Source organism: Sinomicrobium oceani (genome assembly GCF_900119185.1).
Classification (GTDB): Bacteria; Bacteroidota; Bacteroidia; order Flavobacteriales; family Flavobacteriaceae; genus Sinomicrobium; species Sinomicrobium oceani.
The window spans coordinates 55,661-139,777 of record NZ_FPJE01000002.1 but is presented as its reverse complement, the minus strand read 5'-3'; the positions used below and the strand labels follow the sequence as shown (position 1 = coordinate 139,777).

Here is an 84,117-nt window from a genome sequence, read left to right as displayed (position 1 = left end):
TTTGCATATAAAGTTCAATTTCCGTTTGTGATAGATGACAGCGTGTTTTTCTACGGCCAAAACATGAAGGAAAAGAACTGGTTTATTCAGGAATTGCTTCCCGGTGGAAAAATGGGTACAGAAACCGACCATGGAAAATGGGGTCATGCTTATGCAGTTCAATTCCATTACAAAATCAATCATAACCTGTATTTCTATGGTCAGAACATCGATACCAATTACTGGTTTATTCAACGACTCCATGACAATGGAACAATGGGTGATGAAATCCAGGGCGGATTCTGGAAATATCCATACGGGGTTCAGTTCCCATTCAAACTGGGGCAAAACCAATACTTCTATGGACAAAAAATATCTTCGGGATATAATTGGTTCATACAACAATTAATGGACGTTTAATAGTATAGTTATGGGACAAGGAAGCCACATTTTAATCCAGAACCGGACCGATCAGGATTGGATATGTTTTCACAATCATAAATACCAAATGGACGGTTGGAAATTCCCAAAAAAAATCGAAGCAGGGACTGAAGTCCGTGTATATGTTGAATTTTGTGAAGGTGTATTTAAAGATGAGCACGATGATGGTGGTGAAGTAAAGTATAGATTTGCTTCTGATACCGATGAAACCCCATCGAGATATATTGAGTTTGCTGCAACTTTTAAACATGACCGGGATGTTTATGTTAAATTAGTTGATGTACCGAGCAAACCAGAAGCCTTAAACAAGACCATAGATTTAGGTTGGCGGCATGATGGCTCAATGCCTTTTGCCTTATATGGTTCCAAAGGGAATTATTTTCCCATCGACCCGGGTAACTGGATGCAGGCCACCATGGATGCCATTGGGGAATACACCTTAAAGGAAATAGCGATTCCCGGGTCGCATGATGCAGGTATGTATAAACGTAACGGGCATACCCTCTTTGGAGAGGATTGCAATACCTTAACACAAACACTCTCCATCGGGGGGCAATTGGCCAACGGTTCGAGGTATTTTGATATACGCCCTGTTATCAGCGGCGACCAATATTACACCGGCCATTATACGAAAGCCATAAAAATGACCTGGCAAGGAGCCAATGGAGAATCTGTTTCCGACATAATAAAAGAAGTTAATGAATTCACTTCGAAGAGAAAAGAACTTATTATCCTTAATCTTTCCCACGACTATAATGCCGATGTTGGCAATGCCAGTTATCGGCATTTCAATGAGGAGGAATGGACCGGCCTGTTCGGGCAATTGTCCAAAATAAACGGATTGCTCCATTCGGAAGCAAATGACCTGACCCATGTAAAATTAAACGATTTGCTTGCAGATGGCAGTAAGGTTATTGTTGTCACGGAAAAGTTGGATAAAAGCCAGTTAGGGAAGTATTATCGAAAAGGATTCTTCACTTCCAGCGAATTCAACGTGTATAATAAATATGCTGATACAAATTCTGTTTCGCAGATGATGGCAGACCAGATAAAAAAAATGAAAGAACATCGTGCTGCCTATTTCCTGCTTTCATGGACCCTTACGCAATCACATAGAGAAGCTGCCACCTGTTTTCTATTCCCGAGCGATAGCATACTGGACCTTGCCAAAACTGCAAACGCCAACCTTTACAGGGCTTTCGATGAAATTTCCGGTTCACTATACCCGAATATAGTTTATATAGACAAGTTTGATAGTCCTTTGGCGCTTTCACTTGTTTTGTATATCAACGCTCTTGTATGTGACAATTGATAAAACCAGACCTATATGAAGATACCTTTACGCTTTTTAAAACAATCCTCTCCATTTGCTATAGCTCAAAACATCGTTGTACTGATGATACTGCTGTTTACGGGTTTACCGGGTTCGGGTGTTTTTGCACAATCGTGTGCAGGTTCACAGGTGCACTTTTATAATCCTGTTCTCGGGGTAGACCAGACCTATACGGTGCCTTACGACCCGGGAAGGGAAGTAGTATTGGAATCTTTTACGCCCGTTGGAGGTTCCCTGGGGGAAAGTCCCGGAATCCGTACAACCAATGTGAGCTATGAAAGCAGCGACCCTACCGTTGCTGTTATACGTGAAGAGAATAGTAGGTTCTATCTTGTAATTCAAGGGGCGGGGACAAGTACGATAGCAGTTCATTACGATGACGACCCGGCCGGCTGCAAAACGGTGTTTACCTTAGAAGTGCTTCCTCCGGTCATTCAACCGGGCGTTGGCAATATTCTCTACGTCAATCGGGGTGTTTCCGGGGGTAACGGAAGTGGCGATCGCTGGACCAATGCTATCCCCGAACTTCGCGATGCCCTGGCCTGGGCCGCCGATAATTGGGATGCGGATATCAACGGTACCTTACAGGTTTGGGTAGCCAAAGGCAAATACCTCCCCACCGACAATCCTGCCGATCGCGGGGCCTATTTCCCATTGTTGGGCAGTGTGGAAATTTACGGTGGTTTTAACGCTACGGAAACCGGTCTTGAAGACCGGGACCGGCAGCAAAATGTTACCATACTCAGCGGCGATATCGATGATAACGATACCGGGGTAGACGGGATTATTACCGACCCCGAGACACAGATTCATGGGAATAACAGCCACCATGTGGTCATCGCCCTGGACCGGGATACCGGTGCGGTGCTGGACGGGGTGACCATCACGGCCGGTATGGCTGATGGCACTCAATTTGCCACAGCCGGAAACGCCGGAGACAGTGAGGGCGGAGGGATGTTTATCATGGGATCATCGCTCACGCTTACCCATATAACCTTCCGTGGAAATTATGCGAGCCTTGGTGGAGGTGGTTTGGTTGTCTATAGTAGCGATATCGAGGTCGCCGGGTCTCAATTGATCAACAACCAGTCCGATAATGATGGTGGAGGAATAAACGCCGCTCACAGTACCCTGACCCTCATCAATAGTACCCTGACTAAAAATAAAGGGAAATCGGGTGGTGCAATTTCAAGTAGTGGCGGCATCCTCATGCTGATCAACAGTACCCTGAGCAGAAATAGGGCCGGCGCTGACGGCGGCGGGATTAATAATATGGAGAATACTGCCGTTACCCTGATCAACAGCATCCTGAGCGGAAACAGGGCGGAAGGTGAAGGTAATGAAATGTATAATTCATCGACGATTGACGGGGTCGTTAGCGTTTCCCACAGCCTGTACAACAACGGCACTAATGATATGGTGACTGCTGATTTCGGAAGTGGGGTTACTTTTGAGACTACGGCAGTGATCCATGCCGACCCGCAGTTTGCCGATCCCGATAACGACGACTACAGTCTTCTCGCTACCAGTCCTGCCATTAACACGGGCAGCAACACCCTCTGGGAAAACACAACGGGGTCACTGACCGGATCCGAAACCGACCTGGCCGGCAATGCCCGTGTTTATGCCTATGCCAACGGTGGAATGATCGACATTGGGGCCTATGAATTTCAGGGTAATCCTGAACCTCCTGTAGTAACGGATGTGGTAACCCCTGCTGACAGTACGTACAGTGCGGGGGAAAATCTGGATTTCACTGTTAATTTTGATAAAAATGTTGATGTAAATACATCCGGAGGGGCTCCAAGGCTTTCCATTACCATAGGAGCATCCACCCAATACGCAAACTATCTTTCAGGAAGTGGTACATCTTCTTTGGTATATCGCTATACGGTACAATCCGGGGATCAAGATAATGATGGGATAATTGTCGGCGCATTGGAGACAAATGGCGGAACCATTCAAAACGGGAATGTAGATGCAGATCTAACCCTTCAGAATGTTGGTAGTACTTCTGATATACGAATTGATGCAGTGGTACCTTCCGGATATTCGGTATCGATAGATCAGGCACAAATCAATATTTCCAATACCTCTGCAGTTAGTTTTACTTTTGCCGGAGCAGAAGCAGGAGCAACCTACAATTATGCTTTCACCAGTTCAGGTGGAGGCACACCTGTTACCGGTTCGGGAACTATAATTACTGCCACTGATCAGATATCGGATGTTGATTTAAGTAGTTTGAGTGATGGAATAATTATGTTAGATATGACTTTGACAGATCGTGTGGGGAATGCAGGATCAGCAACTAATGATACGGTAAATAAAGATACGGTGGCGCCGGCCGGTTATTCGGTGTCAATTGATCAATCGGAAATTAATGCCACCAATGAAGCTGCCGTTAGTTTAACCCTTATTGGAGCAGAAGTCGGGGCGAAGTATACTTATACTTTTTCCAGTTCAGGTGGTGGTACGGATGTTAGCGGATCAGGAACCTTAAGTGCAGCCACACGTCAAATAGGAGGAATAGATTTAAGCGGATTGGAAAACGGTACAATTACCCTTACAATATCGCTGGAAGATAGTTTTGGAAATGCAGGAGTGCCAGTGATAGCAACAAGTATTAAAAATATAAATGAAGCTCCAATAGCAACAGCAGATGAGTTCAGTACCGATGTCAATACCGTCCTGACGAATAATGTGCTGACCAACGACAGCGACCCTGATGGTGATGCGATGACTGCCTCATTAGTTACTGCACCGATAAATGGGACTGTAGTACTGAATGCCGATGGTAGTTTAGCATACACTCCGAACCATAATTATGTTGGTTTGGACAGTTTGAATTACCAGGTTTGTGATTATGGTACCCCATCCTTATGTGACACGACAAGTGTGCGTTTTGAGGTAATCGATATAGCGGTTCCGACCGGTTATTCTGTGAGCTGGGACGATGACCTTATTAATGCATCGGAGGCAGGTGCAACGACCTTCACAGTATCTGATGTAGAAATCGGAACCACGCTTCATTATACACTATCCAGTAACGGGGATGGAAATAATCAAACCATTTCAGGTACTGCTGTTATAACAAATACCACGGATTATTATACCGTAGATGTGAGCAATTTGCCGAACGGAACTTTAACAATCGAGATCTATTTAACTTCCATATACGGCACTCCCGGAATGGTATCCAGTGATAATAGTGCGGTACTGGATAAAACCGCACCAGGCGGTTATGTTGTTGGCCTGGATCAGGATATTATCAATGCGGCCAACCAATCCGCTGTAAGTTTTACCTTTGCCGGTGCCGAAACTGGAGCAACTTATGCGTATACCTTTTCAAGCTCCGGGGGCGGGACGGATGTAACCGGGAACGGAACCATAGTATCTGCCACGGATCGGGTTACCGGGATAAACCTGAGCGGCCTGGGTGACGGAACCGTTACCTTGTCTGCTGTCCTTACCGATGCCGCCGGAAATACCGGGGCCTCCGTTACCGATACCCGTATAAAAAAGGTCAATACTGCCCCGACAGTCACCGGAGTTTCCGTAGCCGGAATCCTGACTGTAGGCGAACAGCTTACCGGGCATTATACGTTCACGGACCCGGACGGAGATACCGAAGCCGGTTCAGCGTACAGATGGTATCGTTCCGACGATGATACCGGAACAGGAAAGACGGTGATTTCCGGAGCCCTTTCCAGCCTGTACACCCTGCAGGGGGGCGACAGGGGGAAATATATCAGCTTTGAGGTTACTCCTGGCGATGGCGATATGTCGGGGTCCGCAGTAGAAAGTAGTCCGGTCGGTCCGGTCAAAGCAGATCAGTCCGTTACTTTTCCGGCTATTTCAGCAAAAACCTACGGAGATGCCATATTTACCCTCGGAGATGCGTATACCGACGGGGGGCTGTTGGTGACATACACAGCAGCCGATCCGACGGTGGTGAACATTAATGGAAACCAGGCCACGATCCTGAGGGCCGGGAGCACTACCATCACGGCCGTGCAACCCGGAGACAGTCATACCAACCCTGCTGTAGCGGTAGAACAAACCCTGACGGTAAACAAAGCCCCATTGCGCATTACCGCTGACGATCAAAGCAAGGTCTATGGTGCGACCGACCCGGCGTTAACGGTAAGTTATAACGGTTTTGTACATAATGATGAAGAGACCTTACTGGAGGGCACACTATCCGTAAGCCGGGCTCCCGGAGAGGACGCAGGCACGTATGCCATTACAGCTACCGGATATACCTCAGATAATTATGCCATCAGCTATACCGGAGGCATTTTTGAGATTACCCGGGCTGCAATAACCGTAACAGCTGACGGGCAAACCAAAGTGTATGGCACCGCCGACCCGGAACTTACCTATACCGTAAGTCCGGCCCTCGCCGGAAACGATACGTTTACGGGCATGCCTGTGCGTGAAACAGGGGAAGCGGTAGGGGAATATACGATTGCACAGGGAGCATTGACGGCCGGAAGCAATTATAATATCACTTTTGAAGAAGCCATACTAACCATCACTCCTGCAAATCTTGAGCACATTACATTTGATGATGGCGGATTTACTTATGACGGTTCGGTACATAGGCTTTCCGTTACGGGCCGGTTGCCCGCAGACGTATCGGTGACCTATCTGAACAACGGCCGGACAGATGCCGGAACCCAGACGGTTACGGCACGGATCGACGGGGGGGAGAATTACCGGGATACCGAACTCACGGCGACACTCACGGTGTACCGGGCCACTCAGCACATCGTATTCCGGCCCATTCCTTCCCGGAACCTCGAAAGTACGTCCGGGTTTGTATTGGACGCCTATACAGCCTCCGGACTACCGGTAACTTATTCCTATACCTATGAAGGCTCCGGCCCGGCGGCCACGGTAAGCCCGGACGGAGCAGTGACCCTGCTTTCTTCGGGAGAAATAACGATCACCGCCAACCAGGAAGGTAACCCTAATTTTTTACCGGCGCCTCCCGTAAGCCGTACCTTGCGCATCAGCAGTAGTGATGCCGCTATCCGTACATTGCGCATCGCCGGAATGGTCTATGAAAATCCGGGACCGGAAACCCGTTACGTGGTAGATTGCGATCGTATGGCAGGTTCCGTGGAAGTAGCCATAGAAACCGAAGCCAATGCCATAGTTAACCCGGCGCATCAATTCACTGTAGATCTGCCCCGACCGGGCCTGTATACCGAGACAATAACGGTGATCTCTGAAGACGGAAATACGACCAGGACCTATAAGGTTGTCCTGGAAAAACGGTTTGCTTCTGACGATATTATTATTCAGAAATTCAACAACGTACTGCTGGTCAACAACAACCCGCAGACCAATGGCGGTTATGACTTCGTAACTTACGCCTGGTACAAAAACGGCAACTATACAGGTAGCGGACAATACTATTCGGCCGGAGATAACAGCACGGATCTCCTGGATCCTGATGCTACCTATCATGTGGAAATGACCACCACGGACGGACAGGTATTGCGATCCTGCCCCATGAAGCCGCAAATACAGCACAGCGGAAAGATCATTGTATATCCAAACCCTGTACTCACGGGAAATACCGTAAATATACAGGCTGATATTCCGGAAGCCAAACGGGAAAATATGAAGGTGCAGCTCTATAACCATACCGGTCGTGAAATCAAACACTTTGTTACGGACAGAAAAAATAATACGGTTCAGGTTTCGGGCATGCTTCCCGGGGTGTATATTATCCGGTGTACTACAGATGACCTGCAAAAGTCCTTTAAGATCATTGTGAAATAAAAAGTACTATATCTATGAAGATAGTTTCATCCTGCATAAAACATAACATTCCTGTTGTTTTGCTGTTTCTGCTCACCCTGCCCAGGGGCTACGGGCAGCAAAAGCACGAAGTATCGGTCTATGTCAACGGTGTATTTTCATCGCTTCGTTATGATATGAACAAAGGTCAGCGCTTCCGTTCGGACAATGCGGGTGGGGGCATTGGCTATGCCTATGCGTTGAACAGACACTGGAGCCTCGGATTGGGAGGGGAAATACAGTCCTATAACTCCCGGGCGGTTTTCAACGGATTGGAGGACCGTTATCCCGCGATTGATCCCGAGGGGGAGAAATTTGAATTTAATTACAAAGCCGATACCTATGAAGAACGACAATATGTGTACTACCTGAACCTCCCCCTTACGGTGACCTACCAGTCCGGAGGAGAGGCCACCCGGTTTTATGCTGCGGGAGGATTGTCACTCGGGCTGCCCCTGCATACGGAATACAGTGTAAGAACAAAGGGGCTTCACACCAGTGGCTATTACCCGCAATGGAATGCCCTTCTGGAAGCCCCTTTGTTTATGGGGTTGGGAGATTTTGGCAACCAAAGTATAAACGGACAGGAACTGGAGCTCAACAATTCGTATAACCTGCTTCTCGAAACCGGGATCAAGTCCATGATCAATAAGAAGAATGCGCTTTACCTCGGGATCTTTATGGAATACGGATTGAATACAGTTCATAAAACCGGAACGAATGACCTGGTGAGCTACAGTACCCAGAGCCCGGGGGAGTTTACCTATAACCCTGTGTTTACATCCTCAGGTAAAACAGGACGTTATTCCTATACCGGGGATGTCAGGACCATGGCAGCAGGGATAAAAATCAGGTATGCGTTTTTATGGTGATTGTTCCTGGATTTCAGGATGTCGGTTTCCTGTACATCCCATTCCACAAACTGTTTCCGAGGATAAATTTTTCCGTCAGGCCTTCAAAAGTATGTGGCCATTTCTGTGATATCGGTTGGAGCTTTAATTTTTTTCGTTGCTTTTAGCCCATTACTTTCCTGAATTCGATTTTTTGAGCCTGTCATTGAAAAAATGACAGACTATAATGGTTCAGGATCAGTCCACAGGGAGGGGGGCGGAGCCAGAATTTAGTACCGGTGGAAAAGCAGGGGGATCTGTAAAGAGTATGGTTTTTTATCCGAAACAGCGAATAAAATATCCATCCGGGAAAGAAGTCATTGGATTTATTACATTTGTGGTGTGATAGACATGATTAAAATTTCGGGAATCATTCTTCTTGCCGCCATCTGCAGTCTTGCATTGAGGGAAATGGACAATTCCGGGTGTGCGAAAAGCGTGCACCAGGATAAACAGGAACTGTATTCTGAAATTAATTCCGGAGCTATCCTAAATCATTTTATCCGTACTAAAAGTTCGGTTTCGGGAGGGTATCACACTTCTTTTTCTTTTTTGAAATTCAAGGCATTTGATGGACTTTCCACTTTATCGGCTATTGATGGACATACTGGTAGTGCTGTTTTTGGAAAAAACCCGAATGTGCCCGAATGTTTTGCTTTCCGCGACCGAAAATCCAAAATTATTTTTCCCTTCCACAATTTCTGGTGATCTTGAGTACTACCATACCTGATGTTTTAAGGTGTGTGGTAATACTATACGGAACACTTTTTTATTTAGGCAAAACTCTTTACTTAGATACGCTATATTATGGTTTTATCTCTTTTATTGGTTGCCGTGGGATTTGTGCTACTAATCTTTGGCGCAAACTGGCTGGTTGACGGAGGCTCCTTATTAGCAAAAAAATACAAGGTTTCCGACCTGGCCATTGGTTTGACCATTATAGCTTTCGGTACTTCCGCACCTGAACTGGTGGTTAACCTGATAGCCTCAACGAACGGGTATTCCGATATTATTTTAGGTAATATCATCGGGAGCAATAATTTTAACCTGTTTATTATTCTGGGAATTACCGGAATGATTATGCCTGTAACGGTTAAAACATCGACCTCATGGAGAGAGATCCCGGTTTCGCTCTTCGTCGCTGTGCTTCTTTTGTTATTGGCTCATAATTTCTATGTTCAAAATTCGGCACCCGAACTCAGCAGAATTGATGGGATTATTATGCTGGTGCTGTTTGTACTGTTCCTTTATTATGTATTTACACAGCTAAAGTCTGACCATACCTCGGAGCATATCACCTCTACACAGAAGCCCATGTGGCAGATCCTCGGATTGATTATTATCGGTTTAGCGGGATTGGTTTCAGGGGGAAAACTCGTAGTCACCCATAGTGTGGCCATAGCCACGGAACTCGGAGTCAGTGAAAAGATTATAGGGCTTACCATAGTTGCAGCCGGCACCTCACTACCGGAACTGGTAACTTCTGTTGTTGCCGCATGGAAAAAGAACAGCGATATAGCCATAGGCAATGTGATCGGTTCAAATATCTTTAACATACTCCTGATCTTATCCGTAAGTAGCCTGGTTACCCCTGTGGCCTATACATCCGGGTTTGATCAGGATATCTATATCTTAATCGGCGGAACGGTTTTGCTACTGTTGTTTATGCTTACCGGGAAGAAAAAGAGGATCGATCGTTGGGAAGCCGCTCTTTTGTTTCTGTTCTATACGTCCTACACTGTTTATTTGGTGATCAAGGAGTTTTAGGAGCGTACTCCGGAAAACTGGGTGAAATTTTATAAAAAACGAATAAAAGGAACGGGAAACATAGATGGAATAAAGATTTTTAGTGGTCTCCGTAGAAGTCAAACGCATGCACTTTAGTGCATCTCGCTTCAGCTTCTAAAAATCTTTGTCTTTGAGCATGGGAAATCAGGGAGTCAATGGGCATACGGATACAGTAAGATTTCGGTATGGCATGTTGATCATAAAAGGGTAAGATTTTATGGCAAAAAATGGTCTGAGGAAGTAATAATTAAAAAGAGGGTGTCCAAAAAGTATTTTTAACCTTCTGATATTTGCGTATTTGAATTTTGTCCCGGATACCTATCCGAATAAAAAAGAGGCTGCCTTGACTTGAGACAGCCTCCTTTTACCCGGTCATCGAAATTGAGCCTGAACTAAACGGACGGGCAAGCTTGATTGCCGTTCGGTTAGTCGCTATGAGGTTAACTCCGAATTCAAAGCTGGTTTGTTCTGAACTATTCCAAAGCCAGGGTAAGGGTCGTAGTGCGTTCGATTCCTGTAGATGAAATGGCTTTTATGGTAAGCAGATAGTCCCCCGGATCCAAGGTGTTGTTTTCTTGGGTGGTGACTTCACCGGTGTCTTCTACAATACCGAAAATCCGGTTTATATCTTCGAAGGGTAGTCCGTCTTTTTCGATACTTACGATTTCAAAGGTCCCTTTATATTCTGCAGGATATAGTACCGGAGCACTGGTTTTGGAGCCTCCCGCTACGGAAAGATGAAGTAGATTGAGTAAAATACTCATATCACCTTCTGGCAAATATATACCATAGAAAAACTTGAGTTCGGGGATAAAAATAACTTGGAAAGATGCGGAGGCTATGGGGAACCCGTTCTTTAATAATGAGGGCTTAAGGTCGTATTTGGTTTCTTCCTGCCGGGCAGGGTTACCTTCTATGCCGGAAAAGATAATTTTATTGTTGTCAAGACGGATTGATGCATCTTCAACCGGTTCAGGCAAGAACCATGAAGTATTGTCTCCTGAAATGAAAGGTGCTGTCAATTCAAAAGCGGTATCCTCATTGCTGTATAGTGCATAGGTAAACAAAATACCGCTACTGTTTTCTGTTCCCTTTATGTCTATCTTTTCCGGAAGTATCTTAAGGGAAACGATTTGTTCTCCCACGATCTTTTCATTGCGGTCCCTGGCAAGTACAAGGATCTTATAGGCATCGGGAATACGCTTGTTCTCTATCTCAGATGTAATGCCGTTCGGGTACAACATATTGCTGTTGCATCTGATATGTGCATGATCACCGTTATGGATGACAATTGCGCGGGCCAGTTGTTCGCGTAAGCTGATTGAGTTACCGACCTGTACCTCTGTAGTTTCATTAAAGTCAAGAGAAAATGTGATGTCCTTTTGTTCCGGAAGTACTCCGGACAAGTCGATATCGATTTCTTCTCCATAGGGTACCTCAAATGTTGTAGGGATGTCGATAGCGATGATATCAGGAGAAGAATCGTCATCTTTACTACAGGAGAATTGTAATAATGCCGTGTAGGCAATAGCCAGAAATTTAGTGTAATTTTTAAACATATAAAGCTTGTTTTTTTGGCGAAAGTAATAAAAAGATTTTAAATATTGCGACAATGTTGCATGTATGGGAATGTTTTCTATTTTTGCGCCACATCAATAGTTCTATCATGCAAGACCGGCTTTATATCATTTTTATTTTTTTTGCTGTTTTTTCTTTTGATCTTCACGATTTACGTGCCCAGGAAAGAGTAACCAAAGATAGTTTAGCGGTTATTGAACTCCTTGAGACGATTGTAGTCGGAGATGCTTCTCCCGGCGCTAAGCGTATTGTTGGGAAACGGGAGTATCTGGATGATGAAAAAATTAACATGGTCCGGTCACAAACTCTTGGGGCGGCCCTCAGCCATATCCCCGGAGTACAAAATTCATATTTCGGACCCAACTCCGGAACGCCGGTTATCCGGAGTATGAGTGGAAATCGTGTTAAGGTATTATCTAATGGGGCCGTACTGAATAATTTATCCGGCATAAGTCCCAATCTTGATGTTCAGATAGATACGGATAATCTGCTGGGGATAGAGGTGTATAAAGGGAATGCAGCGGTATTGTACGGAGGCAGAGCTATCGGTGGAGCCGTAAACATGCATGATAATACCATTCCTTCTGCCTTATTTCCGGAAGAGGTGCAGGGGCATGCCATTGTCGAGGCCGGTACCAATAGTGGTTACCGGCAGGCAGTTAATATTAACGGGAATCTCGGGAAATATTGGGCATGGCACATAGGGGGTATGAACCGGAGGAATGACGATCTGAAAATTCCGGGAAATACCAAAGCCCCTATAGCTTATGATCCAGATATTGACGATCTTACCCAGTCCCTCGCCCAGGTCTATGTAGACGCCGAAAATATCCGTAACCTTAGCCTTTATCCTTACCTGAGCCAGTATGTCATGGACCGGCTTGGCGATCCGAAATGGGGACTTACTCAGGATGATCTTTATACGTTTGACGAATATTCTTATGTTAACGGGGAGAATATCCGTAATCCGGATAACGAGTACTATGTGGCAGGGCAGGATCCGGATACGCCGCTATACAATAAGGTAGTTCACGGCATATATGATTATGCACCGGTGACCAAAGGGATCATGCCCAACAGTCATGCCAGAAGTAAAGCTGTAAACTTCGGGACGAGTTATATCCGGAATAATTTTAGAATGGGGATAGGTTATCGGTACGTGGAAAGATATTATGGTATACCGGGATTTGCATTGACGTCCAGGCCCTCACACAATCATGGTCATGACCACAGTCATGATCACAACCATCATACAGCGGAAAGAGCTCATGAATACGCCCCGATAAATACATCCGGAATTTCGCATAGTACACTTTTGGAATCTGAATATAAACCTGTAGAAACTATATTTTCTACAATACGGCTGAATTACGTAATGCAGGTTTCTGACGATCGCGAGCTGGTGGGAAGCGCTCCGGGAAATAAATTTGACAGTAACCGGCACACCGTACGTATTGAGGCAGAACAAAAGGCATGGAAATTCGGGAAAGGACTTAGCGGTATCGATTATGCTTATTTCAGGATGAAAGGGGAGGGAGAACAACGGTATCTGCCCAATAATCAGAGTCGTGAATTCGGAGTGTTCACCCTGCAGCAGCTGAATTACCATTCGTTGATGCTTAATCTGGGATATCGGTATGACCGGGTGAGCCGGCGTGTATTGTCTGATCCTGATTATAAGACAGGCCGCGGACTTGCGGGAGGCGAATTGTCGGACCGGAATTTTGGTTTGAATCAGTTTACGGGAGACTTGCGCTGGAATTTTTGGAAAGCGGGTTTTATGAACATATCGTTTAACCATGCCGAACGGGCCCCCGAAGTCAATGAGCTTTATGCAGGGAATGATCATTTTGCTATTATGATTGAAGAGAACGGTGACGACAGGCTGGACAAGGAAACAGCCAGGACTTACGAATTCGGAGGCGGGGTGGATTACGGGAGATGGCATGCCAGCTTGACGTATTACCATACCTTTTTTGACGACTACCTGTATCTCGCACATACCGGAATATCACGCTCCGGAGGGTTCCTGGTCAAAGAATGGAGAGGCTCGGATACGGAGATCAGCGGTTGGGAAGCGACATTGAATTACAGGTATACCTGGGGTAAGGAAAACAGTTGGGAGATATCATCTTTTTTTGACCTGGTAAAGAACAAAAATACCTCCGATGACCCTGTCAGAAAATGGGCAGAAGGAGATTATATGCCCAATTTGCCTACAAGCCGATATAATTTTTCTTCAACTATAGTTGTCGGAAAGTTTCTGTTGTATATGGCTTTTGAAAGGTATGGTAAGCAGCGATATTTAGGGAAGAACATTAATCCCGAACCCCCTATGCCGGCATATTCATTGCTTTCCGGACGATTCGCATACCGGTTTCAGATAAAACAGTATGCATTGGAAGTTTATGCTTTCGGAAGTAATCTTCTCAATGCAGAAGCCCGTCCACAAAATTCATACCTGAAATATCTGGCTCCGCTTCCTGGTCGCAATATAACCATAGGCCTTAAAGCCATACTCTGAGTATATATGAACATCGGAAATCCCGGACAGGAATTTTGAAATCTTTCGGGCGTACCTGTTGTACCGCATAAGCCGGCAATCTTCAGTGATCAGGGATGTATAACGGGAACGCTGTGGTACATGTCTGCCTTACAGGGAAGCCGGTCCGGGGGTTATCCCGGTCATCGGGTAAAACCAAATCTGCTCCGCGGTCAGGATAACGGGTGTCCATGTATCACAAGACCCTTTTCTGATTGGCGGTTATGGAATTCCTAAAGTAAATATTCAATTCTCGGACATTTCGGCGGTCAAAAACAGGGAATATTTATTTCGGCCACGCCCGGATTCCGCTTATCTGCTATTCCGGGATGTTATTTGAATGATACTATTTTTTAATATTTAAATGATACATTGTCGCATTTAATGCGTACTTTTGTATCCGTATTCCGATGGAAATAAGTGGCATGTAAGTTGGTCAAAGACAAAAATGGAAGTTGAATAGTACGGCTCTTACTGTTTCCTGTCTATGAGATACAAATATTATTAACTTACATTTTCGTTTATTGAAAATAAATAATTAGCTTTGACTAACTTTAATATTAACCTTATTTAATAAAATGAAATTTATTTACCTTGTCACCTTGCTTTTTCCTGTTTTACTGTTCTCACAGGAAAAGGATATTATCAAAGGAACAGTCGTGGAAGGCAAACATGGTGTTGCTTTTGCCAATATCAGTGTAGTAGGCAGTTCGGCCGGGGTTGCTGCGGATCATCGGGGGCAATATGTCCTCGAACTGCCTCCTGGAGTGTACACCCTTCATATACAGGCCATAGGCTTTAAATCTGTAGAAAAAACTATTGCTACCGGAGAATACCGGGAAAAGGCTCTCGATTTTGAACTGGAAGAAGATATGCTCGGGCTGGAAGAAGTAGTGATCAGCGGTACCCGGAATCGTGTCAATGTTAAAAAATCTCCCGTGGTAGTCAATGTACTGGATGCGAAGCTGTTTAATGCTACCCAATCTATTTCTGTTGCCGATGGGCTGAATTACCAGCCTGGGGTACGGGTGGAAACCAACTGCCAGAACTGTGGGTTTACCCAGGTACGGCTAAACGGGCTTGACGGGAGTTATACACAGGTATTGGTAAACAGTCGTGCGGTATTCAGTGCGCTGAACAGTGTATATGGCCTGGAACAGATCCCGGCTTCCATTCTCGATCGTATAGAGGTGGTACGTAGTGGCGGATCGGCTTTGTACGGGTCTAATGCTATTGCCGGAACAGTGAATATCATTACGAAAGAGCCGGTATTGAACTCCTGGCAGATAGAGGGAAGCCTAGGGCTTATAGACGGTAAGACGCCAGACCGTACCCTGAATGTCAATGCTACGGTAGTGAGCGAAGACCTGAACAGCGGAATTACCGTCTACGGTATGAAACGTGACCGGGACAGTTATGATGCCAATAATGACGGTTTTACGGAGATTACAGAATTAAAGAACAATACCCTGGGTACCAAGGCCTTTATCAGGCCCTCGCACCACAGTAAACTGACACTCGATTTTACGGCACTTGAAGAATACCGAAGAGGGGGAGATCACCTGGAACTGGCACCCCACCTGACAGATATTACGGAACAACTGGACCACAATACCGTAATGGGAGGCCTTACTTACGAGATTACCAATGATGATAAGAGCAATGCTTTTTCGGTGTACACCTCTGCACAATACACGGACAGGAAAAGTTTTTATGGCGGACTCGGAGGCGGACGTACGCGCCAGGATTCCATAAGCGCTGCCAATGCTTACGGAAATACGGATGATCTGGCCCTGCTTATGGGCGGTCAGTATACCCGCCATTTCAAAAACAGTCATGATATCCTGACTATAGGAAGCGAGTATAACCTGAGTAGTACCCAGGATAATATCCCCGGGTATAATCGTTTCATAGATCAGAAGGTCAACAGTATCGGTACCTTTGCCCAGTATGAATGGAAACCTACCGAAAAATTTACGATCCTGGCAGGAGGTCGGCTGGATTATGTGAATGTAGAGGGAGACTATTCTGTTCAGAATGTAAACCGTTCCTCCGAGATCGATCAGGTCGTGCTGAGTCCCAGGCTTACCCTCATGTACAATTTTGCCGAAGGCTGGCAGTTCCGGGGCGGGTATGCCCGCGGGTTCCGTGCCCCACAGGCCTTTAACGAAGACCTGCATGTGTCGTCCGTAGGTGGAGAACCGCAATTTGTCATTCTTTCTGAAGAGTTGGAAACGGAGTATTCCAATGCATTTACGGCCTCTTTCAACTACGCCAAAAATTTTAACAAGCTTCAAACCAATATTTTGGTAGAAGGGTTTTATACCGATCTCGAAAATCCGTTTACCACGGTAAGTACAGGGGCAAGTCTTCCTAACGGATCTATACTTGAAGAGGTCAGGAACGGGGAAGGGGCCTATGTTACCGGGGCGAATATAGAGATAGGGGTATCTCCCTCATCCAGGTATACTTTCCAGTTGGGAGGAACCGTACAACAATCGCGTTACCGGGAACAACAACTATTATTTGAAGCTGATGGTTCGGTACAGGGAGAGACGGATATTGCTATCCGGAAGTTTGTTCGCAACCCCAATGTATATGGATACCTGAATACCAATATGAGGCTATTCGAAGAAACTACCCTCGATATTACCGGAACATATACCGGTCCTATGACCGTACCACTGGTGATTAGTGATAGCGGTTTTATGCAACTGAACAAGAGCAATTCCTTTTACGATATGAATCTGAAACTAAGCCATCATATTGATGTCAGCGATAATTTCCAGATGAATGTCTATGCCGGGGTGCGCAATGTTTTTAATAGCTATCAGGACGATTTTGATACCGGTGCCACGCGGGATTCCGACTATATCTATGGTCCGGCTCAACCCAGGACTATATATTTTGGCATTAAACTCGGCAATTTGCATAACCTGTAGGGGAGAGATGTTAGTTTATTAATTGTTAAGAGTTTCCGTGATTTTAGAAGCCAAATCTATGTGTGTCAGTGCATCTGGTTTTGGCTTCTGGGTTATTAGATTATCAGGTGTTACTTGAATAACTTAGTAATCAAATAACCAAATACTCCATAATAAACTATTTTTGCGTAATGGTGATACGGTATCTTTTAATTTTCTTCTGTCTGTTTTCTGCACCGGGGTTTGCCCAGCCCGGTTCCGGGATCCCGTGGATATCGGTCCGGGAGCTGACAGATTCGCTGCAGACGCACCCGAAAGGAACCCTGCTTTATTTTTATGCAGACTGGTGTGCGTATTGTAAAAAGATGGAGCGCAACGCATTCCGGTCACCTGCCGTCCTGGCCAGGCTTCGGGAAAGCGGGATATACACTGCCGGGATGGATGTAGAGACTACCGATACACTGCATTTTGGTGAGCGGCAATTTTATAACCGTGAAGCAACTACCGGGCGGCGTCCTGTCCATGAATTTGCTTACCTGTTGGGAAGCAGGGATAACAAAGCTTTTTCACTACCGGTGCTGCTCCTGCTCGATGAGAATTTTGCGGTAATACGACGTAGCTTTTCCTATATGACCACCGAAGAACTCCTGGAATTCCTGAAATAAAGCCCGGTATTACTTCTCCTTGCGACCTACCAGGAGCTTGTCGCACACCACCTTGCTGAAAACCTGCCCGGATGTCCCGTCATAGGAAAGCATCATGCTACCGTCAAAAGGTTCTATCGAAAGTATGTTTATTTCAGTCCCCAGGGAAAGTCGCCTGGAATTGAGAAAGGTCAGGAACTCGCTGGAAGAATCTGATACGGCGGACAGGCTTACTTTTTCGCCCTCCCGGCATTCGCTCAGGGCGGGTAAGGGATCCCGGCGGATATTCCCCTCCGGATCGGGAATGGGAGAACCGTGAGGATCAAAAGACGGATGACCTAACAGTTCATCCATTTTCCGGAAGAATTCGGCAGACTTCACATGCTCTATCTGTTCGGCTATATCATGAACCTCTTCCCACCCGAAACCCATGATCTCTACCAAAAACATTTCGGTAAGACGGTGTTTCCTTACCACATACATGGCGGCTTTTTCCCCCTTTGGGGTAAGGCTTACAGGTTTGTACTTTTCATAACGCACCAGCTTGCGTTCGGCAAGCTTTTTCATCATGCTGGTTACCGTAGGCATCCTGATATCCAATCGTTTCGAAAGGTCGTTTACATTTACCGTACCCCGGTCGGCAGACAGGGAATAAATGGCCTTGAGATAATTTTCTTCGGTTAAAGAATTCATAAGGCAAATATAGGAATACAAATCAATCGTTTTAAAATAGCAACAAAAATATTTGTTAGATTAATCTAACTTTGTAATTTTGCATCAGAAAACAATTCTGAACATGTATAAAAGCCCTCCCTTATGGATTACGTTATTACACTGCCGGAACAGGAGAAAAGGAGAATAGAACGACAGGTGAGACATACAGACCTGATGCCACAGGATATGGGGGAGGCCGTTCGGGAATTGACGAAAGTCACAGCGATCAGGAAAGCGATTAAAATTATAAAACTTAAAAACCGAAAACGATGAAGACATCTCTTGCATTACCCGATTTGCCGTACGACAAAAACGCGCTGGCCCCATTGATCACCGGGGAAACCTTTGACTATCATTACGGGAAACACCATGCAGCTTATGTACATAATCTGGGAAACCTCGTCAAGGATACTCCCTATTGTGAAATGCCACTCGAAGCCATTATCCGGGCGGGTTACGACCGTGGAGACGCCGGCTTGTTCAACAATGCTGCCCAGCACTGGAACCACAGTTTTTTCTGGCATTGCCTCTCTCCGGATGGTGGAAAGGCCCCGACAGGAAAAATAGGAACGTATATAAAACGTGATTTTGGAAGTTTCGAGGCCTTTCGCGAAGCTTTTTCGACGGCTGCCGTCAAACTGTTCGGTTCGGGCTGGGCCTGGCTGGTAGAGAATGCGGCGGGAAGGCTGGAGATTCTCCCCATGAAAGATGCACATACACCGCTTACGGAAAACAAAAAACCGTTACTTACTCTCGACGTGTGGGAGCATGCCTATTATATCGATTACCGTAACGCCCGCCCGAAATTCGTGGAGAGTTTCTGGGAGATCGTCAACTGGGATTTTGCCAATGATAACCTGAAATGAAAATCTGAAATACTATGAGCGAAGTATGTCTGAATCATATTGAGGAATACTGGAAGTCCAGGACAGTGGCTTCTAATACCCTGTTTAATGAGGAAAAGTACACCGAAGCACTGGCCGGGTATAAAGAAGCCCTGTACCGGGCAGAAGTGTTAAATAATCATTTCGAGACCTGTAAGAGCAGTGAGATCCCCTTTATCCAGATCTATATGATCTCATGTAACAATATGGCTTTTACTTATTTGGAAATGAAACAGCAGAAAAAGGCGGAAGCCATATTGCGTCGGAGTATGTACTACCTGTTACACCAATTACGCAAAAAAGCAATGAAGGATTGTAAAATAATGCTTCAGAAGGAATTGCAAAGAGCCAGTGTATCTTACCTGCACCATATCGACAAGGCAAACCGGGACACGCAGCTTGTGACGTTGTTGGAAAGCATGCGTGCTACGGAAGGAAAAACTAACTAAAAAGGAAAATAGTATGTCTGCATTAATTCTGGTACGACACGGACAGTCACAATGGAACCTGGAGAACAGGTTTACCGGATGGAAGGATATAGACCTTACCGACAGGGGAAAGGAAGAGGCTTTCCAGGCGGGGTTGCAACTCAGGGAAGAAAAGATAGATGTGATGTTCACCTCTACCCTGAAACGGGCGCAGCACACCCTGCAGATCATTCGCAAAGTATGTGGTTTGGAGCAGGTGCCCGTATATAGTGATACCGCTCTTAACGAGCGTTCTTACGGCGACCTCGAAGGGCTTGACAAAGCAGAAACCGCAAAGAAGTTCGGGGAGAAACAGGTGTATATATGGCGACGTTCCTATGATGTAGCCCCTCCCGGGGGTGAGAGCCTGAAGGATACCTACGATCGCACCATACCCTATTTTGAATCGCATATCCTTCCGTTGCTTTCGGAAGGGAAGAATGTGCTGGTGGTAGCTCATGGCAACAGCCTGCGTTCCCTGATCATGTACCTGGAAAAGCTCGGCCCGGAAGAGATCGTCAAACGAGAAATAGCTACGGGGGTGCCCCTGAAGTATCTCTTTGATCACCATATGAATGTATTGAAGGCAGGGCATACGTTTAAAAGCTAAACCTGAACAAATTTTTCGCAAGAAACAGGAGGTAGAAATGAACCCGAATTTTATACGAAGTAACAGCAAAGTCATCGCTGTGGATTTTGACGGTACTATAGTGACACATCGATATCCCGAAATAGGAAAGCCGGTGCCCGGTGCATTGGCCATCATTATGGCACTGCAACGCAAAGGACACCGGCTAATCCTCTGGACCTACAGGGAAGGGCGGTACCTGGAAGAGGCTGTGGCCTACTGCAGGACACACGGGATTGAGTTTTATGCGGTAAATGAAAATTATCCCGGCGAGGCACAACAGGGGAACTACTCCCGGAAACTGAATGCCGATATCTTTATCGACGACCGGAATGCCGGGGGGCTTATGGGATGGAAAGAGATATGGCAGTGGCTGCATCCGGAGGAAGATCGCAGTTATGCCACACATCAAAAAGCCAGTGTTTTAAGTGTTTTAAAAAGGTTATTGTTTCCAACCCGGAAAAAGTGATAAAGGCGCTTGAGAAAAAGGGAGCCTTTGATCATTCTACTATAGGACCGATATACATCCTCCGTAGATAACACGAGTATCATCCGCAGCATAGATATCCCGAAACCGGGGATGCCGGGTATTGACTATATTGTCATGTTGAGAAATGCGGAAAAGTGTTTCCCTGGCTTCCTTTTCAGACATAACCCTGGGGATTGGGGACGATTTTCCGGGAGTTCCGTCATGTAGGCCCTCCTGCAGCGGTGTACCGTCTTTACGATAAAGCATGCCATATCAGTGTAACGGCCAGGCAAACCAGTACTCCGTATACAATGGGGAGCAGGGTGGCTACCACCGTCCATTTCCGGCTCCCGGTTTCTTTGTAAATGGTATATATCGTAGTGCTACAGGGATTGTGCAACAGGCTGAACAACATCAGGTTTACCGCAGTGAGTGTGGTCCATCCCCCGGCTTGCAGCAAGGCGGATATTTCGGTTTCCGAACCTTCGAACAGCACCCCCGCGCCGGCGCCGAGAGTGGTTGTTCCTATGACCATGGTGGTCAGCATCAATATGGTAGGGATCACGATTTCGTTGGCCGGAATGGCTACGATATACGCTAAGAGAATAACCCCGTTAAGGCCTATAAACAGTCCTGCAGGGTCGAGGCCGTGTATCAGCCAAAGGGCCAGGCTCTGATCGCCGATGATCATGTTGGAAATAAGCCATATTACGGCACCTGCAGGGGCGGCAAAGATCACGGCTCTCCAGAGCACAATAAGAGTACGGTCGATCAGGGAGGTGTACAAGGTCTGCCATACCTTCGGAGGCCTGTAAGGAGGGAGCTCCAGGGTAAAAAACGAGGACTTCCCCTTTAAGAGGGTCCTGGATAACAGCCAGGACGTGAAGAAAGTAAAAGCGATGCCAAGCACGACAATCCCTACTACAGCCAGTACGGATACCGTACCGCTCCACGGTTTCGGGACGAGGACTCCGATAAAGATGGTGGCAATAAGTATTTGTGTGGGCCATCGTCCATTACACAAAGAAAAGTTGTTGGTAATGATGGCAATAAGCTTTTCACGCGGACTGTTTATAATACGGGTAGCGACTACCCCTGCGGCATTACATCCGAATCCCATGCTCATGGTGAGAGCCTGCTTTCCGTGTGCTCCTGAGGTCTTAAATACCCGATCCAGGTTAAAAGCAACTCTCGGAAGATAACCAAAATCTTCCAGAAGGGTAAAGAGCGGAAAGAATATAGCCATCGGGGGTAGCATTACCGCGATAACCCAGGCGGTAGCGAGATACACCCCGTCAATAAGAAAACCACTTAGCCACCAGGGAAAATGAAGGGTTTCCGCACCGTTTTTCAACCAGGGATAGAGGGTGTCCAGTAATAAGGTAGATAACATTTGAGAAGGATAATTGGCCCCTATAATCGTAGTCCACAATACTGCGCCGAGTAACAGGAACATAATGGGAAAGCCCCAGATGCGGTGTGTGACGATATTATCTATGGCCCGGTCCATTCTGAACGCCCGTTGTGAGGCATTACCGGATACCGAGTCTTTTACAAGCCGGGCGGCCTTGCTGTACATAGCTTCTGCAATATCATCCTGATAGTGACCGTCCAGAGAGGATCTATAATTTTTTGCCTTGTTTAGGATGTCATCGAGTTCTGAATGTAAACCCGGCGCTGTATTTCCCTGTTGTAATGCCCTGATGATCCCCTGATCGTTTTCCAGTAGTCGCAAGGCTATCCACCTGGTGTTGGGGAGATCGGGGTCCAGTCGCTGCAAATTTGCAGTGAGTTCTTCTATAGCTTCTCCGGTATCATCCGGAATATCCGTAAGGAGATGTTTTTTAACCGTATTTCCGTGGGTAGCCATGGTATGTATGGCTGTAATAAGTTCGGAGATCCCTTCTTTTGACCGCGCACTGGTCGCTATTACCGGTATTTCCAGGTCTCTGGAAAGGGTACGCAGGTCGATAGCTATTCCGTGCCTTCGTGCCTCGTCCATCAGGTTGAGACAAAGTACGGTATTGGTAGTGATTTCCAGTATCTGCAGCACCAGGCTGAGATTGCGTTCGAGCCTGGCAGCATCTACGACCACGACAGTAACGTCAGGTTTTCCGAACAGTACAAAGTCCCTCGCCACTTCCTCATCCTCAGAATCGGACATCAGCGAATAGGTTCCCGGGAGGTCGACGAGTTTAAAAGTTTTATCTCTGTAGGAAAAACTCCCTTCGGCACGGGTAACGGTTTTTCCCGGCCAGTTTCCCGTATGTTGTCTCAATCCCGTAAGGGCATTGAAGACTGTGCTCTTGCCCGTATTCGGGTTTCCCGCAAGAGCGATGGTATAATCGTATTTTCCGGAAATTCCCCCGAGTTTTTTTAAGTCGGAGGCCGTGTTGAATTCACATACTTCACAGGCGGCATTCATCATTCTTCGTTTTCGTTAATTTCGATCTCTATATACGAAGCATCTTCCCTGCGAAGGGAGATTTGGGTATGGTGTATGCGATAGGCTACCGGATCTTTGAGCGGACTGATATTTTCGATGCGCACCCGTGTTCCTTTTACAAAACCCAGATCCAGTAAACGCTGCCGGATCTCTGCCGGGCAGTTGTGGAGAATTCCACTGATCACAGCAGTTTCCCCTTTTTGCAACAATCCCAAATGCTTCATGATATGTTTTTGGTCTTGAATTTATGAAAGGTCATAATTAGCTTAACAAAATTAAATAATTAGTCTTTACTAACAATGATGATATGGAACAAATTATTAGGAAAAAGAAGAAATAGATCTTTTCCGACAAAAAGAAATGAGGAACAGGAGTGTAACGGGCTTATCCTGAAACGAGAAAATAAAAAAAGGCCTTCAATTACTTGAAAGCCTTTTTTACTGTAGCGAAGACGGGATTTGAACCCGTGACCTCAGGGTTATGAATCCTGCGCTCTAACCACCTGAGCTACCTCGCCGTTTCATGATCGCTTTTGCTTTAACAGCGGTAAAACTGTTATTGCGGCTGCAAATATAGAAACAAAATTGAGTACGGCAAACACTTCGTGAAAAAAAATATTTTATGCTTTTATTTTAGGTTTTATATAAGAAATAATTATATTGTCGTTCTTAAAAAAACGGAACAGATATGCAGGATAAAATAAAATACGAACTCGAATTTCAAATACATTCTTCGCCCCAGCTTTTATATCAATATATCTCCACGCCATCCGGATTGTCCGAATGGTTTGCCGATAATGTAAATTCCAGGGGAGAGGTTTATACCTTTATTTGGGATGACAGCGAGGAAAAGGCGAAAATGGTGCGTAAAAAGAGCGGGGAGTCCGTGAAGTTCAAATGGCTCGCCACAGAAGACGATGCCTTTTTTGAATTCAGGATCGTAGTCGATGAAATCACCAAGGACGTATCGCTGCTGATCACCGATTTTACCGAGGAAGATGAGCTGGACGAAGCCAAGATGCTTTGGGAAAACCAGATCTCCGATCTGAAACATGTTCTCGGTTCTGCATAAGGTTATTTGTGTTTTTACCAGTATATTTGCCCTGAATAAATTTTCAGGGCTTTTTTTATGATCAATTTCAACGGCGAAGTACGGTCTTCATCAGAGAATTTCTTAAACCACACGAACAGGGGACTGCGTTACGGCGATGCGCTTTTTGAGACCATGAGGGTGGTCAATTCGAAAATATTCTTTTGGGAAGAACATTACCTCAGGCTTATGGCCTCGATGCGGATATTACGAATGGATATTCCCATGAATTTTACGATGGAATACCTCGAACAGGAAATCCTGAAAACGGTTGGTGCCAATGAGATGGATACACGTCCTGTCCGCGTGAGGATGGGGGTACACCGTAAGGATGGGGGGCTTTACCTGCCGGCCGACAGGGGCGTGGAGTACATCATAGAGGTACACGAACTGCAAAGCCCGTTCTATACGCTCAGCGAAGCTCCGTACACGGTAGAACTCTTCAAGGATCACTGGGTCAATGCCGGGTTGTTGTCTACGTTAAAGACCAATAACAGGCTTGTCAATGTACTGGCTGCTATCTATGCCGAAGAAAATGGCTACGAAAACGGCTTGTTGCTCAATGAAAAGAAAAATGTGGTAGAGGCGATCAACGGAAATATCTTTCTGGTTAAGGGGCAAACCATCAAAACCCCGCCATTGGAGGATGGCTGTATCAACGGGATCCTCCGTAAACAGCTTCTTAAAATCCTTTCCAAACTCGATAGCTATACGCTGGAAGAGCAGTCCGTATCTCCTTTCGAACTGCAAAAAGCAGACGAATTGTTTATCACCAATACGATTACCGGGATCCGGCCGGTGACCAACTACCGGAAAAAACAGTTTAAAGCGGATGTAAGCAGGGATTTGCTGGGCAAACTGAATCTCCACGTGAGACTGGGAGGTCCGTCATAATCCGATCCTTTCGGTCCCCGTACGGGATATTAATTGAGATTAGGGTTTTCCGGAGCATTGGACCACAAAAGGTAATCGCCCCCGAATTCTACCATTTTTTCTTTCCAGAACGAGGAAGCGGCCTTACGGATTACCTTGCTTTTATAGGTGTTCTCCGAGACTATCCATGAGTTGGATTGCAATTCCTTATCGAGCTGCAGCGTATCCCAGCCCGAATATCCGAGGAAGAATTTGATATCCGAATTCTTGATGGTACCGTCATTGAGCAGCACGGTGAGAACATCAAAGTCGCCCCCCCAGTAGATGCCATTGGAGATTTCGATACTGTTGGAAATCAGCTGTGGTACCCTGTGAATAAAATAAAGATTATCCTGTTCTACAGGTCCCCCGTTATATATTTTAAAAGACCTCGTAATCTCAGGTACGAGTTCATGTAACCGGAAGGATAGCGGTTTGTTGAGTATAAAACCTATAGATCCTTCGTCATTATGCGCTGCAAGAAGTACTACCGACCTGTTAAAAGAAACATCTCCTATAATGGACGGTTCTGCGATCAATAAATGTCCTTTTTGTGGTTTTAGAGCAATCATAGGCATTTTATTTCTTTAAATCTAAAGAAAAAAATCAAAAAATCAAACCTGTCGAATCGGAAATTAACGCTCTTAAACAAAAAAACACCTGTTTTTTGCAGGTGTTTAACATTTATCTTAAAAGAGGAACGTCTTAATTAACGGCTTTGCCTAATTCTGCTCCTGCTTTAAACTTTACCACTTTTTTGGCAGCGATCTTGATGGTTTTCCCGGTTTGCGGGTTTCTACCTTCCCGTGCAGCTCTTTTGGAAACTGACCATGATCCGAAGCCTACCAAAGACACTTTATCCCCTTTTTTCAGGGTTTTTTCAATACTTCCTAAAAAAGACTCCAGGGCTTTTTTAGCTGCGGCTTTGGTGATACCGGCATCAGCAGCCATGGCATCAATTAATTCTGTTTTGTTCATAATATAAGAATTTAAAAAATTAATTGTTGGTTAAACATCGTTTTTAAAATGGTTACACAAATTTATACGGATTTCGTTATAACGCAAGTAAAACGGGGGGAAATCCGATTTTTTGTTGATAACTTCAAAAAAATGTTGATAAAGTATCGTCTTTTTCCTTGTATTTACTGGTTTCAGTGACTATAACGCCCTATTCGACCCGGGCTTCGGGGCTGAAAGTGTAGCCGTTAAGTACATCGGAGATGGGCATTCTGCGCTTTCCGGGAAGCTGGATTTCCAGCAGTTTTATATAACCTTCTTTTACGGCGACTTTGACTTCGTTCTTTCCGGTTATCATTTGTCCTGTAGGTTTGTTATGGGAGGCCGGCTCTTTTTCGGAACGGAATATCTTGACCTGTACGGGGGCTTCCGGTGTTTCGTTGCGGAGTGTGGTCCAGGCTCCGGGATAGGGGCTCAATCCGCGGATATGGTTATGAACGGTATCAATACCCGAATTCCAGTCGATCCTGCAGGTTTCCTTATGGAGCTTATTGGCACTTTTCAGTACGGCCGGTTCCTGCTGTTTCTTCGGAGCTACCGTTCCGGCTTCGATATGCTGAACGGTGCGGAGTACGAGTCCGGCCCCGGCTTCCATAAGTTTGTCGTGGAGTTCCCCTGCGGTTTCTTCGGGGCCTATACCGGTTTTGGTCTGCATAATGATTTCGCCGGTATCTATTTTTTCGTCGATAAAGAAAGTGGTTACCCCGGTTTCCGTTTCTCCGTTCATGATAGCCCTGTTAATAGGGGCTGCCCCCCGGTAATCGGGCAGGAGGGAAGCATGGAGGTTAAAAGTGCCGTATTCGGGCATTTCCCACACGGCTTTCGGGAGCATGCGAAAAGCGACAACCACTTGCAGGTTGGCTTTAAGGGCCCGCAGTTCGGCCAGGAACTCTTCGTCTTTCAGGTTTTCGGGCTGAAAGACCTTCAGGTTTTTGGATATGGCGTATTTTTTCACGGCGGATTCGTGCAGTTTACGGCCGCGCCCTGCGGGTTTGTCGGGAGCTGTGATCACCCCGGCTATACGGTAGTTGTTTTCTACCAGTTTGTCCAGGATACCGACGGCGAAGTCGGGTGTTCCCATAAAGACAATATTCAGGTCTCTCATTCTATATCGGATTGGGTTCGAAGTCCGGCAGGCTTATCCTGTGACTTCATATTCGTTTTTGGTATTTACACGTATCTTTTCCTTTTCCAGTAATTGCCGGAGCACCTCGAGTACATAGGCTTCCCGGAACGTCAGGGTTTCGACAAGGGCTCTCGAGGTCAGGCTTTTTTGCCGCAACACCTTGATGATCTCTTCTTCGATAATTCCGGCAATCTCTCCCGGGATGCCCTTTTGTTTTTTGCGGATACAGACCGAGCAGATCCCGCATTCCGTCCCGTTGTTTTCTCCGAAGTAGGAGAGGATTTGCTGGCTTTTACAGGTGTTGTCGTTCTGTATATAAGCGATCACTGCGGCAACCTGTTCTTTTTTCTGTTTGTTCTGTTGTTTGATCTCCTTTGCGATCATGTGTATCGTGATATCGTCTTCACGCGGAACGAGAAAAGTAATACGGGCGTCCGTATGTTCGGCATGATATGCGATGATCTCATCTTTTTCAAGCTGCTGCAGTACGGCGATCACCCTTTGTTCGTCGGAAGCGGTCTTCTCGGCGATGAGCTGCGGATTGATCCTGGTCTCTATATCAAAAATACCCCCGTAAGTGCGTAGGATCGCCTGAATGATATGTTCCGGGCGCGGATTTTTGTCCATATACATAAACAGCTGGTGATTGGTGACGATAAATTGTACCGTGGTTTTCCGCCCGAATTGTTCCGAGAGGGAGATCACCGAATTGCGATCGAGCAATTTCAGTCCGTTGTAAGCCAGCAAGGGGTGGAGCCCGTAGGTTGCACAAAACTGGTTGAAGTGAAAGGCAAAAGCCTCGTTTTCCCCTTCCCCGTAAGATATCTGGAAATAATTGTTGAGCTTTTTGTACAGTAGTTTCAGAAAAGCGACATCAGGCAGGCTTTCGAGAAACTGTTTTCTGAGTGCCTGTTCGTCCGTATTGTTTTTGAGGACTACGGCAAAGGCTTTTTCACCGTCCCTTCCGGCACGTCCGGCTTCCTGGTAATAGCTTTCCATACTCTCCGGCAGGTGCATGTGAACGACCGTTTTTACATCCGGTTTGTCTATGCCCATGCCGAAGGCATTGGTGGCTACCATGACCTGGTTGGTGTTGTTGAGCCATTGGCGTAATCCGGATGCTTTTTCCTCCGGACTGAGTCCGCCGTGATAAAAACCGGCGGTAATATGATGGCTCCGGAGATGGGCGGCAATATCGGAGGCAGCCTTGCGGTTACGTACATACACAATGGAAGACTCCGGGTTTTTTTTCAGGATCTGCCGAAGGCGGTAGTGTTTGTCTTCTTCCCCGAACACCATATAGGCCAGGTTGGAGCGGGCAAAAGACTTGCGAAAGACCGTGGCTTCTTTCATGTGCAGGTTTTCCAGGATATCGTCGACCACCCTGGCAGTTGCCGAAGCCGTGAGCGCCACCACAGGTATAGCCGGAAACAGTTCGCGCAGAACGGTGCAGTTGCGGTATGCCGGGCGAAAGTCATTTCCCCATTGCGAGATACAATGGGCTTCGTCTATGGCAATCAGGTTTACGGGCATCTGCCGTATCCGCTCCAGTACGATATCCTGTTGCAGGCGCTCGGGAGACAGGTAGAGGAATTTATAGTTGCCGTAAATGCAATTGTCGAGCATGCTGTCTACTTCTTCGTACCTGAGCCCGCCCGAAAGGGCAGCGGCCTTGATTCCCTTCGACTTCAGGTGCTCTACCTGATCCTGCATCAGCGCCACCAGCGGCGACACTACAATACATATCCCGTCCCTGGTCAGGGCCGGTACCTGGAAACATATCGATTTTCCACCCCCCGTCGGGAGCAGGGCAAAAGCATCCCTGCCTTCCAGCAAAGCATCGATAACCTGCTTTTGCGGATGCCTGAAAGTGTCGAACCCCCAGTATTTCTGTAATATGTGAAGCGGTGTTGTAGCTATGGGTTATTAGGTTACTCGGTTATTAAGTTATTGGGGTATTGGTGGAGGTATGGGATACCGTGGTATGTGAGATATGGAGTTGCTCCAGGATAAAATCGGCCCGGCCGGAAACGGTTCCGGTCGGGACTTCGGTCAGGGTGTATCCGAAACGCTTATACGTTTCTTTTATAAACCGGTGTATGACCTGTGCCTGTTCAAAATTTTCGTAACGCTCGCTGTCGGAAACATAAATAGCTTCCCAGGGCGGGAGCAGAAATACCTGGTCGTACCTGCAATAATCGCATACATCCCTGAAAAAGCCGGGGTACTCCGAGCCGGCATAATCCATATAGGCCAGGACATCCGGTACGCCACGGTCTATAAAAACCCGTTCGTCCGGCAGTTCGCACGCATCGGTAAATTGCTTTTTCCGTCCTTCGAGCAGCCTGGTGCTGAACAATAAGGGCTCGGTAAGGAACAACTGGGCGATGCCCTGTTCCTGTGCTTCTGCGGTCACCTGGCGGGATATCTCCGGGAAACAGCGATGTCCCCGTCTTATAAACTCGTCCAGAACAGATGATTTACCTGTTCCGGGGCCTCCCGTAATAATAATTTTCTTCGTACTCACCGTCATGTGTTTCAAAAATGCAAAATAAGCAAAAGCGGGCGTAATTAAAAAATGAAAATGCCCCCGGAGCGGATATTATCACCACAGCATGTGTTTTATATGCTCCGGAAGCTGTATCTTTGTTCCGTACAATACGTAAAAATACAGGAAAATCTCAACTATGGATCCGGAAAAGGAAGCACAATTCTACAGCAGGTTAAAAGAAGAATTAAACAACACAAGCACCTGGCCGTCCAGTTATTTATACAAGTTTATCATACCTTCGGACAATGCCAAAATAGCACGTATCGAAGAGATCTTCGACAATAAAGGGGCTGTGATAACCACCAAGGAGTCTTCCAATGGGAAATACACGGCAGTTTCCATTCAGCTTATTATGGAAAGTGCGGATGCCGTTATCGGGAAATACAAGGAAGTCGGTGAGATCGAAGGAGTGATATCCCTTTAAGAATAAACGGCTTTGCTTTGGGTACGCCATTTTTTATCGAAAAAAAAGGATGTCGTATAATCCGGTTTCTTTGGTACGGTTTTAGAAAAAAATTAGTATTTTGCACTCCGTTATGGTACTTCACTATTCATGAGGTTTACTGCACTTCAATAACATAAATTTAATACCTTACATTATTTTGACCGACAATTTAGAGTATAACACAGAGCGCGAGAGACTTATAATTCCGGAGTACGGGCGCCATATACAGAAGATGATCGACTATGCGGTGTCTATAGAAGATAAGGAAGAGCGCAATAAGGTGGCCAGGGCCATCATCGGGGTCATGGGAAATCTGAATCCTCATTTGAGAGATGTTCCCGATTTTCAGCATAAACTCTGGGATCAGCTCTTTATCATTTCCGATTTTCGTCTCGACGTAGACTCTCCCTATCCCAAACCGGAAAAGGAGCTTCTGGAGCAAAAACCGGGGCCACTGGATTATCCGCAGAACTATCCCAAATACCGTTTTTACGGGAATAACATCAAAAGGATGATCGATGTGTGTAACAGCTGGGAGGACAGTGATCTTAAAGAAGGTCTTAAGTTCACTATCGCCAACCACATGAAAAAGAGCTTTCTGAACTGGAATAAAGACACCGTAGAAGATGATGTGATCTTCGAGCATTTATTTGAGCTCAGCGATGGGAAAATAAACCTTGCCAAGTGGGATGAAGATCTTTCCGACAGTGATGATCTGATGCGCGGTAAGTCGAAACACACAGGCAAAACCAACCAGAAAAACCGCAACAACAACGGTAAAAACAACCGCAACAAAAAACGTTATTAATAATCTTATCCGTCAAATCCTGATTTCAGTCCGTAACCGGATATTTATCCGTCTTGATACTGAAATTGATAAATATTGAGGTTTTTAAATGGGTACATTTAAAATAGAAGGAGGTCATGCCCTGAAGGGAGAAATTACTCCCCAGGGTGCAAAAAACGAAGCTTTACAGATTTTATGCGCAGTTTTACTTACCGAAGAAACTGTGACGATCCATAATATCCCCGACATTCTCGATGTCAATAAACTGATCGCTCTTCTGGGGAGCCTCGGGGTAGAAACCGAGAAACTCGGCAAAGGGGCATATCGTTTTAAGGCAGCCCGGGTAGACCTGGACTACCTGCAGTCCGCACAATTCAAAGAAGACGGGAGAGGACTGAGAGGTTCGATAATGATCGTGGGCCCGCTACTGGCGCGTTACGGTATGGGGTATATTCCCAAGCCGGGAGGCGACAAGATAGGACGCAGACGACTCGATACACATTTTGAAGGGCTCATAAAACTGGGTGCCCGTTTCCGGTATAACAAAGAGGAGTATTTCTATGGGGTAGAGGCCGAAAAGCTTCACGGTACCTACATGCTGCTCGATGAGGCTTCCGTAACCGGAACTGCCAATATTGTTATGGCAGCCGTACTGGCCGAAGGAACCACTACGATCTACAACGCGGCCTGCGAACCCTATTTGCAGCAGCTTTGCAACATGCTCAACCGCATGGGTGCAAAGATCAGCGGTGTGGGGTCTAACCTGCTCACCATAGAGGGGGTGGAGCGGCTGTCGGGAACCACACATACCATGCTTCCGGATATGATCGAAATAGGGAGCTGGATAGGACTTGCCGCGATGACACGCAGCGAACTCACCATTAAGAATGTGGGATGGGGCAGTCTGGGGCAGATCCCGAACGTATTCCGCAAGCTGGGGATCACCATCGAAAAAAGAGATGATGATATTTATATCCCGGCGCATACCGACGGATACGAAATACAAAGTTTTATAGACGGGTCTATTCTCACCATTGCCGATGCGCCCTGGCCGGGGTTTACTCCCGACCTGCTGAGTATCGTACTGGTCGTGGCTACACAGGCCCGGGGTAGTGTACTTATCCATCAGAAGATGTTCGAGAGCCGTTTGTTCTTTGTGGACAAGCTCATCGATATGGGGGCGAAGATCATCCTCTGCGATCCGCACAGGGCTACCGTAATAGGCCATGACTTTCATTCGCAACTCAAGGCAACGACGATGTCATCGCCGGATATCCGTGCCGGGGTATCGCTGCTCATTGCTGCGCTGTCGGCCAGGGGAACTTCTACCATACACAATATCGAACAGATAGACCGCGGATATGAAAATATAGACGAGCGCCTGCGGGCCATAGGGGCCAGGATAGAGCGTATCGCCTAAGCTGCGGTAATATCTTATAAACCAAAACAAAAAAGCCGGAATGTTTTTATAACGTTCCGGCTTTTTCGATGGGTCAGGCGGTGTCCTCCCTTATTTTTTCATGGCCTGTACCAGTTCGAGCTGATCCAGGCTTACACTGGTCGTAAACAGACCGTAGTTGACCAGGGCCTTGTTTTTCTCTATAGTCTCGATACTGCCCACAGCCTTGCCATCCGGAAGACGTACCCTGTCGCCGACCTTGAGGACCGGTTTGGGTTTGTTTTGCTCCTGGCGTACGGCTTGCTTTTTCTCTTCTTTTTTCTTTTCACGGATCACTTCCACCTTTTTCTCCATCTCCCGGGCTACCTGTTCTTTCTGTATTTTTTCTTTCTTCTTTTCCTTCGGTGCCTTGGGTTTGCGTTTGCTGTTTTCGGTTTCCACAATTTTGAGGAATTCGGAGATCAGCGGACGCTTTTTCTTGTCGGTAAAATACGTTTCTGCGATATCATTGACCTTGTTACCGAGGTAGATCATACGCTGGTTATGATCGAAAAGCTGCTGGTAACTTTCCAGTTTGGATTGTATTTTTTCGTTGAGCGATTCGAGCCGGGTCGCTTCGTCACGGGCTTTGACTTCCTCGTCTTTCAGTTGTTTCGAAGTCTTTTCCATGCGGTTGCGCTCTTTCTGTAACTTGGCTATAGTGGCATCGAAGCGCACTTTTCCGCGTTCTATCTTTTTCTTGGCCCGGTTGATCAGGCTGTACGGAATACCGTTTTTCTGGGCGACCTCGAAAGTAAACGAACTCCCGGCTTCGCCGACGATAAGCCGGAAAACGGGTTCCAGGCTCTTACTGTCAAAAAGCATATTCGCATTCGAGGCATAGGGCAGTTCGTTGGCCAGCATTTTCAGGTTGGCATAATGCGTCGTTATAATACCGAAAGCCTCGCGGTGATAGAACTCTTCGAGAAAGGTTTCGGCGAGGGCACCCCCGAGTTCGGGGTCGCTCCCTGTTCCGAATTCATCGATGAGAAACAGGGTCTGCGCATTGCACTTGCGCAGAAAAAAATTCATATTCTTCAACCGGTAACTGTAGGTGCTCAGATGGTTTTCGATAGACTGGTTGTCACCGATATCCGTCAGTATCCTGTCGAACAGGCACATTTTGCTTCGCGGATGTATGGGGACGAGCATACCGCTTTGCAGCATCAGTTGTAAGAGTCCCACGGTTTTCAGGGTGATACTTTTTCCGCCGGCATTGGGCCCGGAAATAACGATGATCCGGTTGTCCTGTTGCAGGGAAATGGTCTGCGGATACGTTTTTGCTTTCTTCTTCGTATTGGTCAGGTAGAGCAGGGGGTGATAGGCATCAATCAGGTTCATTTCCCTGTCTTCCGTGATCTCGGGCAGTATCCCGTTCATCGACACGGCGTATTTTGCCTTGGCGGCAATAACATCCGTAGCAGCCAGGAATTCCTGGTAATCCTCCAGTAACAGCACATAGGGCCGGAGAAAATCGGTCAGCGCTTTCAGGATCCGTTTTACTTCTTCTTTTTCCTCGTATTCGAGATTGTTGAGTTCCCGGGAATAGCGCAGTGTGGCATCGGGCTCTATATAAACGATGCTCCCGGTCTTGGAACTGCCCATGATAGCCCCTTTTACCCGTTTGCGGTACATGGCCTTAACCGCGAGGACCCGGCGGTTCTCCACTACGGTCTCCCTGATGTCGTCCAGGTAGCCCGCACTGTTGCAGGACTGCAGGGCACTGAGAAAACTCTGGTTGATCTTGCCCCGTACTTCGTTGATCGCCCGGCGTACGGAAGCGAGAGTAGCCGAAGCATCGTCCTTGATCTCCCCGAAACGGTCGATAATACGGTTGATCTCTTCGGTGATAGCCGTAGTATAGGTAAGCTGCTCTGCCGTTTGGTGCAAGGTAGGATAATACTCCTTAAACTTCCGGAAAAAGAGAATATGTACATTGACCGCATTCGAGATCCCGGCAATTTTTTTGAACCCGCCGAGTTCGATCAGCGTATTTTCTATCCCGAGCAATTTGATCTCCTGTGAAATACTGTCGAAATAATGACCGGGGATCTTGTTGTTATTGTCAAAAGAAGCCACGTATTCCGAAGTGTGCTTTAATGCCGTAAACAGCATTTCCTTCCGGTTGTACGGCAGAACCCCGAGGGCTTTCTCCTTTCCGTGTTCCGTAGTGCATAGCTCTTGTATGTGCGATAATACGGTGGCGAACTCCAGGTCCTGTAACGTCTTCTGATGGATGTTGTGCATAGATGCCTTCTGCATTGAAATCGAAAAAATTAAACCACAAAGATAAGGAGTATATGGCAAGTATACACAAGGTCTGCCAGGTGTATTGTAATTGCACTTAAATTAAAAATTATTTTAATAAAATTAAACTATGATTAAATTTTATTTAAATTTGATGATGTAATATTTAATTTAAACTATTTTCTAATGCGCTATAAGCTTCCTGTTCATTGTCCGAGTTGTGAAACCGCACTGCAGGTTTCCGGGCTAACCTGCCCGCAGTGTCATACCGTTGTTTCGGGAAACTACGATATTCCGCTTTTTCTCCGGCTTACTCCGGAAGAGCAGGAATTTATCATGCAGTTTGTACAGAGTAGCGGCAGTCTTAAAGAAATGGCTGCACAGCTTGGTAACAGCTATCCGACCGTGCGGAACAGGCTCGACGATATCATCGACCATATACAACATCTTCAATCTGCAGGACATGACCATAGTTAATCCTTTTGCCAGGTATTCCGGAAACACATTATGGGCTGCCGGTATCTTCGTGACCATTGTGGGATCTGCCATTGCCTATGCAGGACAGGCGCGTTATGACGGGGTTCTGGATGTCCATTTTTCGGAGGTGACCGAATTTTACAGGCCTTTGCTTGACAATATGCTGAATACAGGCTGTCTGGCACTGTTCCTGTTTGCGACGGGGAGATATATCAACGGCAAGACGCGCCTGGCAGATATCGTTCCGGTGGTACTCCTGTCGCGCCTGCCGTTGTATATGCTGTCGTTATTCGGGATGAACGCTACTTTTAATGCAGCCATACAGGACATCCGATCGGGCGACGGCATTGCGTTTTCCCCGGAGCTCTCCGGTATCGGTTTGCTTTTGCTGATCGCTGTTTGCGGCATGGCCGCCCTGATTGCCGTCGTGGTGATCCTGCGTTACGGTTTTGCCGTCGCCTGCCGCGCCCGGACAGTAAAGCACTGGATGCTGTTTGCCGGGGCAGTGCTTTGCAGTGAACTGGTCAGTAAACTCCTTTTTTATGTTCTGTAACCTTTGATAGTAAAAAACTATGAAAACTATAGTGTGTAGTGTTGTATTATTGATATTTTCCGCCTCGTTTTCGCAGGTGGTCACCAGGGATATAGCAGTAAGTGATGTGCTCCCCGGCACGCTTTTCTCGCAGGGTGAAGCTCACCGTGCTGCTCACCTTATTATCCTTATCGCAGGCTCCGGACCAACGGATCGTTTCGGGAATGTACCGGGGGCAAAGAACAACAGCCTCAGATTCCTGGCCGAAGGCCTGGCCGGTGAACAGTATGACGTGTACAGTTATGACAAGCGGATACTCGCCCTGGCGGGAACAGGAAAACTCCGGGAAGAAGACCTGCGTTTTGACGACTTTATAGCCGATGCCCGGGAGGTGATACGGTTTTTCCGAAAGGATTATGAGCGTATCGCCGTACTGGGGCACAGTGAAGGCTCGCTTATCGGTATGGTTGCCGCACGGGGCATAGCTGATGCTTTTGTATCTGTGGCCGGTGCGGGGCGTCCCATAGACCGTATCCTCGAACGGCAGTTGCGGGAAAATGTACCGGGATCCGATAGTGTCCTTACACAGCACTATCTCTCCCGGCTTCGGCAAGGGGAGACTTTTATTCCGGAAGGTCCCGCGCTATACACCAAAATGTTCCGGGAAAGCGTGCAGCCCTACATGATTTCCTGGATGAACTACGATCCGGCAAAAGAGATCGGTAAACTCACCGTTCCCGTACTTATCGTAAACGGCACCGAAGACCTGCAGGTGAAAACAACGGAGGCCGGATTGCTGCATCGGGCCTGTCCGGCTTCGGAACTGGTTCTTGTGGAAAATATGAATCACGTGCTCAAGGAAACCGAACCCGGCAACCGGGCAGCCAACCTCATGACGTATTACAATCCCGAACTTCCGGTGATGGACAAACTGCTCGTGGAGATCCGCCGTTTTTTAAATACCTCATTACATTGAAATTCCGTTTTTGTTTGCTTAAAGGACGATAAATAAATACTCCGGCGGAAGATAGTTCGCCAGAAATACGTATTTTTACAGGCGAAATACGTTGGGAACATGAGTCAAAAAGTTCTGCTTTCTTCCAAAGAAATCCACATTATTCTGCATCGGTTGGCCTGTCAGCTTATTGAAAATCACCTCGACTTCAAGGATACGGTACTTATTGGTATTCAGCCCCGGGGAAAATTTCTCGCAGACCGGCTGATCCGCATTCTCCGTGACGATTACCAGGTCGGGGACATCCCCCTGGGATATCTCGATATTACCTTTTACAGGGATGATTTCCGCCGGGGAGAAAAACCTCTGGAAGCCAATAAGACCCAGATCGACTTTCTCGTAGAAGACAAAAAAGTGGTTTTTATAGACGATGTGCTGTACACCGGAAGGAGTATCAGGGCTGCCCTGACGGCCATTCAGTCGTTTGGCAGACCTGCCGAGATCGAACTGCTGACCCTGATAGACAGACGCTTCAGCAGGCACCTGCCCATACAGCCCGATTACAGGGGGCGACAGGTAGATGCCATCAATAAGGAAAAGGTCAGGGTGATGTGGAAGGAGAACGAAGGAGAAGACGTCATATACCTGGTGGGAAACTGAGCGAAGCACAGCGATCTGCTCTCTGACGTATGGTAACGAAGTACCCGGTTTTCTTCGTGAAAACCACAACAGGAAACGACAAATACAACTCTTGAATATGAGCCAGCTAAGTGTCAATCACTTATTAGGAATTAAGTACCTTAACGAAGCGGACATTCAACTTATTTTTGAGACAGCAGATCACTTTAAAGAGGTGATCAACAGGCCGATCAAAAAAGTACCGTCGCTAAGGGATATTACCATAGCCAATCTTTTTTTCGAGAACAGTACGCGAACAAAGCTGTCTTTCGAACTGGCCGAGAAAAGACTTTCGGCAGATGTGATCAATTTTTCTGCAGCACAGTCTTCGGTAAAAAAGGGAGAAACCCTTATCGATACGGTGAATAATATTCTCTCCATGAAAGTGGATATGGTCGTAATGCGGCATCCCAACCCGGGAGCAGGCGTTTTCCTGTCCAGGCATATCGGGGCGAGCATCGTCAATGCCGGCGACGGGGCCCATGAGCACCCGACACAGGCCTTACTCGATTCGTATTCTATCCGGGAAAGACTGGGCGATGTAGCCGGAAAAAATGTGGTTATTGTCGGGGATATCCTGCATTCGCGCGTGGCCTTGTCCAATATTTTTGCCCTGAAACTCCAGGGTGCAAATATCAAGGTATGCGGACCGAAAACCCTTATCCCGAAACATATAGAGTCGTTGGGGGTAACGGTAGAAACCGATCTTCGCAAAGCGCTCGAATGGTGTGATGTAGCCAATATGCTTCGGGTACAGAACGAAAGGATGGATATCAGTTATTTCCCTTCGACAAGAGAATACACCCAACAGTTCGGGGTGAATAAAAATATGCTCGATACACTGGACAAAGAAATCGTTATCATGCACCCCGGACCGATAAACAGGGGGGTGGAGATTACCAGTGATGTGGCCGATTCCAAACAGGCGATAATACTCAACCAGGTAGAAAACGGGGTGGCTGTGAGGATGGCTGTTATATATTTATTAGCATCAAAAATAAAAAGCTGAGCCTATGCTTATTGACAAACAGGATAACAATATTACCGTAGTGACCCACGAGAAGGGTACCGTAGGGGCTTTTTCCGCTAAGCTGGAAGAAACGTATGAGAAGATCAGGGCAGACCATATTATCGTAAGCCTGTTCTCTCTCGGTACGATTACGATCGAACAGCTCCTGGAACTCCTGCAATTATCCAATACGCATCGCGGTGCGAAAAAATCCTTTGTGCTGGTCACGGACAAGGTGAATTTCAATGAAGTCCCCGAAGAACTCGTCGTGGTACCGACGCTGAAAGAGGCGTACGACATTATAGAAATGGAAGAAATAGAACGCGATCTGGATTTTTAGGGCTTTCATGCCGAGAGGTCGTAACCTCCGGTTTTGCTCTTTTGTGATCCGGCAGATTAATATACAATAACCGTTTTATGAAGCTTATCATCCTGGGATGTTATTCCGCCACACCGAGAGCCTTTACCAATCCGACTTCCCAGGTACTGGATATTCAGAATCATCTTTTTCTTATTGACTGTGGGGAGGGTACCCAGGTACAGCTCCGTAAACACAGGATCAAATTTGCCCGGATCAGGCATATTTTTATATCCCACCTACACGGCGATCATTTTTTCGGCCTCCCGGGACTCATTTCCACATTGGTCTTACTGGGCCGGGAAGCTCCGCTGCATGTTTACGGACCCAAAGGCATTAAAGAAGCCATTACCTTACTCCTGAAACTGGGCAATTCCTGGACCAATTTCCCGCTTGTATTTCACGAGCTCAGTTCCAGAGAGCCCCAACTGGTCTTTGAAGACGAGAAGGTAGAAGTCCATACGATCCCTCTCGATCACCGGGTATATACCAACGGGTACCTGTTCCGCGAAAAACCGGGCCCGCGAAAACTGGATATCGACGCCGTCTTGCGTTATAATATCGACAGGTGCTATTACCGGAATATCAAAAACGGCAGGGATGTGCTTCTCGACACGGGGGAATGGATATCCAATGAAAAACTTACCTCAGATCCGCCCGTGCCCGGAAGTTATGCATTTTGCAGTGATACGGTGTACAAACCGGGTATCATCGGTCAACTCAAGGGAGTCGGAGTATTGTATCACGAATCTACGTTCCTGGAAGAGCACAAGGACCTCGCCGTAAAAACCAAGCATTCCACGGCAAAACAGGCTGCGGAGATTGCCGCAGGGGCCGGGGCCGGGAAACTCATTCTCGGACATTACTCCGTCCGCTATGGCAATCTGGAAGTTTTCCGGGAAGAGGCCCGTACCGTTTTTCCGGATACGGAACTTGCCGAGGACGGTAAGGTTTTTGACTTCTGACCACTCTTATTGTTTTCCGGAACTTTTCTTTACACGTTAACCCCAAAGAGGTAACCCGCCAGGGCGGTGAGCCCCATGGCTATAGTCCCCCAGAATGTAATCCGCACTATAGCTTTGACCATATCCGATCCCCCGGTTTTAGCAGCCAGTGCTCCGAGAAGCATGAGAAAGAAAATGGCAAAGCCGTACAGCATATATTCCATATAGGACATAGGGGCAAAAATCGTAACCAGTAAGGGGAGGATTCCCCCGGTGGTAAAAGCGGCACCCGATGCCAGTGCTGCCTGTATAGGGCGGGCCCTGTTCATGGGATTGATCCCCAACTCGTCCCGGACATGGGCTTCGAGGGCATTTTTTTCTGTGAGCTCCCTGGCGACGGTCATGGCGGTTTCTTTTTTCAGGCCACGTTTTTCGTAGATGGTAGCAAGCATTTGCAGTTCTGCTTCGGGCATGTCCCGGAGTTCTTGTTTTTCCCTTAGGATATCCGCTTTTTCCACATCGGTCTGTGAACTTACCGAAACGTATTCTCCTGCAGCCATAGACAAGGCTCCGGCCACGAGCCCGGCCAGCGTGGCCAGTACGACGGGAGATCTCAGGTCGCTCGCTGTCGCTACCCCGATAGCAAGACTGGAGGTAGAAAGAATACCGTCGTTGGCACCCAGTACAGCAGCTCTCAGCCAGTTGCTGCGATGTATGTAATGATTGTCCAGGTAAGCATCGATATCTTGTGCGGGTTCGGCCATGGCGTATCGGGTTTTGATGATTAAATACGATTAGGGTTTATGAATGTACTAAAAAAACGACTAAAAAAGGAATGATAATTTATATGGGATAGGAGAAACTGACGCTTTTTTGCCTGGATTTTTATGCGTCAAAAAAAAATGACTTTCTGATGTAACATTTCGGGCTTCCTGTATCTAAAGGGAAAATTCAAAACAAGATGACAAGACTATTCATTAATGTATCCGTATTTTTCTTTACCTGTATCTCAACGGTTATCCATGCCCAGAAATATGAAACCTTCCGGGTCACCGTGACGGGACAGGGGCAGCCGGTATTTTTATTTCCCGGTTTTGCATGTACGGACGAGGTTTATGAAGGCCTGCTTCCGTCCTTGTCCGGAGCTTTTGAGGTTCATCGTTTCACCTTTGCCGGTTTCGGTGACGTGCCCCCGGTAGGCCGGCCATGGCTGTCGCGTATCAGGGAGGACGTGGCCGACTATGCCCGGAACCACGTCTCCGGAAAGCCTGTGGTTATAGGGCACAGCATGGGCGGAACACTCGGGTTGTGGCTGGCCTGCGGGTTTCCCGCTACATTTTCCCGGTTGATCCTTATCGATGCGCTTCCGGCTATGGGAGCGGTAATGATGCCGGGGTATGACAGCAGTACGATCACTTATGACAGCCCGTATAACCGTAAATTGCTCGACATGAACGAAAAAGATTTTGCTGCGATGGCATCGGGACTGGCCTCCGGGATGACTTCAGACGAGGCGCGGGCCGGACAGATCGCAGACCGGATGATAGCCGCAGACCGTGAAACCTATGTGTATGGCTATACGGACCTGCTGAAGCTCGATCTGCGGCAGGACCTGTCCGAAATCGATATTCCCGTTACCATACTTGCCGCTACGGTACCGTACGGAAAAGAAATGGCGGCACGCAATTATAAGGCACAATACCGGCACCTGCGGGATTATAAAATTATCTTTGCCGAAGGCTCGGCACATTTTATCATGTACGACCGGCCGGACTGGTTTCTCCACACCATACAAAAGGAACTGAACATCGATGATGAATAAAGACGACTTCGAGGCACTCTACGCATCCCATTATCACAAAGTATTCCGTTTGTGCCTGGGGTATACGGGCGGACATGAAGCGCTGGCCCAGGATCTTACGCAGGAAGTGTTCCTGAAGGTATGGACACACCGGAACACCCTGAGAGACGTGTCCGTGCTCCCGACCTGGCTGTACCGTATTACTGTGAATACCTGCCTGCAAGAGCTACGGAAAAAGAAATTTCTTTCGCTTCGTACCGATGTCGTTGAAGAAGAAGGGAGTAAGCCCGATGAACGGGAGCGGCGGCTACAGGCTATGTACAGGTGCATCGACCGGCTCCCGGTACCGCATAAAAGTATTATTCTCCTGGACCTCGAAGGCGTATCACAGGCCGAAATAGCGGAGATCACGGGGATTTCACATGGTGCGCTGCGAACGAGACTGCACCGGATCAAAGATCAACTTTCTAAATGTGTAAAAAATGACTGATTTCGAAAATATTAAACTACAGTGGCTACAAAGGGACATCCCGGAAATTCCGTCCGACGGTGCTGCAAAAGTCATGGACCGTGCCCGGCGTATCATGCGCAAACAGTTGGCTACCAGGACTATATTGTCTTCGCTACTCCTTGTCCTCGTCTTTTTCTTTGTCTATGTATCGGCATATAACCATACCCGGGCCTCCCTGGGACTGGCACTGATGATAGGTTGCCTGCTGGTCAGGGTAGTGTTGGAGTTCCTGTTTGCCTTCCGTAAAAAATATGTCTTGTTTTCATTGGATGCATCGGGATTCGCACGGAAACTGAAAAGGTATTACCGGTCCAAACTATACATCAATTACGTCCTCACCCCGGTATTGTTTGCCGGGTATATGGTAGGTTTTACGCTGTTGCTCCCGGTTTTCAAAAACACCCTGTCGCCGGGGTTCTATACGTATATCCTGTATTCGTCCTGGATGATCTTCGGAATACTTGCCGTATTTATCGGGTTTCAGGTGCGCAGGGAACTTCGCAATATTCGTGAGATGGGGTGGTGAGTTGTTGGGGAATAGGGGGTGTTGATTAGTTCGTAGGTGGATAGTAATTTGGTTAAGGAGTGATGTACAGCTTTACCCCCGGGTTTCAGACAAAACAGGGGCGGCTGAGTGCTCCGGCTCTGCCCGGAGTGTACCGAAGGTTGTTTAGTTGGGTAGTTCGTAGTTGGATAGTAATTTGGTTAAGGAGTGATGTACGGCTTTACCCCCGGGTTTTAGACAAAACAGAGGCGGCTGAGTGCTCCGGCTCTGCCCGGAGTGTACTGAAGCCCCGGGGTTGAGGGACTTCAGTATCCTTTTTATGCCTGTTACCCAATAGGTTGTTTGCTTTCAACAGCTATTAGCCTTCCACAGGTAAATGTGTGCTTACGGCGATACGATTCCAGCTATTAATGGTAACTACGGCCATAAGGAGTTGCGCTATTTCATTTTCGGAAAAATACTTTAAGGCCTTTTGATAGGTTTCGGTACGTAACCCTTGCCGATGTATGAGGGTGACTTCCTCGGTAAGTTCCAAAGTTACCTGTTCTTGTGGCGTATACAGATCCGGTGCCTCCCTCCAGGCGCTTAACAGAAAAATGCGCTGTTGGGTTTCACCGTGAGTCAAAGCATCTTTGGTATGCATGTTAATACAGTACGCACAATTGTTTAACTGTGAACTTCTGATCTTAATCAGTTCTTTCAGGGTTTTGGAAATAGCTACTTTTGAAAGATATCCCTCCAATCCCAGCATGGCTTTATAAGCTTGAGGTTCTAATGTCTGAATGTTGATACGTTTTTCCATGATTTCATTGTCTAAATTTGTAGGTACAAAGTTGGTAAACCAAGAAGAGGAAAAACTTAAACTGGTTTAAGAACGAAGCTTATTTCGAATTTCACTGAGGTATTCCGGAGTAAATCCCAAAAAGGAAGCTAATAAATACTGTGGGATACGTTGTACGAATTGCGGATAACTATCGGCAAAATGCAGGTACAGGTCTTCTCTTGAGAATTCGTATAAAAAACGGATTCTTCTTTCTGCAGCAGCGTATGCCCGCTGGTAAACCATTCTGAAATAGTGCTCCATAAACGGAAACTCCTTTAACAGGGCTGCTCTGTTATCATGACTGATTCTAAGCACGACAGAAGGTTCGATGGCCTGAATATAAAAACCGGATTGCTCCCGGCGTTCGAAAGCAAAATTATCGGTCATCCACCAATGTTCCAGGGCAAATTCGGTGGTTTGCTCCATACCGTTTTCCTTTAAAAAAAACTTACGGATACAACCTTGCTCTACAAAAAAATGATAATTGCAGAATTCGCCTTCCTCCATCAGGTTTTCTTTCTTTTTAACCGGGATCATGTCAAAAAAAGCGAGCACTTCCTGAAAAGCGACCTCATCTATATTGACAAATTTCTCTACGTGTTTCTTTAAAATTACAGACATCCTTCTTACGTATACCTGCGAAGGTACACGAAATGCGGGAATATTAAAAACAAGAGGGATAATCCGAACATTCTGAGTACTCCGGTCTTTACGACTTAAGTCCTTTTCACGGCTTTCCCCGGTACAGATATCCGTTCGGGGGGATGGGAGGTACAGAAGTAAAAAATAAAATGATTTTCTACGGGGTGCCTATACAATACAGGGTTTCCCCGGTATTTACGGGGGGTGTTCCGGTTTTGTACAGTATAATCCCGTCGGCCGGAGAGCGGATTTCTTTCCGGTCTTTACCGAACACATCGGTAATGTATCCGAGAGGTTGTCCTTTGGCGACGTGGTCCCCGCTTTTGAGATCGCTGTAAAAAATGCCCTGTTCAGGACTTTTTACATAGTGTTGTCCCGTAATCCATAGCTGTTCTCCCGGATCGGTTGCCGAGGGAGCAGCATACATATCCATTTCGTCGAGCATATTGTAAATACTTTCGCGTATAAGCATTACGGCATCTTTTTGAACGTTGCCGAGTTTTCCCGCTTCGATACTCAGGGCAGTCACTCCCTGTTGCGTAGCATGCTTAAAGGCGTATTGGGCGGGTTCCGTGGCAGTGATCGTATACGGATAGACCACGTTGTACCGGAAGCCCGCGGCGGTAGTCAGCTTTTCGGCAAGCGCAAGCTGTTCCGGGCTGTCTTTTTTGTCGTAGTAACATACGAAAGGCAACAGGTCCTCACCGGCATCTCCGGCATGAATGTCCAGAAAAACATCAGATCCCGGGATAATGTGCCTGGCGATATAGTCAGCTATTCTTTCGGTAACCGAACCTTGGGGATCCCCGGGAAAAACACGATTGAGATTCTTCTTGTCCTGGGGGTTCAGGAATACTGCCCTGCCGAAAAAGGCAGGCGTATTGGCTATGGGGATAATAACAAGCGTTCCGTTCAACGCTTCCGGCCGGAGTTCCGCAAGGATGCGCTGCACGGCAATAATGGGCGGATATTCGTACCCATGTATCCCGGCGACGATCGTAAATACCGGGCCTTGCTGCTTCCCGCGAATAATACTTACGGGCAACAGGGCCTCGTGCTGCGCATCTGCGATTTTTATTAGGGTGTCCGTACGGCCGGTGTCCGCAGGATAGGTGGCCTGCAAAGGCGTGTCCTGTGCGATCAGGAATGTCGGCAGGATGCCATAAAGGAAAAGAAATACGGTACGCAATAATGTTATGGTCATATCAGTGAGGGTTTAATGCAGTCATCCGGATGTAGATGATGCAACATTATTGCAAAAATAAGGAATAAATCTGGGATGGGAGAGAGTTGGGTAGTTGGGTAGTGGGGAAGTTAATAAGTTATTGAGAGATATACAGCTTTACCTCCCGGTTTTAGACAAAACAGAGGCGGCTGAGTGTTCCGGCTAAAGCCCGAATGTATCGAAGCCCCGGGGTTTTAGGTAGGTTGTTTAGCTGATTCGTTCGTAGTTGTCAGGGGGAAGATGGTCTGTTTTTTGTATGTTACCGGGTCTGAGAATATCGGGAAATCCGGGAATAGTATGAAGATAATCAGGCGGATACCAGGGAGAGGGATTGACAATGTAGTAAAAATAAACACTTTTTTATTTGCAACTATGTTGCAAATGTTATATTTTAGTTCTGTTGCAACCGGGGATAAGCCGAAAACCCGTAAAACAGTAGGCATAACCTCTTAAAAATTGAGCCATGAAAAATCATGCTGAGCACATTAAATTGAACCTCGAAGACCTACAACTGGAAAGTTTTGTAACCAGTATCGACAGTGAAGTTGCTTCCCGTTTGGCGGGGGGATTGGGAAACCTTTCACACCCTACACACACCGAGCCTACTGATGATCATCACAATCCACCGGTACAGTGTACTACGGTGATCTGTTAATTTATTTTTAAACAGGAAGGGGTTTTATTTTAAAACCTCTTCTTTTGTTATTATTACTTCTTCGGCCATTCCGGCCTTTACAAATTCCATAAACTGTTTTACTACGGTCCCCTTAAAGCTCAGCAGTTGTTCAGGTGTCTTCACCTGATCCGAAAAATATTCGCGAAGCATCTGGTCTGCAATATCGCCGGGTGTATTTTCTGTTTCCAGTTCGGAAAGCAATAAGGCCTGAAATTTTCCGAGGGGAATATCCCGCACCCCGTCTTCATCACACAGGAGCAGCAGGGCAAAATATCTTAGTCCCGTTTCCGTATTCTTATCAGTGTCCGGAACCCCGTAAAATAACCGTACATGATCTGGAAGGCAGAATGGGGTATTCAGCAGTTGTATCGCGCTCCGTTTGTCGTATATTTCCGTGTGTACCCGGAGGTACTTTCGTTTGACGTTATAACAAAGAAAACCTTTGTGTGTTTTCCAGAGTGCGGTACGTGCATATTCCAGGTCATAAGTTTTCCGCGTCCTGTACACAGTCTCCGGCAGATCCTTCAGCTGTTGTTTTATGAAGTCTTCCAGTGCGGAAATATCCTGCGGCCCATCGGGTCCGGTAAAACCGGTGGCCTTAAGTTGCAGGGCTTTCAGGGTTTTTGGGTAATAGCTCCGAAAGATACGGGTTCTGATTGCTTCCCGGGTAAGGGATAGTGGAGGGACGGGACCCCTGCGACGGGGCAGGGAAGGCATACATATACTGTTCAGGGAAGGGTTCAGCAGATGGAGTAAACCATAGCCAACCCCGGCTTTACCGGACAGCAGCCCGCAGTCGTTTCTGTTGGCTTCCGTGTAGGTATTGTACACATACGTTTCCGAATGCAGTTTGGAAGCCCTGTCTATGATATCCGTCAGCAACTCCGGGCCGTATTGGTCCGAATAAGGCATAAACTGCCTGAGAAAGGGGATATGCCCAGTGTAACCGCTGCAAAGCGTATAATCGGTTCTTTCGTTTTTGTCCAGGTACCGCAGGCTTGTTGTCAGGACAGTACGGCACTGGTCGAGGTAGGCGGTATTTCCTGTAATCTCATAAGCGTACAAACGCGCTATTCCTATACCTGAGGCTCCGTGTGCCCATGAATTGACATTTCGCATGGTAGGGATAAACAGGTCCAGGTCCCACCGGTGCGCTTCTTTTAGGCCAAGACGGTACGGGCCCATCCGGAGGTCGAGCCAGTTTCCCGATTCGGGATAGAAATACTGCATTTCGTAGGCCAGGGCCTGCTCGGCAAGGTACAGGAGCCCGTCGTTATGAAAATAGTTTCCCGTTTGTAACAATACATAAGCGATGCCCGAAGCTCCGTGGGAGAAGCCTGTCATACTGTCGTAAGCGGATTTGGCAGCAGAATAATCCCATTTCAGCCCGGTTTCGGAAATTCGGGCTTCTTCCGTAAACCTGTGCAGTAACTGTTGTATGCTATGAAGAACTTTCTCGTCCCTGCTGTAATGGTACAGGTGGACCAGAACGAGGAGGTTCCCTGCATAACCGCTCAGCAGGTCTGCTTTTACCGGTTGTGAGACCAGGTCTTCCCGGTTTGCTGAGGCGAGGGATAATGCCTGCCTGAGGACCTCTTTTTCCCCGGTAGTCTCATATACTCTGATTAACAGGTATATGATCCCGGTAAAACCCGTATAAAAACTACAGTACTTCCGGGCTCTGCCGTGATTCCGAAGTATAAAACGGATAATTTTACGGACAGTTTCCAGGTCGCGGTTGCGGCCGGTATACCGGTAGAGTTCCAGGAAAAAAAGGGCAATACCACTGTTGCCGTTAAAGATATCTGCAGACCAATGATCCGTATCACCGGGGGAAGAACCGGTATATCCCGGGAGTGTCCACCATAGCATATCTTCCCCGGTATGGGCGAGGGACAGTATATCGGTACGGATCTCCTGGAGTGTGGTTAAAAGTTGTGTTTTTTGTGTTTCGTTCAGTATCATCATTCCGGGTTTTGGTCATGGTTTATATGCTGTATACATTTACAGGTGCAATACATTCCGTATGCTTCTTCATGATTGGAAATTCCAAGTCGATTATTGTTCATGTGCAAAAAACTACCGACGATGGCGTTCATTTTTTCAGGGGTAAACCGATAGTTTTCATAGGTTTCGAACATCCGGGTATGGTTGGTATAAAACTGTTGCGATCGGTGGTCTGTATGTCCCTTAAGCAATGCCTTCCGGAATGCTCCGAAGGCGGGAATGATCTGGTCGGCATGGCGGTTAAAAGACTGCTTGAATACGGCCATCCAGTGTGCTTTTTGTGCTGTTTGCTCCAGTGCCGGATCATATAGCCTGGGGAGCCATCCTTCGATAAAAAGGGTACAGATATGTACCAGCCTGCGTTCGTCCCATCCTGTAGCCCATAATGTGATCAGTTGCATGCGCAGCGATTCGATGAGCAGGGAAGCCTTGTGTATTTCCGCAAACCTTTCGAGGACAAAGGCAGAAGATGTATAGAACAGGTGTTCCGCAGCGGGGAGACTTTTCGCGTTGCCATAACGTTCGGTTTCCGGAATGTAGGGTTCGAAGCGCAGTGCTACAGGAGCGGAATAGTGCCTGTCATGCTGCTCCGGGACTGCCGGATATTGCCTGAAAAAAGCATTCGCCTGTTTTTGCAGTTCCTGTCGTATGTGATCTTCCTGGCCGGGCAGGGGATTGAGCCGGAAACGAATGTGGCTTCCCTGTTTCCAGTAGCGGATAAAGAACCAGGGCGTAAACGGATGTAAGATCGTCTGCACCTCGTCCAGAAATGGTCGGAGGAGATGCTGCAGTACCTTATCGGTATTTCCCGGGTAGTAGATATGGGCGGCGATCCAGGGGTGTTGTTCCATAACTTAATAATTATACCATTGTATAAGATATTCTTTTACGGCTGTTTCGGGATGCTTTTGTTCGCGAGGAATGGCCGGGAGGACTTCTTCCATGCTGATATATGCTCCCGCCCTCGACAGCAGTTTCTTTAACATTTCAACAAGTAACGGGCTGGTAAACGAGATATATTGCGGTTTATAATCGTCTGGCGAATGCTTTACCGTTTCCTGATGAGGAGCAGGAGAGACAACTATACTCCTTTTGCGCAGGAACAGGAAAACCGTTTCGGGGATGCCGCATTGCTGCCTCCAGGCATTCAGCCGGAGGTAATAGTCAAAATCCGTTTCGTCATGTTGTTGCGGAACGGCGGCCGTTTGTACCTGCCATGTCTTTCGCCGGACAATGACGTTCCCGGCATATGTGATCCGCGGAAGGACCAGGCATTCCGGCATTTTTCCCGGCCGGTCGTATTGCAGGTCTACAAGCCGTATCAACGATTTGAGAGAAAGTCTGGCTTCCGGGTTGAAGTGGGCCAGCATTTGGTACAGGTTAGACCGGTTGTAAAAAGATTCCAGGCAAAGATCGTAGGTGTACAGGGGCTTACTATTCCGGAGCAATTCCAGTTTTCCCGTATCGGGGTTGTACCCCACATAAAGCTCGGTAAGCGGTATCCGGCTGTCTTCGGGATAACTGCTGTTTCCACCGGGAAGCGAAACTTCGTAATGCAGGAGCCGGGGATGTATATTGGCATTAAAGCCCGAAGCATCGTTGAGTTCGGCCTGCTGGACAACAGGTGAAAGTCTGGTATTGTATGCGACAAAACGATCGGTGATTTCCCGGTTGAAGAGCCCTAAAAACCTTCCGCTGACTTTGCCCATTCCGGGAAGTATGGTATTGACAACGCCATGCAACGCACCCGTCTTTGCAGTGTAGAACTGTACAAACATGCCCCGGGAGTATCTTTTCCCCGGAACAAGATCTCCTGAGATGGGCAATCCGGCAAAAAAATCCCGGTTGAGCTCCAGTTCTTCCGGCCTGTTTCGGGTGTGTTTCACCATTCTTCGAAGCAGTTCTTTGTCCCACGGTGTTTCTTCATCCGCAGGCTTTATACCGCGGGCAGCCTGTTCTTTTTCGGGTTTACGTACCTCAAGGTAATAAGCTTCGTAAAAATCCATGATATTAACCTGTTGTCCGAGGGGATAACGTGTCCGGAAAAAATCGAGCATTTTAGTCCGTTCTTTCTGCATGAGATCCATGGGAAGCAGGAAATTGAGAAGTTCATCGGTTTTTTCGATAACAGGTGCTGTCACTTTTTCCGGGAGCACCTCTTTCCCGGTGGTATAACAATCTTCATAGAAAAGTTGTTTCTGGGAAAACCGGAAGGTGCTGAAGTCGCTTTTCTCAAACCGGTGTGTATCTTCCGTGTCTCGGCGATCTTCGGAAGATGTGAGTCCCCCGGATGTTTCGAGTTCGCCCAATGTGGTGTTGATCTGTTCTTCGGCAGTTTTAAGAAGGTCCTGCCGCTGGTCCGAATCCGCATCGGGATACATTGTACAGCACTGTTCGAGGTTTGTAAAAAGTTGTCTCAATGCCATCACCGATGCCGACCGGTTTCCGGTATCTTTCAGAAAGCGGATGATCCTTGTATGCCAGTCCGGATCGATCCCCGAGATCGATGTTCCGGCCTGTAAGAGCCCGGCTTTGATAAGCCGGAATAGATATGTTTTGACTGCTGCCCGGGTGGTATCTCCCAGTGTATTCCCGATATGATCTGTTAAGGCTCCCAAGGTCAGTGTATTTCCGGTTTGCTGCAGGTACCGAATGATATACAGGGGCAGGCCCGAAGCGGGGATCTGCTGGAAAGCTTCGATGTTGTTGAAATTAACCAGGAACCGGATCTTGTCGTCCCGGATTCGTACGGTCTGGTTAAGTTTTATATGCAACAGTTCGTTGAGTTCCGCATGGTGCAGCCACAAAGTATTGAGATAGACAAAGAGATAATTGTTCAGGCGAAGCCGGCTGCCCGTGTTCCGGATATCCCTTTCCTGCGGGCTTGCCCCGGGGTTCCCGATCTCCACGGTATCCGATAATTCTGCAACTCCGGTATAGGTAAACGTACTGAAAGGGGAGGTTTTAAAGGCACTACGGGTAAGATATCGCAGTACGCTGAACTCTATGCGAAGGTCTTTCTGGCGGAAGGCGGAAGGAGATCTTCTGGTATAGCCCGCTAACTGTTGCCGAAGTATGGGGCTGGATAATAACAGTCCGTGCTGTAATACGGTACCCCGGGAAAGGTGCTGAAGATCTCTCCGGTCGTTTTCCAGTTTCCTGCCGAAGGCGTGTATACCTTCTGTACGGAAAAGGGAGAAGGCTTCCTGCTCCCGGAAATATGTCCGGAGTACGGATTGCAGCGGGGTGGGGATCACCCCATATATATATGATAGCTTTTCTTCCGGAACAGGGCGGTTGTTAAATAACTGTCGTTTCAGGTCGATCAGGTGTTGGCGATGGGCTTCCTCAGCTTGCGGAATATACCGGTACAGGGATTCACATACCGAGTTTTTCTGTTGTTCCAGCACAGTGTGCCATTGCAGGTATTCTTTCAGCAGGTCGGGGGTTTCGGAGAGTTTGAAACTGTCAAAGTCACGGAAATCCGCGCCGGCATAACGGACAAGAGCATATGGGAATATATGTATGGGCATAAGTAGGTAGTTATAGGTTATACTTGATTTATCTTTTCCAGTTCCAGTTGATTTTTAACCAGGTTGTAATAGCTCCCCCTGGCAGCCAGCAATTGCGTATGTGTTCCTTTTTCGACCAGCTGTCCCTGGTGAAGTACCACGATCTGGTCGGCATTTTTTACCGTACTCAACCTGTGAGCGACGATAACAACCGTTTTTCCCCTGAAGAAACGGTTCAGGTTATTTACTATAGATAGCTCATTATGAGCATCAAGGGAGTTGGTAGCTTCATCCATGAAAATGTAGGAAGGATCCCGGTATATCATCCTGGCAATAAGGAGCCGTTGTTTCTGCCCCTGGCTCAGCCCGTAGCCTTCTTTTCCTACGATGGTCTCATATCCGAAGGGCATAAACCGGAAAAAGTCGTGCATATTTACCAGCCGGGCGGCCTCCTGCATCCGTTCCGGGTCTTTGCATTCTGCCCCGGCATATATGTTGTTGGCTATAGTATCTGTAAAGACATAGCCATCCTGCATCACTACCCCGCAGAGGGCCCGCCACGAACGGGCGTGAATAGTTGTCATTTCCTTTCCGCCTACGGTGACCGAACCTTGCTGTGCCTGGTAAAATTTAAGCAGGAGTTTAACCAGGGTTGTTTTACCGCTTCCGCTCATTCCTACTATGGCCGTAACTTTTCCTGCCGGAATGTGGAGGTCGAGGTCACGCAACACCAGTGGGGCTGCCTCCTGCCCGTAACGGAAGCAGAGTTTACGCACATCGATATCCTGCGGGACAACAGGAAGCGGAGCTTCGGATATGTCGGCATCTTCTCCCGTTTCGTTGTGGACTTCTTCCATACGCCGCAGACTGAACCTGGTGTTTTGGGAGACCCTGGCAAATTCTATAAGCTGGGTTACGGGGGTATTGAGCTGTCCGGAAATATAGGTAACGGACAACATGCCCCCCAGCGTAATCTGGTCTTGGATAACCAGCATAGCGGCTGCATAGGTGATAAAGACATTCTTGATCTCATTGATAAAAAGTCCGACACCCTGCATGAGCTGGTCGAGTTGCAGCGCTTCGAGTTTAAGCCCGTACGAACGGTCCTGTAGTTGTTCCCAGTGCTGTTGCTTTTCCGATTCGCTTCCCGTGAGTTTGATCTCCTGCATGGCATAGAAAATCTCCAGTAATAATTGCTGGTTTGCCGAGAGTACCTTAAATTTTTTCTGATCTATGATCTTTCTGCGGTGCCGGAAGGATTGCGACCAGGCCGTACTCAATACAGCCCCGGTAATAAAAATGAGGAATATCCGCCAGTCGTAATATAGCAGTACGCTCCCGAGAACCAGGAGGGTGAGCCCGGAGAGCATAAAGCCTATTAGCGAATTGGTGAGGAAATCCTCGATACGCTGATTATCATTGACACGCTGCATATTGTCGCTGGCCTGGCGATTGTCGAAAAAAGAGAAGGGCAGGGTCATCAGTTTGGCCAGGAAGGCCTTGAGCATGACAATACTCGTCCTGGCCCCGATACGGAACAAAAGCCTTGCCCGTATAAAATCCATAACCGTACGTCCGCTGAACAAGGCCAGTTGCCCGAGACAGATGAGCCATAGCAGGCCGGTGTTTTCGTTCTTGATACCCCGATCTACGATAAGCTGTGTAAGGAAGGGTATAACCAGGGAAAAGGCACTGGCAAAGAGCATACTGACCACAATGGGCAGAAAAATTTTCCGGTGTGCTTTGAGGTAGGGCCACAAGGACCATAGAGAAGCCTCTGTCTCGGGTTTGTCGTTCATGCCACCGAAAGCAGGAGCAGGTTGCAGGAGAAGAGCCCTGCCCGTACCGGTATGCTCATCGGTCTGCCATGATCGGATAAAGTCCGGTAGCGGAATTTTTACCCTTCCATTGGCCGGATCGGATATATAGGCATAACGTGTATTTATCCTGTACAGAACGACATAGTGCTCGCGTTCCCAATGCAATATGCAGGGCAGGGGAGCATGTGATATCAGTTTGTCATAGGGCATTTCTGCCGCAAGCGTACGGAAGCCGAGTTGTTTTGCCGCTTCGGTAAGGTCGGAGAGTGTGGTGCCCTGCCTGCCGATATTGCATAGGTTCCGGAAAAAAGAGAGTGGCCAGGACTTGCCGTAATAGGCCGCTATCATTTTCAGGCATACCGGGCCGCAGTCCATGGCATCGGGCTGGGCGTAAAAGGGAAATTTTTTGCGTAGTAAAAATTCAGGGCTCATGATTGGGTTTTATAATTACAACTATGTAGTAATTACAACAAAGTTGCAAATATTAAAAAAATAACGCAACTTTGTTGCATATATTTTTTCCCAATGATAAAAAACCGGACTTTACTTACACTGATACGTAAAGATTACGCATTGAGCCTCCGGGGCGGTACGTTGTTTTTGCTCTTCGGTATAACCTGGGGATTGTTTATCGTTTCCGGGGTGCTTACACTGATCGGTTACAGGGAAGCCCAGCAGGAGCGCGAACATGCTGCCCGTATGTTCCGCGATCAATGGGAGGGCCAGCATAAAGGAGCACACGATGCGGCTCATTACGGTACCTGGATATTCAAGCCCTTACATGTGCTTGGGGTTTTTCATCCGGGCCTTAACGATTATTCCGGAACAACGTACCGGATCGAGGCACATAAACAGACCGAAGTGGATCATAGCAGTGCCGGGACCAGGGGGACGGTATTGAGGCTCGGACAGTTTTCGTTTGCGCTTCTCTTACAACTTTTGGTACCCTTACTGATCCTTTTTCTGGCGTCTTTATCCGTCACCACCGAAAAGGCTTCCGGGACGCTCCGTATGCTTCTGGCACAAGGGGTGACTTTCCGGAAGCTGGTATGGAGTAAGACCGGGGTACATTATTTGTATGCATTTTTTCTTTCCTTACCCGTGTTTTCGGTGATGCTGGTGATAGTGTTGTATGCCCCGGAGGGGAAAGCGTATGTGTTTCACCTGCTTTTTATCTTTATCGGGTACCAGCTGTACTATTTTCTATGTGTATTGCTCGGGGTTATTATCTCGGTACGGAGTGCCGGTTCCGGAATATCTGCTTTCGCTGTCCTGGCTTTCTGGCTGTTGTCTTGCATATTGCTTCCCAGGGTTATGACCAATACGGCAACCCATAGACACCCCCCTATGTCCAGGGCTGCTTTTGATGACCATATAATACAGGGATACCGGGAGGGACTGGGAGACGACGGGCCTTATTACGAACGGGCAAAGCAGTATGAAAACGAATTGTTATCGCGCTATCATGCCACTCGATTATCGGAAATTCCGGTGGATACCGATGCCTTGGTGATGCAGTATCATGAAGATTATAAGAGCAGGGTATTTACCTATTATTACAAAGAGATCTCCGAAGCTTTTGCAGCGCAGCAGGATTTTATACGGAAGGCTTCCTGGGCTGATCCTTTTATAGGGCTGAAGCGGCTTACAGCCGCTTTGTCCGGTACGGATTTCTTTCATCACCAGGCTTTTTTTACCCAGGCCAGAGCTTATCGTAACTATTTCATCCGGACGCTCAATGAGGAGCAGGCGTTGCATCCCGGACAAACGGTTCCGAAAACAGGTTTTTATGCAGAGATCCGGGATTTCGAATATCGCGACCCGTCATTGGATGAGATATTAGGCCGCGAGATAACCGCCTTTGGCAGTATGCTGGTATGGATAGTTTGTGGTATAGCTTTTCTGTTTGTAGCGACCCGAAAATCACCTGTGTTATGAGACGACTCTCCCTTATTATTTTTCGTTTCGAATGGCAGCAGCTTACCCGAAGGCTGGTCCCCGTTATTGCCATGGTATGTTTTGTACTTATGGGCAGCTACAGTCTGTATAATGGCAGTGCATTTACCAAGAGACAGTTACAGGGTATAGACAGCATTGAACAGCATTTTCTGGAACACCGGTCGGCACTGTTGAATCGTTTTCAGGCCGATACCACAACAAAGGAAGGAAAGTTAATGGCTGTACAGGCCGGTATTCCTCAGGTTGTCGAGTACCGTAATCCGCCATATACCGTATTTCCGCCTTCGAGGCTATCGGCACTGGCCATAGGGCAAAGAGATCTCCTTCCTTATTTTGATATTATAACCAGTAAGCGGAACGATCTGACCTCGTCCCGTACAGAAATTATTAATCCGGAGCAGCTTGCCGCAGGGAACCTTGATTTCTCGTTTGTCTTCATCTACCTGTTCCCGCTACTGCTTGTTGTATGGGGGTACGATGTATATTCCGGTGAAGCGGAGCAGCAGACCGAAAAACTGCTTGCAGTACAGGGCGCTGCGCTGAAACCCGTTCTGGCTTTTAAACTCCTGTTCCGTGTTGGTTGTGTCTGTATAATAGCCTGGGCGTTGAGTATTGCAGGCTTCGGGATACACCGTATAGCCGGGATGTCCTTTGCCGACGGGTTGTACTGGCTGGGAGGGATTACACTCTACCTGGTGTTCTGGGGTATGCTGGTGTGGCTGGTAATCCTGGGTGGTAAGTCATCTCATGTTACTCTGATCCGTCTGGTGGGAATCTGGTTTTCCTTAACTTTTTTATTCCCTGCTATAGCCTATGAGACTGTTGAAGTGATATATCCGGTGCCGTCGCATACAGCGTTGATATCCGATCAAAGGGAAGAAGTAGAACAAACCTGGGAGATTCCTGTGGGAGAATTGCTGGATATCTATTACGAGAACAATCCGCAATATGTGTCATTACGGAGCCCTTCGGATACGGCACAGTACGGAAACAGGCGGTTTGTAGCGTACTACGACCTGTTGGATCGCAGGATCCGAAAGCATGCGGAGGATTACAACCACCGAGCTGATAGGCATTATGATATGCTTGACAGACTGGGTTGGGTTAGTCCTGTACTACAGATGCAAACCTCGCTGAATACGGTAGCCAGGACCGGTCCGGATGATTTTGCTGCGTATCGGGAGCAGGTTTCGGATTACCGGGACGAATGGGTTTCGCACATGAACCGTTTTATGCTTCACAACCGGAAGTTGAAACCGGCGGATATTGCAGAGTTGCCCCTGTTTACATTCCATGAGATACCCGGCAGGGCAAACAGGGTATTCCGGTCGGTATGGCCTGTGTTCCTTTGGACCCTGATACTTTTCTTTCTGTCAAAACGTAAAACTTTATAAAGCCAGATTGTGCATTAATACCTTAAAACATGAAAAAGATATACTGTAGCTTAGTGTTGTTCCTGTTCCTCCTTCCGCGTATGGCTGTCGCGCAGGAGGAAACCGGCCGGCGGGTAACGGATACTACGCAAACCGAAATAAACTATCTCGACGAGGTTGATGTGGTGGGGACGAAAATCCTGCGTACAAAACGGGATTCGGTTTCGCCCGGGCTTAAGCTCCGGCAGCCCCTTATCCTGATCCCTCAGAATATAGTCCGTATTTCGTCGGAACTCCTGCAACAACAGGGGGCATTGGAACTGAAAGACGCAGCGCGAAATAGCAGCGGGGTGTATTTCAGCTATAACAGTACGCCTTTTGACCAGTCTTCGGCACTGCAGATCAGGGGATTTACCGGTTATACAACACTAAACGGAATGTCCAGGCGTTTCAGTTACGGGGCCTCTATAGACGATGAAGCTGTCATGGAAAGCGTGGAAATCGTTAAGGGGCCTGCCGGTTTCCTGAACGCGACCGGGGAGCCGGGGGGATCGGTGAATATCGTAACCAAAACCCCGGATAAAAAGATCCGTAGTGCTACTGTCATGGGTGGAAGCTTTAACTTTTACCGGGCTGCCATCGATATCGGTAGCGCCGTAAAGGATACGGGATTTTCCTATCGTTTTAATGCAGCCTACCAGCACAAGGATTCTTACCTGGATTTTATGCGTACCGATAAAGTGATCATAGCCCCTGTGCTGCAGTACAATTTTAGTCCTCGTACCTTTGTTCTTGCCGAATACAACTTTATCAGGGGAAATATAAAGAACGGAGCATACCTGGCTAAAGTCCGGAGCGAATCCGAAAAACTCAAAGGCCCCGTATCCAGGAATTACAGCGCTGCCCCCGGCTTGCCGGACAGTTATGCAAAGAATGAAACGGTGCGTCTTGTCTTTCATCACAAATTTGACGACCACTGGGATATCACTTCACAGAGTTCGTACCTGGCCGCACCTTACGAAACCTGGTACATGACAACAAACGGGAGTATTGTGAGCTTTGACGAAGCCGGTAATACGGAGAGAAAGTCGAGCCTTACCATGGGAAGCGGAACCACCTGGAACAGCCAGTTGTTTGCAAACGGAAGCTTCCGTACGGGACATGTAGCCCATGAGATCGTGCTGGGTACGGATTTTACAAATAGTAAAGATTCCCTTGCCCTGCACCGGGGAGTTTACGATTTTCCATACAGTAAATATACCTATCGGAACCGTGTGAATAAAGACTCGGTGCGGGAAACGTCACGGCTTATACGAATAGAGAACAATACCTATCTGCGATCGGTTTATGCGTATGATAATATCCGCCTGCATAAACGTTGGTTGTTGTCGCTGGGCGCCAGGTATACCTGGTATACCAATAAAAGGAGAAATGTTACGGCAGCGGGCCCCGGGGAGTGGACCGAGTTCGACCAGAAAGCATTGACCCCAAGAGCCGGACTCACCTTTAGTGCGGACCCTTCGACATCCGTATTTTTCCTGTACGACCAGTCTTTTGTTCCGCAAAGTGGCATGGTAGCCATACAGACGAACCCGGAGACCAACGAAGTAACGGCATCCAGGGCGGTAGATCCTCAAAAAGGGAACGACCTGGAACTGGGGATAAAGAAAAACTGGTTTGGTTCGAGATTGAGTACTTCTCTGAATGGATTTTATACGGTAAAAACCAATGTTCTGGTTTCTAATCTCGAATTGCCGGGATTTGTAAAGGAGATCGGAGAGGTAACCAGCAGCGGTGTCGAGGTAGATGTGCTTGGGAGTATCACCGACAGGCTCTCGGTGTCTGCCAATTATACCTATGTACATGCACGGATTACCGAAGATCAGGACCCGGAGCAGATCGGGAAAGAATTACCTCAGGCACCACAACAGATTTTCAATACCTGGCTGCAATATACCATACCATTGAAACACAAGGCAAGAATAGGCTTCAGTCTGGGACAGGTGACACAGGTAAAGCGAAGCACGTCTACCACGCACCGGTATATTCCGGATTTCACGAAAGTCGATGCGGGCATCAATTATGCCACAGGCAGGTATTTTGTTCGCCTGTTGGCAGATAATATTACCGGGAAACGCTATATGGCTTCGGGAGATATCTTTAATAACTATATGACAGGGAACCCCGAATATTTTTATATAGACGGCGAACCTTTTAATCTGCAACTGGCTGCGGGAATCCGATTTTAAAAAAGCGCTCCTGCTGCCCTTAAAACCCATGGAAACGATGTTACAGGCCATAGATCTTACCAAAAAATACGGAAACCAGGTAGCACTGAACAGTCTGAATCTTACTGTAAAACCGGGAGAGGTCTTTTGCCTCCTCGGGCAAAATGGCGCCGGGAAAACCACGACCATAAACCTTTTTCTCGGTTTTTTACAGGCCACTTCCGGTGAAGCGAGGGTCAATGGCATTCCGGTAGTTCCCGGGCAGCCGGAGACCGTAAAGCACCTGGCCTATATCCCTGAGGTCGTAATGCTGTATCCCAATCTGACCAGCCTGGAGAACCTGGATTTTTTCAGCCGTATAGCAGGATTCGATTATGACAGGGAAGCTCTCGAAGCCTACCTGTTACGGGCGGGGTTGCGGGAGGATGCTTTCGATAAAAGGGTAGGCAATCACAGTAAAGGAATGCGCCAGAAAGTAGGTATAGCCATAGCTATTGCGAAAAATGCTTCGGCCGTATTGATGGATGAACCCACCAGCGGACTGGACCCGGGAGCGACTCACGATTTTACCGAAACCGTAAAGACACTGGCAGGGAACAATACTTCGGTCTTCATGGCGACCCATGATATTTTTAATGCCGTTAACATGGCGTCCCATATCGGTATCATGCGTAAAGGAAATCTCGTTCATGTACTCCGGGCAGACGATATCTCTTCCGATGATGTCCGGCAATTATACCTGGAAACCATTCGTTGACCGGAGGAGGGCACGGGAAGGTCGTTGAGTTATCCGGGGAGTAGTTGATGAGTTCGTAGGTGGATAGTTATTTGGTTAATGGGGTATTAGGTTAAGGAGTGATGTACAGCTTTACCTCCCGTTTTTTAGACAAACGGAGGCGGCTGAGTGCTCCGGCTCCGCGCGGAGCGTACCAAAGCCGGCTCGGCCCACCGTGCCGTTATAACCCAGCAGAACGAGCAGAACAGCCGTTTCGTCGGCAATTTTTTTTCGTAATAGCGACATGGCTTTTGCCACCTGGTTTTCTACGGTTTTTACCGAAATATCGAGTTGTGCGGCGATTTCCTTGTGGCGAAGTCCCTGTTGTTTGTTCAGAATGAATATTTCCCTGCAACGCGGGGGAAGCCCTTCTATGATCTTCGTGACCTGTTTTACTTTTTCCTGAAATGCTTCGTCTTCTTCATGCAGTAGTTCGTAAAGGCTTTTGAGCCGCAGGAGCTCGAGTTCCCTGTGCTGTTTGAGGTTCTGACGGTATATATTGACATATTCGTTATACGTAAGCCGGTACAGGTATCCGCCCAACGATCCGTCCGGACGGAGTTTTTTACGGTTGTTCCACAATTTCAGGAAAACCTCCTGCACGATATCTTCCGCAATTTCCCGGTCGCCCGTAAAATTGAGGACATAAACACACAATCGTTCATAAAAATAGAGGTACACGGAGCGGTAGGCCGTTTCGTTCCCCGACCGTATTTCTGAAATGCAAGCGGTTTCATTCCCGGAAAAATACTCCATGATTATTTAGTGTTTTTTTATTTTTAAAGGCAGTAAATTAGGAATAGAACAAAACTTTTCCAAAAAAAAGTAAAAATAGCGTGGGGGATTTTGATCAAATTCCCGTAATACGATAAAAGGACAGGTAAAAAACGGATTCCCCTGCGAAGATAAAGCGTTTATACCTCCGAATAAAGCCTCGTAATGAAAGAACGCCCTGACCATCTGGTTACAAAATTTCTGAATAACGAACTTACACCTTCAGAAGAAGCACAGCTCCTGGAATGGATGGAAAGTCCGGGTGGGAGAGTATTTCTGAAAAAGGAGGTCCAATTGAAACACCTTATTCTCGAATCGCTGCACCGGTTCGATGCGGCGGGAGCTTATGGCCTGCTGCAAAACCGTATACATCACCGGGAGCACCATGGGATACATCGGTTACGCCCTTTACTGAAATATGCTGCTGTGCTGTTGATACTTCTTAGCTGCGGATATCTTTGGTACACCGCCGGAAGGGAAGAGAACCAGCTGCTGATTACCGGTGACAGGGAGATCGTCCTCGAACTGGATAACGGGAACAGCACCACCATAGTCCCCGGGCAAAACCAGCAGATACGTACCGGGGAAAAACTTACCGGTATTGTACAGGCCGGAGATACCCTGGTTTACGAAGCGGGTACCGATGCGGCAGATACCGGTTTTAATACGCTGCATGTGCCTTACGGAAAAACTTTTGTCCTGAAACTTACAGATGGAACAACCGTAAACCTGAATGCAGGGTCCTCTCTGCGTTTCCCGCTGCGTTTCAGCGCCGCTTCAAGGGATGTTTTTCTTGAGGGTGAAGCTTTTTTCGGTGTTTCGGAGAACTCCGATGTCCCGTTCCGTGTACATACCGGGAATATTACGGTGAAAGTAACGGGAACGGAATTTAACGTAACGGCCTATAAAGATGAGGAGCGTACCGCAGTAGTCCTTTGTCGCGGGGGCGTCACTCTTTATACGGGTGAAACCGTAACCGGGTATGTATCTCCGGTGCATCTGTCACCCGGAGAACTGGGGGCTTTCGGCAAGCATGACGGAGAATTTGCCGTCCGTAAGGTTGATGTCACTGCTTATACCGCCTGGACGCAGGGAAAGATGGTCTTTGAAGGCCAAACCTTTGCCGGTGTATTGAAATTACTGGAACGACGGTACGATGTGAAGATAGAGAATCATTACCCGGCATTGAACGGGGAACGGTTTAAGGGCACTTTCGGCAGCGAGACCGTGGAGGAGATTTTACAGACCTTTACCGAAAGCAGGTTGTTCAGCTATGAGATCCGTAATAATACCATAATCATTGAAAAACCGGAAATGACGCCATAGCGCATCGCGGAAGTAGCGCTGCGCCAATTATAAAACCATATATTAACAAACCAAATCTTTATGAAAACATATCTTCCCAAACCTCCGATCTGATATAGGGTACGACCACACCTTCTGTTTTTACCGGATTATTTATTCATATCGCTACAGCCTTCAAAAAGAACGGGAAATGCCGCCACATTTCCCGATCCGGACTTTTAGTGATAGTAAGTTATGTACCACACCAAAATATAAAAATATGAAAAATCTTTTAGGGATACGCCGTATCTTTTATTACCCTCTAAAATTTGACCTGAAAATGAAAATTGCCACCCTGTTTGTTATTTTTTCCTTTTTTCAGCTCCAGGCATTTACTTCTTACGGGCAAAGGACCAAAGTGAAGCTTCACCTGGAAAACGAACCGCTGGAAAGCGTTTTTGAAGCCATAGAAGCCCAGACTGCGTATAAATTTTTCTACAACCTCGAAGATATCGATACCGGACGGCGTGTAACGGTCCGGTCGGACGGAAAACAGCTCGGGACAGTATTGAAGGAAATTTTTGACCATAGCGGAACAGACTATAAAGTGGTGAACGAACAGATCGTACTGACTGTGAGGAGAAAGAGAAAAACTCGTCTGAGCATAAGGTATCTCCAGGATATGGTTCGCGGTACAGTGAGCGATGAAAAAGGAATGCCGTTATTCGGGGTCACCGTATTGGTCAAAGGGGCCAATATCGGTACCAATACCGATGAAAACGGGTATTACCAGCTTTCCGTGCGGGAAGCATCGACCCTTATTTTCAGTATGGTGGGATTTGAGAGCAAAGAAGTCGCGATGAATGGGAGGGATGAGATCGACGTGGTCCTGACCGAAGAGAATACCAGGCTCGATGAGGTGGTGGTTACCGGTTATAACACCATCAAGAAGGAGCACGTGGCCTCGTCGGTATCGGAGATGAATATGGACCGGGCGGTTTACCGGCCTATTTTTAAACTGGAAGAGGCATTCAGCGGAACGCTTCCGGGGGTTACCATGCAGCAATCCAGTAATTTACCGGGTTCCGTACCGGGGAATATTGCTATCCGCGGGATCAGTACCCTGCAAAACGGAAGTCCCCTGGTGATCGTGGACGGTATGGAGCAGTCCCTTACGGACATAGACCCGAACCAGGTGAAGAGCATCAGTGTACTCAAGGATGCTGCTTCGGCTTCGCTCTACGGTTCGCGCGGAGCCAACGGGGTTATTATCATAGAGACGAAACGCGGCGTGACCGACCAGTTTAAAGTAGATATCCATTCCTGGACGGCCATAAGCGACCCCATAGACCTTCCGGAGTTTGTGGGTTCGGCAGATTATATGCGGCTGAATAACGAAGCCAGGACCATGCAGGGACAGTCCCCGCTTTTTACCGAAGAACAGATCGGGCTTGCCGACCGGGGTGAATACACCGATAGGGACTGGCTCGATGAGGTCATGGAACGCCGTCCGTTGTCGCACAACACCTCTGCAAGTATATCCGGTGGTGGCGGGGTGGGAACCTTCAACCTGATGCTGGGATATATTACCGATAAGGGACTGAACAACAGTGAGGGCAGCGAAAAATTCAGTGCCCGTTTCAATACCAATATCAATATAGCTGACAAGTTTGTATTGATGGCCGATTTTTATGCCCACCGTCTGCAGGTAGACCGTTTGATGGTTAATAACGACGGACACGGGTTGTACCGGGATGCCTGGAAAATGAACCCGACCCAGGATATCTTTTACGATTCGGACCTGCCCGAACATTATGTCCTGTACAATAACCTCAACCCCGTGGCAGCTATCAATCACGGTGGAATGCGAAACAATATGTACGACAGAAGTACGATCAATCTCCGACCTACTTACTATATCAATGAGAGTCTTTCGCTCAACGGAAATGTATCGTATATGATCAATAAATCGGCCTGGAAGGAAAAGCGTTCCACCTTTAAGTTTTTTGACGGGGACGGAAAACCGGCGGCGACCTGGGCCAACAGCGTCAATGCGGAGCAGGGCGTAAGTGTCAGCCAGATCACAGCTCGTGCAAACCTCAACTACGAAAAGAAGTTCCGGCAGCAGAGAGACAAGATGTATTTTATAGCCGGTTCGGAGATCATGACCTACAACTATACCGACTACCGGGAAGTGAGTAAAGCGTCTTTTTTCGGAAAACTGAATTATTCTTTTGACAATCGGTATATCCTCGAAATGACCGGACGAACCGATGGAAGCAGCAAATTCGCCCCCGGGCACCGATGGGGCTTTTTCCCGTCGGCTGCACTGGCCTGGAATGTGCATCACGAAAAATTCCTGTCGGGTTTAAAGGACAAAGGAGTGATCAACAACCTGAAATTCCGGTTGTCCTATGGCCTTATAGGAAATGAAAATGTAGATCCTTACCTGTGGCAGGAAGTGGTCAACGAATGGGGATGGACCCTGAGGGTGCCGAATCCGAATTTTACCTGGGAGAAGCAAAAGCAGGGAAATATCGGGCTCGATCTTACCGTACTCAACAACAGGTTGAACCTTACGGCAGAACTGTACAGCAAACATTCCTATGACCTGATCTATTCCAGGGTCACCGTACCACCCCTGACCGGCTCCGATCGCCTCGAAGCCGCAGTAAACATAGGAGAAGTGGAAAATAAGGGCTGGGAAGTCTCCGCACGATGGAGCGACCGGTCCGGAGATTTTTCCTATAGTATAGGCGGAATGCTTTTTGACAATAAAAACAAGGTACTGAAGGCGGGGTATTCCAAATCGGATAGCCTGATCTTTAAAGACGATCCCGATAAAATATGGTATCGCGGAATTGCTATTGACAATTATTACGGTTATGAAAGCAATGGCTATTTCCAGACCCGCGAAGACGTCGATGCCACCGAAGCCAAACTGCCCAATACCATACCCGGGGATATCCGGTATATCGACCAGAACGGGGATGGGATCATCAACGATCTGGACAAGGTGGACCTGGGCGATCCGTTTCCGCATCTGAACTATTCCGTAACCTTAGACCTGCGGTACCGCAGGTGGGATCTGAGCATGCTCGGGCAGGGGGTAGGCCGGCGGCTGGGCAGGCTGAACGGACTGGAGGGCTACCCGGTGCTGATGGATAACCGGGACAATAACCTGGGAACGCCCAGAACGTATTATATGAACAACCGGTGGACACCTGATCATCCGGACAGCAGGTTTCCCCGCGTCTGGACCGGATCGAGCCCCAATGCCGTGCTCAGTGACGTATGGCTCAGCAATGCAGCTTATTTTCGGATAAAGACCCTGCAGGTGGGGTATACCATCCCTAAAATCGGAAAAAATATCAATAATTTCCGATTGTATCTCAATGCGCAGGACGCCTTTACCTTTACCCGCTGGGAAGGGCTGGACCCGGAAAGGGACGGTGGCAACGGCGGATATCCCAGGATGGCCACTTACAGTATAGGACTCCGATTTACCATATTATAACCACTTTAGTTTAGCACAATGAAAAAAATAGCCATAATCAGCATTTTTATAACCGTCCTGCTGTCGGGATGTGAGTCATTCCTCGACAAGACCGATCCTACGGCAACGACTTTCCAGGAGTTTTTTATCGACGAAGACGACCTGAGAAGGGTGGCTTACAGTAGTTTTTATGATGTCTTTACCAATCACGGGGATCGCAAACTTCTGTTTTATATGATGGACGGCCGCTCAGACAATGCGTATGCCCGTAGTGAGGATGATCATCACCTCCGTATCGGCAACGGAAATATCAACAGTAATACCAGGGCATTCGAATATTACTACACCATATATATGAAACATATCGGCCGGTTGAATACCTATATCGCCAATATTGATGTGCCCTATGTAGAAGACGAATCGATCCGTACGCGCTATGAAAATATCCTGAAAGGATTACGGATCTGGCATTATTTCCGGCTTACCTTTCACTGGGGTGACGTTCCTTTTTTGCTGGAACCCGCGGAGCTCGAAGATGCTACCTTACCTGCAACACCCAAAAAGGAGATCCTGGATACGTTGTTTCCGATGGCCCTGGATATAGCAGAGCAACTTCCGGAAGAGGAATATACGACGAACAAATACATGTTCAACCAGTATTCGTTCAAGGCACTGATCATGCGTTATGCCTTGTATGACGAACGTTACGAACTTGCGGCAACCCTGGCCAGGGATATCATGGACAATACGGGGTATACCCTGCACCCGGTATACGGAGATCTTTTTCAGTACGAGGCGGATTCGGATAATAACGAGTTTATCCTGCACCTGGACGAAGAGAGCCACAGCGGAAGTACCACCTATTCTTTCCGCGACCTCGGCCCGCATTTCCGCACAGGTAACGGGCAGTCGTATTGTGTCCCCCTGAAATCGCTCGTAGATTCGTACTGGACCCTGCAGGGACGTCCCATCGAAGACTGCCCGATACATACCAAAGAAGAATACGAACTGAACCCCGGGCTTAACCGCGACCCGCGGTATAAAGCCAGTATCATGGGGCCGGGCGATGAGTTTTACGGCGAAGCCATTGATATTTACAATCCCAACAACCCCATGTTTTACGAAAACCAGCGGGCCAGTAAATCGGGCTACTGGTTCCGGAAGTTCGTGTCGGAAGCCGATGCGTTCCGGGATGGGAATATGGAATACGGACTTTTGCGCTATGCAGAGGTGCTGCTGACCTATGCGGAAGCCCGGATCATGACCAACACTATCGATGATCTGGCCAGGGAGTGTATCAACAAGGTCCGGGAAAGGGCAGGACTGGATATGGAGGTAGCCGATGTGACCCTGCCGTCCTATGCCTCGTACAGTCAGCAGCAGTGGATTGACCTGATACGCAACGAAAGGCGGATTGAATTTGCCGGGGAAGGACAGCGCTACAATGATATCATCCGGTGGCGGATGGCCGAAGATGTACTCAACGGTCCTGCCCTGGGGCACACCCGGATTGTCAATGGCAAGAAAACATCAATTAAAATAGAGGACCGGTCGTTCAAACCTTTTAATTACCTCTGGCCTTTCCACGAAACCAGTCTCAGGGTCAACAAAAACTTAAAACAAAAACCGGGGTATTAGAGCGTCATAAAATAGTACCGGAAGTTAGTTAGGAGAAAACCGCCGTGTTTCCGAAAAGGGACAGGCGGTTTTTGTTTTATAGTAGAGGTCGGTAAAAGTTATCGGGGTAACCGGATGAGAACGTATTTTTGCAAATATCAAGGTTATTCCTGTTTTTGGTCATCGCCAGGGTAAAGAATATCCCTGAGTTTCCGGTAGGCCTTGGTCATCTGGTTTTCTACGGTTTTTACGGAAATATTCAGGTCGTCCGCTATGGCTTTGTATTTTTGTCCGTCCAGTTTATGACGGACGAAGATTTCCCTGCATTTGGGCGGGAGCGTTTCTATGGCCTTAAAGAATAATTCCGGATCTTTCGAACTGTCGTTGACGGTATTGTCTTCTTCGAGAAAATCTTCCAGGTAAAGCATATCGGAAAGTGAGATCGTCTTTTTGTTTCCCCTGAGACTGTTGATCAACCTGTTATGACAGGTCCGGAGAAGATAATTTTTTACGGAAGTGTTTATGGTCAGGGACCGGTGTTGCTCCCATAATTTTACGAAGGTTTCCTGTACGATATCTTCGGCCTTATCTCTGTCGTTGCATAAACTTAAAATATAGCATACCATATCGTCATAAAGCGCTTCGAAGATAAATTTAAAGGCCTCCTTATTTCCCTTCTCCAGGGCATTTGCCAATTCACTATTGTTTTTCAGAGAAAAATTCATTAATCGTCGCGCAAATCATTATTTCGGGAAAAAATATTTTTGTTTTAACAAAAATGAAAAAAAAATGTGAATTGGGCATAGGGGTTTTTCAAAACCTTGGTGTCTTGTAGTTATAAAGCCCCTATTTCAATGATGAAAAAAGACAGGTTTCAATATTTGCTGCAAAGGTATTTTTCCGGAGAAATAACGGAAACGGAACACTCTGAACTGGATGAACTGTTGAAAGAATCTTCGAATGTCCGGATATTCCGCTCGTATTCACGTCTAAACCGGCGTATTGCAAAATGGGGCTATGAGGGTTCTACAGCGGAAAAAAAGGATAAACTGGTACATGACATCCTGAAAGAGCGAAAACATCAGCCGAAAGTCTTTACCATCCCTGCATTTATCAAATACGCGGCAATACTCATTGTACTGCTTGGAATCGGTGTTGTTATGTTTAACAGATCTTCGCAGGCGGACATACAAAAAACGGGAAAAACCACAGGGATTACCCTACATGTGTCCGATACCCTGGTCAAATCACTCGGAAGAGACACACACGGTACGATCGGTACTCTTGAAGGGCTGCAGATAGACCAGGCAGGAGATACGATACGGTATATCACCACGGGAGAAGTCCGGGGGGCTGGGCACAGCGAAATAGAAGTACCTAATGGTAAAACGGCGGTGCTGGTATTGAGTGACGATACCCGTATTACCCTGAATTCGGGAACATGGCTCAGGTTCCCCCGTCATATAGCAGCCACCTCGACCCGCGATGTCTATTTGCGTGGGGAGGCTTTCTTTGAAGTGTCCAGGGATACTTCCCGCCCGTTTATAGTGCATGCGGACGATGTGGGGGTACGGGTACTCGGAACCCGTTTTAATGTGAATAATTACGAATCCGGAACGGTAGTTCATACGGTTCTGGTTGAAGGAAAAGTTGCATTGTACAATACTTCGGAAACCTATGATGAAAAGCATGCGGAGCTGATGCATCCGGGAACCCTTACCGAGTTTCACAAGTCCGGAAAGCACATAGGGACCAGAACTGTCGATACCGATCTTTTTACGGCATGGACAGGCGGCGCGTTGATTTTCGAAAAGACAGATTTTTCTACTATCGTGCATAGCCTGGAACGGAAGTTTGATATGCACATAGAAAACCATAATGACAGACTGGGAAAAGAAGTGTTTACAGCTAAATTCCACGAAGAACCTATACGGAAGATCCTGGAATCGTTCCGGCAGAGTTATCCTTTCGAATATACCGTAGATGGAAATACGATAATCATTAAATAATCCTGTATATGAAAACCTGAACGAACCTGTTATTTTACGAACAAAAAAATCGGAAAATGTAGCCGCATTTCCCGATTTATGTTCACCGATTTATTTACATAAACCAGCTAATTCAAAACAAAAGTATGAAAAAACTCATTAATCGCGTGGGGCTGAATGGTCATGCCCTGAAATTTGATCTGAAAATGAGACTGACACTACTCCTTCTTTTCATTTCCCTGTTCCGTATCGAAGCAAGTTCTTATTCGCAGAATATCAGGGTTTCGGTTGACCTTGAGCACGTGACCGTGGAAGAATTTTTCCGGACTGTAGAATCCATGACTTCCTATCGTTTTCTTTACAATCACAGGGATGTCAACGTATCGAGGATTATCAATGTTTACGCTTCGAAAGAACCGTTGTCGGGAGTGTTGAAAAAAGTATTCGGAGATACCGATATTTCGTATAAAGTGGTCGATCACCAGATCGTTTTGAATACGCTGTCTCCCGTGGAAAAGACTGATGATAACGGGAAGTTGCAAAAAAAGCTGATTACCGGAACGGTCCGGGATAAAAACGGGATGCCTTTGCTCGGTGTAACGGTACTGATCAAAGGTACACAACAGGGGACGACCACCGATGAAGATGGAAAATTCAGCATTGCGGCAGAGGAAGACGATGTGCTGGTCTTTAGCTATATCGGGTTTCTGAGCAGGGAAATCCAGGTAGAAGCAGAACAGGAAATCAATATAAGACTGATCGAGCAGACTAACGAACTGGGCGAAGTAACCGTTACGGGGTACCAGACCATATCGAGCGAACGCACCACGGGAGCTTTTACCAAGCTCAAGAGCGAGGATTTTAAATCGCAGCGGCTGAACAGTCTGGATGCCGTACTGGCGGGACGTATTGTCGGTTACCAGGATGGTGTGATCCGGGGAGTTACCTCTATGAACGGATTGACCACCCCGTTGTATGTTATAGACGGATTTCCGGTAGAGAAGACCAGGTATAACGAAAATTACGGACTGGAAGAAAACCTTCCGGATCTGAATATAGAAGATATAGAAAGCATTACGGTCCTTAAAGACGCAGCTGCTGCCTCGATATACGGTGCCCGTGCGGCCAATGGTGTGGTTGTGATCACCACTAAAAAAGCTAAGGCAGGAGAGACGAATATTTCATTTTCGAGTAATCTTACGGTTTCCCCATACCGATTCTATACCGGAAACCTGACCAATTCGGCCGATATTATAGCACTTGAGCGGGAATGGGCTCTTGGTAACCCCAACCTCGGTGGTACGGACGGCACTTCGGCTTCATACGCTTCTTCTTTGCTGGAAAATGCCGTATATGGCAGTCAGGGAATGCAGGCCCTGTTGCACTATTACGCCGGTAATATCACGGAAAGTGAGCTCAACGGTACACTGGATCAACTCGGTACGGCAGGATATCGCTATTACGATGATATAGCCCGCCACGCCAAGAGAGATCAGTATTATCAACAATACAATGTAAGCTTTGGCAAGGCCAGTCAGAAAAACAGTTTTAATGCTTCCGTGACTTATAAGAACAATACTTTTGAAGATCGTTACTCCGAAGAGAATTCCCTCGGAATTAACCTGAAGAACTCCACAAAGATCACGGACTGGCTCGATATGGACCTCGGGGCTTATATTCATTTTAATAATGAAGACCTGCAAACTTTCGATCCGTTGAACCCGGGGTTCGTCTATCAGCCTTACAACAGGCTCGTCAATGCAGACGATTCTCCCTTTGTGTCTACAGCAGCTTCGAGGTATAATAGATCCACTCTCCAGTCTATAGACACTTATAACCTGTACAGTATGGATATTGTACCCATGGACGAACTGGGCAGAAACCTTAAAAAGCACAAAAACTTTTTGAGCAGGACGTATGCGAAATTCAACGTAAAACTGAGTGATGCTTTTTCGTATAATGCGATGTTCCAGTACGAATACGGGGTGGAGCGCATCAGTCAGCTAAAGGACAAGAACTCGTATGCCGTACGACAACGGGTAAATGGCCTGGTTACACTTTCTTCTGCAAACAATGCGGTCTTTAACCTGCCATACGGGGATATTTCTTTCCGGGGCGATCAGTACACAAATGCCTATAACTTTCGCCAGCAAATCAATTTCGACAAATTTTTTGAAGACATTCATCAGGTCAGTGTGATCGCCGGAACAGAATTGCGGCACTCCAAACTGGAATACAGTGATTACACCCGTTATGGTTACGATTCGCAAACGCTGACATACACCCCGGTTAACCAGGCAGATCTGTTACAGGCTTATGGCTCCGTATTCGGGGGCTATATGAGCCAGAACGACTTTTCGGTAGAACGGGAACTGCTCAACCGCTATTTTTCGGTATATGGCAATGCGGGATATACGTATGACGGAAAGTACAATATAACCGGGAGCCTGCGCTGGGACCGGTCTAACCTTTGGGGAACGGATAACAAGTACCAGAACAGGCCTACATGGTCTGCCGGTGCGGGCTGGAATATTCATAACGAATCTTTTTTCAGCTATTCCCGGGTGGATATGCTCAAACTCCGTTTCTCTTACGGTATAGGTGGAAATGTAGCCAAGAATTCGGCGCCTTACCTTACGGCATATTACAACTCCAACAACAACGTCGGTGGAGTGCAGGGAAGTATAAATTCCAGACCAAACCCACAATTGTCCTGGGAAAAGACCACAACGGCTAACCTGGGTATCGATTTTGCTCTTTTTAACAACCGGTTGAATGGTACTATCGATGTGTACAATAAAAAAGGGGAAGACCTGCTTGCCAACAGTATGGGGGTTCCCACCGAAGGATGGGGATATTCTACCTACACGCTAAACAATGGTGAAATGACCAACAAGGGGATAGAGATCAGTCTGAGCGGAAGCATTCTGAGTACAGAGGACTTTTCATGGAATGCCGGGATTTTGTATGCCTACAATAAAAACAAGGTCAACTACGTCAATGTGGAGGCGCCGGTTTATTACCTCCAGCTCGATTATCCTTCAGCCTATCCGAGGGTAGGGAAGAATTTCAATTCCATATACGGATATAGTTGGGCCGGACTGAGCAGTACGGGCTTACCACAGGTTTATGATGCGGATGGCCAGGCAGTTTCCAGCAACCCGGCCGACCTGGAGGCTATCGAAGATTTCGGAACTACCGTACCCGTTCAGAGCGGATCGTTTAACACTTCGGTATCGTATAAGAACTTTTCACTGTCCGCGCTTTTTATCTATGAATTGGGACACAAGATCAGGAATACGTTTCTTCCGATGTTTGGCAACAGCTACTCCGGAGCTTCGGGAGGATATATTGCCAATATAAGACCCGGAAACAAACGTATCCGCGATCGCTGGATAAACCCCGGAGATGAAGCCCACACCGACGTACCCCGTGTGGTTTACGAATATGATACGGAATACAGTTATGACCTGCAATCGATCTATTCTTATGCGGACGTGAATATACTGAATGCCTCTAACCTGAGACTCAGTAACGTATCGCTCGCCTACCAGACATCGGCATTGGCCCCGCGGTTGGGCATTGAGAACGTCCGTATCAATTTTAACGTTGAGAATGTATTCACTGTTGCAGCAAACAGGGATGTAAAATATCTCCTCGGCGGATACCGGACCCCGAATTTTGTACTGGGACTGCATGTAAACCTTTAAATATAACCGATGTGTGAAAGGTCCGGTTACAACAGTAACGGAATAATGTATGGCATATATTGTACGGATTGTCGAACACCGATAAAAATAAAGAGATGAAAAAACTATATACCACCATTTTGTACCTGTCGTTAGTAGTTCTCGGGTTTTCTTCCTGTAATGATTACCTCGACGATATCCCGAAGGGATCCAGAATACCGCAGACCCTGGCCGATTTCGAGGCTTTGATCCGGGATGAATATACCAATCACAGGGTAGATATACGGCAGGCCGAGATCCTGTTGAACGACAGGTTTATTACAGAAGCGACGCTGTCTTTTTATCCGCTGGATAAGGCAAATTACCTGTGGGATGAATCTGCAGACCGTATAGCGCTGAACCGTTCGGACGAAGCAACCTACTATACGGGCTATGCCGGAATCTCCACCTTTAACCTGATTGTCGAAAATGCGTTGAGCAGTACGGAGGCCAGCGAGGCTGAGCAACGGGAGTTATGGGCACAGGCAAAAGTCCTAAGGGCCATGAGCTATTTTAACCTTGTCAACTATTATGCAGACACGTATGAGGCCGGAAACGCAGCCGACAAGCGCTCAGTCCCGCTGATTACCAGTGCCGATATCAATGCACCGAGCAGCCAGGTAAGTATCCTGGAACTGTACGATTTTATTGTTGGAGATATAGAAGAAGCCATACCATACCTTCCCCGGGTTTCCCAGACCGTACTGCATCCGGACCTGGGTACGGGATATGCTTTGCTCTCACGGGTCTACCTGCAAATGGCAAACTACGGTGAAGCGCTGAATTATGCCGATATGGCACTGGATGAACATGATGACCTGTACGACTGGACTGCGTATTACAACGATAACAAAGCAGTAATAGAAGATCCGGATGCTTATGTAACCACACCATCGCCTATGGGATTTGACTATGTCGAAAATTACAATTTCCGGCATGGTTCCCTGAGCAGGATCGCTACGGAGAACAATATACTTACCGATCGTGCGGATAGATTTGAGCCCGGCGATGCCCGTTTCCTGTCCCGGTGGAAAGTCAGGACCGTAGGGGCCGAAACTTTTTACAATTCCACCTTGTCCGGATATTTTAATTACGGAGGGATAACCACCGTAGAAGTTTATCTTATAAAAGCCGAATGTCTGGCCAGAACAGGACAGACCGGGAACGCTATGGATATGTTGAACCGGGTTCGTAAAACAAGGATTTTGCCCGATGTATATCAGGATTTGGAAGCAACCGGTGAAGCCGGGGCAATCGAAGCGATCATGAATACAAAGCGCAACGAACTTATTCTGACCATAATTCCTTTTTGTGATGCCCGTCGTTTAAATGCCGAAGGTATTTATACCGTAGGTTTTACGAAAACCTATAACGGGGAATCTTATGCCCTGACCCCGGATTCTCATCTGTGGACCATGCCTTTTCCGCAGGGAGCCACGGATAATCCCGGTAACGGTACGATCGTACAAAATGTGAATAAGTAAAAAGTAGATAAACCCGTTGTGCATTATAGTTTGAAAGACGTCATCCTGAGCCCTGTCGAAGGATTTTTACGGACAGCAGGAGATGTTTCGACTACGCGCAACACGACGTAAACAACGATTTTAATTCATAATGTACAACGGGTTAGATAAAAATTTTGATATGTATAATATAATGAACACTATATACGGGGTATGTCTTCTTCTGCTTGTCGTATCCTGTACCAGCAAAACTCCCGGATCGAAAGAAAATTTTGAACTGAAGGGTAAAATTTCGGGGGTAGACCATGGCATGACCGTAAAACTGGTTCCCGGTGCAACCCACTCCGATGAAAAACCCGTGGCTGTGACGACTCTGGAAAACGGGAGTTTTACATTTACCGGAAAGCTCGAAGAACCCCGGATGTTTTATGTGGTTTTCGGGGAATATCGCGGAATGATCCCTGTAATGCTCGAAAATTCGGAGGTAAACCTGTCTGCAACCGCAGAAACGATAAACACGGAAACCGGGAGAATTTCCTTTTCCGGACAGAAGATCACAGGTTCGGAAACTCATGAGTATTACCAGGAACAGACGGCGTTCCGGAAAGAACTGGACCGTGATTATGCAGCGTATCACGAAGGGACGGAGCAACTTGCCAAATTGTACGGAAAAGCCAGAAATGAAGGAAACCGAGCACAGATGGACTCTATAGAAGCCACTGCGGAATGGAAGGAATTCGAAAGCAGGGAGAATGCTTTTTTTGATAAGGTAAAAGCTAAGAACAGCCAGCTTATCTCTGCTCATAAGGATAGCTGGTGGGGGCCTTTTTTTATGATGACACAATATTCTTACCTGACCCCGGACCAAAGGCCGGTTTTCGAACAGTTTTCGGATGAGGCCAGAAACAGTTATTACGGACAACTTGTACATGAAGAGTTGTTTCCGAAAGCGGTGATAGGGAAACAGGTGGCGGGTTTCCGGTTACAGGACCGGGAAGGACAACCGGTAGAGACCAAAAGCGTGTTTTCGGGTAAAAAATACATTCTCATAGACTTCTGGGCATCCTGGTGTGCCCCGTGCCGTAAGGAGATCCCGAACCTCAAAAAAGCGTATGAAGATTTTGCACCTGAGGGGTTTGAAATACTGAGTGTCTCCATAGATAAAAAACAGGAGGCCTGGCTCAAAGCACTGCAGGAGGAAGATATGCAATGGCCGAACCTTATTGACGACGGGACAATGAGTGGTGAATTTAAGGTAAGGGCCATTCCTGCAACATTCCTCGTTGATGAGAAAGGAACAATAATTGCCGAAAACCTGAGGGGGGAGGCCCTCGATGAAAAGTTAAAGGAATTACTGCACTGACCCGCAGCATCTAACCTGTTTATACCCGAATTTTATTTGAAGGGCTTCAGGCCAGGTTTTATCCGAAGCATATATGTTCCGGAGGTATCAGGTATACATACTCCTGAAAAGTATAGAAAAGAAAGTGAAAAATTACGTTTTCCGCGGGCTACTACCACCGGAACAGGAAACATCATGACTAAAAACAACAAAAATGAGAAGAGTTTACAGTAAAATGGCCGCCATTGCGGTATGCGGTACCATGTTTTGCAGTTCCTGTAAAACAGAAGTTAAAGATATGGGCTATGAGATCAGTGGAAATATAGAAGGCATGGACAGTGGCTATATTTATCTTCAGGCCATGGAGGCCGGGGGAAAAACAGATTCGTCAGAGGTCAAAAAAGGGGGTTTTGTTTTCCGCGGATCGGTGGAAGAACCCTTGCTGTATCTGTTGAAGTTTAAAGAAGAGGATAACGGGCTACGCTTTGTGCTGAGCAATGAGCATATAGAGATCGGTGCCCATAAGGATTCTCTGTATAAAGCCCGGATCAGCGGGGCGTCGGAGAACCAGGTATACCAGGATTTTTATGAGAACGTATTTTCTCTAATCAGGAAAAAAGCCGGCCCGGTGTACAGGTTTTCCGACTCGCTTTCCCAGGGGGGGAAAGTGAAACTGACCCCTGAACAACAAAATCTCATGGATTCGAAATGGGAGGCATTATCATCGTATGCAGACTCCGTGCAATCCCTTTATATTACGAAATACAGGGACAGGGTCGCGGCCGCCATGATTATTCAGGACCGCTATATTACTTATCCGGATTTTGACCGGGCGGATATATTGTTCGATACCTTAACCCGCGATGTCAGAACATCCTTCTTCGGAAAAAAGATAAAGGAAGCTATAGAAAAATTTAAACGGACTGGGATCGGACAACCTGCACCCGATTTTTCGCAACCCGACCGGGACGGGGAGATGATCAGTCTGTCAGATTTCAGAGGCGGTTATGTTTTTCTTGATTTCTGGGCGAGCTGGTGTGGTCCCTGTCGCAAAGAGAACCCTAATGTATTACAGGCATACGCGAAGTATAAGGACAGCGGGCTTACCGTAGTCGGGGTCTCGCTGGACAGTAAAAAGGCATTGTGGGAAAAAGCCATAGCGGAAGATAAACTACCGTGGTTGCACCTTTCCGATCTCAAAGGGTTTGATAACGAAGCTGCTGTGAAATACGGGATAAATTCTATTCCACAGAATTTTCTCATCGACCCGGAAGGTGTCATTATCGCTAAAAACCTGAGAGAGGAAGCCCTGCAGGAAACATTGGCGAAGGTTTTTAATAAGGAGACAGATGAATAAAAGCCAAACAAATATACGGGGTTTCCGCAGGTATGCCATACTGTTTTCGGTACTGCTCTTTACCGGTATCCGGAGTGTCTGCGGACAGATTATGGAACCTGTGAAGTGGGATACGGATATCGAAAAGTTATCGGATACGGAATACAACCTGGTGTTTACGGCAAAGATAGATGACCATTGGCATCTGTACTCCCAGCATTTACCGGAAAGCGGGGCGCTGCCTACGGTGTTTACCTTTGAGAATGCGGGGACCGGGTATGCAGTATCGGGAGCAACTGTCGAGAGCAAACCGATCACGGAATATGACCGGGTTTTTGAGACGGATCTGTCGTACTTTGAAAACAATGCACGTTTCAGCCAGAAAATCGAGGTGCTGGAAGACGATCTTTCTTCGATACATGCCACTGTTGAATTTCAGGCCTGTAATGACGAGAGCTGTATTTTTGACAGTAAGGAATTCCGTTTTGTTATCGATAAGAATACGGCTTTGCCGGAGAAGGACGGTGATGTAGCAGCTACAGAAAAGACCCCGTCCGCAGGTGATGACAAAAATTTTGTGGATACGGGAAGCGCAAATAAAGGGATGCTGACGATTTTCTTTATCGCTTTTCTCTCGGGTTTCGCAGCCCTGCTGACCCCTTGTGTATTTCCGATGATCCCTATGACGGTAAGTTTCTTTACCAAACAAAGTAAAAACAGGGCTTCGGGGATCAGAAATGCTGTTTTTTACGGTATTTCCATTATAGTGATTTATGTTATACTGGGGTCACTGGTTACCGGTATTTTCGGGGCTGACTCCCTGAATGCCCTATCGACGAATGCATGGTTTAACCTGGTCTTTTTTTTATTACTCATCATATTTGCCGCTTCTTTCCTGGGAGCATTTGAGATCGTATTGCCGTACTCCTGGGCAAATAAGGTAGACAGGCAGTCCGACCGCGGCGGTATGATAGGGATACTCTTTATGGCCCTTGCACTGGCTATCGTCTCTTTTTCCTGTACCGGTCCTATTGTAGGGACCCTGTTGGTGGAAGCGGCAGGCAGGGGAGGGGTGGCACCGGTAATAGGGATGCTGGGTTTTTCTTCGGCTCTCGCTTTACCTTTTATGCTGTTTGCCATGTTCCCGGGATGGATGAATTCATTGCCCCGGTCGGGCGGATGGCTGAATACGGTAAAAGTTTTCCTTGGGTTTCTGGAACTGGCGCTGGCCTTTAAATTCCTCTCTAATGCCGATCTGGTATTGCAGTTACACGTGCTGGAAAGAGAGCTTTTTATCGCGATATGGATTGCCGTGTTTACGGGGTTGACCCTGTATCTTTTCGGGTGGATCAAACTGCCTCACGATTCGCCTGGGACTCATATTTCGGTTCCTCGTCTGGGGCTTGCCCTGACGGTACTGATGTTTACCATATATCTGGTTCCCGGACTCTGGGGTGCTCCCTTAAAGCTGATCAGCGGTTTTCCTCCTCCCATGCAATACAGCGAATCTCCCCACGGTGTAGGTTATGCCAGAGGAGGGGTGGCTGGCGGAACACCGGCCGTATTTCCGGAAGGGGCACATGCCGGACCTCACGATATCGCCTTGTTTACCGATTACGATAAAGGCGTGGCTTATGCACGAAAGGTGAACAAACCGGTCCTGCTCGATTTCACAGGACACGCCTGTGTAAACTGCAGGAAAATGGAAGAGCGGGTATGGTCCGATCCGGCTGTACTGCAACGTCTGAAAAACAACTTTGTCCTGATCTCGCTGTATGTAGATGACAAGCGGAAGCTCCCGGAAAACGAACGGTATGTTTCCCCGGATACCGGAAAGAAAATTATTACGATAGGGCAAAAGTGGAGCGATTTCCAGATTTCGAGGTACCGGGCCAATGCCCAGCCTTTTTATGCCATTACCAGTCCGGAAGCGAACGACCTGGTTTCTCCGGTGGGTTATGAGCCGGATGCCGCACGTTACCTGCAATGGCTGAACAAAGGGATAAAACAATTCGGATTACAAGAAAACGACCTTTAACATACCGGATGGTATACCAAAAGACATTCGGAGAATGACCATATCAAAGGAGGTCCTTTCCATCTTACACACACGCTCATGTTGAATTAGCTTTTTTTTTGGATTTCCTTTGAGCAAAGAGGTTGTTCCCCGCGGACAACCTCTTTTGTTTGTAATCTTTCGGACCATCCGAAAACTACAGGGCATTACAGCTACATAACACGGTCTGGCCACACGACAGGTAAAAAGTTCGTTTTTCGGATCGTATATTATGTTTCCGGAGGTTTTATGCTACTTTTGCCGGAGGAAACTATGTTTAGAGCGAAAAACCGATGAAAAAAAATGTTATAAGAAAAAGTTATTACGGTTTGGTATCTGCAGCGGCGATTGTCGGTTTTTTATCGGCCCTGCTGGGCTTTACTTTAAAAAGAGTTACCGAGTATTTTGAAACTGCACTTTTTGCCCATATTAAGGAATGGCCCTGGCTTTTTTTGGTAGTCCTTTCTGTCGGGATTACCCTGATTTATTTTATAAGGACGTATTTGTTCAGAGGAAAAAGGAATAAGGGAATCGTTGAAATTTTTCATACGCTGGACCACCGAAAGGATGAACTCCCCTGGTATAAAATCCCTTCTCATTATGTCAACGGATTTTTGACTGTCGTATTTGGGGGATCCACCGGAATAGAGGTATCTACTGTAGTGGCCACGGCTGCGATAGGTGCTTCTGCACACCGGAGGAAAGGTATTGCCAACCGCTATAAAACAGAACTGATAGGTGCCGGTGTGGCTGCCGGAATTACTGCTTTATTCGGTAGTCCGGTTGCGGGGTTCCTGTTTGCCGTAGAGGTTATTTCAAGAAAGATCAATAAGACCATTGGTCTGAGTTATGGGGTAGCCGTACTGATAGCCTGGGGATTCGTACATCTCGTGGACGGTGAAAGGCTGTTCGATTTCCGGGTTGCCCAATGGAAGATGACTGCCGTACCCTTTATGATAGTACTGAGTGGGCTGGCAGGTCTGTTGGCAGTTTACTTTACGAAGAGTGTCATATATATCAAAAAACGGTTTGCATCCATCAGAAATAACGTCATTCGGGTTAATGTCGGGGCTGTACTGGTAGGGATTGCCGTTTTCTTTCTTCCTGGTATTTACGGAGACAGCTATCATGCGATTTACGAATTTATGGTTCCCGGATTGATAACCCATCATCCCTGGGGTTTTGTAATTACCTTATGGTGTTTTATAATGATAAAGCCTATAGCAGCATCATTGACACTCGGAGCCGGTGGCGACGGAGGTGTATTTGCGCCGAGCCTTGTAACAGGCGCTGTTCTTGGTATTCTGGTAGCCGTTCTTTCCAATTATTTTTTCCGTACCGATCTTATTGTATTGAATTTTGCGCTGATAGGAGCAGGGGCCATGCTAAGTGCTGCTATACATGCGCCGTTAACGGCGCTTTTTCTGACCTGTGCCATGGCGGAAGGTGGTTACCAGCTCTTTATCCCCGTGTGTATTGGAGTGTTTGTCTCCAAGGCGATAGCAAAGTACCTCTGTAATTACACAGTGTATACGTATCAAAGGGAACAGAAGAGGTTGCTGATCGATGTGAATGGTTGAATAGCTATATCATATCCTGCCGGGATATGGCCATCGTTCCGGGAATTTATACCGTAAAACAGTATGGTGTATGGCCGTAACCGATGGAGAGCAACCGATTTTTGGTGTAGTTCCCGAGACATTAAAGCAAAATATCGGATTCTGAAAAACGGATAACAGTTACCTTATCGAATTTTTATATGCTGACAGGCTGACCCCCGAGTGCTTTTTAAAGAACTTATTTAAATGACTGCTGTCGATAAAATTGAATTCCTGTGCAATTTCATTCATACGTAAATCACTGAACTGTAACTTGTTTTTGATCAGCCTGATCTTGTATTTTGAAATATACTCCTGCATGGTTTCTCCGCATTGCGATTTGAAAAAACGGCCCAGATAGTTTTCGGAAATATTGAATTTCTTACTGATGATGCCGGTTCTTAATCTGTCGGGGTAATAAATATGTTCCTGGATATAATTGATCATATTGACAAACCGCTTGTCGGGATTCTGTTCCAGTCTCTCGGCCTGATAACAGGAAATACTCCGTGCCACAACTACCAGGAGGGCATTGATGAGATGATTTTTCAGTTCCGCATTGAACAGATCGTTCTTTTCCGAAGATTGCAGTATGGCGTCCATTATAGATTTTACAATGCGTTGATCAGCATCGGCCATCAGTATGTTTCCGGTAATATGCGTAGCATTGTGAAGCAAGCATTCGAGGTGGTTCAGGTTGTTCCAACGGTAATTTTTCAGGTAAGAAGTGTTAAAACGGATCAACAGAAATTCGGTTGTGTGCGTTACGTCGAAGGTATGGATATCCTCCGGGGTCAGAAGAAACATATTGTTCTTCCGATAAGAGGTTCGGTTACCATTGAAGGTTTGAAATCCGTTTCCCGATAGGACAAATACCAGTTGAAAAAAACTGAAAACCCTGTCTCTCACCGGGCATTCATCTGTTTTTTCGTAAATGATCTCTATGGGGGTTTCGATATTTTCTTTTTTCATAAGTACAAAAATACGGTATAATGGAAAAAATATACCGTATAAAACGCGGGTTACCGGTTTAAATTTGTCAGAAAAAATAAGCTGATGAAAGCAATCTTATTAAAGCAGTTTGGCGGAACGGAAAACCTGGTGGAAGAGGAGATCGCAGTTCCGGCCATTTTGGAAAATGAAGTTCTCGTTAAGGTCAGGGCATTTAGTATTAATCCTGTAGATGTAAAGACGCGGAACGGGGAAGCACTGGCTGAATTACTGAAGCATGAAGATCCTGTGATACTGGGGTGGGATATTTCGGGGGTTATTGTCGACACCGGAAAAAATGTAACATTATTCAAACTTCATGATGAAGTATTCGGGATGGTAAATTTTACCGGGCACGGAAAAGCCTATGCGGAGTATGTAGCCGTTCCTGCCGCCCATGTAGCGCTAAAACCCGAAAATATATCGCATGTAGCGGCTGCGGCAACTACACTGGCAGCACTTACGGCATGGCAGGCCTTTACATATTTCGGGAAACTGAATAGCGGGGATAAGGTGCTGATCCATGCAGCGGCAGGTGGTGTGGGACATTTTGCCGTACAGATTGCCAGGCATCTGGGAGCCTTTGTGGTGGGAACGTCGTCCGGAAAACACAGGGAATTCGTGTTGGGATTAGGCGCCGACAGGCATATCGATTACAGGACGGAAGATTTTGAAGATGAACTGCGTAATATCGATTTTGTGCTGGAAACTATAGGGCATGATACTTTCCGGAGATCAGTCCGGGTACTCCGGGAAGGGGGAACTGTCGTAAATCTGCCTTCGGGATTAAAAGCGGAGGATGAAAACGCAGCTTTACGGAAAAAACTGAATGCCTGTTTCTTTATGTCGGTCTTTTCGAGCGGAAATGATATGAAAATCATAGCAGCGTTATTGGAAAGAAAAATTATTCGCCCCTATATTTACAAAGTCTATAGTTTTACCGAGGTACGGGAGGCGCATCTGCAAATAGAAACGGGAAGGACCAAAGGCAAGGTAGTCGTGGAAGTGTAGTAGCGAACGGTACACATACTCACGGTCCGGGAAGATATCCGGACCGTTTTTTATAAAATTAAAGTATATTGTATTCAGAAAAAAGGAAGACGGTCTTTTTGTGGTGCGTTACGAAGACGTAATATATTTGCTGAAAACAGGAGAAATCCGGGATTTTAAAAAGAAAAACGTACGTTACCTGATCGTAACCGGAATAAACATATTATAAGGTAGTCTAATGAAAATCAATGAAATAATTCACCTTGTACTTTTATTCCCTCTTTTATGGCTTTTTGTATTTGATGTGCAAAGGCTTAATAGAAGAAAGCTTTTCCTTAAGTATTTGTCGATTTCAATTGCAATTCTATTTTTCGGAATAACATATGATTATTACTTTACTAAAGGAGGGAAATCTTTAGTCTATTTCAGTTCTCAGATGAACATTATGTTTTTGATCCTGTATAAATTAATTCGGATCCCATATTTCAAAATTTATAAAAGAGAACCTGAGATATCGAGATCTCCTGAAAAAAAGATTGATATTATTCCGACCTTGATCATAATTTCAGGAATGTTAATTTTACCATTCTTAATTGATAGTCTGATTATTCAGAAATTAATAAAATGAAAAAAATATATGGAGAAAATCGTTAAATACTTTTAATAATCCTGAAAACAATGGTGTAGCCACCAAACCGCCCGGACCTTTATCGCCGGATCAAAACCAACCGGAAGTATGGGCTGCAAAGCAAAGCGCCGAATGGAAACGGAGAGCCATACAGGATCTGGAAAATGAGATCGTGTATCTGAGGAAACGAACGAAACAAAATTACCCTGAACCAAAACAACTATGAATCGCATATTAACACTCTTTTTAACCCTGATGGTATTGTTGTCTTTCGGACAAGATAAAAATGCATATTTGCAAAGTCATCGTTTTGACCTGAATGCAAAAGAGTTCGATTTTCCTCAGCGGGATTTTAAAATACTGGGATTCGGTGCATATCACGGGAGTGCAAAAACGGAGAAGGCCGAGTATATGCTGCTCAGATCGCTAACGGGCCAGGGAGTGATTAGCTATTACCTGCCCGAAACAGATTTTAGTATAGGGCATTACTTTAACACGTATTTGAAAACGGGGGATACCTTACTTTTAAAGGACCTGGTTACACATTACGGGATACGGGTACCGCAGGAAAAAAGTATAGAAACCTACAGGAAATGGAAAAACATAAAAAGACTCAATGACGGCCTGCCGGAAGCCCGAAAGCTGACTGTTATCGGGATCGACGAGATCGTGAGTTACAAGTATACTGCAAAACATCTTTCGGAGATCGTCGATTATCATGCCTTGCGGGAGTCGTCGTTAATGGCCGTAGTAGCTATGGTGAAAACGGACACTACGGACTTTTCACCGTATTATGACAGCTATTCTAAAAAAGTCCTTAAAAATCTTGTTTCCCGATACGAAAACAACCCTTCTGCATTTGATCCTCAC

The 84,117-nt window shown here is 46.9% G+C and carries 66 protein-coding genes and 1 tRNA gene (1 of these 67 running past the window's edge); 45 read left to right on the top strand and 22 right to left on the bottom strand.

Annotated features, from left to right (window positions below):
- The 5 genes from BT112_RS02200 to BT112_RS02175 form a co-directional block, all read left to right on the top strand.
- On the top strand, window positions 1-399 hold a 399-nt coding region (locus BT112_RS02200), incomplete at its 5' end, for a hypothetical protein (protein ID WP_217652315.1).
- 88 nt (window positions 400-487) lie between these two features.
- Window positions 488-1,732, top strand: a complete 1,245-nt coding sequence (locus tag BT112_RS02195) for a PI-PLC domain-containing protein (protein WP_175545725.1) — start codon at window positions 488-490, stop codon at window positions 1,730-1,732.
- 15 nt (window positions 1,733-1,747) lie between these two features.
- Window positions 1,748-7,546 carry an MBG domain-containing protein gene (locus tag BT112_RS02190; protein ID WP_072315733.1) on the top strand — a complete coding sequence of 1,933 codons (5,799 nt, stop codon included), beginning with the start codon at window positions 1,748-1,750 and terminating at the stop codon, window positions 7,544-7,546.
- Between the two features lie 14 nt (window positions 7,547-7,560).
- Window positions 7,561-8,436, top strand: coding sequence for a hypothetical protein (locus BT112_RS02185; RefSeq protein ID WP_072315732.1), 876 nt, complete (start codon window positions 7,561-7,563; stop codon window positions 8,434-8,436).
- Window positions 8,437-9,261: 825 nt separating this feature from the next.
- On the top strand, window positions 9,262-10,221 hold the full coding sequence (locus BT112_RS02175) for a calcium/sodium antiporter (RefSeq protein ID WP_072315730.1): 960 nt from the start codon (window positions 9,262-9,264) through the stop codon (window positions 10,219-10,221).
- A gap of 494 nt (window positions 10,222-10,715) precedes the next feature.
- On the opposite strand, the gene BT112_RS02170 is transcribed toward BT112_RS02175, so the two are convergent.
- Complete coding sequence (locus BT112_RS02170) at window positions 10,716-11,801, bottom strand: hypothetical protein (RefSeq protein WP_139275944.1); 1,086 nt, start codon at window positions 11,799-11,801, stop codon at window positions 10,716-10,718.
- 107 nt (window positions 11,802-11,908) lie between these two features.
- Here BT112_RS02170 and BT112_RS02165 point away from each other — a divergent pair, with 107 nt between their 5' ends.
- The 3 genes from BT112_RS02165 to BT112_RS02155 all read left to right on the top strand — a co-directional run bounded on the left by BT112_RS02165 (window position 11,909) and on the right by BT112_RS02155 (window position 17,948).
- Window positions 11,909-14,344, top strand: coding sequence for a TonB-dependent receptor (locus tag BT112_RS02165; RefSeq protein ID WP_072315899.1), 2,436 nt, complete (start codon window positions 11,909-11,911; stop codon window positions 14,342-14,344).
- A 596-nt stretch (window positions 14,345-14,940) separates the two neighbouring features.
- Window positions 14,941-17,304 (top strand): TonB-dependent receptor, encoded by a 2,364-nt coding sequence (locus BT112_RS02160; RefSeq protein ID WP_072315728.1) that lies wholly within the window; start codon window positions 14,941-14,943, stop codon window positions 17,302-17,304.
- Between the two features lie 170 nt (window positions 17,305-17,474).
- Window positions 17,475-17,948: a thioredoxin fold domain-containing protein gene (locus BT112_RS02155; protein WP_072315727.1), complete on the top strand. Its 474-nt coding sequence runs from the start codon at window positions 17,475-17,477 to the stop codon at window positions 17,946-17,948.
- 9 nt (window positions 17,949-17,957) lie between these two features.
- Here BT112_RS02155 and BT112_RS02150 read toward each other — a convergent pair whose 3' ends face one another.
- Entirely contained in the window at window positions 17,958-18,620 is a 663-nt protein-coding gene (locus BT112_RS02150; protein WP_072315726.1) for a metal-dependent transcriptional regulator, read from the bottom strand.
- A 123-nt stretch (window positions 18,621-18,743) separates the two neighbouring features.
- Here BT112_RS02150 and BT112_RS21725 point away from each other — a divergent pair, with 123 nt between their 5' ends.
- Genes BT112_RS21725 through BT112_RS02130 form a run of 5 tightly spaced genes read left to right on the top strand, consistent with a single transcriptional unit; the run spans window position 18,744 to window position 21,089 of the window.
- On the top strand, window positions 18,744-18,914 hold the full coding sequence (locus BT112_RS21725; RefSeq protein ID WP_175545724.1) for a hypothetical protein: 171 nt from the start codon (window positions 18,744-18,746) through the stop codon (window positions 18,912-18,914).
- Window positions 18,911-19,507: a superoxide dismutase gene (locus tag BT112_RS02145; protein ID WP_072315725.1), complete on the top strand. Its 597-nt coding sequence runs from the start codon at window positions 18,911-18,913 to the stop codon at window positions 19,505-19,507. Before BT112_RS21725 ends, BT112_RS02145 begins: the two co-directional genes overlap by 4 nt.
- A 14-nt stretch (window positions 19,508-19,521) precedes the next feature.
- Window positions 19,522-19,974 carry a hypothetical protein gene (locus BT112_RS02140; RefSeq protein WP_072315724.1) on the top strand — a complete coding sequence of 151 codons (453 nt, stop codon included), beginning with the start codon at window positions 19,522-19,524 and terminating at the stop codon, window positions 19,972-19,974.
- Between the two features lie 13 nt (window positions 19,975-19,987).
- Complete coding sequence (locus tag BT112_RS02135; protein WP_072315723.1) at window positions 19,988-20,602, top strand: 2,3-bisphosphoglycerate-dependent phosphoglycerate mutase; 615 nt, start codon at window positions 19,988-19,990, stop codon at window positions 20,600-20,602.
- Window positions 20,603-20,639: 37 nt separating this feature from the next.
- Window positions 20,640-21,089, top strand: coding sequence for a BT0820 family HAD-type phosphatase (locus BT112_RS02130; protein WP_072315722.1), 450 nt, complete (start codon window positions 20,640-20,642; stop codon window positions 21,087-21,089).
- A 253-nt stretch (window positions 21,090-21,342) separates the two neighbouring features.
- Here BT112_RS02130 and feoB read toward each other — a convergent pair whose 3' ends face one another.
- The 3 genes from feoB to BT112_RS02110 all read right to left on the bottom strand — a co-directional run bounded on the left by feoB (window position 21,343) and on the right by BT112_RS02110 (window position 24,052).
- Window positions 21,343-23,514 carry a ferrous iron transport protein B gene (gene feoB, locus BT112_RS02120; RefSeq protein ID WP_072315720.1) on the bottom strand — a complete coding sequence of 724 codons (2,172 nt, stop codon included), beginning with the start codon at window positions 23,512-23,514 and terminating at the stop codon, window positions 21,343-21,345.
- Window positions 23,514-23,759 carry a FeoA family protein gene (locus BT112_RS02115; RefSeq protein ID WP_083564737.1) on the bottom strand — a complete coding sequence of 82 codons (246 nt, stop codon included), beginning with the start codon at window positions 23,757-23,759 and terminating at the stop codon, window positions 23,514-23,516. The genes feoB and BT112_RS02115 overlap by 1 nt, the downstream gene beginning before the upstream one ends.
- Window positions 23,760-23,978: 219 nt before the next feature.
- Window positions 23,979-24,052, bottom strand: a tRNA-Met gene (locus BT112_RS02110).
- Between the two features lie 170 nt (window positions 24,053-24,222).
- On the opposite strand from BT112_RS02110, the gene BT112_RS02105 reads away from it, so the two are divergent.
- Both BT112_RS02105 and BT112_RS02100 read left to right on the top strand, forming a co-directional pair.
- Window positions 24,223-24,606 (top strand): START-like domain-containing protein, encoded by a 384-nt coding sequence (locus tag BT112_RS02105; RefSeq protein WP_072315718.1) that lies wholly within the window; start codon window positions 24,223-24,225, stop codon window positions 24,604-24,606.
- A 57-nt stretch (window positions 24,607-24,663) separates the two neighbouring features.
- Window positions 24,664-25,518 (top strand): aminotransferase class IV, encoded by an 855-nt coding sequence (locus tag BT112_RS02100; RefSeq protein ID WP_072315717.1) that lies wholly within the window; start codon window positions 24,664-24,666, stop codon window positions 25,516-25,518.
- Between the two features lie 29 nt (window positions 25,519-25,547).
- Here the strand turns inward: BT112_RS02100 and BT112_RS02095 are convergent, their stop codons facing one another.
- From BT112_RS02095 to BT112_RS02075, 5 genes are all read right to left on the bottom strand, one after another.
- Complete coding sequence (locus BT112_RS02095) at window positions 25,548-26,108, bottom strand: YqgE/AlgH family protein (protein ID WP_072315716.1); 561 nt, start codon at window positions 26,106-26,108, stop codon at window positions 25,548-25,550.
- A 133-nt stretch (window positions 26,109-26,241) separates the two neighbouring features.
- Window positions 26,242-26,514 (bottom strand): HU family DNA-binding protein, encoded by a 273-nt coding sequence (locus BT112_RS02090; RefSeq protein WP_072315715.1) that lies wholly within the window; start codon window positions 26,512-26,514, stop codon window positions 26,242-26,244.
- Window positions 26,515-26,704: 190 nt separating this feature from the next.
- The gene (gene fmt, locus BT112_RS02085; RefSeq protein WP_072315714.1) at window positions 26,705-27,658 is read right to left on the bottom strand and encodes a methionyl-tRNA formyltransferase; all 954 of its coding nucleotides are present in this window, start codon (window positions 27,656-27,658) and stop codon (window positions 26,705-26,707) included.
- A gap of 33 nt (window positions 27,659-27,691) precedes the next feature.
- The gene (locus tag BT112_RS02080) at window positions 27,692-29,578 is read right to left on the bottom strand and encodes a RecQ family ATP-dependent DNA helicase (protein WP_317039570.1); all 1,887 of its coding nucleotides are present in this window, start codon (window positions 29,576-29,578) and stop codon (window positions 27,692-27,694) included.
- A 43-nt stretch (window positions 29,579-29,621) separates the two neighbouring features.
- A complete protein-coding gene (locus tag BT112_RS02075; RefSeq protein ID WP_175545723.1) occupies window positions 29,622-30,206 on the bottom strand; it encodes an AAA family ATPase in 585 nt (194 codons plus the stop codon).
- A gap of 160 nt (window positions 30,207-30,366) precedes the next feature.
- Here BT112_RS02075 and BT112_RS02070 point away from each other — a divergent pair, with 160 nt between their 5' ends.
- The 3 genes from BT112_RS02070 (at window position 30,367) to murA (ending at window position 32,882) form a co-directional block, all read left to right on the top strand.
- Window positions 30,367-30,654: a DUF493 family protein gene (locus BT112_RS02070; RefSeq protein WP_072315711.1), complete on the top strand. Its 288-nt coding sequence runs from the start codon at window positions 30,367-30,369 to the stop codon at window positions 30,652-30,654.
- Window positions 30,655-30,832: 178 nt separating this feature from the next.
- Entirely contained in the window at window positions 30,833-31,483 is a 651-nt protein-coding gene (locus BT112_RS02065; protein ID WP_072315710.1) for a DUF4290 domain-containing protein, read from the top strand.
- Window positions 31,484-31,571: 88 nt separating this feature from the next.
- Entirely contained in the window at window positions 31,572-32,882 is a 1,311-nt protein-coding gene (gene murA, locus BT112_RS02060; RefSeq protein ID WP_072315709.1) for a UDP-N-acetylglucosamine 1-carboxyvinyltransferase, read from the top strand.
- 90 nt (window positions 32,883-32,972) lie between these two features.
- Here murA and BT112_RS02055 read toward each other — a convergent pair whose 3' ends face one another.
- A complete protein-coding gene (locus tag BT112_RS02055; protein ID WP_072315898.1) occupies window positions 32,973-35,147 on the bottom strand; it encodes an endonuclease MutS2 in 2,175 nt (724 codons plus the stop codon).
- Between the two features lie 186 nt (window positions 35,148-35,333).
- Between BT112_RS02055 and BT112_RS02050 the strand changes: the two genes are divergently transcribed.
- The 7 genes from BT112_RS02050 (at window position 35,334) to BT112_RS02020 (ending at window position 40,121) form a co-directional block, all read left to right on the top strand.
- On the top strand, window positions 35,334-35,624 hold the full coding sequence (locus tag BT112_RS02050) for a DUF2089 domain-containing protein (RefSeq protein ID WP_072315708.1): 291 nt from the start codon (window positions 35,334-35,336) through the stop codon (window positions 35,622-35,624).
- A complete protein-coding gene (locus BT112_RS02045) occupies window positions 35,611-36,177 on the top strand; it encodes a hypothetical protein (protein WP_072315707.1) in 567 nt (188 codons plus the stop codon). Before BT112_RS02050 ends, BT112_RS02045 begins: the two co-directional genes overlap by 14 nt.
- Window positions 36,178-36,196: 19 nt before the next feature.
- On the top strand, window positions 36,197-37,132 hold the full coding sequence (locus BT112_RS02040; protein WP_072315706.1) for an alpha/beta hydrolase: 936 nt from the start codon (window positions 36,197-36,199) through the stop codon (window positions 37,130-37,132).
- A gap of 99 nt (window positions 37,133-37,231) precedes the next feature.
- Complete coding sequence (gene pyrR, locus BT112_RS02035) at window positions 37,232-37,771, top strand: bifunctional pyr operon transcriptional regulator/uracil phosphoribosyltransferase PyrR (protein WP_072315705.1); 540 nt, start codon at window positions 37,232-37,234, stop codon at window positions 37,769-37,771.
- A 97-nt stretch (window positions 37,772-37,868) separates the two neighbouring features.
- Complete coding sequence (locus BT112_RS02030; protein WP_072315704.1) at window positions 37,869-38,798, top strand: aspartate carbamoyltransferase catalytic subunit; 930 nt, start codon at window positions 37,869-37,871, stop codon at window positions 38,796-38,798.
- A 4-nt stretch (window positions 38,799-38,802) separates the two neighbouring features.
- On the top strand, window positions 38,803-39,138 hold the full coding sequence (locus BT112_RS02025) for a ribonuclease Z (RefSeq protein ID WP_072315703.1): 336 nt from the start codon (window positions 38,803-38,805) through the stop codon (window positions 39,136-39,138).
- A gap of 77 nt (window positions 39,139-39,215) precedes the next feature.
- Complete coding sequence (locus BT112_RS02020) at window positions 39,216-40,121, top strand: ribonuclease Z (protein ID WP_072315702.1); 906 nt, start codon at window positions 39,216-39,218, stop codon at window positions 40,119-40,121.
- 29 nt (window positions 40,122-40,150) lie between these two features.
- On the opposite strand, the gene BT112_RS02015 is transcribed toward BT112_RS02020, so the two are convergent.
- On the bottom strand, window positions 40,151-40,864 hold the full coding sequence (locus tag BT112_RS02015; RefSeq protein ID WP_072315701.1) for a VIT1/CCC1 transporter family protein: 714 nt from the start codon (window positions 40,862-40,864) through the stop codon (window positions 40,151-40,153).
- 197 nt (window positions 40,865-41,061) lie between these two features.
- Between BT112_RS02015 and BT112_RS02010 the strand changes: the two genes are divergently transcribed.
- The 3 genes from BT112_RS02010 to BT112_RS02000 are packed head-to-tail and all read left to right on the top strand — an operon-like array spanning window position 41,062 to window position 42,938.
- Window positions 41,062-41,922: an alpha/beta fold hydrolase gene (locus BT112_RS02010; RefSeq protein ID WP_072315700.1), complete on the top strand. Its 861-nt coding sequence runs from the start codon at window positions 41,062-41,064 to the stop codon at window positions 41,920-41,922.
- Complete coding sequence (locus BT112_RS02005) at window positions 41,912-42,391, top strand: RNA polymerase sigma factor (RefSeq protein ID WP_072315699.1); 480 nt, start codon at window positions 41,912-41,914, stop codon at window positions 42,389-42,391. Before BT112_RS02010 ends, BT112_RS02005 begins: the two co-directional genes overlap by 11 nt.
- Complete coding sequence (locus BT112_RS02000; RefSeq protein WP_072315698.1) at window positions 42,384-42,938, top strand: hypothetical protein; 555 nt, start codon at window positions 42,384-42,386, stop codon at window positions 42,936-42,938. Before BT112_RS02005 ends, BT112_RS02000 begins: the two co-directional genes overlap by 8 nt.
- Before the next feature lie 337 nt (window positions 42,939-43,275).
- Here BT112_RS02000 and BT112_RS01995 read toward each other — a convergent pair whose 3' ends face one another.
- From BT112_RS01995 to BT112_RS01985, 3 genes are all read right to left on the bottom strand, one after another.
- A complete protein-coding gene (locus tag BT112_RS01995) occupies window positions 43,276-43,719 on the bottom strand; it encodes a carboxymuconolactone decarboxylase family protein (protein ID WP_072315697.1) in 444 nt (147 codons plus the stop codon).
- A 66-nt stretch (window positions 43,720-43,785) separates the two neighbouring features.
- Window positions 43,786-44,361, bottom strand: coding sequence for a Crp/Fnr family transcriptional regulator (locus BT112_RS01990; RefSeq protein WP_072315696.1), 576 nt, complete (start codon window positions 44,359-44,361; stop codon window positions 43,786-43,788).
- Window positions 44,362-44,539: 178 nt separating this feature from the next.
- Window positions 44,540-45,586 carry a succinylglutamate desuccinylase/aspartoacylase family protein gene (locus BT112_RS01985; RefSeq protein ID WP_072315695.1) on the bottom strand — a complete coding sequence of 349 codons (1,047 nt, stop codon included), beginning with the start codon at window positions 45,584-45,586 and terminating at the stop codon, window positions 44,540-44,542.
- Between the two features lie 484 nt (window positions 45,587-46,070).
- Here BT112_RS01985 and BT112_RS01980 point away from each other — a divergent pair, with 484 nt between their 5' ends.
- Window positions 46,071-46,262, top strand: a complete 192-nt coding sequence (locus BT112_RS01980; RefSeq protein ID WP_072315694.1) for a pinensin family lanthipeptide — start codon at window positions 46,071-46,073, stop codon at window positions 46,260-46,262.
- Between the two features lie 24 nt (window positions 46,263-46,286).
- Here the strand turns inward: BT112_RS01980 and BT112_RS01975 are convergent, their stop codons facing one another.
- Genes BT112_RS01975 through BT112_RS01960 form a run of 4 tightly spaced genes read right to left on the bottom strand, consistent with a single transcriptional unit; the run spans window position 46,287 to window position 54,054 of the window.
- Complete coding sequence (locus tag BT112_RS01975; protein ID WP_083564736.1) at window positions 46,287-48,251, bottom strand: lanthionine synthetase LanC family protein; 1,965 nt, start codon at window positions 48,249-48,251, stop codon at window positions 46,287-46,289.
- The gene (locus tag BT112_RS01970) at window positions 48,248-49,141 is read right to left on the bottom strand and encodes a thiopeptide-type bacteriocin biosynthesis protein (protein ID WP_072315690.1); all 894 of its coding nucleotides are present in this window, start codon (window positions 49,139-49,141) and stop codon (window positions 48,248-48,250) included. The genes BT112_RS01975 and BT112_RS01970 overlap by 4 nt, the downstream gene beginning before the upstream one ends.
- A gap of 3 nt (window positions 49,142-49,144) precedes the next feature.
- Entirely contained in the window at window positions 49,145-51,823 is a 2,679-nt protein-coding gene (locus BT112_RS01965) for a lantibiotic dehydratase (RefSeq protein ID WP_072315688.1), read from the bottom strand.
- A 17-nt stretch (window positions 51,824-51,840) separates the two neighbouring features.
- Complete coding sequence (locus BT112_RS01960; protein ID WP_072315686.1) at window positions 51,841-54,054, bottom strand: peptidase domain-containing ABC transporter; 2,214 nt, start codon at window positions 54,052-54,054, stop codon at window positions 51,841-51,843.
- Between the two features lie 93 nt (window positions 54,055-54,147).
- On the opposite strand from BT112_RS01960, the gene BT112_RS01955 reads away from it, so the two are divergent.
- Genes BT112_RS01955 through BT112_RS01940 form a run of 4 tightly spaced genes read left to right on the top strand, consistent with a single transcriptional unit; the run spans window position 54,148 to window position 59,939 of the window.
- Entirely contained in the window at window positions 54,148-55,560 is a 1,413-nt protein-coding gene (locus BT112_RS01955; RefSeq protein ID WP_072315684.1) for a DUF3526 domain-containing protein, read from the top strand.
- Window positions 55,557-56,975 (top strand): DUF3526 domain-containing protein, encoded by a 1,419-nt coding sequence (locus BT112_RS01950; RefSeq protein ID WP_072315682.1) that lies wholly within the window; start codon window positions 55,557-55,559, stop codon window positions 56,973-56,975. The genes BT112_RS01955 and BT112_RS01950 overlap by 4 nt, the downstream gene beginning before the upstream one ends.
- 29 nt (window positions 56,976-57,004) lie before the next feature.
- Window positions 57,005-59,203, top strand: a complete 2,199-nt coding sequence (locus BT112_RS01945; protein WP_083564734.1) for a TonB-dependent siderophore receptor — start codon at window positions 57,005-57,007, stop codon at window positions 59,201-59,203.
- A gap of 37 nt (window positions 59,204-59,240) precedes the next feature.
- Entirely contained in the window at window positions 59,241-59,939 is a 699-nt protein-coding gene (locus tag BT112_RS01940) for an ABC transporter ATP-binding protein (protein ID WP_072315897.1), read from the top strand.
- 111 nt (window positions 59,940-60,050) lie between these two features.
- Here BT112_RS01940 and BT112_RS01935 read toward each other — a convergent pair whose 3' ends face one another.
- Complete coding sequence (locus BT112_RS01935; protein ID WP_072315678.1) at window positions 60,051-60,713, bottom strand: RNA polymerase sigma factor; 663 nt, start codon at window positions 60,711-60,713, stop codon at window positions 60,051-60,053.
- Between the two features lie 183 nt (window positions 60,714-60,896).
- Here BT112_RS01935 and BT112_RS01925 point away from each other — a divergent pair, with 183 nt between their 5' ends.
- The 3 genes from BT112_RS01925 to BT112_RS01915 all read left to right on the top strand — a co-directional run bounded on the left by BT112_RS01925 (window position 60,897) and on the right by BT112_RS01915 (window position 67,149).
- Window positions 60,897-62,057: a FecR family protein gene (locus BT112_RS01925; protein WP_072315674.1), complete on the top strand. Its 1,161-nt coding sequence runs from the start codon at window positions 60,897-60,899 to the stop codon at window positions 62,055-62,057.
- A 238-nt stretch (window positions 62,058-62,295) separates the two neighbouring features.
- Entirely contained in the window at window positions 62,296-65,532 is a 3,237-nt protein-coding gene (locus BT112_RS01920; RefSeq protein ID WP_217652314.1) for a SusC/RagA family TonB-linked outer membrane protein, read from the top strand.
- 18 nt (window positions 65,533-65,550) lie between these two features.
- Window positions 65,551-67,149, top strand: a complete 1,599-nt coding sequence (locus tag BT112_RS01915) for a RagB/SusD family nutrient uptake outer membrane protein (RefSeq protein ID WP_072315672.1) — start codon at window positions 65,551-65,553, stop codon at window positions 67,147-67,149.
- Between the two features lie 143 nt (window positions 67,150-67,292).
- Here BT112_RS01915 and BT112_RS01910 read toward each other — a convergent pair whose 3' ends face one another.
- A complete protein-coding gene (locus tag BT112_RS01910) occupies window positions 67,293-67,823 on the bottom strand; it encodes an RNA polymerase sigma-70 factor (RefSeq protein WP_175545722.1) in 531 nt (176 codons plus the stop codon).
- 159 nt (window positions 67,824-67,982) lie between these two features.
- On the opposite strand from BT112_RS01910, the gene BT112_RS01905 reads away from it, so the two are divergent.
- From BT112_RS01905 to BT112_RS01875, 7 genes are all read left to right on the top strand, one after another.
- Entirely contained in the window at window positions 67,983-69,137 is a 1,155-nt protein-coding gene (locus BT112_RS01905) for a FecR family protein (protein WP_072315668.1), read from the top strand.
- A 125-nt stretch (window positions 69,138-69,262) separates the two neighbouring features.
- Window positions 69,263-72,826, top strand: a complete 3,564-nt coding sequence (locus BT112_RS01900) for a SusC/RagA family TonB-linked outer membrane protein (RefSeq protein WP_072315666.1) — start codon at window positions 69,263-69,265, stop codon at window positions 72,824-72,826.
- 95 nt (window positions 72,827-72,921) lie between these two features.
- Complete coding sequence (locus BT112_RS01895; RefSeq protein ID WP_072315664.1) at window positions 72,922-74,328, top strand: RagB/SusD family nutrient uptake outer membrane protein; 1,407 nt, start codon at window positions 72,922-72,924, stop codon at window positions 74,326-74,328.
- 160 nt (window positions 74,329-74,488) lie between these two features.
- Window positions 74,489-75,670 (top strand): TlpA disulfide reductase family protein, encoded by a 1,182-nt coding sequence (locus BT112_RS01890; protein ID WP_072315895.1) that lies wholly within the window; start codon window positions 74,489-74,491, stop codon window positions 75,668-75,670.
- Window positions 75,671-75,863: 193 nt separating this feature from the next.
- Entirely contained in the window at window positions 75,864-77,006 is a 1,143-nt protein-coding gene (locus BT112_RS01885; RefSeq protein WP_083564732.1) for a TlpA disulfide reductase family protein, read from the top strand.
- Window positions 76,999-79,023: a protein-disulfide reductase DsbD family protein gene (locus BT112_RS01880; RefSeq protein WP_072315661.1), complete on the top strand. Its 2,025-nt coding sequence runs from the start codon at window positions 76,999-77,001 to the stop codon at window positions 79,021-79,023. The genes BT112_RS01885 and BT112_RS01880 overlap by 8 nt, the downstream gene beginning before the upstream one ends.
- 311 nt (window positions 79,024-79,334) lie before the next feature.
- On the top strand, window positions 79,335-80,621 hold the full coding sequence (locus BT112_RS01875; protein ID WP_072315659.1) for a chloride channel protein: 1,287 nt from the start codon (window positions 79,335-79,337) through the stop codon (window positions 80,619-80,621).
- A gap of 159 nt (window positions 80,622-80,780) precedes the next feature.
- On the opposite strand, the gene BT112_RS01870 is transcribed toward BT112_RS01875, so the two are convergent.
- On the bottom strand, window positions 80,781-81,611 hold the full coding sequence (locus BT112_RS01870; RefSeq protein ID WP_072315658.1) for an AraC family transcriptional regulator: 831 nt from the start codon (window positions 81,609-81,611) through the stop codon (window positions 80,781-80,783).
- Between the two features lie 84 nt (window positions 81,612-81,695).
- On the opposite strand from BT112_RS01870, the gene BT112_RS01865 reads away from it, so the two are divergent.
- A complete protein-coding gene (locus BT112_RS01865; protein ID WP_072315656.1) occupies window positions 81,696-82,640 on the top strand; it encodes an NADP-dependent oxidoreductase in 945 nt (314 codons plus the stop codon).
- A gap of 829 nt (window positions 82,641-83,469) precedes the next feature.
- A protein-coding gene (locus BT112_RS01855; protein ID WP_072315652.1) for a hypothetical protein crosses the window boundary here: on the top strand, window positions 83,470-84,117 show its 5' portion. The gene runs 603 nt beyond the window's last position; the window shows 648 of its 1,251 coding nt (coding positions 1-648); its start codon is at window positions 83,470-83,472; its stop codon lies beyond the right edge, outside the window.

Bases quoted from the DNA above. Each gene is read 5' to 3' on its own strand.
- BT112_RS02025 (WP_072315703.1), top strand. From the start codon at position 38,803: ATGCTTATTGACAAACAGGATAACAATATTACCGTAGTGACCCACGAG.
- BT112_RS02095 (WP_072315716.1), bottom strand. From the start codon at position 26,108: ATGATTGCTCTAAAACCACAAAAAGGACATTTATTGATCGCAGAACCG.
- BT112_RS02010 (WP_072315700.1), top strand. From the start codon at position 41,062: ATGACAAGACTATTCATTAATGTATCCGTATTTTTCTTTACCTGTATC.
- BT112_RS01920 (WP_217652314.1), top strand. From the start codon at position 62,296: ATGAAAAATCTTTTAGGGATACGCCGTATCTTTTATTACCCTCTAAAA.
- BT112_RS02160 (WP_072315728.1), top strand. From the start codon at position 14,941: ATGAAATTTATTTACCTTGTCACCTTGCTTTTTCCTGTTTTACTGTTC.
- BT112_RS02185 (WP_072315732.1), top strand. From the start codon at position 7,561: ATGAAGATAGTTTCATCCTGCATAAAACATAACATTCCTGTTGTTTTG.
- BT112_RS01980 (WP_072315694.1), top strand. From the start codon at position 46,071: ATGAAAAATCATGCTGAGCACATTAAATTGAACCTCGAAGACCTACAA.
- BT112_RS02090 (WP_072315715.1), bottom strand. From the start codon at position 26,514: ATGAACAAAACAGAATTAATTGATGCCATGGCTGCTGATGCCGGTATC.
- BT112_RS01945 (WP_083564734.1), top strand. From the start codon at position 57,005: ATGAAAAAGATATACTGTAGCTTAGTGTTGTTCCTGTTCCTCCTTCCG.
- BT112_RS01900 (WP_072315666.1), top strand. From the start codon at position 69,263: ATGAAAAAACTCATTAATCGCGTGGGGCTGAATGGTCATGCCCTGAAA.
- BT112_RS01890 (WP_072315895.1), top strand. From the start codon at position 74,489: ATGTATAATATAATGAACACTATATACGGGGTATGTCTTCTTCTGCTT.
- BT112_RS02070 (WP_072315711.1), top strand. From the start codon at position 30,367: ATGGATCCGGAAAAGGAAGCACAATTCTACAGCAGGTTAAAAGAAGAA.
- BT112_RS02020 (WP_072315702.1), top strand. From the start codon at position 39,216: ATGAAGCTTATCATCCTGGGATGTTATTCCGCCACACCGAGAGCCTTT.
- BT112_RS02050 (WP_072315708.1), top strand. From the start codon at position 35,334: ATGCGCTATAAGCTTCCTGTTCATTGTCCGAGTTGTGAAACCGCACTG.
- BT112_RS01895 (WP_072315664.1), top strand. From the start codon at position 72,922: ATGAAAAAACTATATACCACCATTTTGTACCTGTCGTTAGTAGTTCTC.
- BT112_RS01915 (WP_072315672.1), top strand. From the start codon at position 65,551: ATGAAAAAAATAGCCATAATCAGCATTTTTATAACCGTCCTGCTGTCG.
- BT112_RS01940 (WP_072315897.1), top strand. From the start codon at position 59,241: ATGTTACAGGCCATAGATCTTACCAAAAAATACGGAAACCAGGTAGCA.
- BT112_RS02045 (WP_072315707.1), top strand. From the start codon at position 35,611: ATGACCATAGTTAATCCTTTTGCCAGGTATTCCGGAAACACATTATGG.
- BT112_RS02145 (WP_072315725.1), top strand. From the start codon at position 18,911: ATGAAGACATCTCTTGCATTACCCGATTTGCCGTACGACAAAAACGCG.
- BT112_RS02030 (WP_072315704.1), top strand. From the start codon at position 37,869: ATGAGCCAGCTAAGTGTCAATCACTTATTAGGAATTAAGTACCTTAAC.
- pyrR (WP_072315705.1), top strand. From the start codon at position 37,232: ATGAGTCAAAAAGTTCTGCTTTCTTCCAAAGAAATCCACATTATTCTG.
- BT112_RS02175 (WP_072315730.1), top strand. From the start codon at position 9,262: ATGGTTTTATCTCTTTTATTGGTTGCCGTGGGATTTGTGCTACTAATC.
- murA (WP_072315709.1), top strand. From the start codon at position 31,572: ATGGGTACATTTAAAATAGAAGGAGGTCATGCCCTGAAGGGAGAAATT.
- BT112_RS02135 (WP_072315723.1), top strand. From the start codon at position 19,988: ATGTCTGCATTAATTCTGGTACGACACGGACAGTCACAATGGAACCTG.
- BT112_RS01985 (WP_072315695.1), bottom strand. From the start codon at position 45,586: ATGACCATAACATTATTGCGTACCGTATTTCTTTTCCTTTATGGCATC.
- BT112_RS02195 (WP_175545725.1), top strand. From the start codon at position 488: ATGGACGGTTGGAAATTCCCAAAAAAAATCGAAGCAGGGACTGAAGTC.
- BT112_RS01935 (WP_072315678.1), bottom strand. From the start codon at position 60,713: ATGGAGTATTTTTCCGGGAATGAAACCGCTTGCATTTCAGAAATACGG.
- BT112_RS02115 (WP_083564737.1), bottom strand. From the start codon at position 23,759: ATGAAGCATTTGGGATTGTTGCAAAAAGGGGAAACTGCTGTGATCAGT.
- BT112_RS01970 (WP_072315690.1), bottom strand. From the start codon at position 49,141: ATGGAACAACACCCCTGGATCGCCGCCCATATCTACTACCCGGGAAAT.
- BT112_RS01875 (WP_072315659.1), top strand. From the start codon at position 79,335: ATGAAAAAAAATGTTATAAGAAAAAGTTATTACGGTTTGGTATCTGCA.
- BT112_RS21725 (WP_175545724.1), top strand. From the start codon at position 18,744: ATGGATTACGTTATTACACTGCCGGAACAGGAGAAAAGGAGAATAGAA.
- BT112_RS01905 (WP_072315668.1), top strand. From the start codon at position 67,983: ATGATGAAAAAAGACAGGTTTCAATATTTGCTGCAAAGGTATTTTTCC.
- BT112_RS01965 (WP_072315688.1), bottom strand. From the start codon at position 51,823: ATGCCCATACATATATTCCCATATGCTCTTGTCCGTTATGCCGGCGCG.
- BT112_RS02165 (WP_072315899.1), top strand. From the start codon at position 11,909: ATGCAAGACCGGCTTTATATCATTTTTATTTTTTTTGCTGTTTTTTCT.
- BT112_RS01885 (WP_083564732.1), top strand. From the start codon at position 75,864: ATGAGAAGAGTTTACAGTAAAATGGCCGCCATTGCGGTATGCGGTACC.
- BT112_RS02000 (WP_072315698.1), top strand. From the start codon at position 42,384: ATGACTGATTTCGAAAATATTAAACTACAGTGGCTACAAAGGGACATC.
- BT112_RS02005 (WP_072315699.1), top strand. From the start codon at position 41,912: ATGATGAATAAAGACGACTTCGAGGCACTCTACGCATCCCATTATCAC.
- BT112_RS02015 (WP_072315701.1), bottom strand. From the start codon at position 40,864: ATGGCCGAACCCGCACAAGATATCGATGCTTACCTGGACAATCATTAC.
- BT112_RS01960 (WP_072315686.1), bottom strand. From the start codon at position 54,054: ATGAGCCCTGAATTTTTACTACGCAAAAAATTTCCCTTTTACGCCCAG.
- feoB (WP_072315720.1), bottom strand. From the start codon at position 23,514: ATGAATGCCGCCTGTGAAGTATGTGAATTCAACACGGCCTCCGACTTA.
- BT112_RS02040 (WP_072315706.1), top strand. From the start codon at position 36,197: ATGAAAACTATAGTGTGTAGTGTTGTATTATTGATATTTTCCGCCTCG.
- BT112_RS01950 (WP_072315682.1), top strand. From the start codon at position 55,557: ATGAGACGACTCTCCCTTATTATTTTTCGTTTCGAATGGCAGCAGCTT.
- BT112_RS02140 (WP_072315724.1), top strand. From the start codon at position 19,522: ATGAGCGAAGTATGTCTGAATCATATTGAGGAATACTGGAAGTCCAGG.
- fmt (WP_072315714.1), bottom strand. From the start codon at position 27,658: ATGAGAGACCTGAATATTGTCTTTATGGGAACACCCGACTTCGCCGTC.
- BT112_RS01990 (WP_072315696.1), bottom strand. From the start codon at position 44,361: ATGTCTGTAATTTTAAAGAAACACGTAGAGAAATTTGTCAATATAGAT.
- BT112_RS02190 (WP_072315733.1), top strand. From the start codon at position 1,748: ATGAAGATACCTTTACGCTTTTTAAAACAATCCTCTCCATTTGCTATA.
- BT112_RS02155 (WP_072315727.1), top strand. From the start codon at position 17,475: ATGGTGATACGGTATCTTTTAATTTTCTTCTGTCTGTTTTCTGCACCG.
- BT112_RS01870 (WP_072315658.1), bottom strand. From the start codon at position 81,611: ATGAAAAAAGAAAATATCGAAACCCCCATAGAGATCATTTACGAAAAA.
- BT112_RS02105 (WP_072315718.1), top strand. From the start codon at position 24,223: ATGCAGGATAAAATAAAATACGAACTCGAATTTCAAATACATTCTTCG.
- BT112_RS02055 (WP_072315898.1), bottom strand. From the start codon at position 35,147: ATGCACAACATCCATCAGAAGACGTTACAGGACCTGGAGTTCGCCACC.
- BT112_RS02100 (WP_072315717.1), top strand. From the start codon at position 24,664: ATGATCAATTTCAACGGCGAAGTACGGTCTTCATCAGAGAATTTCTTA.
- BT112_RS01955 (WP_072315684.1), top strand. From the start codon at position 54,148: ATGATAAAAAACCGGACTTTACTTACACTGATACGTAAAGATTACGCA.
- BT112_RS01880 (WP_072315661.1), top strand. From the start codon at position 76,999: ATGAATAAAAGCCAAACAAATATACGGGGTTTCCGCAGGTATGCCATA.
- BT112_RS01975 (WP_083564736.1), bottom strand. From the start codon at position 48,251: ATGATGATACTGAACGAAACACAAAAAACACAACTTTTAACCACACTC.
- BT112_RS02150 (WP_072315726.1), bottom strand. From the start codon at position 18,620: ATGAATTCTTTAACCGAAGAAAATTATCTCAAGGCCATTTATTCCCTG.
- BT112_RS01995 (WP_072315697.1), bottom strand. From the start codon at position 43,719: ATGGAAAAACGTATCAACATTCAGACATTAGAACCTCAAGCTTATAAA.
- BT112_RS02130 (WP_072315722.1), top strand. From the start codon at position 20,640: ATGAACCCGAATTTTATACGAAGTAACAGCAAAGTCATCGCTGTGGAT.
- BT112_RS02170 (WP_139275944.1), bottom strand. From the start codon at position 11,801: ATGTTTAAAAATTACACTAAATTTCTGGCTATTGCCTACACGGCATTA.
- BT112_RS01925 (WP_072315674.1), top strand. From the start codon at position 60,897: ATGAAAGAACGCCCTGACCATCTGGTTACAAAATTTCTGAATAACGAA.
- BT112_RS01865 (WP_072315656.1), top strand. From the start codon at position 81,696: ATGAAAGCAATCTTATTAAAGCAGTTTGGCGGAACGGAAAACCTGGTG.